Annotated in this window: 79 protein-coding genes and 2 pseudogenes; 39 read left to right on the top strand and 42 right to left on the bottom strand. The window is 73.5% G+C overall.

The window, feature by feature from the left end; all coding sequences use genetic code 11:
• Positions 1-67: 67 nt before the first annotated feature.
• Positions 68-643, bottom strand: coding sequence for a DUF2231 domain-containing protein (locus AB0D44_RS16750; RefSeq protein WP_362590763.1), 576 nt, complete (start codon positions 641-643; stop codon positions 68-70).
• Positions 644-853: 210 nt separating this feature from the next.
• On the opposite strand from AB0D44_RS16750, the gene AB0D44_RS16745 reads away from it, so the two are divergent.
• Complete coding sequence (locus AB0D44_RS16745) at positions 854-1,354, top strand: hemerythrin domain-containing protein (protein ID WP_362590760.1); 501 nt, start codon at positions 854-856, stop codon at positions 1,352-1,354.
• Positions 1,355-1,402: 48 nt separating this feature from the next.
• On the opposite strand, the gene AB0D44_RS16740 is transcribed toward AB0D44_RS16745, so the two are convergent.
• Together AB0D44_RS16740 and AB0D44_RS16735 are read right to left on the bottom strand one after the other, a co-directional pair.
• Complete coding sequence (locus AB0D44_RS16740) at positions 1,403-2,410, bottom strand: glutathione S-transferase C-terminal domain-containing protein (protein ID WP_362590757.1); 1,008 nt, start codon at positions 2,408-2,410, stop codon at positions 1,403-1,405.
• A 52-nt stretch (positions 2,411-2,462) separates the two neighbouring features.
• Positions 2,463-4,079, bottom strand: a complete 1,617-nt coding sequence (locus AB0D44_RS16735; RefSeq protein ID WP_362590754.1) for a phospholipase D family protein — start codon at positions 4,077-4,079, stop codon at positions 2,463-2,465.
• A 213-nt stretch (positions 4,080-4,292) separates the two neighbouring features.
• On the opposite strand from AB0D44_RS16735, the gene AB0D44_RS16730 reads away from it, so the two are divergent.
• Complete coding sequence (locus tag AB0D44_RS16730) at positions 4,293-5,075, top strand: ribonuclease BN (RefSeq protein ID WP_362590783.1); 783 nt, start codon at positions 4,293-4,295, stop codon at positions 5,073-5,075.
• Positions 5,076-5,137: 62 nt separating this feature from the next.
• Here AB0D44_RS16730 and AB0D44_RS16725 read toward each other — a convergent pair whose 3' ends face one another.
• Entirely contained in the window at positions 5,138-5,806 is a 669-nt protein-coding gene (locus tag AB0D44_RS16725) for an HAD family hydrolase (RefSeq protein ID WP_362590752.1), read from the bottom strand.
• A 344-nt stretch (positions 5,807-6,150) separates the two neighbouring features.
• Here AB0D44_RS16725 and AB0D44_RS16720 point away from each other — a divergent pair, with 344 nt between their 5' ends.
• The 3 genes from AB0D44_RS16720 to AB0D44_RS16710 are packed head-to-tail and all read left to right on the top strand — an operon-like array spanning position 6,151 to position 7,831.
• Positions 6,151-6,807, top strand: coding sequence for a nucleotidyltransferase family protein (locus AB0D44_RS16720; protein WP_362590750.1), 657 nt, complete (start codon positions 6,151-6,153; stop codon positions 6,805-6,807).
• Positions 6,804-7,058, top strand: coding sequence for a hypothetical protein (locus tag AB0D44_RS16715; RefSeq protein WP_362590747.1), 255 nt, complete (start codon positions 6,804-6,806; stop codon positions 7,056-7,058). Before AB0D44_RS16720 ends, AB0D44_RS16715 begins: the two co-directional genes overlap by 4 nt.
• Positions 7,055-7,831 (top strand): metallophosphoesterase, encoded by a 777-nt coding sequence (locus AB0D44_RS16710; protein ID WP_362590744.1) that lies wholly within the window; start codon positions 7,055-7,057, stop codon positions 7,829-7,831. Before AB0D44_RS16715 ends, AB0D44_RS16710 begins: the two co-directional genes overlap by 4 nt.
• 289 nt (positions 7,832-8,120) lie before the next feature.
• Here AB0D44_RS16710 and AB0D44_RS16705 read toward each other — a convergent pair whose 3' ends face one another.
• Entirely contained in the window at positions 8,121-8,360 is a 240-nt protein-coding gene (locus AB0D44_RS16705; RefSeq protein ID WP_362590741.1) for a DUF6213 family protein, read from the bottom strand.
• A gap of 32 nt (positions 8,361-8,392) precedes the next feature.
• Positions 8,393-8,815, bottom strand: a complete 423-nt coding sequence (locus AB0D44_RS16700; protein ID WP_362590739.1) for a CBS domain-containing protein — start codon at positions 8,813-8,815, stop codon at positions 8,393-8,395.
• A gap of 196 nt (positions 8,816-9,011) precedes the next feature.
• Here AB0D44_RS16700 and AB0D44_RS16695 point away from each other — a divergent pair, with 196 nt between their 5' ends.
• Positions 9,012-9,185: a CsbD family protein gene (locus tag AB0D44_RS16695; RefSeq protein ID WP_362590736.1), complete on the top strand. Its 174-nt coding sequence runs from the start codon at positions 9,012-9,014 to the stop codon at positions 9,183-9,185.
• Positions 9,186-9,358: 173 nt separating this feature from the next.
• Here the strand turns inward: AB0D44_RS16695 and AB0D44_RS16690 are convergent, their stop codons facing one another.
• The 3 genes from AB0D44_RS16690 to AB0D44_RS16680 all read right to left on the bottom strand — a co-directional run bounded on the left by AB0D44_RS16690 (position 9,359) and on the right by AB0D44_RS16680 (position 11,927).
• On the bottom strand, positions 9,359-9,919 hold the full coding sequence (locus tag AB0D44_RS16690; protein ID WP_362590733.1) for a type 1 glutamine amidotransferase domain-containing protein: 561 nt from the start codon (positions 9,917-9,919) through the stop codon (positions 9,359-9,361).
• A 53-nt stretch (positions 9,920-9,972) separates the two neighbouring features.
• The gene (locus AB0D44_RS16685) at positions 9,973-11,220 is read right to left on the bottom strand and encodes a cytochrome P450 (RefSeq protein WP_362590730.1); all 1,248 of its coding nucleotides are present in this window, start codon (positions 11,218-11,220) and stop codon (positions 9,973-9,975) included.
• 128 nt (positions 11,221-11,348) lie between these two features.
• Positions 11,349-11,927, bottom strand: a complete 579-nt coding sequence (locus AB0D44_RS16680) for a CGNR zinc finger domain-containing protein (protein WP_362590727.1) — start codon at positions 11,925-11,927, stop codon at positions 11,349-11,351.
• A 78-nt stretch (positions 11,928-12,005) separates the two neighbouring features.
• On the opposite strand from AB0D44_RS16680, the gene AB0D44_RS16675 reads away from it, so the two are divergent.
• The gene (locus tag AB0D44_RS16675; protein WP_362590724.1) at positions 12,006-13,259 is read left to right on the top strand and encodes an MFS transporter; all 1,254 of its coding nucleotides are present in this window, start codon (positions 12,006-12,008) and stop codon (positions 13,257-13,259) included.
• 41 nt (positions 13,260-13,300) lie between these two features.
• Here the strand turns inward: AB0D44_RS16675 and AB0D44_RS16670 are convergent, their stop codons facing one another.
• Complete coding sequence (locus tag AB0D44_RS16670; RefSeq protein ID WP_362590721.1) at positions 13,301-13,813, bottom strand: EF-hand domain-containing protein; 513 nt, start codon at positions 13,811-13,813, stop codon at positions 13,301-13,303.
• Positions 13,814-14,006: 193 nt separating this feature from the next.
• On the opposite strand from AB0D44_RS16670, the gene AB0D44_RS16665 reads away from it, so the two are divergent.
• The gene (locus AB0D44_RS16665) at positions 14,007-14,711 is read left to right on the top strand and encodes an intradiol ring-cleavage dioxygenase (RefSeq protein WP_362590718.1); all 705 of its coding nucleotides are present in this window, start codon (positions 14,007-14,009) and stop codon (positions 14,709-14,711) included.
• Positions 14,712-14,911: 200 nt separating this feature from the next.
• On the opposite strand, the gene AB0D44_RS16660 is transcribed toward AB0D44_RS16665, so the two are convergent.
• Positions 14,912-15,595, bottom strand: a complete 684-nt coding sequence (locus AB0D44_RS16660) for a DUF4232 domain-containing protein (RefSeq protein ID WP_362590715.1) — start codon at positions 15,593-15,595, stop codon at positions 14,912-14,914.
• 255 nt (positions 15,596-15,850) lie between these two features.
• On the opposite strand from AB0D44_RS16660, the gene AB0D44_RS16655 reads away from it, so the two are divergent.
• On the top strand, positions 15,851-16,570 hold the full coding sequence (locus AB0D44_RS16655; protein ID WP_362590712.1) for a class E sortase: 720 nt from the start codon (positions 15,851-15,853) through the stop codon (positions 16,568-16,570).
• Positions 16,571-16,711: 141 nt separating this feature from the next.
• Positions 16,712-17,524, top strand: a pseudogene (locus AB0D44_RS16650) (tryptophan 2,3-dioxygenase family protein); the annotation flags it as partial.
• Between the two features lie 326 nt (positions 17,525-17,850).
• Here the strand turns inward: AB0D44_RS16650 and AB0D44_RS16645 are convergent.
• The 4 genes from AB0D44_RS16645 to cseB form a co-directional block, all read right to left on the bottom strand.
• The gene (locus tag AB0D44_RS16645) at positions 17,851-20,388 is read right to left on the bottom strand and encodes an FtsX-like permease family protein (protein WP_362590709.1); all 2,538 of its coding nucleotides are present in this window, start codon (positions 20,386-20,388) and stop codon (positions 17,851-17,853) included.
• 251 nt (positions 20,389-20,639) lie between these two features.
• Positions 20,640-21,407 (bottom strand): ABC transporter ATP-binding protein, encoded by a 768-nt coding sequence (locus AB0D44_RS16640; protein WP_362590780.1) that lies wholly within the window; start codon positions 21,405-21,407, stop codon positions 20,640-20,642.
• 163 nt (positions 21,408-21,570) lie between these two features.
• The gene (locus AB0D44_RS16635) at positions 21,571-22,875 is read right to left on the bottom strand and encodes a HAMP domain-containing sensor histidine kinase (protein WP_362590777.1); all 1,305 of its coding nucleotides are present in this window, start codon (positions 22,873-22,875) and stop codon (positions 21,571-21,573) included.
• Between the two features lie 38 nt (positions 22,876-22,913).
• Positions 22,914-23,633, bottom strand: a complete 720-nt coding sequence (gene cseB / locus AB0D44_RS16630; protein ID WP_362590706.1) for a two-component system response regulator CseB — start codon at positions 23,631-23,633, stop codon at positions 22,914-22,916.
• 349 nt (positions 23,634-23,982) lie between these two features.
• On the opposite strand from cseB, the gene cpt reads away from it, so the two are divergent.
• Complete coding sequence (gene cpt, locus AB0D44_RS16625) at positions 23,983-24,504, top strand: chloramphenicol phosphotransferase CPT (protein ID WP_362590775.1); 522 nt, start codon at positions 23,983-23,985, stop codon at positions 24,502-24,504.
• 16 nt (positions 24,505-24,520) lie between these two features.
• Here the strand turns inward: cpt and AB0D44_RS16620 are convergent, their stop codons facing one another.
• Positions 24,521-25,381, bottom strand: coding sequence for an FkbM family methyltransferase (locus tag AB0D44_RS16620; protein ID WP_362590703.1), 861 nt, complete (start codon positions 25,379-25,381; stop codon positions 24,521-24,523).
• A gap of 69 nt (positions 25,382-25,450) precedes the next feature.
• Positions 25,451-29,032, bottom strand: a complete 3,582-nt coding sequence (locus tag AB0D44_RS16615; RefSeq protein WP_362590700.1) for a tetratricopeptide repeat protein — start codon at positions 29,030-29,032, stop codon at positions 25,451-25,453.
• A 122-nt stretch (positions 29,033-29,154) separates the two neighbouring features.
• On the opposite strand from AB0D44_RS16615, the gene AB0D44_RS16610 reads away from it, so the two are divergent.
• Positions 29,155-29,589: a hypothetical protein gene (locus tag AB0D44_RS16610; protein WP_362590697.1), complete on the top strand. Its 435-nt coding sequence runs from the start codon at positions 29,155-29,157 to the stop codon at positions 29,587-29,589.
• Positions 29,590-29,664: 75 nt separating this feature from the next.
• On the opposite strand, the gene AB0D44_RS16605 is transcribed toward AB0D44_RS16610, so the two are convergent.
• The gene (locus tag AB0D44_RS16605) at positions 29,665-31,059 is read right to left on the bottom strand and encodes an amidase (protein ID WP_362590772.1); all 1,395 of its coding nucleotides are present in this window, start codon (positions 31,057-31,059) and stop codon (positions 29,665-29,667) included.
• 211 nt (positions 31,060-31,270) lie between these two features.
• Here AB0D44_RS16605 and AB0D44_RS16600 point away from each other — a divergent pair, with 211 nt between their 5' ends.
• Positions 31,271-31,879, top strand: a complete 609-nt coding sequence (locus AB0D44_RS16600) for a TetR/AcrR family transcriptional regulator (RefSeq protein ID WP_362590694.1) — start codon at positions 31,271-31,273, stop codon at positions 31,877-31,879.
• Positions 31,880-31,953: 74 nt separating this feature from the next.
• Here the strand turns inward: AB0D44_RS16600 and AB0D44_RS16595 are convergent, their stop codons facing one another.
• The gene (locus AB0D44_RS16595; RefSeq protein ID WP_362590692.1) at positions 31,954-33,060 is read right to left on the bottom strand and encodes a substrate-binding domain-containing protein; all 1,107 of its coding nucleotides are present in this window, start codon (positions 33,058-33,060) and stop codon (positions 31,954-31,956) included.
• A gap of 314 nt (positions 33,061-33,374) precedes the next feature.
• Here AB0D44_RS16595 and AB0D44_RS16590 point away from each other — a divergent pair, with 314 nt between their 5' ends.
• From AB0D44_RS16590 to AB0D44_RS16565, 6 genes are all read left to right on the top strand, one after another.
• Positions 33,375-34,664 carry a ClC family H(+)/Cl(-) exchange transporter gene (locus tag AB0D44_RS16590; protein WP_362590689.1) on the top strand — a complete coding sequence of 430 codons (1,290 nt, stop codon included), beginning with the start codon at positions 33,375-33,377 and terminating at the stop codon, positions 34,662-34,664.
• Positions 34,665-34,847: 183 nt separating this feature from the next.
• Positions 34,848-36,332 (top strand): aldehyde dehydrogenase family protein, encoded by a 1,485-nt coding sequence (locus AB0D44_RS16585; protein WP_362590686.1) that lies wholly within the window; start codon positions 34,848-34,850, stop codon positions 36,330-36,332.
• A 14-nt stretch (positions 36,333-36,346) separates the two neighbouring features.
• Entirely contained in the window at positions 36,347-37,936 is a 1,590-nt protein-coding gene (locus AB0D44_RS16580) for a GMC oxidoreductase (RefSeq protein WP_362590683.1), read from the top strand.
• Entirely contained in the window at positions 37,933-39,027 is a 1,095-nt protein-coding gene (locus AB0D44_RS16575; protein ID WP_362590680.1) for a glycine betaine/L-proline ABC transporter ATP-binding protein, read from the top strand. The genes AB0D44_RS16580 and AB0D44_RS16575 overlap by 4 nt, the downstream gene beginning before the upstream one ends.
• A 58-nt stretch (positions 39,028-39,085) precedes the next feature.
• Positions 39,086-41,152: an ABC transporter permease subunit gene (locus tag AB0D44_RS16570; protein ID WP_362590677.1), complete on the top strand. Its 2,067-nt coding sequence runs from the start codon at positions 39,086-39,088 to the stop codon at positions 41,150-41,152.
• 115 nt (positions 41,153-41,267) lie between these two features.
• On the top strand, positions 41,268-42,149 hold the full coding sequence (locus tag AB0D44_RS16565; protein ID WP_362590769.1) for an ABC transporter substrate-binding protein: 882 nt from the start codon (positions 41,268-41,270) through the stop codon (positions 42,147-42,149).
• 69 nt (positions 42,150-42,218) lie between these two features.
• Here the strand turns inward: AB0D44_RS16565 and AB0D44_RS16560 are convergent, their stop codons facing one another.
• Positions 42,219-43,433, bottom strand: coding sequence for a S8 family serine peptidase (locus tag AB0D44_RS16560; protein WP_362590674.1), 1,215 nt, complete (start codon positions 43,431-43,433; stop codon positions 42,219-42,221).
• A 354-nt stretch (positions 43,434-43,787) separates the two neighbouring features.
• Between AB0D44_RS16560 and AB0D44_RS16555 the strand changes: the two genes are divergently transcribed.
• From AB0D44_RS16555 to AB0D44_RS16545, 3 genes are all read left to right on the top strand, one after another.
• Entirely contained in the window at positions 43,788-44,111 is a 324-nt protein-coding gene (locus AB0D44_RS16555; protein ID WP_362590672.1) for a putative quinol monooxygenase, read from the top strand.
• A gap of 161 nt (positions 44,112-44,272) precedes the next feature.
• Positions 44,273-44,533 (top strand): hypothetical protein, encoded by a 261-nt coding sequence (locus tag AB0D44_RS16550; protein ID WP_362590669.1) that lies wholly within the window; start codon positions 44,273-44,275, stop codon positions 44,531-44,533.
• A 158-nt stretch (positions 44,534-44,691) separates the two neighbouring features.
• On the top strand, positions 44,692-45,855 hold the full coding sequence (locus AB0D44_RS16545; RefSeq protein ID WP_362590666.1) for an agmatine deiminase family protein: 1,164 nt from the start codon (positions 44,692-44,694) through the stop codon (positions 45,853-45,855).
• A gap of 39 nt (positions 45,856-45,894) precedes the next feature.
• On the opposite strand, the gene AB0D44_RS16540 is transcribed toward AB0D44_RS16545, so the two are convergent.
• The 8 genes from AB0D44_RS16540 to AB0D44_RS16505 form a co-directional block, all read right to left on the bottom strand.
• A complete protein-coding gene (locus AB0D44_RS16540; RefSeq protein ID WP_362590664.1) occupies positions 45,895-46,407 on the bottom strand; it encodes an SRPBCC family protein in 513 nt (170 codons plus the stop codon).
• A gap of 103 nt (positions 46,408-46,510) precedes the next feature.
• Positions 46,511-47,911 carry an aminobutyraldehyde dehydrogenase gene (locus AB0D44_RS16535; protein WP_362590661.1) on the bottom strand — a complete coding sequence of 467 codons (1,401 nt, stop codon included), beginning with the start codon at positions 47,909-47,911 and terminating at the stop codon, positions 46,511-46,513.
• On the bottom strand, positions 47,904-49,220 hold the full coding sequence (locus AB0D44_RS16530; protein ID WP_362590659.1) for an NAD(P)/FAD-dependent oxidoreductase: 1,317 nt from the start codon (positions 49,218-49,220) through the stop codon (positions 47,904-47,906). The genes AB0D44_RS16535 and AB0D44_RS16530 overlap by 8 nt, the downstream gene beginning before the upstream one ends.
• Positions 49,221-49,236: 16 nt before the next feature.
• Positions 49,237-50,406 (bottom strand): ABC transporter ATP-binding protein, encoded by a 1,170-nt coding sequence (locus AB0D44_RS16525; protein ID WP_362590656.1) that lies wholly within the window; start codon positions 50,404-50,406, stop codon positions 49,237-49,239.
• Positions 50,407-50,411: 5 nt separating this feature from the next.
• Positions 50,412-51,359: an ABC transporter permease gene (locus AB0D44_RS16520; protein ID WP_362590653.1), complete on the bottom strand. Its 948-nt coding sequence runs from the start codon at positions 51,357-51,359 to the stop codon at positions 50,412-50,414.
• On the bottom strand, positions 51,356-52,177 hold the full coding sequence (locus AB0D44_RS16515; protein WP_362590651.1) for an ABC transporter permease: 822 nt from the start codon (positions 52,175-52,177) through the stop codon (positions 51,356-51,358). Before AB0D44_RS16515 ends, AB0D44_RS16520 begins: the two co-directional genes overlap by 4 nt.
• A gap of 85 nt (positions 52,178-52,262) precedes the next feature.
• Positions 52,263-53,393, bottom strand: coding sequence for an extracellular solute-binding protein (locus AB0D44_RS16510; RefSeq protein WP_362590648.1), 1,131 nt, complete (start codon positions 53,391-53,393; stop codon positions 52,263-52,265).
• Between the two features lie 125 nt (positions 53,394-53,518).
• Positions 53,519-54,694 carry an aromatic ring-hydroxylating dioxygenase subunit alpha gene (locus tag AB0D44_RS16505; protein WP_362590645.1) on the bottom strand — a complete coding sequence of 392 codons (1,176 nt, stop codon included), beginning with the start codon at positions 54,692-54,694 and terminating at the stop codon, positions 53,519-53,521.
• Between the two features lie 440 nt (positions 54,695-55,134).
• On the opposite strand from AB0D44_RS16505, the gene AB0D44_RS16500 reads away from it, so the two are divergent.
• The 7 genes from AB0D44_RS16500 (at position 55,135) to AB0D44_RS16470 (ending at position 62,464) form a co-directional block, all read left to right on the top strand.
• Positions 55,135-55,554 carry a hypothetical protein gene (locus tag AB0D44_RS16500; protein ID WP_362590643.1) on the top strand — a complete coding sequence of 140 codons (420 nt, stop codon included), beginning with the start codon at positions 55,135-55,137 and terminating at the stop codon, positions 55,552-55,554.
• Positions 55,551-56,849: an NADH-ubiquinone oxidoreductase-F iron-sulfur binding region domain-containing protein gene (locus AB0D44_RS16495; RefSeq protein WP_362590640.1), complete on the top strand. Its 1,299-nt coding sequence runs from the start codon at positions 55,551-55,553 to the stop codon at positions 56,847-56,849. The genes AB0D44_RS16500 and AB0D44_RS16495 overlap by 4 nt, the downstream gene beginning before the upstream one ends.
• A complete protein-coding gene (locus AB0D44_RS16490) occupies positions 56,846-57,037 on the top strand; it encodes a ferredoxin (RefSeq protein ID WP_362590637.1) in 192 nt (63 codons plus the stop codon). Before AB0D44_RS16495 ends, AB0D44_RS16490 begins: the two co-directional genes overlap by 4 nt.
• A gap of 1 nt (position 57,038) precedes the next feature.
• Positions 57,039-59,114, top strand: coding sequence for an acetate--CoA ligase family protein (locus AB0D44_RS16485; RefSeq protein ID WP_362590634.1), 2,076 nt, complete (start codon positions 57,039-57,041; stop codon positions 59,112-59,114).
• 173 nt (positions 59,115-59,287) lie between these two features.
• The gene (locus AB0D44_RS16480; RefSeq protein WP_362590631.1) at positions 59,288-60,460 is read left to right on the top strand and encodes an acyl-CoA dehydrogenase family protein; all 1,173 of its coding nucleotides are present in this window, start codon (positions 59,288-59,290) and stop codon (positions 60,458-60,460) included.
• A gap of 56 nt (positions 60,461-60,516) precedes the next feature.
• Entirely contained in the window at positions 60,517-61,689 is a 1,173-nt protein-coding gene (locus AB0D44_RS16475) for an acyl-CoA dehydrogenase family protein (RefSeq protein ID WP_362590628.1), read from the top strand.
• A 160-nt stretch (positions 61,690-61,849) separates the two neighbouring features.
• Positions 61,850-62,464, top strand: a complete 615-nt coding sequence (locus tag AB0D44_RS16470; protein ID WP_362590626.1) for a TetR/AcrR family transcriptional regulator — start codon at positions 61,850-61,852, stop codon at positions 62,462-62,464.
• A 15-nt stretch (positions 62,465-62,479) separates the two neighbouring features.
• Here the strand turns inward: AB0D44_RS16470 and AB0D44_RS16465 are convergent, their stop codons facing one another.
• The gene (locus tag AB0D44_RS16465; protein ID WP_362590623.1) at positions 62,480-63,106 is read right to left on the bottom strand and encodes a 2'-5' RNA ligase family protein; all 627 of its coding nucleotides are present in this window, start codon (positions 63,104-63,106) and stop codon (positions 62,480-62,482) included.
• A 101-nt stretch (positions 63,107-63,207) separates the two neighbouring features.
• Between AB0D44_RS16465 and AB0D44_RS16460 the strand changes: the two genes are divergently transcribed.
• The 6 genes from AB0D44_RS16460 (at position 63,208) to AB0D44_RS16435 (ending at position 72,552) form a co-directional block, all read left to right on the top strand.
• Positions 63,208-64,671, top strand: a complete 1,464-nt coding sequence (locus AB0D44_RS16460) for an MFS transporter (protein ID WP_362590621.1) — start codon at positions 63,208-63,210, stop codon at positions 64,669-64,671.
• Positions 64,672-64,788: 117 nt separating this feature from the next.
• Entirely contained in the window at positions 64,789-65,757 is a 969-nt protein-coding gene (locus tag AB0D44_RS16455; RefSeq protein ID WP_362590618.1) for a cyclase family protein, read from the top strand.
• Between the two features lie 115 nt (positions 65,758-65,872).
• Entirely contained in the window at positions 65,873-68,671 is a 2,799-nt protein-coding gene (locus AB0D44_RS16450; RefSeq protein ID WP_362590766.1) for a SpoIIE family protein phosphatase, read from the top strand.
• A 104-nt stretch (positions 68,672-68,775) separates the two neighbouring features.
• Entirely contained in the window at positions 68,776-70,326 is a 1,551-nt protein-coding gene (locus AB0D44_RS16445; RefSeq protein ID WP_362590615.1) for a sugar ABC transporter ATP-binding protein, read from the top strand.
• Positions 70,323-71,378: an ABC transporter permease gene (locus tag AB0D44_RS16440; RefSeq protein ID WP_362590612.1), complete on the top strand. Its 1,056-nt coding sequence runs from the start codon at positions 70,323-70,325 to the stop codon at positions 71,376-71,378. The genes AB0D44_RS16445 and AB0D44_RS16440 overlap by 4 nt, the downstream gene beginning before the upstream one ends.
• Before the next feature lie 37 nt (positions 71,379-71,415).
• Entirely contained in the window at positions 71,416-72,552 is a 1,137-nt protein-coding gene (locus tag AB0D44_RS16435; protein ID WP_362590609.1) for a substrate-binding domain-containing protein, read from the top strand.
• Positions 72,553-72,588: 36 nt separating this feature from the next.
• Here the strand turns inward: AB0D44_RS16435 and AB0D44_RS16430 are convergent.
• Positions 72,589-72,744: pseudogene (locus tag AB0D44_RS16430) on the bottom strand (alpha/beta hydrolase); the annotation flags it as partial.
• A gap of 41 nt (positions 72,745-72,785) precedes the next feature.
• Positions 72,786-73,994 (bottom strand): erythromycin esterase family protein, encoded by a 1,209-nt coding sequence (locus AB0D44_RS16425; RefSeq protein WP_362590606.1) that lies wholly within the window; start codon positions 73,992-73,994, stop codon positions 72,786-72,788.
• Between the two features lie 57 nt (positions 73,995-74,051).
• Here AB0D44_RS16425 and AB0D44_RS16420 point away from each other — a divergent pair, with 57 nt between their 5' ends.
• A complete protein-coding gene (locus AB0D44_RS16420) occupies positions 74,052-74,807 on the top strand; it encodes a TioE family transcriptional regulator (protein WP_362590603.1) in 756 nt (251 codons plus the stop codon).
• Here the strand turns inward: AB0D44_RS16420 and AB0D44_RS16415 are convergent.
• Positions 74,804-75,535, bottom strand: a complete 732-nt coding sequence (locus tag AB0D44_RS16415; RefSeq protein ID WP_362590600.1) for an SOS response-associated peptidase — start codon at positions 75,533-75,535, stop codon at positions 74,804-74,806. The two genes, AB0D44_RS16420 and AB0D44_RS16415, sit on opposite strands and share 4 nt — an antisense overlap.
• A gap of 103 nt (positions 75,536-75,638) precedes the next feature.
• Here AB0D44_RS16415 and AB0D44_RS16410 point away from each other — a divergent pair, with 103 nt between their 5' ends.
• Positions 75,639-76,022 (top strand): hypothetical protein, encoded by a 384-nt coding sequence (locus AB0D44_RS16410; protein ID WP_362590597.1) that lies wholly within the window; start codon positions 75,639-75,641, stop codon positions 76,020-76,022.
• A 3-nt stretch (positions 76,023-76,025) separates the two neighbouring features.
• On the opposite strand, the gene AB0D44_RS16405 is transcribed toward AB0D44_RS16410, so the two are convergent.
• From AB0D44_RS16405 to AB0D44_RS16370, 8 genes are all read right to left on the bottom strand, one after another.
• Positions 76,026-77,438 carry an ATP-binding protein gene (locus AB0D44_RS16405; protein WP_362590594.1) on the bottom strand — a complete coding sequence of 471 codons (1,413 nt, stop codon included), beginning with the start codon at positions 77,436-77,438 and terminating at the stop codon, positions 76,026-76,028.
• Complete coding sequence (locus AB0D44_RS16400; protein WP_362590591.1) at positions 77,435-78,175, bottom strand: response regulator transcription factor; 741 nt, start codon at positions 78,173-78,175, stop codon at positions 77,435-77,437. The genes AB0D44_RS16405 and AB0D44_RS16400 overlap by 4 nt, the downstream gene beginning before the upstream one ends.
• Positions 78,176-78,219: 44 nt before the next feature.
• Entirely contained in the window at positions 78,220-78,783 is a 564-nt protein-coding gene (locus AB0D44_RS16395) for a hypothetical protein (RefSeq protein ID WP_362590589.1), read from the bottom strand.
• Between the two features lie 47 nt (positions 78,784-78,830).
• Positions 78,831-79,613: a cytochrome c biogenesis protein CcdA gene (locus AB0D44_RS16390; protein ID WP_362590586.1), complete on the bottom strand. Its 783-nt coding sequence runs from the start codon at positions 79,611-79,613 to the stop codon at positions 78,831-78,833.
• Positions 79,610-80,254: a TlpA disulfide reductase family protein gene (locus AB0D44_RS16385; protein ID WP_362590584.1), complete on the bottom strand. Its 645-nt coding sequence runs from the start codon at positions 80,252-80,254 to the stop codon at positions 79,610-79,612. The genes AB0D44_RS16390 and AB0D44_RS16385 overlap by 4 nt, the downstream gene beginning before the upstream one ends.
• A complete protein-coding gene (locus AB0D44_RS16380) occupies positions 80,251-81,027 on the bottom strand; it encodes a thioredoxin family protein (protein WP_362590583.1) in 777 nt (258 codons plus the stop codon). Before AB0D44_RS16380 ends, AB0D44_RS16385 begins: the two co-directional genes overlap by 4 nt.
• A gap of 320 nt (positions 81,028-81,347) precedes the next feature.
• Complete coding sequence (locus tag AB0D44_RS16375) at positions 81,348-81,905, bottom strand: hypothetical protein (RefSeq protein ID WP_362590581.1); 558 nt, start codon at positions 81,903-81,905, stop codon at positions 81,348-81,350.
• Between the two features lie 269 nt (positions 81,906-82,174).
• On the bottom strand, positions 82,175-83,017 hold the full coding sequence (locus tag AB0D44_RS16370; RefSeq protein WP_362590578.1) for a CAP domain-containing protein: 843 nt from the start codon (positions 83,015-83,017) through the stop codon (positions 82,175-82,177).
• Between the two features lie 281 nt (positions 83,018-83,298).
• On the opposite strand from AB0D44_RS16370, the gene AB0D44_RS16365 reads away from it, so the two are divergent.
• A complete protein-coding gene (locus tag AB0D44_RS16365) occupies positions 83,299-85,575 on the top strand; it encodes a protein kinase (RefSeq protein WP_362590575.1) in 2,277 nt (758 codons plus the stop codon).
• Positions 85,576-85,621: 46 nt separating this feature from the next.
• Here AB0D44_RS16365 and AB0D44_RS16360 read toward each other — a convergent pair whose 3' ends face one another.
• Both AB0D44_RS16360 and AB0D44_RS16355 read right to left on the bottom strand, forming a co-directional pair.
• Entirely contained in the window at positions 85,622-86,848 is a 1,227-nt protein-coding gene (locus tag AB0D44_RS16360; RefSeq protein ID WP_362590573.1) for a SpoIIE family protein phosphatase, read from the bottom strand.
• 123 nt (positions 86,849-86,971) lie between these two features.
• Entirely contained in the window at positions 86,972-89,524 is a 2,553-nt protein-coding gene (locus tag AB0D44_RS16355) for a discoidin domain-containing protein (RefSeq protein ID WP_362590570.1), read from the bottom strand.
• Positions 89,525-89,707: 183 nt separating this feature from the next.
• Between AB0D44_RS16355 and AB0D44_RS16350 the strand changes: the two genes are divergently transcribed.
• Complete coding sequence (locus AB0D44_RS16350; RefSeq protein ID WP_362590567.1) at positions 89,708-90,124, top strand: VOC family protein; 417 nt, start codon at positions 89,708-89,710, stop codon at positions 90,122-90,124.
• Positions 90,125-90,212 lie beyond the last annotated feature (88 nt).

The following is a 90,212-nucleotide window of genomic DNA, read 5'->3' as shown; positions in this document are numbered from 1 at the left end:
GAACCGGCGGCCGGCCGGCGCGGCGGGCGCGGCCGCCGGGGCCGCCGGGGCCGCCGGGGCCGCGGCGCTAAGCGCCGGGGAGGGCTCCGATCGCCTGCCGGTAGGCCACATGGCCGCCCAGCGCCCCGCTGACGGCGACCGCGGTCATCCCGGCCCACGACCACAGCCTGCCCTTCAGGGGGCGTCCGCACAGGCGGGCCGTCAGGGACGCCGCGTAGCAGCCGACCGCGGCCACGTTCGACACGGCGTGCACCAGGCCCACCCGCGCCTGCTCGGGCGGCAGGTCGGCCCAGTCCACCCAGCCGGCGACGGCGGCCGGAGCCACACCCGCCAGTCCGACGGCCGTCAGGGTCGTCGCCGCGCGCTGAGCGCCCGGTACGACGTCCAGCACCGCGGCCGAGAGCCAGCACCCGATCGGCACCTGCACGAGCACGGGATGGAGGGGATGGCCCAGCGGCCGGCCCCGCAGCAGCACGCGGGCTTCACCCAGCGGGACCGCCCGGATCCCCCTCCGCAGGACCCGGATGGCCGGATCGGCCGCTGTGCTCCGTTCGATGCGGTCCAGGGTGGTCAGCCACCACGCAGACGCGGCGTCCAGGAGCGGGGTGGCCTTGGCGGGAGTGGCGAGAGCGTGTGCGTCCATACATGTCGCCTACCCGGCCAGGGGCCGTCCTCCCACGTTGCCGTGGGCCGAATGGCCCGGACGGCCGGTGACGGGCCGCGCCCCGCATGATCGGGCCCGGCCGGGGCAGCCGCTCCCTGTGCCGATGCGCCCGCGCAGGACGGCAGCGTGCAGCGGGGCCCCTCGGGGAAGGGGCCCGCGCAGTGGGACCCGATCGAGGAGACGAGTGGTATGGCAGGCGAGGCGAAGGACCGGGACGTGGTCGAGGTGATCCTGGAGGACCACCGCACCATGGAGGAGCTCTTCCGCCGCATGCGGAGCGTCGAGGACGACCGCGCGGCAGCACTGGAGGAGTTCTCGGCCCTGCTCATCGCGCACGGCGAGGCGGAGGAATCCGAGGTGTACGGAGCGCTCAAGCGCTTCAAGGGCGTCGACAACGAGGAAGTGGAGCACGGCGAGGAGGAACACGCCGCGGGCAACGAGTCACTGCTGGCACTGCTGGAAGTGGACGAGGTCGGCTCCGAGGAGTGGGACGCACGGCTGGAGGACCTGGTCAAGGCGGTCTCCCACCACGTGGACGAGGAAGAGCGGACCATCCTGAACGGTGCCCGGGAAAGCGTTCCCGACGAGCGCCGTGCCGAACTGGGCGCCGCCTTCCTGCGGGAACGCGAGAGGCAGCTGGCGTCCGGCTGTGGCCGCATCGAGAACGTCCGCAGGATCGTGGGCGGCTGACGGCGCGAGCGAGCCGGGGCCGCGGCCCGCCGCCCGGGCGGCGGGCCTTCAGGACAGCGGGTTGTGGCCGGCCGGTACGGCTTCCCCCGACGCCACGGGTCCGGGTGCCGTGCCGTTGCCGAAGGGGCGTCCGCCCAGGGCGGCGCGGCCGTGCGGCTCGAGCCAGGCCGACGCATCGGGGCCGGCCGGCACGATGCCCGTCGGGTTGATGTCGGTGTGCACCAGGTAGTAGTGCCGCTTGATGTGGTCGAAGTCGACGGTGTCGCCGAAGCCGGGCGTCTGGAACAGGTCCCGTGCATACGCCCAGAGCACCGGCATCTCGCTCAGCTTGTGCCGGTTGCACTTGAAGTGGCCGTGGTAGACGGCGTCGAAGCGCACGAGCGTGGTGAACAGCCGTACGTCCGCTTCGGTGAGGGTGTCGCCGACGAGGTAGCGGGACCGTGCCAGCCGCGAGGACAGCCAGTCCAGCCGGGCGAACAGCCGCGCGTACGCGTCGGCGTACGCCTCCTGGCTGCCGGCGAACCCGGCTTCATAGACGGCGTTGTTGACGTCGCGGTACACCACTTCGTTCACGGCGTCGATGTGCGGCCGCAGTGCGGTCGGATAGAGGTCCGGCGAGCCGGGGCGGTGGTACGGCGTCCACTCCAGGGACATGTCGAGCGTGATCCGGGGGAAGTCGTTGGTCACCACCTTCCCGCTCGGGACGTCCACGACGGCCGGCACCGTGATGCCCCGGTCGTAGCCGGGATGGCGGGCGAGGTAGGCCTCCCGGAGCCGCTCGATGCCGAGCACCGGGTCGCGCCCGCCGGGATCGAGGTCGAAGGACCAGCTGCGCTCGTCGTGCACGGGTCCGGCGACGGCCATCGGGAGGGCCCGTTCCAGTCCGAGCAGCCGCCGTACGATCACCGCCCGGCTCGCCCACGGGCAGGCTCTGCTGACCACCAGGCGGTAGCGGCCGGGCTCCACGCGGTAGCCGTCGCGCCCGTCGGCCGTGATCCGGGTGGTGATGTACCGGCTGTCGCGGGAGTACCCCTTGCCGGGGCTGACGTAGCTCACTTCCGGCGCCTACCCGGATCGGGGCCTCGTACGGCGCTCGGGGAGCCTGCTTTCAGAACGCGTTGCGGCGCCGCAGTCGCAGCGGGCGTCCGTCCGGGTCGACCAGGACGTGGTGCAGCGGGGTCGCGAGCACCCGCTTCACCGCTGGCAGATCGGGCGGGGCGTACCGGCGCAGCCGGCCCGGCGGCCGGCTGCCGCGGCAGCCGCCCTCGTGCCAGGCGTCCAGGGAGGCGGCGGTCTCCGCGAAGGCGTCGAACGCCGCGACGGGGTCGCACAGGGCGTCCTGGTCCCGCCGCTCCGGCCCGTCGGGTGCGTCCAGGTGTTCGCGCATGAGTTCCAGGCGCAGCTCGCGGGCGAAGACGCGCGCGCCGTCGCCGAGCCCTGCGGGATCGGCCGGCTCCCGCAGGTCGGGGTTCTGGTCGAGCACGACGCAGCTGAGTTCCGAATCGTGCGTCCACGAGCGCAGGTTGATGTTGTCGGAGCCCACGGAGGCCCACGTGTCGTCGATCACGCACACCTTGGCGTGCACGTAGACGGGGGTTCCGGCAGGGTTCTCCAGGCCGTACACCGCCACGCGGTCACCGCCGGCGCGGCGCAGTTCGTCCAGGGCCGTGATCCTCCCGATGAGGTTCATGGCCAGGGTGAGCCGGCCGTCCTGCTCCGGGACCGAGGGGATGACGGCGATCAGGCGCAGCTGTCGGTGGGTGCGCAGCGCCCGGGCGAAGCAGTCCACCACGCGGGGGGACCACAGGTACTGGTCCTCGAGGTAGATCAGCGTCCGGGCCCGCCGCAGTGCTTTGAGGTATCCCCGTGCGATGCTGCGCTCGCCGTCGGGTGCGAAGGGGTAGCCGGACAGCAGGCGGTTCGGATAGGTGCGCAGCACCTGCACGGTGTGCGTGCCGCAGGGGGCCGGATCGGCTGTCTGGGGCGGCAGGCGGTCCGCCCTGCTGTCCTCCCGGCGCAGCCGCTCCTGCAGGCGGGTGAGGGGGCTGCGGCTGAGCGGCGCCGGGTCCTGCCAGCGTTCGCGGAAGACGGCCTCGACGTCGCCGACGACCGGTCCCCGCAGGGCGAGCTGGACGTCGTGCCATGGCGGGTGCGGCCCGTACGCGGCCGCCATGGGGACCGACTGGCGGTCGCCGCGGTGGGCGGCGTCGTCGCGGCGGTTGTGGCAGAGGTCGATGCCGCCGACGTACGCGACGTCCAGCTCCGGGCGGCCGGGGTGGCGCAGGACCACCATCTTCTGGTGGTGTGAGCCGCCGGGCCGCACCCGCAGGTCGAGCAGGCACTCCCCGCCGGCCCCTTCGATCTCCTCGCCGAGGTGGCGGTTCTCCTGTTCGCTGAACTGGAGGCCGTCCAGGTGCGAGCGCCACAGCAGGCCCTTGACGATGACACCGCGCTCCGCCGCCCGGCACAGGACCGTGCCGATCTCGGTGCCCGGTCCGTCCAGCCGCTCGTCGGGGTCGCCGCGCCAGTCGGTGAACAGGAGCAGGTCTCCCGCGTGCATCGCGCGTATGCCCGCCAGAAGCTCCGCGAAGTACGCGGCGCCGTGGACCAGGGGCTGGGCCCGGTTGCCGTCCGACCAGGCCTGTCCTCCGGGGTGCCGCTCGTCCAGGCGCGTCGCGGGGTTTCCCCGTTCGGCCGCTGTCAGCAGCCAGTCTGCGCACTTCACGGCACCGGTCCTCCTCCTGACGCCCACCCACCCCCCTACCCCCCGCCCGGACCCTCACGCGCCCGCCACCCCTCGCGCGCCACCTCCCGCGCGCCGTCCGCCGCCTGCCGCCCGGGCCCGGCGCGCGTTGTGGCGACGGTGGCGGGGCGGTCCTACCGTGGAGGCAGCACCGGAACGACGGAGCGCGCCATGCGGCTGTCTCTCTTCGGGCGGATGCGCAGCGTGATCCGCCGTTTGCGGGCCGGGCGCCGGTGGCGGCGGGTCAGCGAGGTGGGGCTGTGGCAGCGGTCGCTGGGGTTCGCGGCGCTGGGTTTCCTCACGCTGGTGCCGCTGCTGATCGTCGTGTCCGCGGCGGACGCGGCGGGTGTCAGGGGGTTCGCGCAGTGGCTGAGCGACGGGCTCGGCGTCTCGGCGGACGCCCGAGCGGAGATCGAGCGGCTGTTCGCCCTGCCCGGCCAGGTCTGGCGGACCACGACGGCCTTCAGCCTGGCCGTGCTGGCCGTGTTCGGGCTCTCCTTCGGCACGGTCCTGCAGAGCGGCTACGAGAAGGTCTGGGACCTGCCCCCCGCCCGCTGGTGGGCGCGCTGGCGGCACGTGGTGTGGCTGGCCGTGCTCGTCGGGGTCCTCTACCTGTCCGCGATCACCCCGCTGTGGCGCGAGCACCCCGCCCGCGGGGTGGTCACGCTGCTGGGCGGCACCCTGTTCTTCTGCTGGTCGCAGCGACTGCTGCTCGGCGGCCGCGTCCGCTGGGCCGCACTGCTGCCCGGGGCGGCGCTCACCATGCTGGGGCTGCTCGCCCTGCGGGCCTTCTCCCGGCTCGTCTTCTCCCCGCTGATCGCCTCCGGCGCCGTGGCCTACGGACCGGTCGGGACGGTCCTCGTGATCCAGTCCTGGCTCGTGGGCGTGGGCGTGGTCGTGTTCGGCGGTGCGCTGGCCGGCCGGCTCTTCCACGACGAACGGCAGCGCCTGGCGCACGTGGTGCGCCGGCGCCGGTGAGGCGCGGAATCCCGCGGCCGGGCCATGGTCATCGACGTGCGGTGGTCGCCCCCGGGCCGTGGCTATCGCTGCCCGTCCGCGAACGGGCTGCGGTCGAGGGCGTCCAGCAAGTCGGCCGGGTGGCCGTACACCGCGCGCGCCCCCGCCTCCTCGAGGTCGCTGCGGGGGATCCCGCCGCTCAGCAGGCCCACGCAGGTCACCTCGGCGCGGATGCCCGCCTTCATGTCCCACACCGTGTCGCCGACGAATACGGAGTCACGCGCGGCCGCGTCGGCGAGGCCGAGGGCGCGGTGCACCGGCTCCGGGTCCGGTTTGCCCTCGCTGACGTCGTCGGAGCTGGTGGCTGCGGTGATGGCCTCATCGGCGCCGATGGCCCTCCTCAGCGCCTCGAGCTCGGCACCACTCGCAGACGTCACCAGGACCACCTTCCAGCTCCGGCGATCGAGCTCGCGCAGCAGCTCGCCGGCCGAGTCGAGGCTGGGCAGCCGGTCGAAGTACGTGCCGTAGAGCGTGTCGTGCGCCGCGCTGATCATGTCGTCCTCGTCCGTGTCGCGGTCCTCTCCCAGGAGGTGGGCGAGCAGGTCCTCGCCCGGCAGGCCGATCGCGCGGTGGATGTCGTGCATCGCCACCCGGTGGCCGGCCTGCCGCAGCGCCTCCCACCAGCAGGCGACGTGCAGGTGGTTGGTGTCCGCGAGGGTTCCGTCGACGTCGAACAGCGCGGCACGGTTCATCTCCGCCTCCAGGACGAGTCCGTGACCGGTCGGCCGCGAAAGCGGTCGCTCCCGGCAGTGGTGCCGGTGCCGGAGCAGATCACGGGAGGGATCACGGGAGAGCTCATGGGACAGATCGCAGGAGGGATCGCGGGAGGGATCACGCTGAACGCCTACCCTCCCGGCTCCCGCCCACTCCCCCTGCATGTGCCACCCCCACCGCACCCACGGGGTTTCGGAGGGTGCGGAAACGGTTAGGCGTCAGCCATGACGGCCCGAGGTCCTGCAGGGCCCTCGCCCGTCCCGAGCAGGTTCGCGTTCCCCGTACGTGCGGGCGTTGTCGCCGTGAGTGAGCGAGGCCCCCGATGACCAGTCGTCACCCCCTCCTTCAGCCGGGCGGCCTCCCTCCCCCGGAAGGCCTCAGCCCCCCGGCCCTCTCCGACGGTCAGCTGCCCAAGGACCACACGCAGGCGATCCTGGAGGTCACCAAGCACGTGGCAGCGCTCCTCAAGCAGTCCGGACAGCCGTTCGCGCTCGCCGGCAGCGTGGCCGCGTTCGCCCACGGGGTGCCGGCCCGATTCCAGCACGACACGGACTTCTGCGTCCGGCACGAGGACGCCGAGGCCGTCATCCAGGCGCTGGAGGCCGGCGGCATCGCCATGCGCAGGGCCCCGGAAGACTGGCTGGTCAAGGGCAGCACCGGCGGGGAGGAGATCGATCTGATCTTCGAACTCGCCCGGAAGCCGGTCAGCACGGAGCTCCTCGACCGGGCGGCGGTGAAGGCCGTGGACTCGGTGTGGATGCCGGTCCTCTCGCCCACCGACCTCATGGACAGCCGCCTGGCGGCCCTGTGCGAGCACTACTGCGACTTCGGCGACCTGCTGCCCATGGCCCGGATGCTGAGGGAGCAGATCGACTGGGACGGCCTCGACCGGGCCCACCGGGCCGACCCCCTGGCCGACGCGTTCCTGTACCTCCTGGAACGGCTCCGCGTCATCGACCCCCGCGAGGCGACGTCATGACTTCCGGCGACAACATCGAGTACCGCGTGGAGCACCTGCGCGAGCGCCTGGCGCGCGAGGACATCTCCGAACTCGGCGTACGGATCGAGGTGCGCGGCGCCGGGGCGTTGATCTGGGGGAACGTCTCCGGGGCGGACACCCGGGCGGCCGTCCTGCGGATCGCGGCGGAGGAGCTGGCGGGCGTGCGCTGGCAGGAGGACCTGACCGTGAACCGCGTGGGCCCTCCCGACCACGCCGAGGAGCTCTCGTGATCCGCGTCGCCGCCGTGGGGGACATCCACCTCGGCCCCGGCAGCGCCGGCATGCTGCGCCCGGCCTTCGACACCCTCGGAGACTGCGCCGACCTGCTGCTGCTGGCCGGCGACCTCACCCGGCACGGCACTCCCGAGGAGGCCCGGGTCGTGGCGCGGGAGGTGGCCGGGCTGCCGGTGCCCGTGGTCGCCGTCCTCGGCAACCACGACTACCAGAGCGATCAGCAGGACCTCGTCGTCCGGGAACTGGCCGAGGAGGGCGTGCGCGTCCTGGAGGGCGAGGGCGTGCTCCTCGACATCGGCGGTACGCGGGTCGGTGTCGCGGGGACCAAGGGGTTCTGCGGCGGCTTCGCCGGGCGCAGCGCGAGCGAGTTCGGCGAACCGGAGATGAAGGCGTTCATCCGGTACACCCGGAGCTGCGCGGAAGGCCTGGGCCGGGCGCTGCGCGAGCTGCGCGACGAAGGCAGTGTGCTGCGGATCGCGCTGACGCACTTCTCCCCGGTGCCGGACACACTGGCGGGCGAGCCGCTGGAGATCTATCCCTTCCTCGGGAGCTACCTCCTGGCGGAGGCCGTGGACGAGGCCGGTGCCGACCTCGCCGTCCACGGCCACGCCCACCTCGGCACGGAACACGGCATCACGGCGGGCGGGGTGAGGGTGCGCAACGTCGCCATGCCCGTCATCGACCGCGCCTTCGCGTTGTACCACCTCTCCCCCCACGACGGCTCGGCCGTGGACGCCGGCGGCCACGCGAGGCGGCCCGAAGGGCCGTGACGTGGTCCACGACTGGGACGGCGGGGGAAAGGCGACAGACAGCGGGGGATGATCGCCGGGCAGGGCGTCGTACGACCGGCCCGGCTCGGAAGACCGAGGTGAGCGCCTTATGGAGTGGATGACAGAGCCTGGACCGCAGGGCCCGGCGCCGGTGCCGGAGCGGCCGGATCCGGTCCCCCGCGATCCCCAGCCCGCCGACCCCGACGAACAGCCGCCCCCGCCTCCCCCGACACCGCCCGAGCCGTCCCCGAGCGAGCGGCCCGCGGTACCGGAGCCGCCCGATTGAGGGTCAGCCGTGGGCTTCGTCCTGGACCGGCATGAACGCGATGCACTCCACGTCGATCTGGTCGGCGAGCTCCATCAGCACGCCGGCCAGGCCGAGGGTCGTTCCGGGATCGAGCTCGGCCTCTCCCGAGTACACCGAGTGCAGCCACCCCGAGGCGAGGTTCCGCAGGAGGGAGGTGACCTCGTCGGCGGGGATCAGCAGCCGGCCGCCCGGCAGGGAGATGAGGGGCACTGACGCGTTCACGGCGGTCTCCTTCACTGCGCCCGGTGGTGGCCTCAGCTGTCGGGCTCGGCGGCCGCGATGGCGGCGAGGGCCGACCCGGGATCCCGCTCCACCGCGAGATCGCCCAGGGTGACGACGCCGACGAGCTCGCCGTCCTCGGTTTGCACGGGCAGGCGCCGCAGGGCGTGCCGGCGCATGAGGTCCATGGCCTGGTCGACGCCGTCGCCGGGCTTGACCGTGACGGGGTCGGTGCTGCAGATCGCCTGCACCGTCGTCTCGGCGGGGTCCCGGTTCTCGGCCATGGCGCGTATGACGAGGTCACGGTCGGTCAGGATGCCGCGCAGCCGGCCATCGTCGACGACGAGGACGTCGCCGATGTCGGCGTCCCGCATCACCCGTGCCGCCTCCGCCAGCGATGTCAGCTTCTCGACGGTCACCGGCTTTTCCGTCATCACCTCGTGGACCCGTCGGGTCATGACTCCTCCCGCTGCTGGAAGGTTCGTGCCGGGCGCCTACCCGTCACGGCGATCAGTAAGCACCCCCTCCCAGTAAGCACCCGCTGCGCCGGCCCCGCCCGCCGGGCCCTCGGTCGGGCCGGCGAGTTTGGCAGGTCGGGAACGGGTTAGACGCTGCGCAGAACCGATTCCGAGTGCCGAGCGAGGGGAGTGCATCGTGTCGGGCGAAGAGAAGGTGCGGGCCAAGAAGGAACAGGCCAGGGGCAAGGCCAAGGAAGCCATGGGCCGGGCCGTCGGCAACGAGCGGCTCACCGCGAAGGGCCGCGCGGAGCAGGTCAAGGGCGATGTGCGCGACGCCAAGGAGAAGATCAAGGACACCCTGAAGGACTAGCGGAGCGCGTCTCCCGCTTCCTTGGTATCCCGGTTCCCCCGAGTACCCGGTATCCCGGTGTCCCGGCATCCGTGCAGAAGGCCGCCTCCGGACGCTGTCCGGAGGCGGCCTTCTGTCCTGTCCGGAGGCGGAGCCTTCTGCCTCGCCGGCTTCTGCCGCGCTGTGGGCCCTGATCAGGGGCGCGCCGCCGAAGAACTCCGGCTTTCGGCGAACTCCCGCGCGAAGACGGCGCAGAACGCGTCCAGGTCAGCCGGTTTGCGGCTGGTGACGAGCGTCGCGGGCGCCGCGTGGCAGACCACGACTTCGTCGTTCACCCAAGTGCCGCCCGCGTTGCGGATGTCGGTGGCGAGACTCGGCCACGACGTCAGCGTCCGGCCCCGTACGACATCCGCCTCCACCAGGGTCCACGGCGCGTGGCAGATCGCCGCGACCGGCTTGCCGGCCTCGAAGAAGCTGCGTACGAACCCTACGGCCCGCTCGTTCATGCGCAGGGCGTCGGGGTTGGCCACTCCGCCGGGCAGGACGAGCGCGTCGAAGGCGTCCGAGGTGTCGCCGGCGAGTACGTGGTCCACGGGATAGGTACCGGCCTTGTCGAAGTGCTGGAACGCCTGCACCCGGCCGGGCGCCGTCGAGACCAGCTGCGGGACCCAGCCGTTCTCCTCGGCCGCCTTCCAGGGTGCGGTGAGTTCGATCTCCTCCACGCCCTCGGGCGCGGTCAGGAACGCGATGCGCACGGCGCTCACTTCCTTCCTTCGTTGGCAGGGATGGGACGGTGGGGCAGGGTGACTCATCGGAAGCTCAGGGACACGGGTGCGATCTCCATGACGAATCCGCTGCGCGGCCGGGTGGGGATCCGGCTCAGCGGGATGGACAGGTCCTGTTGCGGTACGGCGAAGTCGCTCTGGGCGAGGGCCGAGGAGAGGGTGGCGAGCAGGGCCAGGGTGATGTCCTCGCCCGGGCACCGGTGGCCGGTACGGGCGTCTCCGCCGCCCTGGGGGATGAGTTCGGCGGGGCCCGGTTCATGGCCCAGGAAGCGTGCCGGGGTGAAGTGGTACGGCCCCGCCCACAGGTCGGGGTCGTGGTGGTGCCCGTACACGTCGAGGAGCACGAGGGTCCCGGCCGGAACCCGGTCACCGGCGTAGGTGAGGTCGCGGGCGGCGAGGCCCGCGAGGAACGGCACGAAGGGGTAGAAGCGGCGTACTTCGTGGGCGAACGCGCGGGCGTGGGCGGGACCGTCGGCGCGCAGCTGCTCGCGCTGGCCGGGGTGGCGGTGCAGAGCGTGTGCGGCGAAGGCGGCGAACCAGGCGATGGCGACCGTCGGCCGGATGATGTTGAGGAGTTCGACAGCGGCCGTGTGCGGATCGAGGAGGGCGCCGTCCGGCTCGCGGTGCAGGGCGACCGTCTCCAGTACCGTCCCGCGCACCGGGCGCGGTGCGCGGGCGCGGACGCCGGTGACGGCGGCCATGAGGGCCTGCTCCTGGCGGTGGCGGGCGCGGCGGGCCCGGAGGTGCCGGGAGCCGGCGGTCGCGAAGCCGTCGACCATGGCCACGCAGTCCGCGGCGATCTCACGGGCGGCGCCGTCCCGGACCGGCATGCCCGCCCAGTCGCAGATCGCCTCCGCGAGCAGGGTGGCCACTTCGTCGAAGAGCACCACCTCGCGGCCCTCCCAGCCGGTCACGGCTTCGCGCCAGCCGCTCTCGACGCGCTTGGTCAGGCCGCCGATGCCCTCCGGGGACATGAGCAGTGACACCAGCAGCTGCTTGCGCGCCCGGTGGTCTTCACCGTCCAGGGTGTGCACCGCTCCCCTGCCGAAAAGGGTGTCGAGCACCGGCGGCGGCACGGCGCCGTGCCGCCGGACGTGTTTCTCGTCGTAGAAGAAGGCGACGGCCTCGGGGCCGTGCATCAGGACCGCCGGCCGCCCCATCAGGCGGGTGTGGACCACCGGCGCGCCGTCGTGCGCTCGGCGCAGGTCCGGGGCCCACGCGTAGCCGTGGGCCAGCAAGGACAGGGTGCTGTCGACGAGGTGACCGGACATGCCTGGCGCCTACCCGGGCCCGTGGCGCCCATTCGGGCGGACTCGACGGCCGCCACGCACCGCCGCCGGCCCCGCACGGGTCGTGAGGGATCACGGGGAACCGCGCCCGCAGGCTCCGCGTTGCGGGGTCACCCGGCCGCCTCCTTGCGGGCGCGGAAGGCCGCCGCTTTGGTGCGGTTCTGGCAGGCCGTGGAGCAGAACTGGCGGGCCGCGTTGCGGGACGTGTCGACGTACACGCGGTCGCAGCGGTCGGCCCGGCACACGCCCAGCCGGCCCGTCAGGCCGCCACCCACCGCCAGAGCGAGCCCGGTGGCGCAGCCGGCGCTGCAGCCTGCCGCGAAGGTGTCGTGCGCGCCGTGGAAGTGCATCTGCCAGGCCCCGCCGCCGGCCCGGTCCAGGCGCGGCCGGGCACCGGTGTCGCGCAGCAGGCCGTTCACGGTGTCGGCGGCGGTGTCCAGCCTGCCGTCCTGCACGGCCTGGAAGACCTCGCGCATCCGCCGTGCCGCCTCGACCAGGTAGTCCGCCTGGGCGGCGTCGATCGTGCGCGGCAGTGATGCCGCGGTGCGGGACACCGCGGCGTCGATCGCTTCCGGCAGGTCGGCTCCGCGGGGCGCGATGTGGGCGCGGCCGCGCGCTTCGCCGTCGGTCAACGCGTTCACGAGCGATACGGCCTGATCCAGCAGCACCGCGACGTGACTGTCGAACATCACTTGACCAGTCACTCCTTCCTGGTTAACGTCCGTGACTGACATTACTGGATTCGACAGTTACGTGAGAGGGTGGCGATGCCGCGGATCGTATGGCTGCTGGTGGCAGCGCGGGCGATCAACCGGCTCGGCGCCTTCTCCTTGCCCTTCCTGACGGTCCTGATCAGCACCGACTTCGGCGCGAGCGCCACGACCGCGGGTCTGCTCTCGGCGGCCTTCGGCCTCGCGACGATTCCGTCCCGGCTCGCCGGCGGCCGCCTGGCGGCCCGCCTCGGCAGGCGCCGCACGATCGTGCTCGGCCTCACCGGGTGCGCCCTGGCCCAGCTGGGCATCGCCGCCGCCGGGTCGCTGGCCGCGGTGGCGGTCTTCGCGATCCTGCTCGGCCTGGCCTTCGAGCTGTACGAGCCCCCGAGCCAGGCGATGATCGCCGACGCCGTCGGTCCCGCCGAGCGCGTGCGTGCGTACAGCCTGCTCAACGCCGCGCTCGCCGCAGGCGGCACGGGCGCCGGCCTGATCGCGGCGGCTCTGGGCCGGTGGGACCTGCGCTGGCTGTTCGTCGTCGACGCGCTCACCTGCCTCGTCTGCGCCCTGACGCTCCGCCTCGTGCTGCCCGCCGACCACCGTCGCCGTCCGGCCGTCCGCCCCGGCCGCGCCGACGAACCCGCCGACCGGGGCGGACCCGGTGATCGCGTGCGCCCCTGGCGGGACCGCGCACTGGTGGCCATGTTCGCCTCGGGCACCGTCTTCGCCCTCGTCTCCATGCAGATCACGATGGCGCTGCCGCTGACCCTCGCCCGCCGCGGCCTCGAGCCCGCCGACGCCGGACTGCTGTTCACCGCCTCGGCCGTGACGGTCATCGCAGCCCAACCCGCCCTGCGCCTGCGCCGCCTCGCCGCGCTCTGCGACGCAGCCGCCCTCACCCTCGGCCACGTCCTGCTGGCGATCGGCCTGGCCGGCTACGCCGTGGCGCGCACCCTGCCCGAGTTCCTGATGGCAACCGCCGTCTGGAGCCTCGGCGACGTGCTCGTACTGGGCCGGGTCTTCAGCGTCGTGGCGGACCTGGCGCCGCCCGGCGGCGCCGACCGCTACCTCGCCTCGTACGGCATCAGCTGGGGCATCGCCACGGTCGCCGCCCCGGTCACCGCCACGCAGATGCTCGAACACGCGGGGGTGGCCGCCCTGTGGGCCGGCACGGCCGGACTCTGCCTCGTCCTCGCGGCCGCCCAACTCCTCGTGGTCACACCGCTCATCAACGGTACGGAGCGGCCGAAACCGGCCCCGGACACCCCGCCCGGCCGGCGTCTGGAGCCGCTGGACGGCGCAGGCGCATAGGTGCGGCGCAGGGGTACCGGGCTCATAGGGGGCCTGGAGGGTCAGCCGCGCGCACCCGTGTGCAGGGCCAGCGCCATGGGAGAAGATCCGCCGGTGACGAAGGCGCGGATCTGTGCCAGGTAGGCGTCCCGGTCGATACGCCCGTCCCCGTCCGCGTCCAGCGCCTCGAAGGCCTCGCGGGCGTGGTCGGCTGGGTTGCCCAGGGCGTGGCGCAGCCGGGTGAACTCCGCCTGGTCCAGGTGTCCGTCGCCGTCGGTGTCGGCCAGGTCGAACAGCGAGCCCAGGGCCGGCCGGCACACCTCGTCGAAGGCGCGCTCGCCCGCCCACGCCTCGTACTCCGCGAAGGTCACCTGCCCGTCCCCGTCCGCGTCCATCGACTCGAAGACCTTCTCGTGCGTGGTGCGAGCGACCGAGAGCAGCGCGTCGTCGCCGCCCCGGCCCAGGGCCGCCGCCGCGCGTTCGGGCCGGGCCAGGTACTCCTGGCGGGAGATGGACCCGTCGCCGTCCACGTCCAGCATCGTGAAGATGTGCCGCTTCGCCGTGATGGTGTTCACTCGGACCGCCTCCTGTGCCGAGGGCAGCGGCTGCCGCCCCTCACCCGCTGAACGATCACCGGGACACCAGGTCACTGCCACCGGCGCAGCCCGATCCCCACGGGTCCCGGTGTGTCGGTGCCGACCGTGAACGCCGCCGTCCGGCACGGTGGGGCACAGGGACGGGGACCCAGGGCACCTGTGAGGGGTTCGCATGGCCGAGAACGACACCTCCCGGACCAGTCGTCGTGCCGTACTTCTGGCCGCCGGCTCGGCCGGGGCCGCCGTGCTGGCCGCGGCCTGCTCCGGCGCAGCCGGTACCCGGGGTCCGGCCGGGCAGCCGCCGGCCCCGCCGTCCCGGCCGTCGGCCCAAGGCAGCACCCCGGCCTGCGTCCTCACCCCCGAAGCCGGCGCGGGCCCGTACTACCTGGACCTGGACCGGGTCCGGTCGGACATCACCGACGGCCGGGACGGAGTGCCGTTGCGGCTGGACCTGACGGTGGTCCGGGCGTCAGCGGGCTGCCGGCCGCTCGCGGCGGCCACCGTCGACGTGTGGCACGCCGACGCCTCGGGCACCTACTCCACCGGCAAGGACACCTTCCTGCGCGGCATCCAGGTCACCGACGGAGCCGGCCGATGCGTGTTCCGCACGATCGTGCCCGGCTGGTACGCGGGGCTGGCACCGCACATCCACTTCAAGGTGCGCCCCGACACCCGCACCGAGACGACCTCCCAGTTCTTCTTCCCCGAGGACCTCCTGCTGGAGGTGTACGCGCGCCGGCCCTACGCCCGCCGCCGGGCACCGGAGCACCCCAACCAGAGGGACGACCGCTACCGGGCCACCGGCGGCGCCATGACACTGGCCCTGTCCCCCGACGGCGACGGCTACCGCGCCGCGCACACCGTGGGAATCGCCTGAGCCACACAGCGGTACGGCGTGCGGGAGGCGGACTTCGACGGAGCCGTCGCCGAACAGGCCGGGGTCGACGCCCCGTACACCGCTCTGGAGCGCGGCCCGCGAGCAGGCCCCGCACGGCTTCGGACCGGGCGGGGCGCTGGGCGCAGGTTCGGTGCCGGGCCGGGCTGCTGGCCCCGCCGGTCGTCAGAGGGCTTCGGCCGTCAGGAGGGCTTGGTCGGTGAGAACGCCGTGACGGTCGCCTTGTCGTCGCATTCGGCGAAGACCCCGTCGTCCATGGCGATCTGGTGCGAGCCCGCGCCGGGCACGCCCACTACGAGCGTGGGGAAGCTGGACGGCGTGGCGCCGGACACGCAGTAGCCGTCGGCCTCGCCCTGGACGTTGACGAAGGTGAGCTTGGTCCAGGCCCGGGCGCCGGGGGCCAGGGACACCGTGGCGGCCGAGCCGCTGTGCGTGAGGGCGAGCGGGACGTTCTTGTCGGGCGAGCCGTGGCCGGCTCCGGCGACCGTCGGGAATCCGCGGAGCGTGCACGGCTTCGTCGAGATGTTGGTGACGGAGACGATGGCGGCTCCCGTTCCCGTACCCGGCGGCCGGACATCGGCCTGCTGGGCTTCGGAGACCTTGACCTGGTCGATCGTGCAGGCCTTCGTTCCGCCGCCCGAGCCGCCACCGGTGCCTCCGCCGGTGCCGCCACCCGTGCCGCCCCCGCCGGAGGACGGGCCACCGGTGGGGGTGGGCTTCGGCGCCTCCGAGGCTGCGGGCGGTGCCGACGGGGCGGGGATCGCGCCGTCGTCGCCGGCGGGTGTGCAGCCCGCCGTCAGGGCGGCTACGGCCACCGCCGTCACCAGCGCCGCCGTGGTCCGGCCGAGGCCTGCTGTGTACTGCATGAGCGCTCCCGAGGTTCACGACCGGTCCCACACCGGCACCCGCCGCGGGACACGGCTCCGCGCCCCGCTCGGGTTCCGCAGGCCGCAGCGCTGTGGCGGTTCCGTGACGCGACCATGACGTACGTACCCACGCGGTCGGTCCGGGAGGCCGGGGGGCTTATGGACTGCTTGCTCCGTATGTCACCCTGTCCGCACCCCCCTACGGCCCGCCTCCCCGAGCCGGCCGACCGCCCCCACCCCCCACGGAATGCGCCCATGCCCCTGTCGTACCCGCCCCGAGTGATGTCCGCCGCACTCGCCGCCACCGTGACCGCCCTGCTGGCAGCCTGCGCACCCGAGGCCGCCGCCGGTCCGGCGCACCCAGGTCGGCCGGCAGCGGCGCCCGTCCAGGCCCCGGCCGCCCCCGCCGCGGCCTCCCCGTCGGCCACGGCCGCGCCGGCGGCCTCCCCGGCCGCCACCGCGGTGCCCCTGGCCTCCACGCTGTCCATACCCTCGGCGGGCGTCTCCGGGCTGCGCGTGGTCCCGTACGAGGGCACCACCGACGACGCGGCCGGTACGCGCATCCAGGACCTCGGCGTGGCCGCCAGCCCGTACGGGGAGCAGGGCGGGGTCGGGCCCGGACAGGTGGGGAACTTCCTGGTCACCGCGCACCGGCTGTCGGCGGGCGGGCCGCTGCGCGACCTGCCGTCGCTGAAGAACGGCGACACCGTGCTCGTGACGGTGGGTGACACGGTTCACACCTACGAGATCGTGGCGACCCGGAAGACGTCCTTCCGGTCGGAGCGCTCGCTGACCGAACAGCGCGCCGCGGTGCCCGGCCTGCCCGGGACGCCCCCCACCCAGGCCATGATCACCCTCTCCACCTGCGCCACTCCTGAGGACCACGCGGAGGGGAACTACTGGAGCGACGCCCAGGGCAACCCCGAGCACCGCATCGACAAGATAGGAATCCTCCGCAAGACCTCCTCGGGCTGAACGGACCCACGGCGCGGCGTGCACGGGCGCTCCTGTCAAGCCACGAACATCCGAGACATGCGGTGAAGTCCCTCGATCAGGCGTACTGGCATTCCCTGCCTCACCACAGCAGCGTGAGGTCCCGCCGGATCGAGGAGACGCATGACGATGCATTCTGACGGAATTCGCCTGGCCGGCACGCTCACGGACGAGGTGCGGCGCACCGGAAAGCATTTCCTGGCGACATCCCTCCTGCGCCAGCTCAGTGGCATGCGGTGCCGCCACGCCGTGGACAGTCCTTTTCTCCGGGCCTTTCTCGACTGCCTGCTCGACAAGTACGAGGGGCGCTTTGGAAATCGGACGTACCTTTCACTTCCGCTGCTGGAACTGATCCTGGTCGAATCCGAGGACGCGCTCCACCCGAACCGGATGGCCACCCTGCTCATGGCCGACGTCGTACGCCACGAGGTGCGGGCAGCGGCCCGGCCGGGGGGATCCGCGGACCGGGATCCGCCCGATCCTGTGACCCTGCGCAAGCGCCTGCGCCACACCCTGCGGTTCGTGGCGCAGGACCACGCCGGGCTGACCGCCGACGAGCTGACTTCCCCGGCGCCCACGGAGGTGATCGTCGCTCTCCTCCCCCGGCTCACGCCCGATGTCGGCCGCTGGTTCGACGTGACGGTCCAGCCCGTCTACGTCCTGCACGACGAATACTTCTTCATCCGCTCCCTGCAGGCCCACGAAATGCTGTTCACGGCGATCGCGACCGACATCGAGGCCGCGATAGCGGCACTGCGCGACGGCCGTCCGAAAGCGGCGGCGGTGCGCGTGGACCGGGCAGCCGGCGCGTTCGACCGGGCCGCGGCGCTGTTCCGCATCGTCGCCACGATGCGGCCCGGTCATTTCTCCGCGTTCCGGCAGTTCACCCAGGGCGCCAGCGCCCTCCAGTCCGAACAGTACAAGCGGTTCGAAATCCTGTGCAGCGTTCCGCCCGCCCCGCGGCTGCGGTCGACGGCCTTCACGAGTGTTCCGGCCGTACGGGCCGAGGCGGAGCGATCGGATCATGTCACGGTGGTGGGTGCGTACCACGGCCTGCGCGGCGCGGGTCGTTTCGGCCCGGACGAGTGGAATCTCCTCGACGCGTCACTCGGCCGGCTGGAAGAGCGGCACCAGCGCTGGAAGTCCACCCACCGGAGCCTCGCCGCGCGCATGCTCGGGGACGCGCACGGATCGGGTTACACCGATGGCGTCCCCTACCTGACCCGGTGTCTGGACAACCGCCTCTTCCCGCAGCCCGGCGATCACTGCGCCGCCGTCGCGGCGGGAATGTCCACGCGGGCGGCCCTGCGGGCCGGCCAGAGCGAGGCGAGCAGCGCGCCTGCCAGCGCGATGAGCACGCCCAGGGCGAGGCGCCCCCAGGGGAGGACCAACGTGTAGCCGGCGACGTTCTCCTGGAGGGTGCGGCCGAGCGCCCAGCCCAGGAAGACGCCCAGGGCCGTGCCGAGGGTCGCGCCGAGCCCGCCGAGCAGCAGGGCCTCCAGGCGGATCATCCGGCTCACTCCGGCCCGGTCGACACCGAGGGCGCGCAGCGTGCCGATCTCCTTGCGCCGTTCGAGGACGGACATCGCGAGGGTGTTGGCGATCCCCAGCGCGGCGATGGCCAGGGCCATGCTCAGCAGGGCGTGGAAGACGTTGAGCTGGTCGCCGATCGAGCCGCTGTCCCGGGCTCGGACGCCCGCCTCGTCGAGGACGGCCAGCGCCGGGTTGTCGCCGAGGGCGCGGGTGATGCCGGCGAGCGGGGCCGGGCCGGGGCCGCCGTCCGTGGCGACCAGGATCGCGTCGGTGTGCGGGGCGGAGTCGTAGCGGGCGACAAGGGAGTCGGGTGCCGTGATGCTGGGCAGCAGGTTGCTCTGCTCGTCCGCCCGGTAGACGGCGCCGATGGTGACGCTGCCGTGCTGGTCCTCGTGGCGCTGCAGGGGGAGGGTCTGGCCGACGTGCCAGCCGGCCGCCTCCGCCTTGAAGTCGGCCACGGCGATCTGGCCCTCGGCCAGGCAGTCGAGAGAGCCCTCGACCACGTCGTACCGCAGCAGTCGGCCGATGGTGGCGGGGTCGACTCCGGTCAGCACGGAGGGGGTGCCGGCCAGGCGGTATTCGGTGGACTGGTTGAGCGGGCTGTATACGGCGCCGGGGAGCCGGCGGAGGGGCTCCGCCGTGGCGGGGGTCATGCCCGAGCCGCCCTCGGCGGGCTTCACCAGGTAGTCGGCGGTGAAGTCGTGGGTGGTCGCACGGTCCAGGTAGCGGGCGGCGGAGGCCCCGAGGACGGACAGTCCCGAGGCGAGGGTGAGGGCGATGGCGAGCGCGGCGGCGGTGGCGCCGGTGCGGCGCGGGTCACGCACGGTGTTGCGGGCCGCGAGGTCCCCGTACACCGGGTGGAGACGGGTCAGAAGCGGCCGGAGCAGGGCCGTGAACGGCCGTGACAGCAGGGGGATGGAGGACATCGCGCCGGTGACGGTGAGGGCAGCGCCCAGCGCGATGACGGTCCGGGCGTCCCGTCCGGAGGTGAGGGCCCCGTACACCGTGGCGGCGGTGCCCGTGAGGACGAGGGCTGCGCTGATGCCGCTGCGCAGGGTACCGGCGCGCGCCGGCGGTGCGGGTTCGGCGGCGCTGAGTGCGGCGACGGGCGGGATGGCCATGGCCCGGCGGATCGGGAGCCAGGCGGCGGCCATCGGCAGGGCGGTGCCGACCAGCAGGGACGTGATCACGGTGCCCGGGGTGAGGACGAGCGGGGCGGCCGGGGTGTCGGCGGGGGCGAAGAGCGTTCGGAGCAGGGCGGCGACCCCGGTGCCGGCGGCGAGGCCCGCCACGGAGGCACCCGCGCCGACCAGGAGGGATTCGGTCAGCAGGATGCGGCGCACCTGGGTGCGCGAGGCGCCGACGGCCCGCATCAGGGCCAGCTCCCTGGTGCGCCGGGCGACGAGCATGGTGAAGGTGTTGGAGATGAGGAAGGTCGCGACGAACAGGGCGACCGCGGCGAAGCCCAGCAGGATCTGGCTCATGGTGTCGCTGTCGCTGGTCGCGAGGTTGGCCTGGATCCGGGCGAGCTGGGCCCCGGTGGCCGCGCCGGCTCCCTCGGGCAGGGCCGATTCGACGCGGCCGAGGAGCTGCTGCACGTCGGTGCCGGGTGCCGCGGTGAGTTCGATGTTCTGGTAGCGGCCGGGCTGGAGGAACAGGCGCTGGGCGGTGTCGTTGCCGAACAGTGCGAGGCTGCCCCCGGTGGACCGGGTGGTCCCGTCGGTACGGAAGGTGCCGCTCAAGGTGTAGGAGGCGGCGCCCTGGCGGGTGCCGACGCGCACGGTGTCGCCGACGCGGTAGCCACCCTTCGCGGCGGTGGTCTCGTCGAGGGCGATCGTGTCGTTGCCGGTCGGGCCGGAACCCCGGGTGAAGTGGTAGGCGGGGTCCTTGCCGTCCGCTCCCGGGGCGAAGTTGCCACCCCGGTGGGAGGGGCCGTGACCGATCAGCCGGCCGTCGCGGCCGGCGACGGCGGCGAATCCGTCGACCCGGCCCGTGGCGGCGGCGACGCCGGGGACCTTGGCGAGGGTGGTTGCGGCGCCGGCGTCGATGCCGGCCGGTCCGGGGCCGGCGACCCGGGAGTTCTCCGGGAAGACGCTGACGGCGATGCGCTCGTAGCCGTCGGTCACCCGGGCGGTGGCGGCACGGTGCAGGCTGTCGCCGTAGACGAGGCTGCCGGAGACGAACGTGACGCCGAGCATGACGGCGAACGCGGTCATGAACAGCCGGGCCTTGTGCGCGAGCACGTTGCGCAGGGCGGTACGGAACATGGGGATGCGGATCCTGGGAGGAGTCGGGCTCGGCGGATGCGAACCGGTGGCTGGGGGCTGGGTGCCGGGGGCTGGGCGCCCGAGTGGCGGCGGGGCCGGGTGGCGGCGGGGCCTGGGTCGGGTGGCCACGGGGCCGGGTCGCCAGGGGACCGCGGCCAGGTGGCCGCGGGGCCAGGTGGCCGCGGGGCCAGGTGGCCGCGGGGCCAGGTGGCCGCGCTGCCGGGTGACCCGGATGCTGAGGTGAAGGGGGGTCAGCTGGTGCGGGAGCGGGTGCCGAAGGCCTTCATCCGGTCCAGCACCCGGTCGGCGGTGGGCCGTGCCATCTCGTCGGCCAGGCGGCCGTCGGCGAGGAAGACCACGCGGTCGGCGTAGGCGGCGGCGACGGGGTCGTGGGTGACCATGACCACGGTCTGGCCCAGCTCGCGCACCGAGTCGCGCAGGAAGCCGAGGACTTCGGCCCCGGCCCGGGAGTCGAGGTTGCCGGTGGGCTCGTCGGCGAAGATGATCGCGGGCCGCGCGACCAGGGCACGGGCCACCGCGACGCGCTGCTGCTGTCCGCCCGACAGCTGGCCGGGCCGGTGGCCGAGGCGCTGGGAGAGGCCGACCATGGAGACGACCCGGTCCAGCCACGCGCGGTCCGGCCGGCGGCCGGCGATCGTCAGCGGAAGCGTGATGTTCTCCAGCGCGGTCAGCGTCGGCAGCAGGTTGAACGCCTGGAAGACGAAACCGACGCGGTCCCGGCGCAGTCGGGTGAGCTGCCGGTCGTCGAGGGTGCTGAGTTCGGTGGTGCCGATGCGTACGGAGCCGGAGCTGACCGGGTCGAGGCCGGCGGCGCAGTGCAGCAGGGTGGACTTGCCGCAGCCGGACGGCCCCATGACCGCGGTGAACTCGCCCTCCCGGAAGGCGATGCTGACACGGTCCAGGGCCACGACGCGGGCGTCACCGCTGCCGTAGGTCTTCGTCAGATCGGCGGTGGCGGCCGCGATCCCGGTCGCCGCGTACGGCGGGTGCGGGGCCAGCGGGTCGGCGGTCGCCAGGGGGTCGACGGTCACGGGGGACTCCTCTTCGGGTGCCAAGGGGGTGCACGTCGAAGGGTGTCGGGGGAACGTATCGGGACCCGGGCCGTCGTGTATCGGCGTCCGCGCCGCTGCGTAGCAGTTGTGTAGGGGCGGGGGCGGCGGGTCAGGCGGGCAGGCGGAGGGTGGCGACGGCGCCACCCTCCGGGGCATTGTCCAGGCGCAGCTCGGCACCGAGCAGCCGGGCCTGGCCCAGGGCGATGGTCAGGCCCAGGCCGTGCCCACCGCCGCGCTCCGCCGCGCCCGTGTGGAAGCGGCGGGGGCCTTCGAGCAGCAGGTCAGGGGGGAAGCCGGGGCCGTGGTCGCGTACGACGACCGTACGGCCCTCGACGGTGACCTGGACCGGGGCGGCGCCGTGCCGGTGGGCGTTGAGCACGAGGTTGCCGACGATCCGCTCGAGGCGGCGCGGGTCGGTCTGCACGGTCTGCAGGGCCTCGGCGGCCCGTGGGGCCTCCGCGGTTTGCGGGGGCTGCGCGGTCTGCTGGGTCTGCCCGGCCCCTGAGCGTTCGGTGTCGGGGTCGGGAGCGGCAACGGTGACCTGCGTGTCCAGGCCGGTGCGCGCCACGGCCTCGGAGACGACCGCGCCGAGCGGGACCCGGGCGCGCACCGGCCGTTCGGCGCCGGCGTCCAGCCGGGAGATCTCCAGCAGGTCCTCGACCAGGCCGCGCAGGTCCCGGACCCGGGCCCGGAGCAGGTCCTCCGTCTCGCCTGGCGGCAGCAGGTCGGCGGCGGCCAGCAGGCCGCCGACGGGCGTCCGCAGCTCGTGGGCCACGTCCGCGGTGAACCGGCGCTCGGTGCGCAGCCGCCGGCTGAGGCTGTCGGCCATCAGGTCGACGGTGGCGGCGATGTCCGCGACCTCGTCGCGGCCCTTGGTGGGTCCGGTCCGGGCGTCCAGGTCTCCCGCGGAGATCCGGCGCGCGGTCTCGGAGACCTCCCCCAGCCGGCGGCCGAGCAGCCCCGCCCCGTAGACCGTCAAGGGGGTGGCCGCCGCGAGCGCGACCAGCGAGGCCACGGCCATGGTCAGGTCGAGCCGGTAGAGGTCGTGGAGCTTCGGACCCATGTTGACCCGGACGGCGAGCACCGGGCTGCCCGGGCCGCCGACGCGCTGGGCGGCCCAGACGCTGGGCCCCAGATTGCCGTCGACCCGCCCGTCATGGGCCGTGTGCCGGGCACCGTCGGTCGGACGGCGCAGTGCGGCGGGCAGTCCGGCCGGATCGAGGTCGGCGCCGTCCGCGAGGGTTCCGGTGCGCCGGTAGGTGCCCATGGCCGAGTACACGGTGTTGAAGGCCTCCGCCGAGGCCCGGCCCCGGATGTCCTGCGCGGTCCATACGTGCACCAGCACGCCGACGGCCGCCGCGACCAGGCAGGCCGTGGCGGCGGCCAGCGCGGCGATCTTCCAGCGCAGGGGCATGCGGGCCGGCCGCAGCCGGGGGTACGGGCGCACCCGGTTCAGCGCCTGAGCTTGTAGCCGAAGCCGCGGACCGTCTCGATCCGGTTCCGGCCCAGCTTGCTGCGCAGCCGCTGCACGCACAGGTCCACGACCCGGCTGTCGCCGTCCCATCCGTAGTCCCAGACGTCGCGCAGGAGGGTGTGCCGTTCCAGCACGATGCCCGGGTGGGCGGCGAACGCCAGCAGCAGCTTCAGCTCGGTCGGGGTCAGCGCCACGGGGCTGCCCGAGACGGACACCTCCAGGCCGCCGGTGTCGATCGCCAGGTCCCCGAAGACGAGTACTTCCCCCTCGGACCCGCCCGGCCCGTCGCCCGCGGGCTGCTCGGGTGCGGGGGCGGGCGCGTAGGTCGCCCGACGCAGCAGGGAGCGGATGCGTGCGACGAGGACGTAGGTGTCCACGGGTTTGACCACGTAGTCGTCCGCGCCGGCCTCCAGGCCGGCGACGACATCGAGTCCGTCACCGCGGGCCGACATCATCAGGACGGGCACCAGACTGGTCTCGCGGATCCTGCGGCACAGGCCGATCCCGTCCAGACCGGGCAGCATCACGTCCAGGATCAGCAGGTCGAAGCTCTCGTCGCGGAAGAGCTCAAGGCCTGCCAGCCCGTCGGCGGCGCTCTTCATCCGGTAGCCGTAGCGTTCGAGGGCGACGGTGAAGGACCGGCGCATCAGGTCGTCGTCCTCGACCAGCAGCACGCGGACGGGGGCGGGCTGGGACACGGGTGGAGGGCTCCTGTTCGGACGGTCGTGGGGCGTGGGTCCGCACCCGGAACGAACGATATGCCAGATTCCGGGGCGGCATCCGCCCCGCACCGCGGACACCTGCCCTGTCCCCCTGCGGCCGCCTGCCCTCACGAACATCCAGGTCAGACGGCATGCCGCTGCTCGGGCAGCTGCCCCTGGGCCCCTTCCTCGCCGCGGCCCGTCACGCCTGTTCGATGGACGACCAAGCGCTCACTGATACCTGCCCGAAACAAACCTCCGACGGCGGGAGGACGACCGGCATGAGGACGCATAATCGCTGTGCACGCGGTGGCGGGCGGCCTACCGTGGCACGGTGACGAAGCAGATGATCATTCTCAACGGTGGTTCCAGCTCGGGGAAGTCCGGGATCGTGCGGTGTCTGCAGGCCGTACTGCCCGATCCCTGGCTGGCGTTCGGGTGCGACTCGTTCGTCGACGCGATGCCCGCGAGGATGCAGGAGTCGGACGGCGGGATCGTGTTCGCGGCGGATGGCGGGGTGAGCGTCGGGGAGGACTTCCGGGCGCTGGAGGCGGCCTGGATGCACGGGATCGCGGCCATGGCACGGGCCGGCGCCCGGGTCGTCATCGACGACGTGTTCCTCGCCGGCGCAGGGTCCCAGCAGCGCTGGAGGGCGGCTCTGGGCGGGATCGGCGTGTTGTGGGTGGGTGTCCGGTGTGAGAGTGCGGTCGCCGCGGGCCGGGAGGTCGCGCGGGGGGACCGCACCACGGGGATGGCCGCGTTGCAGGCGGAGCTGGTGCACGCCGGGGTGGTCTATGACCTGGAGGTTGACACGACGCGCACCGAGTCGCTGGTGTGTGCGCGGACCATCGCCGCGCACCTCGGCTGATGACCGGTGCGGCGGATCACAGCAGGGCGAGGAAGCGGTTCGGGGCCTCGGCCCCGACGAGGTTGCGCAGGCTCAGCTGCCTGAGGCACTGGTAGGCCAGGTCGGTCGAGTCGTAGACGTGGTGGGCGACCAGGGCCAGCTGCTTGAGCTGCTCGTCGGTCATGGCCTCGGGGCGCCCGAAGTCGCGTACGTACACGACGTCGGCCTCCAGGAGCTGGTGGCGGGCCTGGCGGAAGTCGCCGCCGAAGACCACCGGGGCGATCGGCCAGCGCTTGACCGCGGCGAACGCGTGCGGGATGAAACCCTGGCTGCGCAGCTCTTGGTCCACGTCGCCGAACACGGGCTGGTCCTCGTACAGGGGGACGAAGGAGACCTCGGTGTGCACGGCCACCGCCTCGGCCAGCTTGGCGCGCCCGCCCTGGAAGACCATCAGCTCGGCTCCCTGGATGTCGATCTTCAGCAGGTCGAAGGCGTCGACCGCTTCGACGTCGTCCAGTCGCCGCGTGGCGACCTGCACCTCCTCCCGGACGCCGCCCCACTCGCTGAAGCCGTTGAAGAGCCCGAGCCTGTTCTTGTCCGGGCGGAAGATGCTGGTCATCCCGGAACTCGCGGCGACGTAGAGGGTGTGGGTGCCGCCGTCGCCGAGGGCGTCGGGCAGGTAGGTCTCGTGCGGGCCCTTGCGACGTTCCAGCTCGGCCAGGGCGTCGGGCTGCGGCTCGAACCCCGTCACCCTGCACAGGCCGGCCGTCAGCATGCCCCGGTACGGCGGGTCTCCGTCGATCGGGTTGGCGCCGATGTCCACGACGTGGGTCGGCCGGACCGGCTGGACCAGGTCGAGCAGGGGTGAGGAGGCGGGGGCGGGGGTGGTGACGGTCATGGACGCGCTCCGGAAGTCGAGGGAGGGGGGCCCTGCGGACAGTTTTCCGCAACGGGAGCCGATCGGGGCTCAGGCGCCCCGACGCCGTGTCACCCGGTCGCGCCACCGCGGGCGCGGCAGCGGCCCGTACGCCGCTGCGGCCCGCGCGGCCAGATCGGCGGCTCGCCGGGGGTCCCCGCGGAGCTCGGCCACCCGGCTGAGCGACAGGAGCGCCCCGTGCTCGCCGCGCGGCTCCGAGAGCGCCCGGTAGGACTCCAGCGCCCGGGTGAGCAGGGCGGTCGCCCCGTCCAGGTCCCCGCGCATCCAAGCGGTGTCGCCGAGCAGCTCGAGGCAGACGGCCGCACCGTGACGGTCGTTCCTCTGCTGGTGGATCCGCAGGGCCCGGCCGAGCAGTGTCGCGGAGCGTTCCAGGTCGCCGCGCTGCTGGGCGATGAGGCCCAGCAGTTGGCATGCGGCGGCTTCGGCGGGCTGGTTCGCGGCGGAGTGGGCGAGCTCCAGTGCCTGGCCCAGCAGTTCTTCGGACCGTTTCGGGTCCCGTCGGCGACGGGCGATCTCGCCGAGGGGCACGAGGACGGACGCCTGGGGGAACCGGTCGTCCGCGGCGCGGTACAGGGACAGGGCCTCTTCGTAGTGCTTTTCGGACCGCTTCAGGTCGCCCTGCTCCATGGACAGCTCGGCGAGCTCCACGAGCGCCCGTGCCGTCCCGGAGGAGCTGCCGATGTTCCGGTAGATCGTGAGCGCGTCCTTGAACCGCTGCCGCGCCTCCTGTGGATCGCCCCGGCGACCGGCGATCTCCCCGAGGGACGCGAGCACCTCCGCTTCGCCTTCGGCTTCCCCGTGCGCGCGGCACGTCGCCCACGCCTGCCGGTAGAGGTCCTCCGCGCGTGCGAGGTCTCCGCGTCCGGCGGCGCTTTCGGCGACCCCGACGAGAGAGAGGACCTCGTGCGACGGCTGCTTCATGCTCCGGAAGATCGCCAGGGCCTGCCCGAGCAGGCGGTCCGCCCGCTCCCCGTCGCCGAGCGCCTGGGCGAGGGCGGCCGTTCGGGCCAGCGCGGTCCCCTCCCCCGGCACGCGGTCCATCTGCCGGTACAGGGTCAGTGCGCGGGCGAAGAGGGCTTCCGCTTGGCCGAGATCACCGTGCCGCTCGGCGATCTCGCCGAGCAGGACCAGCGCGTTGGCCTCACCCCAGGGGTTGGCGATGGCGCGGTGGAGGTCGAAGGCCTGCCCGGCCAGGGTCCCGGCCTCCTCCAGGCTGCCGAGGGCCAGCGCGTGGTCACCCAGGAAGTGAAGGGTGTTGGCTTCGCCGAGCCGGTCCTCGAGCACCCGGTACTGGACGAGCGCACGGTCGAAGTAGTCCTTCGAGCGCTCCACCTCCTGCAGCAGCTGCACGGTCGTACCGAGCCGGAACAGGGTGTTGGCCATACCGAGCCGTTCCCCACGCTCCTCGAAGATCTCCATCGCCCGCAGCAGGATGCTTTCGGAGCGCTCCGCCCTCCCGAGCTGCCGCGCGATCTCCCCCAGCTCCTGGAGCGCGTTGGCTTCGCCCAGGCGCAGGCCGATGGCCACGTACAGCTCGTGGGCCCGTCCCACCAGGGCGTCGGCTCGGTGCAGGTCGCCCCGCAGCCCTACCGTCTCGCCCAGCGACAGCAGGGTGTTCGCCTCGCCCAGCCGCTCCCCGGCCTCCCGGTATCCCTGGAGTGCCAGTCCGAGCAGGTGCTCGGACCCTTGCGGATCACCCCGCCTCCGGACCACTTCGGCGAGGCCTTCCACCGCGTTGGCCTCGCCCAGCCGGTTGCCGTGTACCCGGCACAGCTCCCACGCGTCCCTCAGCAAGGTCTCGGCATCGTCCAGTCTGTTCTGTATGACGGCGGTCTGGCTCAGGGAGATGAGGGTGTCCACCTGCTCCAGCGGTCTTCCGCCGTCCTGCTGGATCCGCAGGGCCTGCCCGAGCAGTTCCTCGGCACGGTCGGGATCGCTGGACTGGTGGGCGATGTGTCCCAGGAGCTGGAGGACGGCCCCCTCGCCTTCGCGGTAGGAAGCGGCCCGGCACCTCTCCAGGCACTGCGTCAGCAGGTCCTCGGCTCGTTCCCGGTCACCCCGCTGCCACGCGTCGCGGCCGAGGTAGAGCATGCTCCCGGCTTCCCCCCGTTCGTCGCCGACCGTGTGATAGAGGTCCCGCGCGCGCTGCAACCAGCTCGCGGCCAGGGGGCCTTCCGACAGCGCCAGACGGCCCCGCACGTGCGCCGCGCGGGCCGCGACGGCGGGGAAGCGGGCGGCGGCGGACGGGAACTGCTCCGGGGCCGTGACGATCTCGCACAAGGTGCGCACCGTCGCCAAGTCCCCCGTGTCCTCAGCTGACTTCAGCCGGTCGAACCACTCCGGAGCGAGCGAGTCGTCCTCGCAGGCGAAGCGGTGGTACGCCTCGGCCGGGAAGTCGCCCAGGCTCCGGTAGTACGCGGCGGCCCGGCGGTGCATGTCGCCCAGCCGCCCTTGTTCATGGATGCGGAGGAAGGCCAGGATGGCGGCCCGGACCCATGGGTGGACGAAGCTCCGGGAGCTGCCGTCGGGGGCGGTGCGGGTCTGGACGAAGGAGAACCGGGACAGCGCGGGGAACCACTCGTGCGCCGGGCCGAGGTCGGCTGCGACGGCCCGTACGGCTTCGGCCGTGACGGTGCGCAGCACGGCGGTGGCCTGGACGATGTCCGGCTCACGGCCCGTCAGGCGGCGCAGGACGTCCGGAATCCAGCGCTCGGCGGGTCGATTGGCGATGGCGGTGGAGAGTTCGGCCGGGGTCAGGAGCCTGCCCTCGCGGTGCGCCAGGACGAGCGTTTCGGCCGCCATGGCCTCCCATACGGGAACCCCGAGGCAGGAGTGGTGGACGAGGTCGGCCATCCCGCTGTCGTGAATCCCGCAGGAGGCGAGGAAGGCCGCGCTGTGCCGGGCGGTCCAGCCCGAGAGCTCCAGGGACGGGGAGGACGCGAGGGGCGGCCCGAGCTCGAGGCGCTCGCGTCCGGCCAGCACCATGCGCAGGTCCGGGGCGGCAGCGATGAGCCGCGGGACGAGCACCATCGTGAACCACGGGCCCGTGTCACCGGCCTCCTGGTGGTTGCGCTGGAGGACGTCCAGCCTCTCCGTGGTGTCGATGAGCAGGATCCGGCGGCGCGTCACGGTTGTGCGCACGAGCTCGACGAGCGCGTCGGCCAGGGCTTCTTGGTAAAGGGAGTAGTGGAGCACATCGTGTTCCGAGGCCGACGACCTGACCACGTTGCCGCTGATCGTGGAGTACTGCGTCGCCGTGTAAGTGACCGTGAGCGGGGGCGATGCGGTGGCGATCAGCCGGTCGGCCGCACGGTTGGCGGCGCGTTGGAAGCTGCGGAGCCGGTGGCGGCGCAGCCACCACGGCGACCACTGCGCCACCTGGTCGGCGATGGCGCCCAGGCTCGAACGCAGCAGGTCGCCCGCGGGAGCGGACAGCGCGTCGAGATCGACGAGCCCGTACTGGCCGTCTCGGGCGGCCACGTGGCGCAGAAAGGTCGACTTCCCCTGTCCGGCCACCCCGTGGACGGCCAGGACGCGATGGGGTGATGCGGGATCGGTCAGTGCGCCGAAGGCCGCCAGTGCCTCTTCACGATCGGTGAAGTCACCCAGCATCCCCCTGCTCCCCCCTGGCCGGCGCCCGTCGTTGCGCGCCTTCCGCCCCTGGTCCCATAGTGCTCCCTTCTGGAGGGCTCGTGGGCTTAACCTGAAAGCTCTCGCAGGAGGGGGAGGCCGCCATGCCGTCGTTGGGTATCCGTCTGCGTGCAGTGGCCTCGGTCGCGCTGGGGGTGGTGGCCGGCGCGTTGACCAACATCGTCACCAGCGACTTCAGTTGGGTGCTGATCGCCGCTCTGGTCACGGTGGTCGCCGTGTGGATGGTCCTCGTGTGGATCGACAGCTCCGCGGCGGGGCCGTCGGACGCGGGCCCCGCGCGGAGCCGTTCGATCACCATGGTCGCGAGTGAGGGCGGGAGCGTGGCGGAGAACGTCGTCGAGGCGAACCTCGCCTCCATGGAGATGAAGGCCACGCGGGGCGGGATCGTGGAAGGCAACCACGTCCTCACGGACGGGACCGACGTGCACCTGGAATCGTCCGACCGCGCCGGCATCAAGGACAACCGGCTCATCGCCACGATGAGGCGAGGCTGGAGAGACCGGAACCGGAACCGCTGAGCCGGGCCCGGTCCGGCCGGCGGGCCGGACGGCCGGCGGGCCGGACGGCCGGCGGGCCGGACGGCCGGCCGGGTCTCACCCGCGCGGGTCGACCGGGGTCAGGACTCCGAGTCGGTCCTCGATCGCCTGGGCCGCGCCCAGGCACAGGTCCTCACGGAAGGCGCGCCCGACGATCTGCACCCCGCACGGGAGGCCGTCGGCCAGCCCGGTCGGTACGGCCACCGCCGGCACGCCCACGAAGCTCGTCACCGTGCACAGCCGCATGCCCGAGGCCACCCGGTCGCGTCCCGCCCTGTCGCGGGATTCCAACCCCGGCTCCACCGGCGGCTCGGTGAACGACGGGCCGAGCAGCAGCGGGTACGCGTGGAGGAACGCGGCCCACGAGCGGCGGATGCCCATCCACGTGCCCATCAGCTTCATGAACTCGGCCCCGTCGGCGGGCGGGGTCCGCTCCATGGCCATCGCGATGTAGCGGTCCCCGCCCTTGCCGAGCAGGGTGCGCACCACCGGCCAGGACGGGGCGAACTCGGTGACGGTGATCCGGCCGTACGCCTCGAGCGCCTCGTCCATCCTCGGTACGTCCTCCACCTCGCACACCTCGTACCCGGCGTCGCGCAGGGCGTCGGCCGCGGTCTCCACTGCGCGCCGGACGGCGGGGTGGACGCCTTGCCCGCCGGGGTCCGCCACCATCGCGACCTTGACGGGTGCGGGAAGCGGATCGCCGTAGGCGGGTACCGGTACGGCCCGGGGGTCGCGGGGGTCGGTGCCGGCCAGCACCTCGTAGGCCAGCCTCAGGTCGCCCACGGTCCGGGCCAGCGGGCCGTCGGTGACCAGCATCTGCGATGCCGGGCCGGGGTCGTCCGGGCCGAGCACGCGCTGGTCCGACGGGAAGCGCCCGGTGGTCGGCTTCAGCCCGGCCACGCCGCAGAACTGGGCCGGGACGCGGATCGAGCCGCCGGAGTCGTTGCCGAGCCCGAGGCCGGCCATGCCCGTGGCGACGGCTACCGCGTCGCCGCCGCTGGTGCCGCCGGGAGTGCGGGCGCTGTCCCACGGATTGACCGTGTCGCCGAACAGCTCGCTGCGCGTGTGCATGCCCGCCAGCACGAGGGTGGGCATGTTGCTGTGTCCGATGGGGATGGCGCCGGCGGCGCGCAGGCGGGCCACCGGCGGCGCGTCGGCGGGCGCCACGAAGGCGCGGAACCGCTCGCTGCCGAACGTGGTCGGCACCCCTTCGACCGGGGTGGTCTCCTTCACCGTGAACGGCACGCCCGCGAGCGGCCCGAGCGGTTCACCGGCCGCCCGACGCCGGTCGGTCCGCGCGGCGGCCTCGCGGGCACGCTCCGCGAGCAGCTGCGTGACCGCGTTCACCTGCGGGTTGACCTCGGCGATGCGCTCCAGGTGGCTGTCGATCAGCTCCACCGCCGAGATCTCCGCGCTGCGCACCGCCTGCGCCTGCGCGGCGGCCGACAGCCTCCAGAACGCGGCGCGGCGCGCGCCGTTCCCGCCCCCCGCCGATGCCCGTCCCTGCTGCTGTTCCCGTCCCCGGCGCTGTTCCTGGTCCATGTGCGGTTCCCACTCCGTTCCGATGCAGATGCATCGGAACTGTACCCTGGGAATCGGTACGAGCGCATCGCATAAAGGCGCTGCGCCGGCCGGGCCGTGCGACAGGGAGGCACCGGACATGCCCAGGCAGGTGGACCACGAGGGCCGACGGCGCCTCATCGCGGAGGCCGTGTGCCGTCTCGCGGACGAAAGCGGGCTGGAGGGCGTGACCCTGCGCGACGTCGCCGCCCGGGCGCAGGTGTCGATGGGCGCCGTGCAGCGGTGCTTCCGCACCAAGGAGGAGATGCTCGTCTTCGCCCTCGGACACGTGGGCGAGCGCATCGGCGAGCGCGTACGGGCGCGGCTCGTCAGCAGCCCGGCGCAGTCGGCCGCCACGGCCGTGGGCCACGCGGCCACCGAGATCGCGCTGTTGCGCGACGAACACCGGGCCGAGGCCCGGGTCTGGCTCGCGTTCGTCGCACAGGCCGCGGTCAGCGAGGTGCTCGCCAAGACCCTGAAGGAGAACTACGCGGCCCTGCAGGACGTGTTCACGCACCTCTTCTCCGAAGCCGGTGAGGCCACCGGGGACTCGGTTCCCCTCGACCCGCGCCTGGAGGCACGTACCCTGCTGGCCCTTGCCGACGGACTCACTGCACACGTCCTGATCGGTCACCTCACGCCGCGGGCGGCGCGGGAGGTCCTCGACGCCCACCTCACGCGCCTCTGGGAGCGGCCGGCCACGCCCTGATCCGCCGGTCCGGGGGCCGACGTACCGGGGCCGAGGTACCGGGGGCCGACGTAGCGGGGGCCGAGATACCGGGGCTACTTCAAGCCGAGCTCCTCACAGGCGGCCTTGAGCTTGTCCGTGCAGATTTCGGCGACCGTGTAGACGCCGTCGTCGACCACGGTGGCCTTGACGTTGGCCTTGGTCAGGGAGACGCCCGGGACGAGGACCGAGGGGACGCGCTTGCTGGTCGGGCTGTCGACGAGCTGGTTGACGATTCCGTCGAACTTCTCGCCCTTGGCGAGGGCGACGGCCATCTCCGCGGCGGCCGCCGCCTCGGGGGCGTACCGCTTGTAGACGGTCATGTACTGCTCGCCCGCGACGATGCGCTGCACACCGGCGAGTTCGGCGTCCTGGCCGGTGACCGGGGGCAGGGTGGACAGGCCGGCGGCCTTGAGGGCGGTGATGATGCCGCCCGCCATGCCGTCGTTGGCGGAGTAGACGCCGACGATCTTGCCCTTGCCGACGGCCGAGAGGGCGGCCGCCATGTTGGTGTTGGCGTTCTCCGGCTTCCAGTCGACGGTGTCGTACTCCTTGGCGATGTTCACCTTGCCGTCGAGGACGGAGTGGGCGCCGGACTTGAAGAGCCTGGCGTTCGGGTCGGTGACCGAGCCGTTCATCATGACGATCTGGCCGTCCTTGGCCTTGTCGCCCAGCGCCTCGAGCAGGGCCGCGCCCTGGACCTTGCCGACGTCCTCGTTGTCGAAGGAGGTGTAGGCGTCGATCGGGCCTTCGGCCAGGCGGTCGTAGGCCACGACCGGGATGCCGGCCTCCTTGGCCTTCTTGACCGGGCCGGCGATGGCCTTGGAGTCCACCGCGTCGATGATCAGGACGTTCACCTTGTTGGCGATCATGGTGTCCACCTGGGAACTCTGGGTGGCCGCGTCCTGTTTGGCGTTGGCGTAGACGACCCGGCCCTTGCCGCGCGTGAGCCGGGCGACCGCCTTCTCGATGAGCGGCTTGTCGAACTTCTCGTAGCGCGCGGTCTGGTTCTCCGGCAGGAGGAGACCGACCGTGACGGCGTCGCTCCCGGCCCGGCCCCCTGATCCCCCGCCGGCCTCCTCGGCGCCCCCGCAGGCGGCGAGCGAGACGGTCGTCGCCGAAGCAGCGACGGCAACGGCGGCACGGCGCAAATGTGCGTTCACGAGGTAAACCTCCCTGACGAGGCCGTGTACGTGCGGCCGAGGTAGACGCAGTCAACTGGGCACCCCTACCGTCGTCAAGAAGTGAACTATTAACGAGATGGCAACGTTGCCATCCCTTCCACGGCCCGCGTTGATTCACTTCTTGAAAAACAAACCGCGGCGCCCTGGGGCCGCTGAGCGCAGGCCGGCCGTTGGTCCGGTCGTTGGTCCGGTCGGGGACCGTTTCGGCGCGGCCGCCGCGGCGTCCGCAACGGCCCGTCGGTGACGGGCCAGTCTCGTGCGGACGCGACCCACGGCTCGGCGGAGGTCTGTGCATGCCCACCCCTGCCCGTGCTCACCGCGGCCGGTGCGCCGTGTTCCCCGTCGCCGCGGTCGCCGGCTGCCTCGTCGGGCTGGTCGGCGGGAGCTTCCGCTGGTGCCTGGCCCGGGCCGAGGACCTCTACGGCTCCCTGCTGAGCGCATCGGAGGGGCTGGGCGGAGCCGGCTGGCTGCTTCCCGTGGCCGTCACGGCCACGGGCGCCGCCGCCGCGTGCGCGATCGCGCGGCGGGTCCCCGCGGCCGCCGGGAGCGGAATCCAGGAGGTCGAGGCCGTGTGGCGCGGCGAAGCGCCGCCGCGGGCGTGGCGGATCATCCCGGCCCGGTACGCGGGCGGCGTGATCGCCATGGGCTCGGGCCTGCTGCTCGGCCGGGAGGGCCCGACGGTGCACATGGGCGCGGTGATCGGCGCGGAGGCGGGGCGCCGTACGCGGCTCGGTGCGCGGGACATCACCCTGCTGCACACCTCGCTCGCCGGAGCCGGGCTCGCCGTGGCCTTCACCGCACCCCTCGGGGGCCTGCTGTTCGTGTGCGAGGAAGTGGCCGGGGCGGTCAGGCCGCGTCTGGTGCTCCTCACCCTGATCGGCACCGCCACGGCCGTCGGATGTTCCGGGCTCGTGCTCGGCAGCGGCCCCGTCCTGCCCGTGGCGCACGTGGTCGGCCCGTCGCTCGCGTACCTGCCCGCCTTCCTCCTGTTCGGCGCTGCCACGGGCGTCCTGGGGGCGGGCTACAACCGGCTCGTCATCGGGCTGCTGGCTTGGTGCGATCACGTGCGGCGCGTCGGCCCGGTCGCCCGCGCGGCCGTGATCGGCGCCGTCGTGGGCCTGTTGCTGTACGCCGATCCGCTGCTGGGCGGCGGCGGGGAGCAGGTGAGCGAACGCCTGCTGCACGGCGACGTACCGGTGGTCCCCGTACTCGCCGGCTACCTCGTGGTGCGGTTCGCGGCCGGTCCGCTCAGCTATGCGGCCGGCGCGCCGGGCGGGCTCTTCGCTCCCCTGCTCGCGCTGGGCGCGGTGTGGGGGGCTCTCGTGCACGGGCTGGCGCTCCCGCTCCTCCCGGACGGGGACCCGGCCGCCGTGTCCTTCGCACTCACCGGCATGGCCGCGTTGTTCTCTGCGGTCGTCCGCGCACCGCTGACCGGGATCGTGCTCACCGTCGAGATCACGGGCTCCACCGCCCTGCTCGTTCCGCTGCTCACCGCGTGCTTCGCCGCGACGCTGACCGCCGACCGGATCGGGAGCACGCCGATCTACGACAGCCTGCGGCTGCGGATGAACCGGTCTTCGTGAGCCGCGGGTCTGCGGGGCCGCGGGGCCTCCGCGCGGCGCATGCATCGGGTCGGCGTGACTCCAGTCACTTCGAGTGATGGATGGGACATGAGTTCGGGGGCATGGGGCATGCGCGGTGATTGCCAGGTCACCGCGGGTCCGCCGGGGTGACGCAACCGGGGGTACCTGGAGGTACGGAGCGTCGTGTCGGAGCAGAAGACCATCTACACAGCCGGGTCGTGGCGGTCCGCGGCATCAGGGGCTGCCAGGGAGATCCTGGACCCGGCGGACGCCTCCGTCCTCGCCGTGGTCGCCGAGGGCGGCGCCGACGACGCCGACGCGGCCGTGAGCGCCGCGCGGGCCGCCTTCGACGGCGGACCGTGGCCGCGCACGCCGGTCGCCGAGCGTGCCGCGCTGCTGCGCCGCACTGCCGACCTGCTCCAGCGCGACCGCGAGCGCATCGGCCTCCTGGAGAGCCAGGACGCGGGCAAGACGCTCGAAGAGGGCCGCGTGGACGTGGACTGCGTGGTCGACGCCTTCCGCTACTTCGCCGACCTCGTCATCGGTGAGGGCGCGGGCCGGGTCGTCGACGCCGGGTCCCCCGAGGTCCACAGCGTCGTCGTCCACGAGCCGGTCGGGGTGTGCGCGCTGATCACCCCGTGGAACTATCCGCTGCTCCAGGCCAGTTGGAAGATCGCTCCCGCCCTGGCGGCGGGCAACACCTTCGTGATCAAGCCCAGCGAGATCACCCCGCTGACCACCGTGGCCCTGATCGAGCTGCTGGCGGAGGCGGGACTGCCCGCGGGCGTCGCCAACCTGGTCACCGGCGCCGGTGATCCGGTCGGCGCGCGCCTCGCCGCCCATCCCGATGTCGACCTGGTCTCCTTCACCGGCGGACTCGCCAGCGGTACGAAGGTCATGCGCGCGGCCGCCGACACCGTCAAGAAGGTCGCCCTCGAACTCGGCGGCAAGAACCCCAACGTCGTCTTCGCCGACGCCTGCGCCACCGAGGCCGGCTTCGACACCGCCGTCGACCAGGCCCTCAATGCCGCGTTCATGCACAGCGGCCAGGTGTGCTCGGCCGGCTCGCGGCTGATCGTCGAGGAGTCGCTGCGCGGGCGCTTCGTCGCCGAACTCGCCCGCCGCGCCGAGAAGATCCGCCTCGGCCGCGGCACCGACCCGGGGGTGGAGTGCGGCCCGCTGGTCTGCGCCGCCCAGCGCGAGCGGACCGAGTCGTACGTCGCCTCCGCGCTCGCCGAGGGCGCCGTACTGCGCGCGGGCGGCGAACGCCCGCAGGGGCCGGGCTTCTTCTACCGGCCCACCGTCCTCGACCGCTGTCACCGCAGGATGCGCGTCGTCCGCGAGGAGGTCTTCGGGCCGGTCCTGACGGTCGAAACCTTCCGTACCGAGGACGAGGCCGTCGCGCTCGCCAACGACACCGAGTACGGGCTCGCCGGCGGCGTCTGGACCGCGGACCAGGGCCGCGCGCGCCGGGTGGCGGGCCGGCTGCGGCACGGCACCGTCTGGATCAACGACTTCCACCCGTACCTCCCGCAGGCCGAATGGGGCGGCTTCGGGAAGTCCGGCATCGGACGCGAACTCGGCCCGTCCGGCCTGGCCGAGTACCGCGAGACCAAGCACGTGTACCAGAACCTCGCTCCGCGCCCCGTGCGCTGGTTCGCGGGCTGAGGAGCAGGAGAGACATGAACGAGAACACGGACACCACGCAGCAGGACGGGCACGAGCACGCGTACGGGCCCGCGTCCGCGCACCCGCTCGAGTACGACTACGTCGTCGTCGGCGGCGGCACCGCCGGTTCGGTGATCGCATCCCGCCTGACCGAGGACCCCGACGTGACCGTCGCCGTCATCGAGGGCGGGCCGAGCGACGTCGACCGCCCCGACGTGCTCACCCTGCGCCGCTGGATGGGCCTGCTCGGCGGGGAACTCGACTACGACTACCCCACCACCGAGCAGCCGCGCGGCAACTCGCACATCCGGCACAGCCGGGCCCGCGTCCTGGGCGGCTGCTCCTCGCACAACACCCTGATCGCCTTCAAGCCGCTCCCGTCCGACTGGGACGAGTGGTCGCAGGCGGGCGCCGAGGGATGGCACGCGGCCGCCATGGACCCGTATTTCGACCGGCTCCTCAACAACATCGTGCCGGTCGACGAGGCGGACCGGAACGCGATCGCCCGTGACTTCGTGGACGCGGCGCAGGCCGCGCTCGGGGTGCCCCTCGTCGAGGGCTTCAACCGCAAGCCGTTCCACGAGGGCGCCGGATTCTTCGACCTCGCCTACCACCCGGAGACCAACAAGCGCTCGTCCGCCTCGGTGGCGTACCTCCACCCGGTGATGGACGACCGGCCCAACCTGCGGATCCTGCTCGAGACCTGGGCCTACCGCCTCGAACTGGACGGCACCCGGGCGCGCGGCGTCCACGTCCGCGCCGCGGACGGCACGCAGGCGCTGATCACCGCCCGCCGCGAGGTGGTGGTGTGCGCGGGCGCCGTGGACACCCCGCGCCTGCTGCTGCACTCGGGCATAGGACCCCGCGAGGACCTGGAGGCCCTCGGCATACCCCCGGTCCACGATCTGCCCGGAGTCGGCGAGAACCTCCTGGACCACCCGGAGTCCGTGATCGTCTGGGAGACGAACGGGCCGATCCCCGAGAACTCGGCGATGGACAGCGACGCGGGCCTGTTCGTCCGGCGCGACCCGGACTCCCCCGGGCCCGACCTGATGTTCCACTTCTACCAGATCCCGTTCACCGACAATCCGGAGCGGCTGGGCTACGAACGGCCCGCGCACGGCGTCTCGTTGACCCCCAACATCCCCAAGCCGCGCAGCCGCGGCCGCCTCTACCTGACCAGCGCGGACCCCGAGGTCAAACCCGCCCTCGACTTCCGCTACTTCACGGACGAGGACGACTACGACGGCCGGACCCTGGTGGACGGCATCAAGCTGGCCCGCGAGATCGCGGCGGCCGAACCGCTCGCCGGATGGCTGAAGCGCGAGGTGTGCCCCGGCCCGGAGATCAACGACGACGAGGCGCTGAGCGCGTACGCCCGCTCGGTGGCACACACCGTCTACCACCCGGCAGGTACCTGCAAGATGGGCGCCGCCGACGACGAAAGGGCCGTTGTGGGACCCGACTTGAAGGTAAGGGGACTGGAGGGCATCCGCATCGCGGACGCCTCCGTCTTCCCGACGATGCCCGCGGTCAACCCGATGATCGGAGTACTCATGGTCGGCGAGAAGGCCGCCGAGCTGCTGGGCGGTGAGGTCCGGTGACCGCTCCCCGCCCCGGCTCCGCCGCGTCCGGCGCAGACGCCGAGCCCGTGTTCTCCGTACAGGGCCTGTGGAAGGTCTTCGGCCCCCAGCGCAAGGCCGCGCTGGTGCCGGGCTCCGAGCACGCGGCGCTGCCCGCCGCCGAACTGCGCGAGCGCACGGGCTGCACGGCCGCCGTCCGCGACGTCACCTTCGACGTCCGCAAGGGCGAGGTCTTCGTGGTCATGGGCCTGTCCGGCTCCGGCAAGTCCACCCTGGTGCGCTGCCTGACCCGGCTGATCGAGCCCACGGCCGGATCCCTCGCCATCGACGGCGAGGACGTCCTCGCCATGGACCGGGCTCGGCTGCGCGAACTGCGCCGCCACCGCGCCTCCATGGTCTTCCAGCACTTCGGCCTGCTGCCGCACCGCACCGTGCTCGACAACGTTGCCTATGGCCTGGAGATCCAGGGCATGAGCCGCGCCGACCGGCGCGCCAAGGCCGCCGAGATGGTCGGCAAGGTCGGCCTCGAGGGCCTCGAGGAACGCCGGCCCGGTCAGCTGTCCGGCGGCCAGCAGCAGCGCGTGGGCCTGGCCCGCGCCCTGGCCGCCGACCCGGAAGTGCTGTTGTTCGACGAGCCGTTCAGCGCGCTCGACCCGCTGATCCGCCGGGAGATGCAGGACGAGGTGGCCCGGCTCCACCACGAGGAGGGCCGCACGATGGTCTTCATCACCCATGACCTGTCCGAGGCGCTGCGCCTCGGCGACCGGATCGCGCTGATGCGCGACGGCCGGATCGTGCAGCTCGGCACGCCGGAGGAGATCGTGGGCTCGCCCGCCGACGCGTACGTACGGGACTTCGTCCGCGACGTGCCCCGCGAGCAGGTGCTCACCGTACGCAGCGCGATGCGCCCGGCGACGGACGGCGAGGCCGGTCAGGGCCCGGCGCTGACCCCCGCGACCACGGTGGTGGAAGCGATCGAGGCCGTCGCCCGCAGCGGTGGCCCCGCGCGGGTGGTCGACGAGGGCCGGTGCCTGGGTGTCGTCGACGACGCGGGACTGCTCGCGGTGGTGGCCGGCCTGCCGGCCTCGGCCGGGCGGGGGGTGGCAGCATGACGCGCCGTACCCGCGCCCTGCGCCGGTCCGCCCTCACCGGTGCGGGGAGGTGGCACGGATGACCACGACCACCAGACCCGTACGGGACCCCGCAAGTGCCGGGCCCCGGTCCGGACTGCCGGAGCGGCTGCCCGTCGGCGGGCGGACCGACCGGCCGCGGTCCACCGCGGCCCGTGCGCCGGGCCGGCGCCTCAAAGCCCTGCTGCTCGACCACCGTGCCGTCCGCAGGGTCCTGCCCCTCGCTGTCGCCGCGGTGGTACTGCTGCCGCTCGCGGTGGCCTTCCCCGGTGCCGGAAGCTGGCCTTCCGCCCTCGCCGTCGACCTCTCCGGGCCGCTCGGCCGGGCCGGTGACTGGATCATCGACAACCGGGACGGCCATCCGCTGTTCCTCTACTTCTTCGGGCACGTCAGCAATGCCGTGGTCGTGTCCGTGCGCGCGGTGTACGGCGTCCTGCTCGCTGCGGGATGGACCGGCGTGACCGCCCTGGCCGGACTCGTCGCGCTGCGCCTGGCGGGCCTGCGGCTCGCCGTCACCTGCGCGGCCGCGTTCGCCGTGTGCGGGCTGCTCGGCATGTGGGTGCCGACGATGCAGACCCTCGCCCTGATGGTCGTGGCCGTCGCGGCCTCCGTCGCGGTCGGGGCCCTCCTCGGACTGGCCGCCGGGCTGTCGCCGCGTGCCGACCGCGCGCTGCGTCCCGTACTCGACACCATGCAGGTGCTGCCCGCCTTCGCGTACCTGCTGCCGATGGTCCTGGTCTTCGGAATCGGCGTCCCCGCCGCCGTACTGGCCACCGTGGTGTACGCGGCGCCGCCGATGGCCCGGCTCACGGCGCTCGGCCTGCGCGAGGCCGACGCCGGGGTGCTGGAGGCCGCGCACTCGCTGGGTGCGACCGGGCGCCAGCGCCTGCTGACGGCACGGCTCCCGCTGGCCCGCCGGCAGATCCTGCTCGGCGTCAACCAGGCGATCATGATGGCGCTGTCGATGGCCGTCATCGCCTCCGTGATCGGTGCGGGCGGCCTCGGCGACCGGGTCTACCAGGCCCTCGCCTCGGTCGACGTCGGCGCGGCGCTCGCCGCCGGCATCCCCATCGTGCTGCTCGCGGTGGTCCTGGACCGCACGGCCGGCGCGGCGGGCGCCCGGCTGGGCGCCGACCCGGTTCCCCCGCACCGGCAGCCGCTGCTGCGGCGGGTGTTCGAGGGCTGGTACGGGCGGCTGCTCACCGTGCTCACCGCCGTCGCCGCCGCCGTGGCGGGCCGGATGGCGGGCACGTCCCTGTGGCCCGGGTCCTGGACCGTGCCGATCGCCGAGCCGGTCAACCGGGCGGTGGGCTGGATGACGGACCATCTGTATTCCGGGGTGCCGGTGGTCGGCGGAACCGCCGACTGGGCCGCCCGCTTCACCGGCTGGATCCTGGACCCGCTGCGCTCCGGGCTGCAGGCCACCCCCTGGTGGCTCCTCCTGCTCGTGGTCGGCGCGCTCGGCCTCCTGGCCGGCACCTGGCGCACCGCGCTGACCGGCGTCCTCGCCCTGGCCGCCATCGGTGTGCTCGGGGTGTGGGAGCCCTCCCTCGACACCCTGTCCCAGGTGCTGGCCGCCGTGGCCGTGACCCTGGTCCTCGGTTTCGCGATCGGTATCGCCGCCGCCCGCAGTTCCCGCGCCCGGCGTCTGCTGCGCCCGGTGCTCGACGTGTGCCAGACCATGCCGCAGTTCGTCTACCTCATCCCGGTGGTCGCGCTGTTCGGCGTCGGCCGCGCACCGGCCGCGGCCGCCGCGGTCGTGTACGCACTGCCCGCCGTCGTACGCATCACCACCGAGGGCCTGCGCGAGGTGAGCCCGGCGGCCCTGGAGTCGGCGCGCTCGCTCGGCGCCACCGGGACGCAGCAGCTGCGCCAGGTCCAGCTGCCCCTGGCCCGGCCCGCGCTGCTGCTGGCCCTGAACCAGGCGGTGGTGCTGGTGCTCGCCGTCGTCATCATCGGCGGCCTCGTCGGCGGGGGCGCGCTGGGTTACCAGGTCGTGCTCGGCCTCGCCCAGGGCGACCTGGCCACCGGTCTGGTGGCCGGCGCCGCGATCGTCTGTCTCGGTCTGATGCTCGACCGGATCACCCAGCCCGCGAAGGAGGCCTGACATGCCCGACATCCACGAACGGAACGGGAGCCGTCAGCGGTGCGGCCGTCGCCGTCTCGGCGCGTTCGCCGCCGTGACCGCGCTGGCCGTGCTCACCGGGTGCGGCGCGGCCGACATGACGCGCCAGGCCTCGCCGTACGCCGCCGCGCAGGGCGCGAAGACCGTCACCCTCTCCGTCCAGTCCTGGGTCGGCGCGCAGGCGAACACCGCCGTCGCCGCCTACCTGCTCGAACACGAGCTGGGCTACCGGGTGGACACCGTGCAGGTGGACGAGGTGCCCGCGTGGGACGCGCTCAGTCAGGGCCGGGTCGACGCGATCCTGGAGGACTGGGGCCACCCGGAGCAGGAGAAGCGGTACGTCCAGGAGAAGAAGACCATCACCCCGGGCGGTGACCTGGGCGTGACCGGCCACATCGGCTGGTACGTGCCGACGTACTTCGCCGAGGCCCATCCGGACGTCACCGACTGGAAGAACCTCGACAAGTACGCCGATCTGCTGCGCAGTGCCGAAAGCGGGGGCAAGGGCCAGCTGCTCGACGGCTCCCCGTCGTACGTCACGAACGACAAGGCGCTGGTGAAGAACCTGGACCTGGACTTCGAGGTGGTCTTCGCCGGCTCCGAGGCCGCGCAGATCACTCAGATCAGGCAGTTCGCGAAGGAGCGCAAGCCGTTCCTCACGTACTGGTACAAGCCCCAGTGGCTGTTCGAGCGGGTTCCGATGACGGAGGTGGAGCTGCCCGAGTACCGGGAGGGCTGCGACGCGGATCCGGAGCGGGTGGCCTGCGCCTATCCCCACACGCCGCTGCAGAAGTACCTCAACACGCGGTTCGCGGAGGCGGGCGGAGAGGCCGCGGAGTTCCTGAAGCGGTTCCGCTGGAGCGTCGAGGAGCAGAACGAGGTGGCGCTGATGATCGCCGAGGAGAAGCTGTCGCCCGAGCAGGCGGCGAAGAAGTGGGTGGAGCGCAACGAGCCGGTGTGGAGGCCGTGGGTGCGCTGATCCGAACGCCGGGGCCGCCGCATCCCCCCTCGGGTGCGGCGGCCCCGGCGCGTTCGCGGGCGGTGTCCCCTACTGCGCGGACACCTTCAGCAGCTTGTTCGGGGTTCCGCTGCTCGGGTTGGTGATCTTCCCCGGGGTCGCCCCCGTCGTCAGGGCCTGTGCGACCTGGGCGGGCGAGGCGTCCTTGTGGCCGGCCAGGTAGAGGGCAGCGGCTCCGACCACGTGCGGGGTGGCCATCGAGGTGCCGGAGATGGTCTTCGTACCGGTGTCGCTGTCGTTCCAGGCGGAGGTGATGTCCGAGCCCGGTGCGTAGAGGTCCACGACCTTTCCGAAGTTGGAGAACGAGGACTGGGAGTCGTCGGCTGCGCTGGAAGCCACCGTGATGGCCTCGGGAACCCGCGAGGGGGAGCCCTGACCGGCGTCGGACGACTCGTTGCCCGCCGCGACGCCGAACGTGACGCCGGCGGCTATCGACCGGCGCACGGCTTCGTCGAGAGCCTCGTCGGCGCCGCCGCCGAGGCTCATGTTGGCGACGGAGGGCCCGCTGTGGTGCTGCGTCACCCAGTCGATGCCCGCCACGACCTGCTCGGTGGTGCCCGATCCGTTGTCGTCGAGCACCCGGACGGCGACGACCTTGGCCTTCTTGGCCACCCCGTGGGAGGTGCCCGCGATGGTCCCGGCGACGTGCGTGCCGTGTCCGTTGCCGTCGTCGGCGGTCTGGTCGTTGTCCACCGCGTCGAAGCCGTGCGCGGCCCGGCCGCCGAAGTCCTTGTGGCTGATCCGCACGCCGGTGTCGATGACGTAGGCCGTCACGCCGTCGCCGCCCGCGTCGGGGTACGTGTACTTCTTGTCCGCCGCGGTCGCCGTCTGGTCGATGCGGTCGAGGCCCCACGACGGGGGGTTGCTCTGGGTGGTGTTGATGGAGAACTTCTTGTTCTGGACGACCTTGCCGACGGCCGGGTCGGCGGCGAGGCGCTTGGCCGCCGTCTCCGAAAGCCCTGCCGCCGAGAAGCCGTTGACCGCGGAGGTGTAGTTGCGCTTGAGCTCGCCGCCGTACTTCTTGACGAGCGCCTGCCGGTCCGCGTCCTTGTCGAGGATGACGATGTAACTGCCGCTGAGCGCACCGGGTGCGCCCAGCCCGTACACCGTTCCCTCGGCGGGGGTGTTCGCACCGGCGAGGGGGGACAGCAGCATGCAGACACCGGTTGCAGTGGCGACTCCCGTGGCCACTGCAAGGACCCGGAAGCCGCGCGAACGGGTGCGTGCGTGCTTGTGAGTTGACATGAAGGGAGTACTCCTCGTGTTGACGTGTGGGGCGTCAAAGCGTGTGGCACGACCCCTCAGAAGCCGAAAGATCTCCGGGGGTCAGCTCGAAACCCTGACCGATTACCGGAGTTGATTCAAGGCCGCCCCGCGCGTCGGCGTTGTTCAACGAGGTTTCTTAAAGAGACCTCCGCGCGGGCCCCTCGGAATGACCACACTCTTCGAATCACCCACACATACGCGTCACTTGCCGGTGCATTCGCGAACACGTCCCTGAAACACGGCGGACACGCGGTTCCTTGGAGGTGGACCCGCGCCTGGTCCGCAGGCCGCGGCGAGGCCTTCGCAGTGTCCGAAGACGCCTACAATGCTCGAATGATCTTCATTGTGGTGAAATTCTCCGTCAAGCCCGCATTCGTCGACCAGTGGCCCGCGAAGGTCGCGGAGTTCACGCGAGCCACCCGCGCCGAGCCCGGCAACCTGTGGTTCGAGTGGTCCCGCAGTCTGGAGGAGCCGGACACCTACGTGCTGACCGAGGCCTTCCAGGACGACGCCGCGGAGGCTCATGTGACCTCCGAGCACTTCCGCACCGCTCTGGAGACCATGCGCCCCCTCATCACCCGTACGCCCGACATCGTCAGCACCACCATTCCCGGAGCGACGGGCTGGAGCCGGATGGGTGAGCTCCAGGTCGACTGAGGCGCCACCCGCCGGCCGGGGCGGCCGGGCACCTCCGGCCGGCCGGCCCGGCATGGACGGCGTCGGCCGGTGTGCGGCACAGGAGGGCTTCGGGGGCGACACCCTGGCGGGTTCTGCCGCGCGGACGCGGTTGCCCGCGTCCGGCAGACGACACTGGACTCATGAGCGAGCACCCCTTCACCCTCGACACCACCGGGGCCTCCCCGGCCGCCGACCGCACCTCCCGCTACCCCCACCACCTCCGGTACGAGAAGCCGGCCGGGGCGGCCCGGACCGGCCCTGGCGGGCCCACCCTGCACGCTCTGTCCGACCTCACGGTGGTGACCTGCGCCTGCGGCTTCACGACCGCGCCGCTCCCGAACGACGACGCGCGGCTCGTCTACGAGGAGCACCGCAACGTGATCCGCGACGAGACGGCCTGAGCATCAGGGCGGCGTCGAGGAAACCGGGGACCGGGCCGGGGCGGGCAGGTGCGACCCGGATTGACTGAATTTTCAGTCAGTGTCAGAGTGGCGACACGTGGCCGCGTCACGCCCTGGCCGGACGCACCCCTTCTGTCGGCCCACGCCCGGAGGTCCCCGTGTCCTTCCTCGACCTCACCCGCCGGACCGCGCTGCGCGCCCTCGCCGGGATCGGCGCGGCCCTCGCGAGCGCGTCGGGCTGCGGCCCCTCCGGAGGCGGAGCTCCGGCCGGGGGCACCGGCGCGCCCTCCCCGCCCGCCGCCCCGGGTGGCGGGCGGCGGCTGGGCGCCGAGTGGGAGAGCCACACCCGTACGTTCATGGCCTGGCCGGCGCTCTCCTCGGTCTGGGAGGGAGACCTGCCGTACGTACGCGAGGACGTCGCGCGGATCGCACGGGCCGTCGGAGAGTACGAGGCGGTCGTCATGATGGCCCGGCCCGACCAGGCGGAGGCGGCCCGGCGGGCGTGCGGCTCGCAGGTCGAGGTGGTCCCGCTGGCCGTCGACGACCTCTGGGCCCGCGACACCGTCCCCGTTTTCGCCGAGGAGGACGGCCGGGTCGTCGGGGTCGACTGCAACTTCAACGGCTGGGGCGGCAAGCAGGAGCACGGGAACGACGGCGCGGTCGGACGCAACCTGCTCCAGAGGTACGGGATCCGCCGGGTCCGGGCCCCGCTGGTCGCGGAGGGCGGATCCTTCGAGACCGACGGCGAGGGCACCCTGCTCATCACGGAGAGCTCGATCGTCAACAACAATCGCAACCGGGGCAAGAGCCGCGACACGATCGAGGCGGAACTGCGCCGGACCCTGGGCGTGGAGAAGGTGGTGTGGCTGGCCGGGGTACGCGGTGAGGACATCACGGACGCTCACGTGGACAGCCTGGTGCGCTTCACCGCGCCCGGTGTGGTCCTGCTGGACCGTGCGCACCCCGGCACCCCGCCGGACTCCTGGTCGCGCTCCGCCGATCAGGCGCAGTCCGTCCTGTCGGGGGCGACCGACGCCCGCGGCCGGCGCTTCGAGGTCATCGACCTGCCGCAGCCCGACCCGAAGAGGATCAGGGGCAGGGGCGAGGACTTCGTGTCGGCCTACGCCAACTTCTACATCGCCAACGGCGCCGTGTTCCTGCCGGAGTTCGGGGACCGCACGGCGGACGACCGGGCCCGCGGCCTCCTGCGGGACCACTTCCCCGATCGGGACGTCGTGCCGGTCGCGATCGACACGATCGCCTCGGGCGGCGGCGGCATCCACTGTTCGACCCGCGACCAGCCCGGCGGACCCGCGGCCTGACGGAGGTGGGCACTGCGCCGGACGGCCGCCGGGACCGGATCACGCGGAGCCGGAGGCGGCCTCCAGTGCCTGCTTGAGGTTGCGCAGGGTGGTGCCGATGTTCCTGCGCTGGAAATCGGCGAACGTGTGTCCCCGCGTCGCGACCCGGTCGAAGGCGTGGGCCACGGCGTCCGGCCACGAGCGGCGGTCGTCGGTCCACGTCTCGGTCACCCGGGTGCCCTCCGGGACCGGCTCGAAGCGGTACTCCCACGTGGCTATGGGACCGGGTATCCGGGGACGGCGGATCCCGATGGCATGCACCCGGAAACGGAACAGCCGGTCCGGCTCGACCGCCGTCACCGTGCACCGCGTGGTCCAGCGGAAGGCCCCGCGCTTGTTCCGGCCGTCGAAGACCATCCCGACGCGGGGTTCGGCGGAGCCGCCGTGGACGGTGGCGCCGAGGTTCTCCGGGCTCCAGTCGCCCATCCGTGCGGGATCGGAGACGTGCCGGTAGACATCGGCGGGGCGGACGTGGACGACGATGCTGTCGGACACCGTGAACGTACGAGGCATGGTTCCCCCTCTCGGCGGCCGAGGCTACCGTCCCGGCGCACCCCGCGGCTACCTCCGAGTAACTTGGCGTGGGGCGCGCTGCTGCTGTGCGGCCGGGCAGGGGTCACAGCATGACGTGCTTGGTCTGGGTGTAGTCCAGGAGGCCGGACATCGAGAGGTCGCTGCCGTAGCCGGAGTGTTTGACTCCGCCGTGGGGCATCTCGGAGACGGTGGTGCCGTGGGTGTTCACCCAGACGATGCCGGTGTGCAGGGCCCGCGTGGCGCGCAGCGCGCGGTCGTGGTCGGTGGTCCAGACGCTCGCGGCCAGCCCGAAGCGCACTCCGTTGGCGAGGTGCAGCGCCTCGGCCTCGTCGGCGAAGGACTGGACGGTCACGACGGGGCCGAAGACCTCCTCCTGCACGATCTCGTCGTTCTGGCGGACGCCGGCGACCACGGTCGGCGCGTGGAAGAAACCGGGGCGCGGCAGCCGGCTACCGCCGGTGACGATCTCGGCGCGGGCGGGCAGGCGCTCCAGCAGGGCCTGCACCGAGGCGAGTTGGGCCGCGCTGTTGAGGGGGCCGAAGTCGGTGCCGGCGCGCAGCCTGCCGGTCTCGGAGGCGAACGCCGCGAGGAACGCGTCGTGGATCCGGCGGTGGACCAGGAGACGGGTGGGCGCGGTGCAGTCCTGCCCGGCGTTGTAGTAGGCCACCGCGGCGAGGGCGGCGGCGGTCGCTGCGGGGTCCGCGTCCTCGTGGACGATGACGGGAGCGTTGCCGCCGAGTTCCAGGTGGACCCGTTTGAGGTCGGCCGCGGCGGCCGCCGCTATCTCCCGGCCGGCCCGGACGCTGCCGGTGACGGCGATCAGGGCGACCGCCGGGTGGGCGGTGAGGGCCCGGCCGGTGTCGCGGTCGCCGCAGACGACGTTGAGCACCCCTGGCGGCAGGTGCTCCGCGGCGATCCCGGCCAGCAGCACGGACGAGGAGGGCGTGGTGTCGGCGGGCTTGAGCACCGTCGTGTTTCCGGCGGCGATCGCGGGAGCGATCTTCCAGACGGCCATCATCAGGGGGTAGTTCCACGGCGTGATCTGGGCGCAGACGCCGACCGGTTCGCGGCGCAGCAGCGAGGTGCGGCCCTCGGTGTACTCGGCCGCGGCGGCGCCCGGCAGGTTCCGGGCCGCACCGGCGAAGTAGCGGACGGCGTCCACGATCGCGGGCAGCTCGTCCGCCGTGAACCGGTCCGCGGGCTTGCCGGTGTCCCCGGTTTCGGCGGCCACGAAGGCGTCCGCGTGCGTCTCGATGGCATCGGCGATGCCGAGCAGGGCGCGCTGGCGGGTCGCGGGAGTGGTCGTGGACCAGTCCGTGTACGCCGCTGCCGCAGCGGCGCAGGCCGCGTCCGCGTCGGCGGGGCCGGAGCGCGCGGCACGGCGGTGCACGCGGCCGGTGGCGGGATCGGTCAGGGCGGTGGTCGCCCCCGAGGAGGCGGGGCGCGCCACTCCCCCGATGTGGTTGTGCAGGGCGTCAGCCACGGCGCAGCGCCTCCTGGGCGGCCCCGCGTCCGGTGCGGACGGCGCCTTCCATGTAACCGGCCACCCACTGGTCGGATCCGCAGACGTAGAAGGGGGGTTCGTGGGTGCCGTGCAGGGGGCCGACCGCCATGACGTCACCGGGGGTCCACTGGGTGACGTACCCCTGGGTCCACGGGTCGGTGCCCCACAGGCGTACGTGCGTGGCGAGCGGACGGTGCGCCTCGTCACCGAAGAGGCGGGCGACCTCGGCGAGCAGTTCGGCGGTGCGCAGGGCGGCGGGTGTGCCGAGCAGGACGCCGTAGCGCTCGGGCGGGACGAGGGCGGAGAGGATGCCGTCGCTCTGCGGCCAGGTGCTGCCGAGGACCCCTTCGGATTCGGACAGGCCGCTGAGGCCGCGGTCGCGCCAGAAGGGACGCGCGTACGCGGCGGTGAACTTGGCTGCCAGGGCGTGGCGTTGGTGGTGCAGGGAGGCGAGGCGCCGGTCGGATACGCCGGTGACGGCGACCGAGCGGAGCGGGCCCACCGGGAGGGCGCTGACCACGGCGGCGGCGGTCAGGGTCTCGCCGCCCGCCAGGCGCACGGAGCAGCGGCCGGGCCGTCGTACCGCGATCGCCTCGACGGGTGAGCCGGTACGGATCCGCCCGCCGAGGGCCTGCGCCATGCGCAGGGCCACGGTGGCCGAGCCCTCGGCGACCCGCAGGCCCTCCCACGCCTCGTACTCGTAGTGGCCTGCGCCGGGTACGGCCGCGTGCTTGCGCAGGGCGGCGAGCAGGGAGGTCCGCTCGCAGGAGCCGTCGGCGAGGGCGAGGTGGCCGATCTCCCAGAGGCGTACGACGGCTGGGGTGGCGCCCTGGGCGCGCAGCCAGTCACCCACGGACAACCGGTCGAGGTGCGCGGCCTCGGGGTGGGACCAGGGGTCGGCCGGGTCGACGGTCCCGGCGAGCACGGTGAACGCGGCGGTGACCTTGGTGTGGCAGGCCTCGTCGCCCGGCCCGAACCAGTGGGGCGGGTCCGCGGGGGATGCTCCTTCGGGGGTGGCGCGGGTGAGGGAGCCGGGCTCGGCGACATAGCTGGGGACCAGGGTGAGGCCCAGTTCCGCGGCCAGGGTGGTGTAGGCGGTGTGGGCCCGGCCCACCACCTCGCCGCCGAGCTGGACCAGCCGGCCGTCGGGGAGGGCGGTCTGTTCGACGCGGCCCCCGACCCGGTCGCGGGCCTCGAGGACGAGGACGTCGGCCCCGCCCGCTGCCAGGTCGCGCGCGGCGGCGAGACCGGCCAGTCCCGCGCCGAGCACGAGGACGTCGTGGTTCATCTAGGTGTTCCTCCGGTCAGGCGTCGGCGTGGTCCAGGACCAGGCAGTGTTCGGGCTTCCAGCCGATCTCGACCTGCTCGCCGCCCCTCCAGCGGTCCTCCCTGCGGGAGCGGACGGTGTTCTGCTCCAGCACGGACACCGTGACGCCGGGGGCCAGTTCGATGAGGTAGGTGGTGGTCGGGCCGCAGTAGACGGTCTCCCGGACGACTCCGCCGACCTGGGCCATGCCCGGTTCGAAGTCGGAGAGCCAGATCTTCTCGGGGCGGATGGAGAGGCTGACCCGGCTGCCGTCGGGGATGCCGGAGCGGGTGCCGACCGGGAGGGCGGGGCCTTGGTCGAGGAGGACCCGGCCGGAGCGGTAGGTGCCGGGGACGAGGTTGGAGGTGCCCATGAAGGAGGCCGCGAAGCTGCTCGTCGGGCGCTCGTACACGTCCTCCGGTGTGCCGCACTGCTCGATGCGGCCCCCGTTCATGACAGCGAGGCGGTCCGACATGGTCAGGGCCTCGTCCTGGTCGTGGGTGACGAGGACGAAGGTGATGCCGACCTCGCGCTGGATCTGTTTGAGCTCGACCTGCATGCGTCGGCGCAGGGTGAGGTCGAGAGCGGCCAGCGGCTCGTCCAGCAGCAGGACGTGGGGCCGGTTGACCAGGGCGCGGGCGAGGGCGACGCGTTGCCGCTGGCCGCCGGACAGCGTGGCCGGCTTGCGGCCGGCCAGGCCGCCGAGTTGGACGAGTTCGAGCATGTCCGCGACCCGCCGGCGGATCTCGGTGCGGGCGACGCCCTTGCGCTTGAGTCCGAAGGCCACGTTGTCGGCCAGCGAGAGGTGGTCGAACAGGGCGTAGCTCTGGAAGACGGTGTTGACGTCGCGCTTGTTGGGCGCAAGGCCTGTGACGTCCGCCCCGTCGAGCAGGACACTGCCTTCCGTGGGGTCGGCGAAGCCGCCGATCATCCGCAGCAGGGTGGTCTTCCCGCAGCCGGAGGGGCCCAGGAGGGAGAAGAACTCGCCCGGGGCGATGTCGAGGGTGACGTCGTGGACGGCGTGGGCGTCGGAGCCGGGGTACCGCTTGCCGACCCGGTCGAGCCGGACGGCGGGGTGCGGGCGCGGGTGCGGGTGCAGGAGCGGGGGCGGGGGCGGGGGCTGGTTCGGAAGCGGAAGCGAGTGCGGGTGCGGGTGGGGATCCGGCATGGGTGTCACTTCCCGGAGAGCAGATCGAGGCCGCCGCGGCGGCCGAACAGGCGCGGGATGGCGAGCGCGAGCACGATGAGGGCGATGGATCCGACGAGCATCAGGGTGCCCACGGCGTTGATGGTGGGCTGGACGCCGAACCTGATCGCCGAGTAGATGCGTACGGACAATGGCTGCGGGTCGACTCCGGTGGTGAAGTAGGCGAGCACGAAGTCGTCGAAGACCAGGGCGAAGATCAGCACCCCGGACGCGAGGATGCTGGGGAGCAGCGCGGGCAGTGTCACCAGGAACAGCGCTTGCCGGCGGGTGGCGCCGAGGTCCATCGCGGCCTCCTCGACCTCGGGGTTGAGGGCGGCGATGCGGGAGCGCAGGATGACCGTCACGTAGGAGATGGAGAAGGTGATCTCCGCGAGCATCACCGTGGTCGTCGACAGGGTGACGCCGAGCCCCTTGAAGAGCATCATCGCGGCCACTCCGGTGACGATCTCCGGCGTGATCAGCGGGACGAGCATGACCAGTCCGGCGAAGGAGCCGAGGCGCCCGCGGCTGCGGACCAGGCCCAGCGCCAGGGCCACGCCGAGGACGAGCGAGCCCGCCATGGCGACCAGGGACACCCGCAGGCTCGTGCCGAGCGAGTCGATGAGTACCTCGTCGCGCAGGAACGCGCCGTACCAGCGGAGGCTTACGTCCTCGAAGACGGTGAGGGACTTCTGCGAGTTGAAGGAGAACAGGGCGACGACGCCCACGGGCAGGTAGAGCAGCGCGAAGAAGGCGGCGGTGACGGCGATGGCGAACCGGGGCCGGCGCTCGGCTGCGCGGCGGCGGCGCGGGCGGCGGAGCCGCGGTCGGCGGGCGGGGCGGGCCGGGGGCCCGTCGGCGGCCGGGAGCCCGCGGTGTCCGGGCGGGTCGGCTGCCGGTGTGCGCACCGTGCGGGGGGCGGGGCGAGGGCTCATCGGACCGCCTCCGCCTCGTCCTTGCGGGTGCGCCGCAGGTAGCCGAGCATCCCGAACAGCAGGACCGCCATCAGCAGCATGGTCAGGGCCGAGCCGAGCGGCCAGTTCTGCCCCTGGAAGAACTTGTCCTGGATCAGGTTGCCGATCATGATCTGGTCCGGTCCTCCCATGAGCTGTGCGCTGACGAAGTCGCCCATGGCGGGCAGGAGGACGAGGACGCAGCCGGCGGCCGCGCCCTGCCGGGTGGCGGGGACGGTGACGAAGAGGAAGGTCCGCAAGGGGCCGCCGTAGAGGTCGCGTCCGGCTTCGATGAGCGAGGTGTCCATGCGTTCCATGGCCGCGTACAACGGGATGATCATGAAGACGACGAAACCGTAGACGAGTCCGGCGATGACCCCGGGGCCGGTCTGGAGGATCTTGGTTCCGTCGTCGGCGATGCCCAGGGCGCGCAGGGCCTCGAGCAGCGGTCCGTCGTCGGACAGGACCACGGACCAGCCGTACATCCGCACCAGGTAGTTGGCGAAGAAGGGCACGACGATCGCCGCGATCAGCAGGTTCTTGAAACGTCCGCCGTGCAGCGCGATGGCGTAGGCGACCGGGTAGGCCACGGCCAGGCAGATCACACAGGTGATCAGCGCGTAGCCGAGGGAGCGCAGCAGGACGGTGCGGTAGGCCGGGTCCGCCAGGGCGGCGAAGTTGCCGGGGTTGAGACCGAAGCGGGGGTTTCCGAGCGGGTCGGTGGTGCCGAACGCGAGCGTGGCCACCAGGAGCAGGGCGGCGAGGAGGAAGCCGGTCATCCACAGGGTGCCGGGAAGCATGAGCCAGGTCCACAGCCTCGCTCCCGGCACGGGCGGCCCCCCGCGCGGCGGAGACACCCTTGGGGATCGGTCGCTCCGTGCCATGTCAGCCGGCCTTCACGTCGGTCCAGGCCGCGTCGCGGTGCTGTTCGCCCTTCGCGGTGCCGTTGCGGAAGTAGCTGTCGTCCTTGAGGTCGTCCGCCGTCACCAGGCACTGGGGGAAGGGCTCCACGAGCGCGGTGTAGGTGTCCTCGCTGCCGCGGACGGGCATCGGGTAGCCGATGTACTCGATGTTCTTCTTCACGTTCTCCGGGCGCAGCATGTAGTCGATGAAGAGCATGGCGGTGCCGGGGTGTTGGGCGTCGGCGGGGATGGCGTAGCAGTCGGAGTTGACGGGGGCGCCCTCCCGGGCGACTTCGAACCCGAAGACGGCGGGGTCCTCCGCCTGGGCGAGCATGGCGGCCATGTCCCCGCTCCACGCCTGGGTCATGTCGGCGTTGCCGTTGAGCAGGTTGTTGTAGCTGTCGCTGGAGAAGCCGCGCAGGCGGGGGCGGAGCGAGCGGAGGGTGTCGGTGACCCGTGCCAGGTCGTTCGGGTCGTCGGTGGTGAGTCGCAGGCCGAGCTTGAGGGCGCCCATGCCGAGCACCTCGTCCCGGTCGTCGAGTGCGAAGACCTTGCCCTTGGCCTGCTCGTTCCACAGGTCGTCCCAGGATCCGGTCAGGTCGCCGAGCCGGTCCCGGCGCCAGCCGATGCCGGTCTTGTACATGGTGAAGGGGACGGTGTGGCGGGAGCCGGGGTCGTACCAGGGGTCGGCGAAGTAGTCGTAACCGCCGAACACGGCCTCGGCGTTCTTCAGGCGGGCGTGGTCGATGGTGCGCAGCCTGCCTCCGGCGGCGAGGCGCTCCGACCATTTCGCGGTGGGGAAGATGATGTCGTAGCGGTTTCCGGCGTTGAGCTTGGCCGCCATGCCTTCCATGGAGTCGAAGTTCGACTGGACGACCTTGACGCCGTACTCCTTCTCGAAGCCCTCGAAGACGGCCGGGTCGACGAAGTCGGCCCAGTTGAAGTAGATGAGGTCGCCGTCGACCTTGACGTCGATCGGCGTCTCCTCGGCCGCCTTGCCGGCCGGGTCGGGTTCGGATGCGAATCCGCAGCCGGCCGCCGTGAGGCCGAGGGCCGTGGCGGTGCCTGCGCGGAGGAAGGAGCGTCGGGACAGGGAGTGTGCCTCGGGGGACATCGGGGGTCCTCTCCGTAGGGGGCCGGGGTGTTTGTGTGGGGGGCGGGACGCTGTTCCGCGCGGGGAGGCGCGGGGGGGGCGGGGGCCCTGTTCAGCGCAGGAGGCGCGGGGGGCAGGGGTGCTGTTCAGCGCAGGGAGGCGTGCGGGCCGGCGTCGAGGTCGGCCCGGATGCGGCCGGCGAACCAGCCGACCGCCGACTCTCGGCGGGACAGGGGTCCCGGCTCGAAGCCGGGCGTGGACAGCCCCTTCTGCACGCGGGCGACGAGCTCGGCGTCCTCGTCGTTGGTGATCCAGCCGATGTGCATGTTCAGGCGGCGGGCGAGCCGGGTGCGCAGTCCCGTGCCGCGCCGGGTGTAGAACGCGCCGGGTACGGCCACCCGGTCCACCGCCGTGGGGATCGCGGTCCAGGCGAGCACGTGGTCGGGGTAGAAGTCGATGAGGGTGTTGGGGTAGATCACCGCGTACCGCCAGACCCGCCGGTCCTCCTCGGCGAGGCCGGGCATGGGGGCGGCGATGCGCTGGTAGAGGCGTTCGGCCCAGTTCGAGGAGGGCTTGTCCCGCAGCGGCGAGGCGAACAGCGCGTACGAATCCTCGATCTCGCAGGTGTAGCCCTGGTAGTCGAGCAGCCGCATCAGGCCGGGGTGGGCCACCGGCACGTGGTAGCCCTCCAGGTAGTTGTCGACCGCCACCTTCCAGTTGGCCTCCTGCACTTCGGCCCCGGCCAGGTCGTGGATCCGGCTGCGGCCGACCGGCACCAGGTCGGCCCCGGCGTAGTGGCCGACCGCCTCGGCGAGTCCGGCGCACTGGGCCGCCAGGGGGACGGCGTCGGGGTCGAGGTTGACGAAGACGAAGCCGAGGAAGGATTCGACGCGGGCCGGGAACAGACCGAGCGCGGGCTTGTCGAGGCAGGGGATCTGCCGGGCCTCCGGGGCTCCGACCAGGCTCCCGTCGAGGCGGTACGTCCAGCCGTGGTAGGGGCAGCGGATCGCCTTGCCGGTCGTTTCGGGGGCGGTGACCAGGCGCGTTCCGCGGTGGCGGCACACGTTGAGGTGGGCGGCCAGGCCGCCGTCCTCGGTGCGGACGACCAGGACCTCCCGGTCCGCGACCGCGGCGGCGAGCCGGGCTCCCGGGCGGGGCAGGTCGGACTCGTGGCAGACGAGCTGCCAGGACTTGGCGAAGACCTGCCGCACCTCCGCGGCGGCCGTGTCCGGGTCGGTGTAGTAGCGGGCCGGCAGCGCGGGCCCGGGGGCGTCCTGGACCTGCGGGTCGGGGGAGGTTTTCTCAGGGGCTTTGGAGTGCATCGGATGACTCCTCCGTGCCGCAGTGCGGCGATCGGTGTCGAGACGACCCAGCTGTGGGCAACAGGCCGGGGCGGACGCCGAGACCTTGCTGACCGATTGGACAGTCAGATTGCTGGCTGATTTCCGCCGGGTCAAGACTTGTACGCTGACCGATCGGTCAGCTACCGTAATTCTCGTCGCTGCCCCGCTGTTTCTCCACCTCTGGGCCTTTCGTCCGGCCCGGTGCAGCCCCGCCGCCCAGGCATCCGCCCGGGCCCGCCCTCCCCTGATCCCCTCCTGCACGCTCCCGCACGGCTCCCGCATCACTGGCAGCCGCCGCGGTGAGCCCTGGGTTCGCCTCTCGCCCGCCCCCCTGCCTCCCGGCCCCTGCCGGCGATCCGGTCGATCACGGCACACCCCCATCCGCCCCTCCCCACCCCACCCCCTCCCCGGAGGCACGCATGAGCGGTCGTCGGCGTCTGGACTGGCTCGGGCTCACCCCCGAACCCGAGCGGGAACTGCCCGCAGCGGTCGCCGCCCTGCGCGCCTCCTCGCACCGTCCGCCCCCGGATCCCGCCCGGTCGGCAGAGCTGACGGCCGTCGAACGGCGGCGCGTGGAGCGCCTGGTCCTGCGGGGCAGCCGCCACACCTGGCTCCGCTACCTGGCCGAGGTCACCGCACTGGTGACCGCGGTGGCCGCCCGACCCGAGCAGGGCGACCGCGCCGCCGCCCTGCTCGCCGCCGAGGTGGTCCTCGATCACCACCGCATGCTCATCGGCCTGCCGGGACCGGGGTACGGCCGCACCGCCAGGGACCGCACCGCGCTCGAGAGCGCCGTACGGACACTGCGCACCACGCCCCGGAAGGGAAGCAGTCGATGACCACGATCCGATTCCCGGCGCAGCCGCCGCCGGGTTCCGTACTCGGAGCGGCGCCCGGCGCCACGGAGGATGCCGAGGCCTACCGCGCCACCGGCGGCTACGCCGCGGCCACCGGGCCGGACGAACTGCTGCACCACCTCGCCGCGTCCGGGCTCCGCGGGCGCGGCGGGGCCGGGTTCCCCGCCGCCGTCAAGCTGCGCGCGGTCCGCGAGCGCGGCGGCGCCCCGGTGGTCGTGGCCAACGGCGAGGAGGGCGAGCCCGGTTCGGTCAAGGACCGCTGGCTGCTGCGGGCCCGGCCCCACCTGGTCCTCGACGGGCTCGCCCACGCCGCCGCGGTCACCGGCGCCGTACGCGGCTACGTGTACCTCTCGGACCCCGCAGCGGCCTCACGCGTCCGCCGCGCCCTGGCCGAACGGGAGCCGCCCCTGCCCGTCGAGGTCGTCGAGACCGCCCACGCGTACGTGGCCGGTGAGGAGAGCGCCGTCGTCCGCCGGATCGACGGCGGACCGGCCCTGCCCACCGCCAAGCCGCCCCGCCCCTTCGAGCGGGGGGTCGGCGGCGCCCCGACCCTGGTCGCGAACGTCGAGACCCTCGCCCGCATCGCCCTCACCGCCGCCCGCCCCGGCCTTCGGCGGGACATCGCCCGCTCCACCCTGGTGACGCTCTCCGGCGGACGGTCGGCCCCCCTGCTGACCGAAGTCCCCTACGGCGTCCCCCTGCGCACCCTGGCGGCGGCGCACGGCACCCCCGACGCGGCCGGAGCCCTGATGGGCGGACTGTTCGGCGGACTCGTCGGCCCCCGCGCCCTGGACCTCCCGCTCGAACCCGGCGCACTCGCCGCGGCCGGCACCGCACTGGGCTGCGGAGCGATCCGCTTCCTCGCCGCCGGTGACTGCCCCGTGGCCACCGCCGCCGACGCCGTCGGCCACCTCGCCGCCGAGAGCGCACGGCAGTGCGGCGTCTGCGTGTCGGGCACGGCCTCCGTCCGCGACGCCGTGCACGCACTCGCCACGGGCGTGGCCGGGCCCGACACACTGGCCCGCCTGGAGCGGTGGTCGGGCGCCCTGCCGGGCCGCGGCGCGTGCGGCCTGCTCGACGCCGCCGCGGGGACCGCCGGCAGCCTCCTGCGCGCCTTCCCCGAACTCGCCCGGTCCCATCTCGGCGGCCCGTGCCCCGGCTGCGCCGCCGCCCCCGCCGCGGGCGGACCCGGGCGCCGCCTGGCCGTGGCCGTACCCGAGGTCTCCGACACGCCCCCGTGCCGTACCCCGCTGCCCGTGCTGAAAGGAACACCGTGAAACTCCTACTGGACTCCACCCGCTGCCAGGGCTACGGGCTGTGCCAGGAACAGGCACCCCACCTGGTCGAACTCGACGAATGGGGATACGCGAAGGTCATTGCCGTCGCCGTCCCGCCCGACTCCGAGGAAACGGCCCGGGCCTGCGCCGAGAGCTGCCCCAACTCCGCCCTGCGCGTGGAGAAGTGACATGGGACGCGATCTGACCGCTCTCTTCGACCCGGCTTCCGTCGCCGTAGTCGGCGCCAGCGACGACCCCGCGAAGTACGGCCACGCGGTGGCCTTCCAGGCGCTGCGCGCCGACGGCCGCAGGCCCGTGCACCTGGTGAACCGGCGCGGCGGCACCGTCCTCGGCAGACCGGCGGCCCCCTCCCTCGCCGCGATCGGCGAACCCGTCGAGCTGGTGGTGGTCTGCGTCCCCGGCAGCGGCTTCGAGGACGCCGTCGATGACGCCCTGGCCTGCGGGGCAAAGGCGATCGTCGGCATCACGGCGGGCTTCGCCGAGGCCGGACCGACGGGACTGGCCAGGCAACGCGCCGTCGTCGCCCGCGTCCGGGAAGCCGGAGCCCTCCTCATCGGACCCAACTGCCTGGGCATCGCCGACAACACGACCGAGCTCTACCTCGCCTCCGACCGCTTCGCGCCCGGCGGGGTCGCCCTGCTCAGTCAGAGCGGCAACCTCGCCCTCGAACTCCAGCTCCGCGGCACTCCGCACGGGCTGGGCTTCTCCCGGTTCGTCTCCCTCGGCAACCAGGCCGACGTCACCCTCGTCGACCTCGTCGAGGACTGCGCCCGCCACGAGGCCACCACGGCGATCGCCGTGTACGCCGAGGACTTCGGCGACGGCAGGGCCTTCGCCCGGGCCGCCGCCGCGGCGGGCAGGCCGGTGGTCCTGCTCACCGCCGGCCGGGGCAGCGCCTCCGCCCGCAGCGCCCGGTCGCACACCGGAGCGCTCACCACCTCGGCCGACGTGGTGGCCGCCGCCTGCCGCGACGCCGGGGTGGAACTCGTCCGCACCCCAAGGGAGATGACCGTCGTACTGGCCGCCCTCGGCGCGGGACCGGGGCAGCGTGCGCGAGGACGCCGGACCGCGGTCTTCACCGACGGCGGGGGCCACGGCGCGATCGCGGCCGACGCCGCCGAGGACGCCGGACTCGAGGTACCGGAGCTCGCCGCGGCCACCCGGGAACGGCTGAGCGCCGTGCTGTGGCAGCAGTCCGCGGTCGGCAATCCGGTCGACCTGGCGGGCATGGGCGAGCAGCAGCCCCTCTCGTACGCCGACACGGTCGCGGAACTGCTCGGCGCCGACGAGGTCGACGCCGTCCTGATGACGGGCTACTTCGGCGGCTACGCGGCGTCCGACGGCGGGCTGGGCGGCGGCCCGGCCGGCGGCTCCGTGCTCGCGGAGGGCGAGACGCGGGCCGCCGAGAAGATCGTCACGCACCTCGCGGCCTCGCCGAAGCCGCTGGTCGTACAGTCGATGTACCCGCAGTCCCCGAGCTGCCGGGTGCTGGCCGGGGCCGGGATACCGGTGTTCGCCGCCACCGAGGACGCCGCCCGTGCGCTGTCGGCGATGGCCCGCCGCCCGGCGGGCCGCGCACCGGAACTCCCCGCGCTGCCCGCTGCCGCCGCACCGCTCCGGGACCCCGGGTACCACGGGGTGCGCGCGCTGCTCGGCGCCGCCGGTGTGCCCTTCCCGGCGGCTCGCGAGATCACCGGCGAGGCCGGACTGCTCGCCGCCGCCCGGGAGTTCGAGGGGCCGTACGTGCTCAAGGCCCTGCACCTCCTGCACAAGTCCGACGCGGGCGGCGTCGCGCTGCGCCTGGCCGGTCCGGACGCGCTCCTCGCCGCCCACCGCGACATGCACGCCCGGCTCGGCGCCCGCTCGTACTCGGTCGAGGCGATGGCCGACCTCTCGGACGGCATCGAGCTGATCGTGGGCGTGCAGCGCGATCCCCGGTTCGGGCCGGTGGCCATGGTCGGGCTCGGCGGCATCCTCACCGAGACCCTGCGCGACGTGGCCTTCGCGCTCGCGCCGGTGCCGGCCCGCCGGGCCGAGGACCTGCTGCGCGGCCTGCGCAGCGCCGCCCTGTTCGCCGGCGTCCGCGGGCGGCCGGCCGTCGACGTGAGCGCCGCGGCCTCCGTCATCGAGCGCATCACCACGGTGGCCGCGGAGCATCCGGAGATCGCCGAACTGGAGGTCAACCCCCTGCTGGTCCGCCCGGACGGCGCGCTGGCCCTGGACGCACGGGCCGTCCTCGGCTGACCCGGCCCGCGTGCACGGCCTGCCCCTGCGCCCTGCGGTCCGTACCGCCCCGCCGTCCGTGGGGACCTGCCCCCCAACGTCCAGCCGCCGCACCGCTTCCGTCCGCACCCGTCCGTCCGCACCCCGTCCGTCCGCACCCCGTCCGTCCGCACCCCCGCGTCCCGGAGAACACCATGGACTTCCGCTACACACCCGAGCAGGCCGACCTCAAGGCCCGCGCCGCCGCCTACGCACAGCTCCTGACGGGGTACGAGGACCAGTCCGAGGAGGCGGGCGGCCCGCTGCCGGCCGAGACGGTCCGCGAACTGACCCGCGCCGCCATGGACGCGGGGGTCTACGCGATCAACATGCCCGCCGCCTGGGGCGGGGCCGGCCTGTCCTTGCTGGACCAGGTCATCGTCGAGGAGGAGTTCGGCAAGGTCACCAACTGCCTCTGGGACATCCCCTGGCGGCCCGCGAACGTCCTGGCCCACGGAACCGAGGCGCAGCGGGAGAAGTACCTCCTGCCGGTCATCCGCGGCGAACGGTTCGACGCGTTCGCGGTCACCGAACCCGGTGCGGGCTCCGACCCCGGCTCGTGCACGAGCACCGCGACCCGCACCGCGGGCGGCTGGCTGCTGAACGGCGAGAAGTGGTTCGTGACCTGTGGCGACATCGCCGACTTCCTGCTGGTGCAGGCCGATGCGGGCCCGGAGCGCGCAGCGACGCTGTTCTTCGTGGACAAGCAGGCGCCGGGTGTCGAGATGACCCGGGTCCCCCGCTTCATGCACTCCGCGGTGAACGGGCACCCCGAGTTCACGTTCACCGATGTCTTCGTCGCTGACGAGGACGTGCTCGGCGGTGTGGGCAACGGCTATGAGCTGACCAAGGAGTGGTTCACCGACGAGCGGCTGATGATCGCCGCCCGGACCGTCGGCGCGGCCGAGCGCGCCCTGGAACTCGCCCGCGACTGGGCGGTCGGGCGGCGCCAGTTCGGCTCCCCCATCGCCGACTTCCAGCTGATCCAGGGCATGCTCGCCGACTGCGCCGTCGACATCGCCGTCAACCGCGCCTACACCCACCAGGTCGCCTGGGAAGCCGACCAGCCGCACACCCACCGCAAGACGCTGCACGCCAAGGCCGCGACGGCGAAGCTCGCCGCGAGCGAGGCCGCCGGGCGGGTCGTCGACCGGTGCGTGCAGATCTTCGGCGGCCGGGGCTACGACCGCTCGTACCCCGTCGAGCGCATGTACCGCGAACTGCGCGTCGACCGCATCTGGGAGGGCACCTCCGAGATCCAGCGCCTGATCATCGCGGGCGAACTCGTCAAGCGGGGCACCGGGGTCCTCGCGCTGCCCGGCTCCTGATCCCGAACCGCCCCGCTTCCCACGACCGAAACACCGAAACACCGTAAAGGAGTGACATGGACTTCCGGCTCACCGCCCGTCAGGAAGAGCTCAGGGACTCGGCGCGCGCGCTCACCGCGTTCCTCATGAAGTACGAGCTCGACTGCGAGGAGAACAACGGCCTGCCCCCACAGGCCCACACCGAGATCCGCGACGCCGTGCTCGACAGCGGCCTCCAGGCCGTGAACATGCCGGTGGAGTGGGGCGGCGCCGGCCTGAACGTCCTCGAGCAGGTCACGGTCCAGGCGGAGCTCGGGCGGCTCACCGGCGCCCTGTGGGACATGGTGTGGCGCCCGGCCAACGCGCTGTCCTTCTGTACTCCGCAGCAGCGCGAGCGCTACCTCGTCCCGGTGATCCGGGGGCGGCGCCGCGACTGCTACGCGGTGAGCGAGCCCGAGGCCGGCTCCGACCCGCAGAGCCTGCGGACCACGGCGACGCGGACCGGCGACGGCTGGGTGCTGAACGGCGAGAAGTGGTTCGTCACCGTCGGCGACCACGCGGACTTCATGATCGTGCTCGCAGCCGCCGGGGAGGACGGGGCCCCGACCCTGTTCCTCGTCGACAAGGACACTCCTGGCATCGAGATGACCCGCGTACCGCGCTGGATGCACACCTTCGTCTACGAGCACCCCGAGTTCACCTTCACCGATGTGCGCCTGCCCGCCGACGCCGTGCTGGGAGAAGTGGGCAACGGATACGACATCAGCCGCTCCTGGTTCACCGAGGAACGTCTGATGATCGCCGCCCGGACGATCGGCGCGGCCGAGCGCGCCCTGGAACTCGCCCGCGACTGGGCGGTCGAGCGGCGCCAGTTCGGCTCCCCCATCGCCGACTTCCAGCTGATCCAGGGCATGCTCGCCGACTGCGCCGTCGACATCGCCGTCAACCGCGCCTACACCCACCAGGTCGCCTGGGAGGTCGACGAGGGCCGTGCCGACCGCAAGACGCTGCACGCCAAGGCCGCCATCGCCAAGCTGGCGGCGAGCGAGGCGTCCGGCCGTGTCGTCGACCGGTGCCTGCAGATCTTCGGGGGCCGGGGCTACGACCGCTCGTACCCCGTCGAACGGCTCTACCGCGAACTGCGCGTCGACCGCATCTGGGAGGGCACCTCCGAGATCCAGCGCCTGATCGTCGCGGGCGAACTCGTCAAGCGCGGCACGGGCGTGCTGCGGATGCCGTCCTCGGCGTGAGCCCCGAGACGGCGGTCCGGGCCCCGGCCCGCGGCCCGGACCGCCGCCGGGAGCCCGCCGGTGCGCGAGGATGGTGGTCCGGCGGGCCGGGCCGCCGGGCCCTGCCCTTCCACCCACCCACTCACCCGGCCACCGGGCGCCGACACGGGGAGTTGCCAACGTGACCAAGGCCGAGCGCGCACTCGAGACGCGGGAGCGGATCCTCACGGCCGCGTGCGAAGTGATCGCCGACATCGGTTTCGAACACGTCAGCATGCGCAAGGTCGCAGAGCACGCCGGGGTCTCCAAGGCCTTGCTGCACTACCACTTCGACACCCGCGAGAAGCTCTTCGCCGAGGCGATGACGCACTCCTTCGCCAGGACCGGTACGGACACCGGCAGCGAGGACGCGTCGCTCGCGGCCGCCGTCGTGCTGGCCCGCATCGTGCGGAGCATGCTGCCCACCGACGCCGAGCTGCACCAGGACTGGAAGCTCTGGCAGGAGCTGTGGGTGCGCGCCCTGCGCGACGGCACGGCCCGGCACCTCGCCGTCGACCTGTACGACCAGCTGCACGCGTGGGTCGGCGCGGTGGTGGAACGGGGCGTCGCCACGGGCGAGTTCACCGACTGCGACGTCAGCGCCCTCAGTACGTTGGTGCTGGCCCTGTGCGACGGTCTCGGCATCCGTCTGATGCTGGAGGACCCCCGCGTCGACCTCGCCACGGCCCAGGCGACGATCTGGCGGGCCATCGCCCCCGCCCTGGGGATCGCGCCGGACTTCCCGGCGGCGGCCTGAGCGAGAGCGGCGCCGTCACACCGGGGGCGGCGGGAGGGACGCGGGGAGGGGGCGCACGTCGCCCGTGCCCAGGGTGAGGGCGAAGCGGGGCCGCATGGGCTCCTCACCGCGGCGGGAGAGCAGCACGATGTCGCGGACCTGCGCCGGCGTGCTGCCGAGGCGGGCGGCGCACTCCGCGGCCAGGTTCCGCGGGTCAGGGGTGCGTCCGAGTGACAGGTGCGGCGTGAACCGCGGGAACCGGCCGCGGCACAGCGGGAACGGCTCGGCCAAGGCGCCCTGGAGCCTGGTCCAGGGCGCCGGGCCGGCCGCGGCGGGGTCCAGCCACACGGTGGCGTACGCGCGGTGCCGGAAGGCGTGCACTCCGCTGAGGCGGACGGGGAACGGCTCGCTGCGCGCGGCCGCGGCGGACAGGAGCGGGAGGGCCGCCGGGAAGTCGGCCTCCGGGACGAAGCCGAAGACCAGGTTCACGTGCGGTGGCCAGCGGCGGATCTGCGGGTCGTGCTCGGCTCGGATGCTCTGGATCGCGGGCCACAGTCCTTCCGGAGGGAGCCACACCACCGCGGTCCGCGGCGTCGGAGCGACCCGGAGGAGCCCGGGAACACCGGCTCCGCCACCGGTGGCGGCGGTCGGGGACACGTTCACACGGCCATGATGCCCTTCGCGAGCGGCTCGGTGCAGGCGTCGTAAGGTCGTGGCGTCCGTCCCCCTCGGCGAGACGGCCCAGGCCCCGCAGGAGTGCTGTCGTGCGATCCACAGACCCGTCCTCCGCGCCCGGCGGCGCCGGTGGGCGTCGGGGGACGGCGATGCTGGCGCTCCTGTCCTTCGCCATGCTGATCGTTTCCCTCGACCAGTACATCGTGGTCGTCGCACTGCCCGACATCGCACGCGACCTCGGCTATTCGGCGCGGACGCTCCAGTCCGTCATCAGCGCGTACGCGGTGGCCTCGGCCGGCTTCCTGCTGTTCGGCGGACGCGCCGCCGATCTGCTCGGACGACGTCGCATCCTGGTCACCGGCCTCGCCCTCTACGCCGGGGCCTCGCTCGCGGGCGCACTGGCGACCGGCCCCGGACTGCTCCTCGCGGCCCGCGCGGTCCAAGGTCTCGGCGGAGCGCTCGTCTTCCCCACCACCCTGGCCCTCATCAACACCGGCTTCGCCGAAGGCCGCGCCCGCAACCGCGCGCTGGGGATCTGGGGAGGCGCGGGCGCGGCGGGGCTCGTCATCGGGGTGCTGCTCGGAGGTCTGCTGACGCAGGCGTTCGGCTGGCAGGCGGTCTTCCTCGTCAACGTCGCCCTGGCCGGCCCCGCGCTGCCGCTCGCCTTCGCCCTGATCCCCCGGGACGCCGCACGGGAAAGGGGCCGCACCTTCGACCTGCCGGGTGCGCTCAGCGCCACGCTCGGTGTCACGCTGATCGTGTTCGCCCTCGTGCAGGGCCCCGGCTTGGGCTGGCTCTCGCCCGGCGTCCTGGCGAGCGCGGTGGCGGGCCCGCTGCTGCTCGGGGCCTTCGCCGTCATCGAGCGGCGCAGCAGCGACCCGCTCATGCCGCCGGGGCTGCTCGCCAACCCGCACCTGATCACCGGCGTCGTCATCGCGTTCATGTTCATGGCGACCTTCGGCTCGGTGCTCTACTTCCTGTCCCTCTACTTCCAGGAGGTCCTGGGCTACGACGCCCTGCGCAGCGGCGCCGGCTTCCTCCTCCCCACGGCGGTGGTGGTGGCCGGCTCGACGACGGCCGGCCGGCTCGTGACGCGGTTCGGCCTGCGGCCCACGTTGGCCGTGTCCCTCGCCGTGGGTGCGCTCGGCGCGGTCGCACTCGGCCTCGCGGTCTCGCCGCACGGCACGTACACGGGGCTCGTCCCCGGCCTCGTGGCGCTCAGCGCGGGTGACGGGGTGGTCTTCACCGTGATGTTCATCGCCGCCGCGACCGGGGTGTCCGACCGGCGGCAGGGCATCGCCTCGGGCATCGCCTCGACCGGATCGGGCGCGGGCGCGGCCGTCGGCCTCGCCCTCCTCGTCCTGGTCGCAACCGCCGGTCTCGACGGCCTGACCGGTGAACGGCTGCGCGTCGCCACGGCCGACGGGATCAGCACCGCGCTCTTCTGCGTGGCGGGCGGGATCGTGCTGACCCTGCTGGTCGCCCTGCGCCGCTGCCCGCCGTCCCGCGCACCGCAGCCCGTGCCCGTGCCGTACCAGACCCGGCGCTGCTGACGGCGTGCGGTGCCGGGCCGGACCCGATGAACCCGTCGGAGCCCGGGGCGCCCGGCATTCCGGACCCCCGGCGCCCCGCGCGGCAGCCCTACGAACCTCGGAGCGCTGAGGACACACATGAGCAGCTACCCCGCCGACGCCCCCTCTCCCCCGCCGGCCGGCCCCGCGCACGGGCCCGCCGTCTCCCGTCGGGAGTTCGACGCGCTCTTCGAGTCCCTCCGCAGCTGGGGCCGGTGGGCCGCCGCCGACCGGGGTGCCTGGAACCGGGTCACGGCGGACCACGTACGGCGGGCCGGCGCTCTGGTGCGGTCGGGCACGGTCGTGCCGATGGGCAGGCCCTGGGACACCCGGCCCGGACCGGACAACGCGAAGCCCGCGCTGCACTACATGTCCGACCTGGGCGACGTGGAGGACCCGGAGCCTTCCGTCTACAAGGACTTCCTCGCCGTCGACTACCACGGCAAGGGCGTCACCCATCTCGACGCGCTGTCACACGTCGCCTACCGCGGGCGGCTCTACGAGGGCCGGGTCGCGCGCGAGAGCGTCGACGCCGCCGGCGCCCGCTTCGGCGCGGTGTCGGCGCTCGGCCCCCTGGTCACCAAGGGCGTCCTCCTCGACCTGCCCGCCGCCCTCGGGGTCGGATGGCTCGAGCCGGGGCGGGCCGTGCACGCGCGCGACCTCATCGCCGCCGAGCGGGCGCTCGGCGTGACGATCGAGGACGGCGACGCGGTGTTGCTGCGGTCCGGGGCGCTGCGGCGCCGCCGGGAGGAAGGCCCCTGGGACCCCGGCACGGCGAGCGCGGGCTGGCACGTGGACGCCTTGCCGCTGCTGGCCGAGCGGGGCATCGCCCTGCTCGGCGGCGACGGGGACAGCGACGTACGGCCGTCGCCGGTCGAGGGCGTGCACTCCCCCGTCCACGCACTGGCGATCACGGCGATGGGGGTGCCGCTGCTGGACAACCTCGACCTCGAAGCGCTCTCCTCCGCCTGCGCCGGGGCGGGGCGGTACGCGTTCATGCTCGCCGTGGCACCGCTGAACGTTCCCGGCGGGACGGGCTCGCCCGTCAATCCGGTCGCGATCCTGTGAGGGGCGCCCTCCGGCCCCAGCGGGGCAGGCACCGCCTCCGCCCCTCACTCGCAAAACGTGAGGAATATACTCAAAACGGGTGATCGTGAACGTTCCGGTGAGGGGAGTGGTGCAGATGGGGGTCGTCGGCGACCGCATCGGCCCGGCGCGTTCCCGTGACCGGTTCCTGCACGGCGAACCGGTCGAGTCCGTCGAGGGAAGCGTGAGGAGTGCGATCCTGAGCTCCTGGCAGCGCAGCCGGCTGCTGGGGCTGTCGCCGGACCAGTCCGAGCTCCCCTTCACACCGGACTTCGACCCGGACGGCCGGCTCGTCCGCGCCGCCCGCCCCGTGCTCGACCGCCTCCAATCCATCTTCGCGGGCAGCCGGATGAACATCTGTCTCGCCGATGGCAACGGCACCGTCCTCGAACGCCGTTTCGGCGAGAAGTCCATGGTCAGGCAGCTCGCCGCGATCCAGAGCGTCCCCGGGTTCGTGTTCGCCGAACAGGTCGCCGGGACGAACGGCATCGGCCTGACCCTCGCGGAGCGGCGGCTCTGCCAGGTCTACGGCGCCGAGCACTTCGCCGAGCGGTCCCAGTCGAGTGCCTGTACCGCCATCCCCGTTCGCGACCAGCTCAACGGGCACATCGAGGGCGTCCTGTGCCTCGGCTACCCCTACACCGACGCCGACCCGGCCCTGGTGCCGGTGGTGCGCAAGGCGGCCGAAGCCATCGAGCGACGGCTGATGGAGCAGAGTTCGGCGCGCGAGCGCGGCCTGCTGCACGCCTACCTCGCTGCCGAGAGCCGCGCCCGGAGCGGCGAGGAGGCCCACAACGGCTACCCGATCGGCATGGAGGAGCTCCTGCAGAGCGAGCTGGAGCAGGGCGACCAGATGACGCTCAAGGAGAAGGCCACGGAGCTGATGTCCTCGGCCCGGCGGGCTGCCGCCGAGGTGCCCCTGTCCCGCGGCCGGCGGGTCACCCTCGTGAGCCGTCCCGTGACGAGTTCCTCCGGCGTGGAGGGCGTCGTCATCGAGGTGCTCCTGCCCGGCGAGCCGGAGCGGCACGCCCCCGCACCCGGCCACACCGAGGCCCCGGCCCGGGCCCCGGCCGCTGCCGCCGCCCCGCCACCCGGCCCCCTCGCCCGCGGCGCACCCGCGGACTCCACCGACGGCACCGACGGCACCGACGGCGCCGTGCGGGGGCTCGTGCTGGTCGGCGAGCCGGAGGTGGGCAGGTACGCCGTCGCCGCGCGACGGCGTCTGGAGCTGCTGGCCGAGGCCAGCAACCGCATCGGCACCACCCTGGACGTGAGCCGCACCGCCTGGGAGCTCGCCGAGATCGCCGTCCCGCGCCTGGCCGACTTCGTCACCGTCGACATGCCCGAGGCCGTACTGCGCGGCGAGGAATCACCCAACCCGACCACCGAGATGCACCGTACGGTCGTCCACGGCATCCGGGAGGACTGCCCCTTCTACCCGGTGGGCGAGCAGATCAGCCTCCGGCCGACCACCCCCCACATGCGCTGCCTGGCCACCGGACAGCCCGTCCTGGAACCCGATCTGAAGGCCGCCTTCGGCTGGATCGCCCAGGACCCCGCGCACGCCGAGCTGCTCCTCGCGCACAACATCCACTCCCTGATCACCGTCCCCCTGCTCGCCCGCGGCATCCTGCTGGGCATCGCCGGTTTCTACCGTTCACAGGACCCCGCCCCGTACGGGGACGACGACCGCTCGCTGGCCCAGGAACTCGCCGCCCGCGCCGCCCTGTGCATCGACAACGCCCGCCGCTACACCCGCGAACACACCCTGGCCCTGTCCCTGCAGCGCAGCCTGCTCCCGCGCGGCCTCCCCGAACAGGACGCCGTCGAGGTCGCCCACCGCTATCTGCCCGCGGAACACGGAGTGGGCGGCGACTGGTTCGACGTCATCCCGCTGTCCGGCACCCGCGTCGCCCTCCTCGTCGGCGACGTCGTCGGCCACGGTCTGCACGCCGCCGCCACCATGGGCCGGCTGCGCACCGCCGCCCGCAACTTCGCCGAACTGGAACTCGCCCCCGACGAGCTCCTCACCCACCTGGACAACCTCATGGTGCGCCTCGACCGCGAAGAGGGCGGGGACGGCGCGGACGGCGCGGACGGCGGGGACCATCCCGCCGCCGGCATCGTCGGCGCCACCTTCCTGTACGCCGTCTACGACCCCACGTCGCAGGAGTGCACCATGGCCCGCGCCGGCCACCCTCCGCCCGCGCTGGTGCGGTCCGACGGCACCGTGACCTTCCTCGACCTGCCCGCCGGACCCCCTCTCGGCCTCGGCGGCCTGCCCTTCGAGTCGGTCACCTTCCACCTCCCCGAGAACAGCCAGCTGGTGCTGTTCACCGACGGACTCATCGAGGACCGCCACCGGGACATCGACCTGGCCCTCGACGCACTGCGCCGTGTGCTGGCCCACCCGGACCGCACCCCCGAGGAGACCTGCCGGGCGGTCCTCGACGCCCTGGCTCCCGAGCACCCCGGCGACGACATCGCACTCCTCGTCGCCCGCACCCACGCCGTACCCCGCGACCGGATCGCCGGCTGGGAGCTGCCCGCCGACCCGGCCCGGGTCGGCGACGTCCGCGCCGCCGCCGTGGCCCAGCTGAGCCGGTGGGGCCTGGACGAGTCCGCTTTCGCCACGGAGCTGCTGCTGAGCGAGCTCGTCACGAACGCCGTGCGCTACGGCGCCGGACCCATCCGGGTACGCCTCATCCGCGGCCGCACACTGATCTGCGAGGTGCACGACACCAGCAGCACGGCCCCGCGCATGCGCCATGCGGCCACCACCGACGAGGGCGGCCGCGGCCTGTTCCTCGTCGCGCAGCTCGCCCAGGCCTGGGGGACCCGCTACACGCCCGAGGGCAAGGTGATCTGGGCCGAGTGCGCCCTGGCCGCGGCGTGACCCGTAGCGATTCCTCTGGCCGACATACCCGAAATGCCTGCCATATCCCCGTAGAATCCCCCTGCAGTCGGGAAGAACTCGGAGGCCGACCCCCGGAGAAGTCTGTGCACGACGCTCCCGACACCTCGACCAGCCGGTCCCCGCGCTCCGGCGCAGATCCGCTCGTCCGGATCCGCGGTCTGAGCAAACGATTCGGCGGTACCCTCGCGCTGGACGCGGTCGACCTCGACGTCCACCGGGGCGGTGTCCTCGCCCTGCTGGGTCCCAACGGCGCGGGGAAGTCCACCCTCATCAAAGTGCTCGCCGGGGTCCACCACGCCGACGCGGGCGAGGTGACGGTGGCCGGGCACCCGCTCGGCTCGCACCCCGCCACCCGGAACATGTCCTTCATCCACCAGGACCCCGGTCTCGTCGCATGGATGACCGTGGCCGAGAACATCGCACTGGGCACCGGCTACCCGCGCCGCGGCGGGCTGGTCTCCTGGCGGCGGACCCGGGAGCGCTGCAACGGAGCCCTCGCCCTCGTCGCGGGCCACCTCGACCCCGACAGCCGCATCGCCGACCTCGACCCCGCCGAGCGCTCGCTGGTCGCCCTCGCCCGCGCCCTCGCGACGAGGGCCGAACTCATCGTCCTCGACGAGCCGACCGCCACGCTTCCCGCCGCGGACTGCGCCCGGCTCTTCGAGGTCCTGCACGCCCTGCGGGACCGCGGCCGCGGGATCCTCTACGTCAGCCACCGGCTCGACGAGGTCTACCGGGTCGCCGACACCTTCGCCGTCCTGCGCGACGGCCGCGTGGTCGACCGGGGTCCGCTCGCCGGCCACGGCCCGGCCCGTCTGGTGCGCGCCATCGTGGGCCGCGAACCGGCCGCCCGCGAACCGGCCGCGCGGCCCGTCCCCGGCCCGCTCCTCCTGCGTCTCGACGAGGTGCGGACCGCGTCCACCGGGCCGGTCTCGCTTGACCTGCGCAGGGGAGAGATCCTCGGCATGGTGGGTCTGACCGGCGCCGGCCACACGGACCTGGGCCGCGCCCTCGCGGGCACCCGGCCGATCCTCGGCGGGCGGGCCCTGCTCGACGGGCGCCCGTACCGGCCGCGCACGGTCGCCGCCGCTCTCGGCTCCGGCGTCGGATTCGTGGCGGGCAACCGTCGGGAGGAGGGCTGCGCCGCCGAACTGACCGTACGGGAGAACTTCCTGGCGAACCCCCGGGCGGCGGGTGTGCCCGCCTGGCACTGGATCAGCCCGCGGCGCGAGCGCGCCGAGGCCGCCGCCCTGATCGACCGGTTCTCGGTGCGGCCCCGCGACAGCGAGGTGCCGATCGCCACCCTGTCCGGCGGCAACCAGCAGAAGGTCATGGTCGGCCGGTGGCTCCGGGGCAACCTGCGTCTGCTCATCCTCGAAGAGCCGACCGCCGGCGTGGACGTGGGCGCCAAGGCCGTGATCCACCGGCTGCTGCACGACGCACTGGCCTCCGGCCTGGCGGTCCTGCTGCTCTCCACCGACTTCGAGGAGGTCGCGGGCGTGTGCCGGCGCGCCCTGGTGTTCGTCCGCGGGACCGTGGCGGCCGAACTGTCCGGCGCCGCCCTCACCGTCTCCGCACTCACCCGCACCGCCTCGGCCATGCCCCCCGTCACCGGAGCCGCGACGAGCCGATGAGCCCCTCCCCCCTCCCCTCGCGCTCGCCCGCGCCCCGTTCCGTACGGGGCCGCTTTCACGGGCACCACATCGGCTCCTACGGGCTCCCGGTCCTCGCGGCCCTGCTGTTCCTGGTGTTCTCCCTCGTCCTGCCGGAGACCTTTCCCACGCGGGACAACGTCTCCTCGATCCTGTCCAACCAGTCGATCCCCGCCATCCTGGCGCTCGGCGCGACGCTCCCCATCGCCACCGGCCGGTTCGACCTGTCCCTCGGCTACGGTCTCGGCCTGGCGCACGTCATGGTGATGCGGCTCATCGTCGACGAGGGCTGGCCCTGGCCCCTCGCCTGCCTGGTGGTGGTGTGCGCGGGGGCCGTGGCGGGCGCCCTCAACGGCGTCATCGTCGAGTTCGGGCAGATCGACTCCTTCATCGCCACGCTCGGCACCGGCAGCATGATGTACGCCGTCACCGGCTGGATCACCGGGGGCAGCCGGATCGTTCCCGGTCCGAGCGGGCTGCCCGCCTCCTTCACCGGCCTGTACGACTCCCGGTTCCTCGGCCTGCCGGTACCCGCGTTCTACGTCCTCGCCGTCGCGGCCGTCCTGTGGCTGTTGCTGGAGCGGCTGCCGCTCGGCCGGTACCTGTACGTCATCGGCTCCAACCCGCGCGCCGCCGGCATCCTCGGCATCCCCACCCGTACCTACTCCGTCTTCGCCTTCGCCGGATCCGGCCTGATCGTGGGCTTCGCCGGGGTCCTCCTCGCGGCCCAGCAGCAGACCGGCAACCCGAGCGTCGGACTGGACTACCTGCTGCCCGCGTTCGTCGGAGCGCTCCTCGGCTCCACCACGATCCGGGCGGGCCGCCCCAACGCCCTCGGCACCCTCGTGGCCGTGGCCGTCCTCGCCATCGGCCTCGCCGGCATCGGCCAGCTCGGCGCCCAGTTCTGGGCCACGCCGCTGTTCAACGGAGGCACCCTGCTCCTCGCGGTCGGCCTCGCCGGCTACTCCGCGCGCCGCCGGCTGCGCACCGGCGAGAGACAACCGCCCCTGGAACACGTCCCGCCCACGTCGTGACCACGTCGTACGCGCACACGCGAGGAGCACCGACCCCGTGTACCCGAACCGCACCACCCCCGTCGCGGCCGCGGCCCTGCTGACCGCGGCCGCCGCCCTCCTGTCCGGCTGCGCACCCGGCCCCTCGGCCGGCGGCGGTCCCTCGCCCGCCGGTTGTCCCGCCGCGCTCGCGGGGGCCAGGGCCGCCGTGCAGCAGGCCGAGACCACCGGCACGTCCTGGCGCGGCCCCACCAGCGGTCCCCCGGCGGTTCCCCGCAGGACCGTGGTCTACGTCGCGCAGACCATGACCAACCCCGGGGTCGCAGGCGTCGCCAAGGGCGTGGAGGAGGCGGCGAAGGCCATCGGCTGGCAGGTCCGCGTGATCGACGGTGAGGGCACCCCCGCCGGCATCCAGGCAGCGCTCGGCCAGGCCGTCACCCTCAAGCCCGCCGGCATCGTCATCGGCGGTTTCGATCCCCGGCTGACCTCGCAGCAGATGGCGCGGGCCGCGGCTGCGCGGATCCCGGTCATCGGCTGGCACGCGGTGGCCTCCCCCGGCCCGAGCCGGGACCCGGGGCTGTTCACCAACATCACCACGAAGGTGGAGGACGTGGCGCGGATCAGCGCGGACTGGATCATCGCCCGGTCCGGCGGCGATGCCGGAGTGGTCCTCTTCAGCGACGACTCGATCCCGTTCGCCAAGAACAAGGCCGAACTGATCCGGCGGGAGCTCGCCTCCTGTTCCGGCGTGCGCGTCCTGTCGTACGAGAACATCCCGATCCCGGACGCGAGCAGCCGCACGCCGCAGGCGGTCTCCTCGCTCCTGTCCCGCTTCCGGGACGAGTGGACGTACTCCGTGGCCATCAACGACCTCTACTTCGCCGATGCCGCCCCCGCCCTGCGCGCGGCCGGCGAGCCGGGCCAGGGACCGCCGTTCAACATCGGCGCGGGCGACGGGGACGCCTCCGCCTTCCAGCGCATCAACAGCGGGCAGTTCCAGGCCGCCACCGTCCCCGAGCCGCTGAACCAGCAGGGCTGGCAGATCGTCGACGAGTTCAACCGTGCCTTCGCGGGCCGTCCCGCCAGCGGCTACGTCGCGCCCGCCCACATCGCCACGGCCGAGAACACCGGCGGCGCCACGTCGTGGGACCCGTCCGGCTACCGCGAGGCGTACCGGAAGATCTGGGGCAGGTGACGGCGCGCCCCGGCCCGGCCTGGCGCCGGCGCGTGCTCAGCGGGCAGCTCCGCCGCTCGTATCGGGCCGGGCGGACGGGGTGAGGGTGCGCCGGAGCCGGCGGGTGCGGGCCTCGAGGGCGTCCCGGCTGACCGCGGCCCCGGGCGCAAGGGTGTCGAAGCCGTGGCAGGCCCCGGGCCATAGGTGCAGTTCCCGCGCGGGGTCGGCCGGGAGGGCCTGACGTCGCGTCACGGTCACGACGGGTCCATGTCCTTGACGAACACGATCCCGTCGCCGTCCGCCAGGTGGGCCGGGTCCAGCGGGGCGTAGCCGAACCAGGGGGACACGCGGGGCGCGGGCAGCGCGTCGCCGAGGGCGGCGGCCAGGCGCGGGGCGTCGATGAGGCAGCGGTCCCGCGGGAGCGCATACAGGAGCCCTTCGACCGTGTCAGGAGCCGGCGTGTCCACTCCCCGGTGGCGGATCGTGCCGAGGGCCGTGGCCACGAAGGCGTACTCCTCGCCGAGCCGGGCGCTCACCAGCGCGCCGGCGCTCCACCACTCCACCGGCAGACCTCCCATCCTCATCGTGCTCCTCTCCCGCTGGAGATGGGCGTTGTGGGCGAAGACGAGGGCCGGGCCCCGTTCGGCGATCGCGAGGAGGTTGTCGGCCATCATCGCGTCCCGCAGGCCCACGAGCCGGGTCATGCGGCTCGGCGAGGGGTCGGCCATCGCGCCGTGGTAGCGCAGCAGGCCGGTGGCGGTGCGCCCGTACAGGCGCGCCCGGTACCAGTCGTCGCGCGAGGTCGCCGCGATCAGGTGCGGCGTCTGCGCGTCGAGCAGCGCCACCAGGTCCTCGGCGAGCAGCCGCAGTTGCCGGGCCTCCGCCGACCGGCCCACCGACCGGGCCGGGTCCCACATCGCGGCGGGATCGGTCCACCGGTCGTCGGCGCCGAGCAGGCGGTCGAGCGTCTGAGCGGTGCAGGGGAGCAGGGCCGGGTCAACGCGGGCGGCCAGGTAGCGGTGGAGCGGGCCGAGGGCCTGCCGGGGGCTCGCGGCGCCGGTGATCTCCAGGGGGCCGTCGAAACCGGCGAAGCGGAGGCGGTCGGAGGCGGGCCGGCCCTCGTTGTACGCCCGCATCCAGCGGACGAGTTCTCGGTTGGCCGCGGACGCGCCGAAGCCGTGGCTGAACCCGCGCTCCATGACCTCGTCCTCGCCGGGGGCGTCGGGGCCGGCGCTGACGTACTCGTCCACGAGCAGGCCCGCCAGGCAGTCGCTCTCGATGGTGATCGTCCGGTAGCCCTCCTCCTCGACGAGCTGCCGGAAGAGCTCGTTGCGCAGGTCGAGCAGCGTGTCCTCGCCGTGCGTGGGCTCGCCCAGGGCGAGCAGCCGCGGCCGGGTGCCGACCAGGTCCATGACGGCGGCGGCCTCCAGGGCCCGGGCGGTGTCCTTGATGTCGGTTGCCATGCCTTCAACGGTATCTTTGAACCCTCGGTTGAGACTTTTTGCGCTACCGTCGGCTGGATGGGGAAAAACCTTCAAAGGGGTGAGCGGCTGCGGCCGGTCGATCTGGCGCGTCGGCACGGTCTGTCGACGCAGGCCGTCCGGAATTACGAGGAGGCCGGGATCCTGCCGGCCGCCGACCGCACGGCCCACGGCTACCGGACCTACGCCCCGCTGCACGCCCTGGCCCTGGGGGCCTTCCTCGCCCTGGTGCCCGGTCACGGCCACCGGACGGCGGCGTCGATCATGCGGGCCCTGAACGAGGGGGCGGACGACGAGGCGTTCCGCCTCGTCGACGAGAGCCACGCGCTGCTGCTCGACGACCGGCGGACGCTCCGGGCCGTGGAGCGCGCCCTGCGCGACCTGGCGCCCACGCCGGCCGGGGCCGGCGAAGCGGTGGCCGCCGCGTCCGGCGGCACGTTCATCGGGCCGCTGGCGGAGGAACTCGGCATCCGGCCCGCGACGCTGCGCAAGTGGGAACGCGCCGGGCTGGTGCGCCCGCGCCGCGACCGGCTGACCGGGTACCGGGTCTTCGACGAGGCCGACGTACGGGACGCGCGGCTCGCCCACCAGCTCCGGCGGGGCGGCTACCTGCTGGAGCAGATCGCCCCGTTGATCGCCCACGTACGGGCGGCCGGCGGGCTGGAGCCGCTGGAGACCGCATTGCAGGACTGGCAGGGCCGGCTGGTCGCCCGCGGGCGGGCGATGCTCTCGGGGGCCGCCGAGCTGGAAGCGTACGTCCGCGAGCGGGGCCGGTCGTCCCTCCAGAAGCCTTAGGCGGCGGGGTCGAGGAGGTGGGGGCCGTTGTTGCGGACGCTGTTGACCTCCGTCGAGACCGCCGTCACCGCGAGGCGGCCGTCGGCGGGGGTGTGCAGCAGGGCCCGGAGGTCGGCGGTGTCCTGGTGGGCGGGGTCCAGCCAGGTGTCGTAATCACCGGGGTTCAGCGCCAGCGGCATGCGGGGATGGACGCGGCCCGCCTGATCGGCGGCTTCGGTCGTGATGATCGTGGCCGTGGTCAGCCAGGCCGCCGGGTCCTCGTCGTCCTTGACGGCGGGGTCGCGCCAGAACTCGTACAGCCCCGCCATCGCCATCACCCCCGCGTCCTCGGGGCGGATGAAGTACGGCTGCTTGTACGCCTTCGCGGAGCCGCTGGCGGGCACGGCGACCCACTCGTAGAAGCCGTCGGCGGGCAGCAGGCACCGCCTGCGGGTGAACGCGCGCCGGTAGGCCGGCTTCTCGTGCACGGTCTCCACGCGGGCGTTGATCATGCGCGAACCCACCGAGGGGTCCTTCGCCCAGGACGGCACCAGACCCCACCGCACTGGCCGGAGCCGGCGCGCCACTTCCCCGGTGTCGCGGTCGGCGCGTTCCAGGACCGCCCACACGTCGTCGGTGGGGGCCACGTTCCAGGAGGGCCCGAGCGCCTCGGCGCCGGGATCCCGCTGGGCGTCGAAGAGACCCGCGAGGTCCTCCGGGGCCCGGGAAGAAGCGTAACGACCGCACATGGTCCCACTCTGCCACGCCGGCCCCCTCCACCCGCGCGGATAATGACCCCACCGCACCCATCGAACCTCGAACCGCGAGCCCAGAGACGAGAGACGAAGAACCATGACGCTGAAGGAAGGCCAGCGGGTCACGCTGGCGGCGGACACCCGGCTGACGGGTCCGGTCGCGCCGGCGGAGGACTCCACGGGGGCCGTCGCCGGTTTCCTGTCCCTGGCCGCGGGCACCGAGGGCACCGTCGAGCGGGTCGTCGAGCACGTGGACCAGGGCGAGGACGTGCGCGAGTACGAGCGGCTGAAGTCCCTGCTCGACTCCTTCGGCCACGACATGCCCGCACAGAGCAGGGAACAGCTGGAGCAGAAGGTCGCTTCCCTGGAGCCCGCATGGACCGCCTACCGGGAACGGGGGCCGCGGGTCACGGTCCGCGTCCGCTTCGACAACGGGTTCATCCTCGACGGGGCCGACGCGGGCGTCTTCACGCCCGCCTGAGCGTCACCGGCCGCGGGCCCATCCCGTACGCCGCCGGGAGCTGCGCGGCCTGCGCCCGGACGGCGGGGTCGGGGCGAGCGCGAAGACTACGCTGATGTGCGCGCCGCCCCGGGGCCCGCGGGCGATGCGCACGGTGCCGCCGGTGACGGTCGCGGCCCGGCGGGCGATGTCGAGACCGAGCCCCGAGGAGCCGGTGCTGCTGCCCCGCGACAGGGCCCGGTCCGGATCCGGGATGCCCGGACCGGCGTCCTCCACGACCAGTTCGACGGCCTGGGCACTGCGCACGACGCGGACGCCGAACGGGGTGCCGGACGGGGTGTGGCGAAAGACGTTGCCGATGAGCGCGTCCACCACGGCGGCGACGTCGTCGTCCGAGAGGCTGACGGCCGAGGGCTCCTGCGTGACGTCGAGGGTGCAGGGCCTGCTCTGCTGCTCCGCCAGCACCGCCCAGAAGGCGGCCCGGCGGCGGACGACGTCGGCCGCCTCGCAGCGGGGTCCGGACGGCGCCGCGCCGGCGGTGTGGGGGCCGGCGCCCGGGACGGCGCCGTCCGTGCCGAGCATGCCCAGACCCATGGGCCCCACGGCGAGCGGGGTGCGCGCCGCGGTGATGATGGCCTGGAGTTCCGCCTCCAGTTCGCCCACGGCCGCCTCTACCCTGGCCGACTCCGGTGACCCCGCCATCCGTTCCGACGCCAGGTGCAGGGCGGTCAGCGGGGTGCGCAGCCGGTGCGACAGGTCGGCGACGAGTTCGCGTTCCACGGCGAGCAGTTCGGTCATCCGGTGGGCCATGGCGTTGAAGGCGACGCCGGCGTCACGCAGTTCGCGGGGGCCCATGGGCTCCACGCGGGCGTCCAGGTTGCCCTGCCCCAGTGCGTGGGAAGCGTGCGCGAGCCGCTTGGAGGACCTGACGACCTTCGCTCCGAGGCGGTCGGCGACCAGCACGGAACCGCCGACCAGACCCACGGCGAGGAGGAGCATGACCGCCCAGGAGGCCTTCACCCCGCGGGTCAGCTCCGCTTCGGGGACGAAGTTCTCGATGACGGCGACCCGGTCGCCGGGCAGCACCACCGGCTGCAGGCAGATCCAGCCGCTGGGGATCTGCCGGGAGATGGACTCCCGTCCGCGCTGCGCCCGTTCGAGCAGCGCCGCGGGGGCCCGCGAGCTGCCGAGGGCGGGGCCGTCCGGCAGGTGCACGACCAGGTGCTCGGTCGCGTCCAGACCGGCCGCGGACTCCCGCAGGGCGGAGGGGTCCGTGGTCAGGGTCAGTACGGGGGCCAGGGCGGCGGCCCGCTGCTCGGCCGCGGTGACGCTCTGCTCTTTGACCAGCGACATCACCAGTGCGGCCAGCGGTATGAGGAAGGAGAGGGCCACCATGGAGGTCACGGCGAGCGCCACTCCGGCCAGTGAGCGTCTCACCGCGGCGCCACCAGCTTGATGCCGACGCCGCGGACGGTCAGCAGGTAGCGCGGGGCCGCCGCGCGTTCGCCGAGCTTGCGGCGCAGGGACGACAGGTGCACGTCGACGGTCTGGTCGTCGACGTAGGGCTCGCGCCAGACCTCGGTCAGCAGCGTCCGTTTGGAGACGACCTGACCGGTGTGGTGGGCGAGGAAGGCCAGCAGGTCGAACTCGCGGCGGGTGAGGTGGAGCTCACGGCCGGCCAGGTGCGCGGTGCGCGCGCCGGGGTCCACGGTCAGTTCGCCGACGGTGAGGCTGCGCAGCGGTTCGGCTGCCGGTGCCGGGCGCGCACCCTGGCCGGCATGCGCGGCGTGGGAGGCGTGGGCCGGGGGAAGGTGGCCGGTGCGCCTGAGGACGGCGGTGAGGCGTGCGATGAGCTGCCCCCCGGAGAACGGCTTGACCACGTAGTCGTCGGCGCCCGCGTTGAGGAGCTTGATGATCTCCGTCTCGTCGTCGCGGGCGGTGGCCACCAGCACCGGAACGGAGGATATGCCGCGGATCATGCGCAGAGCGTCTCCTCCGTCCAAATCGGGCAGCCCCAGGTCGAGTACGACCGCGTCGACGGGCGTCTGGGTGACCTCGCGCAGGGCCCCGAACCCGTCCGTCGCGCTGCGTACGGCATACCCGTGCTCCGCCAGGACCTCGATCAGTGACTGGCGGATGCTGGGGTCGTCTTCCACGACCAGGACGCTCGGCATGGGCACACCCTAAGTGAACGCTCGTTCCCGGTGAACGCGCGTTCCTAGGAAGAGCCGAAGGCCAGGCCGCCGGCGGTGACGCGCAGGTGCACGGGCCGGTCGGAAACCGGGATGGTGCAGCCCTCCTGCGTACTGCAGCTCGCGTACCCGAGCAGGACCGTCGCCTCCCCGTTGCCGTCGGCGCGGACGGGCAGGGTGGCGGTGACGGGGCCGTCCGGGTAGACGGGGACCGGGGCCTCGACACCGGGCACGCTGATGGTCCGCACCTCGGCGGCGGCCGTCAGTTTCCCTTCCGCCCGCAGGACTCCGGTGACGTCCATGGCGGTCGGTCGGCCCACGCCCTCGATCCCGGTGGCCGGCAGGTCGGTGCTGTAGAGGTGGAACCCCTTCTCCTCGGGGGTGAACACCGCGGTCAGCGTGCCCTTGGGGGCGTTCCAGTCGGACACCGTGAGCGTGACGGTGACCCCGTTCTCGGTGAAGCGCATCGTGGGCGCGGCGCCGCCTCCCCCGGCGGGCTGTCCGCCGCACGCCGCGAGCGCGGCGAGGGAGAGCAGGGCCGCCGCGACGCGGACCTTCCGGGAATGCCGTTCACGGCGGGAAAGGTTCATCTGTACCTCGGTCTCAGGGGTGGGGGTGAGCAGGGCGGACTCGGGCCCTACACGGCGGGGGTGAAGCTCGCGCTCCACAACTGCAGCCGGTACACCAGGTCGTTCCACACGCCGGTGGCCAGCAGTACGCCGACGAGCACGAGCATCCCGCCGCCGGTCCGCAGGACCCACGGGTAGTGGCGTTTGACGGCGCCGAAGGCACCCAGGGCGCGGCGGAAGGCCAGCGCGGCCAGGAGGAAGGGGAGGCCCAGCCCGAGGCAGTAGGCCGCCATCAGCAGGGCCCCGCGGGCCGCGCTCGCCTCGCTCCAGGCGAGTGCCTGGACGGCGGCCAGCGTCGGGCCGATGCACGGGGTCCAGCCGACCGCGAACACCGCGCCCAGGGCGGGTGCGCCGGCCAGTCCGAGCACGGGCCGGCGGTGGCTGCGCAGCTCCCGCTGTGTGAAGCCCGGCAGGAGCCCCATGAAGGACAGTCCCATCAGCACGGTGAAGACACCGAGCACCTGGGTGATCACTTCCTGGTGGGCCAGCAGGGTGCGGCCGAAGTACCCGAAGAGGGCGCCTCCGGAGACGAGGACCGCCGTGAAGCCCAGGACGAACAGGGCGGCACCGGCCGCCATGCGGCGGCGCTGACCCCCGCGGGCCTCCGCCAGGTCGGAGACTGACAGGCTGGTCACGTAGCTGAGGTAGCCCGGGACGAGCGGCAGCACGCACGGCGAGAGGAAGGAGACGAGTCCCGCCAGGAACGCCACGGGCGTCGCGACGGCCAGCGTCCCGTGGAGGAGGGAGGGGGCGTCCGCCGCGGCGAACGCCGCGCCCGCGACCGCCGTCACGACTCCTCCCCCGCCACGCGTGCGAGCAGCGGCCCCAGCTCCTCGTCGGTGACGGCGCCCCCGATGCTGACGGCGATGCGCCCGCGGCGGTCGACCACGAGCGTCGAGGGGATCGCCTGCGGGTTGAGGACCGCGGGGGGAAAGCGCAGCAGGAGCTCACCGGCGGGATCGTGGAGGCTGGGGAATCCCAGCCCGTGTGCGCGTACGAAGGCCCGGGCCGCCCCCCGGTCCCGGTCGCGGGTGTTGATGCCGAGGAAGCGGACCCCCTCGTCCCGCGTCCGCCGGCTGAGCCGCTCGAGGTCGTCGGCCTCCGCCCGGCAGGGGCCGCACCAGGAGCCCCAGACGTTGAGCACGACGACCTGGCCCCGGAACTCGGCGAGGCTGACCGGCCGTCCGTCCAGGTCCTCCCCCGCCAGCAGGGGCGCGGCCGGACGGGAGCCGGGGTCCACGACCGTGGCCGCGGCCGCGGACCTGACCGCGGTGTCCGCCGGGCCGGCCGGCGTCCGGGCCGGCGCGCCGGCACCGCCGCCGTCGCCGGCGTGCGTACCGGCGCCGCCCGAGGCGGCGAAGACGCAGCCCGCGGCCGCCACCACGAGGCCGGCTCCGGCCACGACGGCGGACCGCAGGACCGGTCGTCTCATGACGCCCACTGGCGCAGGAAGGAGTTGATCCCGTCTGCGGTCAGGGCGGGGTTGCCCGTGGCGTGGGTGTCGGTGCGCACCGCACCGGACGGCGTGACGACGACGAGGACGGGCATCTTGTACGTGCCGCCCGAGGGGCTGTACTTGCGCAGGAGCGCCGAGTTGGCGGAGCTGTTGCCGCCGATGTCGACCTTGACCAGGTGGTACGAGGCTCCGAGGATCGCCGCTGTCTGCGGCTGCGCGAACACCTTGTCGGCGGCCTTGCAGTTGCCGCACCAGTTGGCGCCGAAGTCGAGCAGCACCATCCGCCCGTCGGCCTTGGCCGCGCTCAGGGCCGCGTCGATCAGCTTCTGCGCATCGGCCGAACTGTCGTAGCCGGGACCGGGGATCCGGGCCGGCGCGGGCGCGGCGGACGTGCGGGGCGGCTTGGGTGCGGCCGAAGTGCTCTGCGTGCGCGAGGGGGCCGGCGAGGAGCCGGCCGGGGCGGCGGCGGACGCCGACGAGGAGGCCGGGGCGGTCGGGGACGCCTCGGCGGACGGGGACCCGGACGCGGAGGCGGACTCCGTCCCCGCGGGCAGGGCCGACGAGGACGGTGCGACCGCGGACGGCGAGGCGGCTCCGACGGGTTGCGAGGACGGCCCGCACGCGACGGTCAGACCGGCGGCGGCCACCGCCGCGGCAACCAGCGGCAGGCGCATCCCCAGGGGCGCGGTGGAGCGGGGCTGCGGCGTGCGGCGGCCTGCGCGGACGGGTCGGAGTATGCGAGAACTCATGGCGAGACACCCCAAGGCACGGTTCGGACTGCGGGAGCGGCGAATGCGCGTCCCGGCTCGGTGAAGCCGGCGGCCCGACGGTCGCGGGGGCAGCAGGCCCCGGCGTCGCCCGAGGACGCTCGGCTGACGCGAGCATAGGACCGCCCGGGGCCGACCGGACCGGCTGAGCGCGATCTTGAGGTTCCCCTAAGGAAGAGCTCACCTTCCGCTCCGCCGGAACTCGGGCGATGAGCCCCCGTACGGAGGTGAAACCGGCAAAGGGGACCCGGGGGTTCAGTGGGACGGACCGGTCCGAGCGGCCGGGAGTGTCCGCCTGGAACTCAGAACGAGCTCTCGCGGACGCTGGCCTTCGCCACCGGGTCGATCGTCGCCGTGACGACCGAGCGGTGGTCCGCGCTGGTGAAGGTGACCGTCAGGGTGTCGTCCGCGGCCTGGGAGGTGGTGGCCTTGAACCCCCGGCCGGGGATCGCGGAGATCAGGCACACGCCGCGGCTCCCGTACCGCACGGTGACCTTGCCGCCCTGCGAGGGGACGGTGTGCAGGCCCGGTCCCCCCTCGCAGTCGACGGCGGGCTTGGGTGCGGTGGTGCGCGGGGTTCCCGTCGAGGCCTTCGCGGACGGGGACGCCGAAGCCGAGGGGGACGGCCGCTCGGTCGCGGTGGGCGAACCGCCCGCGGACGCGCTCGGGGACGGGCTCGGGGACTGGCCCTGCCCCGCCTGCCAGGCGGGCGGGGAGTCGAAGACCATCGGGGCGGACCGCGCGACCGGGGGCGTATGCCGGGTCGAGCCGACCACGAACTGGACCGTGCCGAGCACGGCGGTCACGCTGGCGGCCGTACAGGACAGCCATATGAGCAGGTAGCGCGGAATTCGAGGCACGGCCCCATAGTGGCCGACGCGCCGGGCCGCCCGTCACCGCCTCCCCCCGAGCGCTCCGGCCGGGCCCCGGCGGGCCGGTTCGACCCGTACGGCCCGCTCGTACGGCTCTCTCGTACGGCCCGCTCGTACGGCCGATCCTGTACGGGAAGCCGGGGGTCGACGCCGACGCCGACGCCCTCCGGACCGCGTACGGGTCGGAGGGCGTGGGGTGCTCGGCGGGCCGGTGGGCCGGTGGGCCGGGGCCGGTGGGCCGGTTCTGGTGGGGGGTCCTACTTCGGCGTACCGAAGTTCTGCGTCCACCACGGGCCCCCGTCGCCCTTGTGGACGCCTATGCCGATCTCCCGGAAGGCGCAGTTGAGGATGTTGGCCCTGTGGCCGGGGCTGTTCATCCACGCGTTCATGACCGCGTCGGCGTCCGCCTGGCCGCGGGCTATGTTCTCGCCCAGGCGGGACCACCCGTAGCCGGCGGCTTCCACGCGGGTGGTCATGGTGGACCCGTCGGGTCCGGTGTGGGACATGACGCCGCTGCGGGCCATCGTGTCGCTGTACGCCCGGGCCGCGGCGGTCAGTTGGGCGTTCGCGGCCAGGGGCCCGCACCCGGCCGCCGCCCGCTCCTTGTTGACCAGGGCGAGGACCGCCGACTCGGAGTCGCCCGAGGCGCTGCCGGAGGAGCCGCCCGAACCGCCGGTGCCGCCGGCGGGCGCGGCGGACGTACGCGTGGGCTTGCGGCTCGGGGCCGCCGCCGGCGCGGCCGGACTGCTCTCCTGGGTCGCGGACGGCGTGGCAGCCGCGGATCCCGTGGCGTCGCCGCCCGGGGTCCCGGACGGCATCGCGCCCGTCGCGGAAGCGGCGTCGGCGGTGAGCTCGGAAGGGGAGGGCGAGGGGGCGGCCGTCGCCTCCCCGCTTCCGGTACCCGCAGTCCCGGACTGGGGCCCGGAGGCGCCACCGACCCGCTCGTCCCCGCGCGCACCGCCGTCGGAGTCGGCCACCGCGACCCCGACCGCCACCGCCGCGGCGGCCGCGGTCAGGGACAGCACGATGCGCGTGCGCACCGTCTTCTTCCGTCGCGCCTCGACGCGGGACACGGATCCGGGAGTTCGGCTGCGGCTCATGCCTGAAGACCTCACAGAGAGAAGGGGAGGACGGTCCGACCGAGCCTAGGGCGGTGACCAGCGAAAAGAGCCCTCCGGAGGCGTTCTTCAGGTTCCCCTAAGGAAACCCGCAGGGTCGGCGCAGGTGGAGGGCCCAGCGGGCAGGGGCCGCACCGGTGGGCCGGGGGGCCGCGGCCGGCCCCGACGCTGGGCGCCGTGCCGTCCGGGGCCCGCTTGACGGGCACGCGGCGCGACCGGTAGGGAGAGGCTGTTCATCGCGCGTGCTGTGGAACGGGGGACCCATGAAGCCGCTCGAAGCGGGCGATCCCAGGTCGGTCGGCGAGGGCCGCTACCGGCTGGTGGGGCGGCTCGGGCAGGGGGGCATGGGTGTGGTCTACCTGGGCCGCTCCCGGTCCGGCCGGGCGGTGGCCGTCAAGGTCGTACGGCCCGAGCTGAGCACCGAGCCCGGCTTCAGGCGCCGGTTCGCCGACGAGGTCGCGGCCGCGCGGCGGGTCGGCGGCTTCCACACCGCGCCGGTCGTGGACGCCGACCCGGACGGGGATCCGGCCTGGCTGGTCACGGCCTTTGTACCCGGACCCACCCTGCAAGCCGTGCTCGCGCGGGTCGGGTCGCTGCCCCTGGACACGCTCACCGTCCTGGCGGCCGGCCTGGCCGAGGCGCTCGAGGCGATCCACCGGGCGGGGGTCATCCACCGCGACCTCAAGCCCGCGAACATCATCGTCGCGGAGGACGGGCCGCGCGTCATCGACTTCGGCATCGCCCGCGCTCTGGACGGGACGGCCCTGACGCAGACCGGCCTGCAGATCGGCACGCCGGGGTTCCTGGCACCCGAGCAGCTCACCAGCGGCGCGGTCACCCCGGCGGTCGACATGTTCGCGCTGGGGGTGGTGCTCGCGCAGGCCGCGGGCGGCTCCCCCTTCGGCGACGGCCCGTCAGCGGCGCGCCACTACAAGGTCGTCCACGAGGAGCCGGACCTGTCCGCCGTCCCCCGTGAACTCCGCGCGGCCGTCAGCGCCTGCCTGTCCAAGGACCCGGAGGCCCGGCCCACCCCGACGGCCTTCCTCGGCAGCCTGACCGTCCGCCACCCGGCCGGCGACGGCTGGCTCCCGGACGCGGCCACGCAGCTGCTCCCCCGGGCGGAACCGGCCGCACACCCCACCGCGCCGGATGCCCCGCGGGCCACCCCGGCACCGCAGGTCCCCTCACCGGTCGGCACGGCCCCCGGCACGGCCCTGCCAACTCCCCGCCCCGACGATGCCGAGCCCCGGACGGCACCTCCGACCCCCCTGCCCGAGGACGCCCAGCCCCGTACGGCACCTCCGCTCCCAGCGCCCGGCCGCACCCAGCCCCCTACGGCACCTCCGACCCCAGGGCCCGGCCGCGCCCAGCCCCCTACGGAACCGGCGACCCCAGCGCCCGGCCGCACCCAGCCCCTTACGGCACCGGACGCTTCCCGTCCCGACGGCCCTGCGCCCCGTACCGAACAGCCGCCGACCGTGACCGGGACCGCGGCGCCGCCCTCCCCCGCGCCCCCGCGGGACCGGCCGGGTGGCGCGGAGCCCCGGCGACGCCGGGCGCCGGCGGCGGCCGCCGCGCTCGTCACCGCCCTGGCGGCCGTCGGCCTGCTGCTGTGGCAGCCCTGGTCCGACGCCGCCCGCGACGACGCCAAGGCGCCCGCCGCCGCCCCCACGGGCACGGGATCCGGATCCGCTGCCGCCCCGTCCCCCGCCCCGTTCCCGACCGACCCCTTGTTGATCCGGCAGGACACCGCCGCCGGCTGGCCGGCGACCTGTCACGGTGTCATCGCCCGCCGGGACCCCTCGACGGACACGCCCGTACGGCTCGTCGCGGGCGCTGCGTGCGACATGCTGCCCCAGTGGTCCCCCGACCGCAGGTCGTTCGCGTTCACCCGGAGCACTCCCGAGGGCACGGCCGTCTGGACCACCGCCGCCGACGGTTCGAACCCGCGCCGGGTCGCCCCCATCGCCGGCGGCAGGGTGTCGTGGTCGCCGGACGGCAGCCGGCTCGCCGTACTGCGCATGAAGGACGGCGTGCAGCAGCTGTTCGTGGTCGAACTCGCCGACGGCTCCGCCCGCCAGCTCACCTCCGGCACGGGCCAGGTGGAGGATCCCGCCTGGTCGCCGGACGGCAAGCGGATCGCGGTCTGTCTGCAGACGGGGCCCGAGAACTGGCAGATCCACGTGGTCGACCCCGCCGCGCCGGAGCGGGCACCGCAGCAGGTGACCCGGCTGCCCCATCCGGCACTCGACCCGGTCTGGTCCCCCGACGGCACGACCTTCGCGTACACCGCGGGGACCTACGGCGCGGGGACCCAGGGCGACATCCGGCTCGTGGACGCCGACGGCACCGATGACCGCGACCTGGTGGCCACCGGCGCCCACGAGATGGATCCCGCCTGGTCCGTCGACGGCACGTGGGTGGCCTTCGTCCGCGGCCCGTACGAGAAGCCCGTGATCTGGGCCGTGCGGACGGACCGTACCGGCGAGCGCCCGGTCACCGCCGGCGCCGCCGCCGAAGGGCATCCCGCCTGGCGCTGAGACCGGGAGCAGCCGGCAGCCACGACCCACGCCGCAGTCGGAGCCGTCACAGGCGCAGGACGACCAGAGCCGTGTCGTCGGTGATGCCGGCGGGCGGGACGAGGTCGGCCAGCAGGGCGTCGGCGAGAGCGTCGGGATCGGCGGTGCGGTGCCGTGCGAGGGCTTCGGCGAGCCGTTCGAGACCGACGTCGATGTCCTCGCGGCGGCGTTCGACGAGTCCGTCGGTGTAGAGGACGAGCGTGGAACCGTCGGTGAATGCGGTACGGGCCTGGGGGCGGCGGGCGTGTTCGGGCCGGGCGCCCAAAGGAGGGTCCGTGGCCTGGTCGAGGAAGGCCACGGCTCCGTCGGGGGCGCAGAGCGCGGGCGGGGGGTGGCCGGCGCTGCTGTAGGTGAGGGTGCGGCCGTCCCAGTCGATGAAGACCGACACCACGGTGGCGGACTCGGCGCCGTCGATGGAGCGGGCGTACAGGCCCAGGCCCTCCAGGGCCTGGGCGGGGCCCTGGGCGACGCGCGAGGCCGCCGACAGGGCGCTGCGGAGCTGGCCCATGACGCCGGCCGCGCGCAGTCCGTGGCCGACGACGTCCCCGACGGCGACGGCGGTGCGGCCGGGCAGGTCCACGAGGTCGTACCAGTCGCCGCACACGTTCAGGGCTCCGGTCGCGGGCAGGTAGCGCACGGCGGACCGGTGGTGGCCGAGCGGGCCGGGCGTGGGCAGCATCGCCTCCTGGAGGTGGAGGGCCACCTCCCGCTCACGGGCGTGGGCGCGGCGCAGGCGTTCGTTGACCGCCTGGAGCTCGCGGCCGCGGGTGTAGAGCTCGGACTCCAGGACCCGGGCGCGGTCCTCGTCGCTGTGGGCGCCGCGGACCCGGATGAGTTCGGTGACCTCCTCCACGCGGTGCACCAGCAGCGCGACGGTGCCGTCGGCAGCCAGGACGGGGACGTTGACGGGGCTCCAGTACCGCTCCTGCCACACCCCGGGCCGATCGGCGGATTCCACGTCGTAGCGTTGCAGGGCCATGGTGTCGCGCTCCCCGGTGGCCACGACCCGTTCGAGGGAGGCGCGCAGGTTGCGCATGCCCGTCGCGGCCGGATCGTCGGGGTTGTCGGGGAAGACGTCGAACAGGTGGCGTCCGATGATCTGCTCGCGCGTACGGCCGGACATCGACAGGAACGCCTCGTTGACGTCGAGGTACACCAGATCGGGGGTCAACAGCGCGATCCCGGCCGGCAGGGCCTGGAAGACCGCCTGGTAGTCGATCCCGGATCCGTCCACGATCCACCCGTCCGCGCGCTGGGTCCTGGTCTGGGGCTGCTCCCACGATAGGTACGACCGCAGGAGCGGGCCAGTTCGGGCGGGTGCCCGGCCCCGCGCCGGGGCCGGACACCGCCGGCGGGGTCAGGAGACGGTGACGAACTCCGCGGTGCTCGGTACCCCCTGGGCGTCGAGGGCGAAGAGCATGTAGGTCCCCGGCAGCAGCACGCCGGTGTCGGCGGGCAGGGACACCGTGTACGCGCCGGTTCCGGTGGCGGTGGAGGCGAGGGGGACCCGCCGCTGGTCGTTGTCGGTGGAGTGGGTCGCGGCCGCCGCCCGCATCAGGACGAATGAGGCCACCGGGGCCCGGGTGCTCACCGTGAGCGTGCTCCCTGGGGCCGCCCTGTGGGGCACGCCTGCGGTGATGACGGGGCGCGGCTTCGGTGAGCCGTCCGCGTTGAGCAGGTAGGGCGGTGTGAAGACGGACCCGTCGGCGTGGTTGGTCGCGCAGTCGCCGCACAGGCCGCCGCCGCCGGAGAAGATCCGCCCGTCGGGAAGGAGGCCGGCCACGCTGTGGTAGTTGCGCGGGATGGCCATGGTGGCGAGCGGGGTGAAGCGGCCGGTCGACGGGTCCCACAGCTCGGGCGTCAGCACGGAGGTCGCGTCGCTGAAGGGCACCGGGTAGGCCTGTCCGCCGAAGACGGCCACTTTGCCGTCGGGCAGGACGACGCTGTTGCCGAAGGCGCGGGCGTGCTCCATGTCCCCGGTGCGGGCGGCCCGGACCTGGTTGCCGGAGATGTCCACGGTGTATGCGCGCCGGGTGGCGGGGGTCTTCTCGTAGGCGGGCGAGCCGCCCAGCGTGAGCAGTTTGCCGATGTCGTAGGGGACGGCGTTGCCGGTCATGGCGTCAGGGCTGTCGGCCCGGGTGCCGGCGGAGGTGATGCTGCCCCGGCCGGTGGTCGAGATCCAGTTCATCTGCTTGCTCGGGCCGAGTTGGAGTACCTTGCCGCCCGAAGTGGCGTGCAGCCACATGTGGTTGTCGGCGCGGTAGGGCCCGGCCGGGTCGGCCGTCAGCGCCGGGGTGGCGGGGACGCCGGGGAGTGCGCGCCAGGTGCGGGTGTCCGGCGACCAGACTTCGCCGCCCTTGTCGCCGGCGGCTCCGCTCCACGACCCGCCGAGGACGAAGGCCTCGCCGGTGGAGAGCAGGGTCATGGCCTGGTAGCCGCGGGCGGTGTTCATGCTGGTGGTGGCGGACCACGCGTCGGTGGCGGGGTCGTAGATGCTCGCCTTCTGCGCGTTGCTCCCCCCGGTGACCAGCACCCGGCCGTCGGCCAGCATGGCGATGCCGGGGCAGAACATGTCGTGGCCGGTGTTGTCGATGCGGCGCTGGGTGACCTTGCCGGTCTTCAGGTCCAGGATCGCGGTCTGGGTGTAGCCGCTGCTGCCGCCGAAGCGGTCGGCCGCGTACGCCGACCAGGCCAGCAGCTTGTCGCCCGGCAGGACGGCGGTGGCCACGGGCACCAGGGGGAAGCCGATGATCCGGTCCCAGGATCCGTGGACGGCCGGGGCGGCCGGTCCGCTCAGGCGTATCTCGCCGGCCGAGGTCCACGGGCCGCGGCCGCCGGCCTCGGTGGTCACGGTCAGGCGTATGAAGCGGGTGTTCTCGGTGCGGGTGAAGGTGGCGGTCTTGACGGTGTCGTCGTCGCGCCAGGTGCCCGCGGCGACCGGTGCGCCGAATGCCGTGCCGTCGGTGCTGGTGGTGACGGTGTAGGCACCTGCCCGGCCGTTGGCCCCGTCGGCGCGCGGGTGGTAGACGAGCGCGGAGACCGCTGTCGTGCGCTGCATGTCGATGGTGATGCTGTGGGGCAGCGGGGCGGGGGTCCCCGTCCACGTGCTGTGCCAGAGGGTGGCGGCGCTGCCGTCGAGCACGTTGGCCGCGCGGCCGTTCTCGCCGCCGGTCTCCTCGTCGCTCGCGGTGGCGGTCCAGCCGGCCCGGGAGAGGTCGACGGTGGCGGCCGGGGTGCCGGGGTCGCCCAGCAGGTTGATCTCGGCGGCGGAGGTCCAGGGCCCGCGGCCGCCGGCCTCGGTGAACGCGGTCAGGCGTACGAACCGGGCTCCCTGCGGGGCGAACCCGAGGGTCTTCGCGCCGGCGTCGTCCGCGAGGGTGCCGGTGGCGACCGGGCTGCCCCAGCCGCGTCCGTCGGTGCTGACGCTGATGGAGTACTCACCGACGCGCCCGTTGGCGCTGTTGGTGCGGGGGTGGTAGACGAGCGCGGAGACGACCGTGGTGCGCTGCATGTCGAGGGTGATGGTGTGCGGCAGCGGGGCGGGGGTCCCCGTCCACGTGCTGTGCCAGATGGTGGCGGTGTTGCCGTCGAGCACGTTGGCCGCGCGGCCGTTCTCGCCGCCGGTCTCCTCGTCGCTCGCGGTGGCGGTCCAGCCGGTCCGGTCGAGGACCGGGGCCGTGGGTTCCATGGCGTTCGCCGGCGCGATGCCGTGGTGCGGTGACTGCACCGCCGTCTGCTGGTCGAGGGGGACGGGCGCGGGCCGGGGCGCCGGCGCGCGGCCGGCCGCGGCCGGACCCGCGACCCCGAGCCACGGCGTCAGGCCGATCAGCAGCGAGCCGAGGCCGAAGGCTATGAGCAGGCGGGAACGGCGTAACGGGCGGGGAAGGGCGGGGAAGCGCCTGGACTGCAATCTGACCTCCTGGGGCGAAAGGGTGTGCCCCACGGAACATAGGTCAGCGAACCCGCAACTCGCCGAAAAGGAAAGATAGTTGGCGGGAAGCCACGATACGGCCAGGGGCCCGGCGGCCCGGCCGCGTGAAACCGGTCAGGATCGGAGAAGCGCTGCCCGTCGAAGGCTCGTAGCGTCGACGCCATGGACATCACACTCTCCCAGTGCTTCATCGCCGTCGACGACCACGACAAGGCGCTCGCCTTCTACCGCGACGCCCTCGGCCTGGAGGTGCGGGGCGACGTCGGGTACGAGGGGATGCGCTGGGTGACCGTCGGGTCGCCCGCGCAGCCGGACGTGGCCATCGTCCTCGAACCTCCGCTCGCCGACCCCAACGCCTCAGCGGCCGACCGGACGGCCATGGCCGCACTGCTGGCCAAGGGCCTGCTGCGCGGCGTGATCTTCTCCACCGACGACTGCGACGCCACCTTCGAGCAGGTCAGGGCGGCCGGTGGCGAGGTCCTGCAGGAACCGATCGACCAGCACTACGGCGTGCGCGACTGCGCCTTCCGCGACCCGTCCGGCAACATGGTCCGCTTCGCCCAGCCCCGCGAGCGCTAGGGGGTGTCTGACGGAGGTCCGCGGCGTCGCGGTGCCCGGCACGCACTCTCGCCGCACCGGCCGAAAGCCCAAGTACGTCCAGTACGGG

The sequence above is a fragment of the Streptomyces sp. NPDC048349 genome, assembly GCF_040651925.1.
In the GTDB taxonomy this organism is placed as follows: domain Bacteria; phylum Actinomycetota; class Actinomycetes; order Streptomycetales; family Streptomycetaceae; genus Streptomyces.
The sequence above is the reverse complement of the archived record's forward strand: the minus strand, read 5'-3'. Positions and strand labels throughout refer to the sequence as shown.

What these genes read in the sequence shown, in the direction of transcription:
- AB0D44_RS16500 (WP_362590643.1), top strand. Translation starts at nt 55,135, where the DNA reads ATGAGCGGTCGTCGGCGTCTGGACTGGCTCGGGCTCACCCCCGAACCC.
- AB0D44_RS16550 (WP_362590669.1), top strand. Translation starts at nt 44,273, where the DNA reads ATGAGCGAGCACCCCTTCACCCTCGACACCACCGGGGCCTCCCCGGCC.
- AB0D44_RS16565 (WP_362590769.1), top strand. Translation starts at nt 41,268, where the DNA reads ATGACGCGCCAGGCCTCGCCGTACGCCGCCGCGCAGGGCGCGAAGACC.
- AB0D44_RS16365 (WP_362590575.1), top strand. Translation starts at nt 83,299, where the DNA reads ATGAAGCCGCTCGAAGCGGGCGATCCCAGGTCGGTCGGCGAGGGCCGC.
- AB0D44_RS16385 (WP_362590584.1), bottom strand. Translation starts at nt 80,254, where the DNA reads ATGAGACGACCGGTCCTGCGGTCCGCCGTCGTGGCCGGAGCCGGCCTC.
- AB0D44_RS16615 (WP_362590700.1), bottom strand. Translation starts at nt 29,032, where the DNA reads ATGCTGGGTGACTTCACCGATCGTGAAGAGGCACTGGCGGCCTTCGGC.
- AB0D44_RS16475 (WP_362590628.1), top strand. Translation starts at nt 60,517, where the DNA reads ATGGACTTCCGGCTCACCGCCCGTCAGGAAGAGCTCAGGGACTCGGCG.
- AB0D44_RS16540 (WP_362590664.1), bottom strand. Translation starts at nt 46,407, where the DNA reads ATGCCTCGTACGTTCACGGTGTCCGACAGCATCGTCGTCCACGTCCGC.
- AB0D44_RS16530 (WP_362590659.1), bottom strand. Translation starts at nt 49,220, where the DNA reads ATGAACCACGACGTCCTCGTGCTCGGCGCGGGACTGGCCGGTCTCGCC.
- AB0D44_RS16610 (WP_362590697.1), top strand. Translation starts at nt 29,155, where the DNA reads ATGCCGTCGTTGGGTATCCGTCTGCGTGCAGTGGCCTCGGTCGCGCTG.
- AB0D44_RS16590 (WP_362590689.1), top strand. Translation starts at nt 33,375, where the DNA reads ATGCCCACCCCTGCCCGTGCTCACCGCGGCCGGTGCGCCGTGTTCCCC.
- AB0D44_RS16415 (WP_362590600.1), bottom strand. Translation starts at nt 75,535, where the DNA reads ATGTGCGGTCGTTACGCTTCTTCCCGGGCCCCGGAGGACCTCGCGGGT.
- cpt (WP_362590775.1), top strand. Translation starts at nt 23,983, where the DNA reads ATGATCATTCTCAACGGTGGTTCCAGCTCGGGGAAGTCCGGGATCGTG.
- AB0D44_RS16665 (WP_362590718.1), top strand. Translation starts at nt 14,007, where the DNA reads ATGGCCGAGAACGACACCTCCCGGACCAGTCGTCGTGCCGTACTTCTG.
- AB0D44_RS16380 (WP_362590583.1), bottom strand. Translation starts at nt 81,027, where the DNA reads ATGAGTTCTCGCATACTCCGACCCGTCCGCGCAGGCCGCCGCACGCCG.
- AB0D44_RS16420 (WP_362590603.1), top strand. Translation starts at nt 74,052, where the DNA reads ATGGGGAAAAACCTTCAAAGGGGTGAGCGGCTGCGGCCGGTCGATCTG.
- AB0D44_RS16480 (WP_362590631.1), top strand. Translation starts at nt 59,288, where the DNA reads ATGGACTTCCGCTACACACCCGAGCAGGCCGACCTCAAGGCCCGCGCC.
- AB0D44_RS16485 (WP_362590634.1), top strand. Translation starts at nt 57,039, where the DNA reads ATGGGACGCGATCTGACCGCTCTCTTCGACCCGGCTTCCGTCGCCGTA.
- AB0D44_RS16700 (WP_362590739.1), bottom strand. Translation starts at nt 8,815, where the DNA reads ATGACCCGACGGGTCCACGAGGTGATGACGGAAAAGCCGGTGACCGTC.
- AB0D44_RS16720 (WP_362590750.1), top strand. Translation starts at nt 6,151, where the DNA reads ATGACCAGTCGTCACCCCCTCCTTCAGCCGGGCGGCCTCCCTCCCCCG.
- AB0D44_RS16450 (WP_362590766.1), top strand. Translation starts at nt 65,873, where the DNA reads ATGGGGGTCGTCGGCGACCGCATCGGCCCGGCGCGTTCCCGTGACCGG.
- AB0D44_RS16750 (WP_362590763.1), bottom strand. Translation starts at nt 643, where the DNA reads ATGGACGCACACGCTCTCGCCACTCCCGCCAAGGCCACCCCGCTCCTG.
- AB0D44_RS16645 (WP_362590709.1), bottom strand. Translation starts at nt 20,388, where the DNA reads ATGTTCCGTACCGCCCTGCGCAACGTGCTCGCGCACAAGGCCCGGCTG.
- AB0D44_RS16515 (WP_362590651.1), bottom strand. Translation starts at nt 52,177, where the DNA reads ATGCTTCCCGGCACCCTGTGGATGACCGGCTTCCTCCTCGCCGCCCTG.
- AB0D44_RS16620 (WP_362590703.1), bottom strand. Translation starts at nt 25,381, where the DNA reads ATGACCGTCACCACCCCCGCCCCCGCCTCCTCACCCCTGCTCGACCTG.
- AB0D44_RS16350 (WP_362590567.1), top strand. Translation starts at nt 89,708, where the DNA reads ATGGACATCACACTCTCCCAGTGCTTCATCGCCGTCGACGACCACGAC.
- AB0D44_RS16745 (WP_362590760.1), top strand. Translation starts at nt 854, where the DNA reads ATGGCAGGCGAGGCGAAGGACCGGGACGTGGTCGAGGTGATCCTGGAG.
- AB0D44_RS16680 (WP_362590727.1), bottom strand. Translation starts at nt 11,927, where the DNA reads ATGTTCGACAGTCACGTCGCGGTGCTGCTGGATCAGGCCGTATCGCTC.
- AB0D44_RS16395 (WP_362590589.1), bottom strand. Translation starts at nt 78,783, where the DNA reads ATGAACCTTTCCCGCCGTGAACGGCATTCCCGGAAGGTCCGCGTCGCG.
- AB0D44_RS16440 (WP_362590612.1), top strand. Translation starts at nt 70,323, where the DNA reads ATGAGCCCCTCCCCCCTCCCCTCGCGCTCGCCCGCGCCCCGTTCCGTA.
- AB0D44_RS16730 (WP_362590783.1), top strand. Translation starts at nt 4,293, where the DNA reads ATGCGCAGCGTGATCCGCCGTTTGCGGGCCGGGCGCCGGTGGCGGCGG.
- AB0D44_RS16715 (WP_362590747.1), top strand. Translation starts at nt 6,804, where the DNA reads ATGACTTCCGGCGACAACATCGAGTACCGCGTGGAGCACCTGCGCGAG.
- AB0D44_RS16580 (WP_362590683.1), top strand. Translation starts at nt 36,347, where the DNA reads ATGAACGAGAACACGGACACCACGCAGCAGGACGGGCACGAGCACGCG.
- AB0D44_RS16425 (WP_362590606.1), bottom strand. Translation starts at nt 73,994, where the DNA reads ATGGCAACCGACATCAAGGACACCGCCCGGGCCCTGGAGGCCGCCGCC.
- AB0D44_RS16510 (WP_362590648.1), bottom strand. Translation starts at nt 53,393, where the DNA reads ATGTCCCCCGAGGCACACTCCCTGTCCCGACGCTCCTTCCTCCGCGCA.
- AB0D44_RS16660 (WP_362590715.1), bottom strand. Translation starts at nt 15,595, where the DNA reads ATGCAGTACACAGCAGGCCTCGGCCGGACCACGGCGGCGCTGGTGACG.
- AB0D44_RS16685 (WP_362590730.1), bottom strand. Translation starts at nt 11,220, where the DNA reads ATGTCCGGTCACCTCGTCGACAGCACCCTGTCCTTGCTGGCCCACGGC.
- AB0D44_RS16455 (WP_362590618.1), top strand. Translation starts at nt 64,789, where the DNA reads ATGAGCAGCTACCCCGCCGACGCCCCCTCTCCCCCGCCGGCCGGCCCC.
- AB0D44_RS16675 (WP_362590724.1), top strand. Translation starts at nt 12,006, where the DNA reads ATGCCGCGGATCGTATGGCTGCTGGTGGCAGCGCGGGCGATCAACCGG.
- AB0D44_RS16400 (WP_362590591.1), bottom strand. Translation starts at nt 78,175, where the DNA reads ATGCCGAGCGTCCTGGTCGTGGAAGACGACCCCAGCATCCGCCAGTCA.
- AB0D44_RS16635 (WP_362590777.1), bottom strand. Translation starts at nt 22,875, where the DNA reads ATGCCCCTGCGCTGGAAGATCGCCGCGCTGGCCGCCGCCACGGCCTGC.
- AB0D44_RS16370 (WP_362590578.1), bottom strand. Translation starts at nt 83,017, where the DNA reads ATGAGCCGCAGCCGAACTCCCGGATCCGTGTCCCGCGTCGAGGCGCGA.
- AB0D44_RS16570 (WP_362590677.1), top strand. Translation starts at nt 39,086, where the DNA reads ATGACCACGACCACCAGACCCGTACGGGACCCCGCAAGTGCCGGGCCC.
- AB0D44_RS16655 (WP_362590712.1), top strand. Translation starts at nt 15,851, where the DNA reads ATGCCCCTGTCGTACCCGCCCCGAGTGATGTCCGCCGCACTCGCCGCC.
- AB0D44_RS16520 (WP_362590653.1), bottom strand. Translation starts at nt 51,359, where the DNA reads ATGAGCCCTCGCCCCGCCCCCCGCACGGTGCGCACACCGGCAGCCGAC.
- AB0D44_RS16725 (WP_362590752.1), bottom strand. Translation starts at nt 5,806, where the DNA reads ATGAACCGTGCCGCGCTGTTCGACGTCGACGGAACCCTCGCGGACACC.
- AB0D44_RS16505 (WP_362590645.1), bottom strand. Translation starts at nt 54,694, where the DNA reads ATGCACTCCAAAGCCCCTGAGAAAACCTCCCCCGACCCGCAGGTCCAG.
- AB0D44_RS16495 (WP_362590640.1), top strand. Translation starts at nt 55,551, where the DNA reads ATGACCACGATCCGATTCCCGGCGCAGCCGCCGCCGGGTTCCGTACTC.
- AB0D44_RS16555 (WP_362590672.1), top strand. Translation starts at nt 43,788, where the DNA reads ATGATCTTCATTGTGGTGAAATTCTCCGTCAAGCCCGCATTCGTCGAC.
- AB0D44_RS16600 (WP_362590694.1), top strand. Translation starts at nt 31,271, where the DNA reads ATGCCCAGGCAGGTGGACCACGAGGGCCGACGGCGCCTCATCGCGGAG.
- AB0D44_RS16410 (WP_362590597.1), top strand. Translation starts at nt 75,639, where the DNA reads ATGACGCTGAAGGAAGGCCAGCGGGTCACGCTGGCGGCGGACACCCGG.
- AB0D44_RS16525 (WP_362590656.1), bottom strand. Translation starts at nt 50,406, where the DNA reads ATGCCGGATCCCCACCCGCACCCGCACTCGCTTCCGCTTCCGAACCAG.
- AB0D44_RS16560 (WP_362590674.1), bottom strand. Translation starts at nt 43,433, where the DNA reads ATGTCAACTCACAAGCACGCACGCACCCGTTCGCGCGGCTTCCGGGTC.